Source organism: Heliorestis convoluta, from assembly GCF_009649955.1.
GTDB classification, from domain to species: Bacteria; Bacillota; Desulfitobacteriia; order Heliobacteriales; family Heliobacteriaceae; genus Heliorestis; species Heliorestis convoluta.
On sequence record NZ_CP045875.1, the window covers coordinates 461,370 to 576,712 of the forward strand.

General features: G+C 43.8%; 111 protein-coding genes, 1 pseudogene, 3 riboswitches and 1 other annotated feature (2 of these 116 cut by a window edge). Of the genes and pseudogenes, 65 read left to right on the forward strand and 47 right to left on the reverse strand.

The genetic code is table 11. The annotated features are described in order from the left end of the window. The 4 genes in view from FTV88_RS02050 to FTV88_RS02065 are tightly spaced (at most 51 nt apart) and all read right to left on the reverse strand, a layout consistent with a single transcriptional unit that may run on beyond the window. On the reverse strand, window positions 1-82 hold the start of the coding sequence (locus FTV88_RS02050; RefSeq protein ID WP_153724168.1) for a hypothetical protein. It extends 416 nt beyond the left edge of the window; the window shows 82 of its 498 coding nt (coding positions 1-82); its start codon is at window positions 80-82; the stop codon falls past the left edge of the window. 51 nt (window positions 83-133) lie between these two features. After that, complete coding sequence (locus tag FTV88_RS02055; protein WP_153724169.1) at window positions 134-751, reverse strand: hypothetical protein; 618 nt, start codon at window positions 749-751, stop codon at window positions 134-136. 14 nt (window positions 752-765) lie between these two features. After that, the gene (locus tag FTV88_RS02060) at window positions 766-1,167 is read right to left on the reverse strand and encodes a hypothetical protein (RefSeq protein WP_153724170.1); all 402 of its coding nucleotides are present in this window, start codon (window positions 1,165-1,167) and stop codon (window positions 766-768) included. Between the two features lie 48 nt (window positions 1,168-1,215). Continuing rightward, a complete protein-coding gene (locus FTV88_RS02065) occupies window positions 1,216-2,883 on the reverse strand; it encodes a hypothetical protein (RefSeq protein ID WP_153724171.1) in 1,668 nt (555 codons plus the stop codon). Between the two features lie 200 nt (window positions 2,884-3,083). On the opposite strand from FTV88_RS02065, the gene galE reads away from it, so the two are divergent. Genes galE through FTV88_RS02075 form a run of 3 tightly spaced genes read left to right on the forward strand, consistent with a single transcriptional unit; the run spans window position 3,084 to window position 5,337 of the window. Then, entirely contained in the window at window positions 3,084-4,079 is a 996-nt protein-coding gene (gene galE, locus FTV88_RS02070) for a UDP-glucose 4-epimerase GalE (RefSeq protein ID WP_153724172.1), read from the forward strand. 42 nt (window positions 4,080-4,121) lie between these two features. After that, window positions 4,122-4,259, forward strand: coding sequence for a hypothetical protein (locus FTV88_RS15530; protein ID WP_170285767.1), 138 nt, complete (start codon window positions 4,122-4,124; stop codon window positions 4,257-4,259). Next, window positions 4,249-5,337 carry a YkvI family membrane protein gene (locus tag FTV88_RS02075; protein WP_153726468.1) on the forward strand — a complete coding sequence of 363 codons (1,089 nt, stop codon included), beginning with the start codon at window positions 4,249-4,251 and terminating at the stop codon, window positions 5,335-5,337. Before FTV88_RS15530 ends, FTV88_RS02075 begins: the two co-directional genes overlap by 11 nt. 110 nt (window positions 5,338-5,447) lie before the next feature. On the opposite strand, the gene FTV88_RS02080 is transcribed toward FTV88_RS02075, so the two are convergent. Next, window positions 5,448-6,263, reverse strand: coding sequence for a polysaccharide deacetylase family protein (locus tag FTV88_RS02080; protein ID WP_153724173.1), 816 nt, complete (start codon window positions 6,261-6,263; stop codon window positions 5,448-5,450). A gap of 358 nt (window positions 6,264-6,621) precedes the next feature. Between FTV88_RS02080 and FTV88_RS02085 the strand changes: the two genes are divergently transcribed. From FTV88_RS02085 to FTV88_RS02105, 5 genes are all read left to right on the forward strand, one after another. Then, window positions 6,622-7,203 carry a VanZ family protein gene (locus tag FTV88_RS02085; RefSeq protein ID WP_153724174.1) on the forward strand — a complete coding sequence of 194 codons (582 nt, stop codon included), beginning with the start codon at window positions 6,622-6,624 and terminating at the stop codon, window positions 7,201-7,203. Between the two features lie 42 nt (window positions 7,204-7,245). Next, a complete protein-coding gene (locus FTV88_RS02090) occupies window positions 7,246-8,979 on the forward strand; it encodes an ABC transporter ATP-binding protein (protein WP_153724175.1) in 1,734 nt (577 codons plus the stop codon). After that, window positions 8,951-10,831, forward strand: a complete 1,881-nt coding sequence (locus FTV88_RS02095; RefSeq protein ID WP_153724176.1) for an ABC transporter ATP-binding protein — start codon at window positions 8,951-8,953, stop codon at window positions 10,829-10,831. Before FTV88_RS02090 ends, FTV88_RS02095 begins: the two co-directional genes overlap by 29 nt. Window positions 10,832-11,324: 493 nt before the next feature. Next, window positions 11,325-11,491: riboswitch (M-box (ykoK) riboswitch) on the forward strand. Between the two features lie 380 nt (window positions 11,492-11,871). Continuing rightward, the gene (gene mgtE, locus FTV88_RS02100; RefSeq protein ID WP_153724177.1) at window positions 11,872-12,960 is read left to right on the forward strand and encodes a magnesium transporter; all 1,089 of its coding nucleotides are present in this window, start codon (window positions 11,872-11,874) and stop codon (window positions 12,958-12,960) included. A 205-nt stretch (window positions 12,961-13,165) separates the two neighbouring features. After that, window positions 13,166-14,656 carry an N-acyl-D-amino-acid deacylase family protein gene (locus FTV88_RS02105; RefSeq protein ID WP_153724178.1) on the forward strand — a complete coding sequence of 497 codons (1,491 nt, stop codon included), beginning with the start codon at window positions 13,166-13,168 and terminating at the stop codon, window positions 14,654-14,656. Window positions 14,657-14,760: 104 nt separating this feature from the next. Here FTV88_RS02105 and FTV88_RS02110 read toward each other — a convergent pair whose 3' ends face one another. From FTV88_RS02110 to FTV88_RS02145, 9 genes and pseudogenes are all read right to left on the reverse strand, one after another. After that, window positions 14,761-16,830 (reverse strand): methyl-accepting chemotaxis protein, encoded by a 2,070-nt coding sequence (locus FTV88_RS02110; RefSeq protein ID WP_153724179.1) that lies wholly within the window; start codon window positions 16,828-16,830, stop codon window positions 14,761-14,763. A 236-nt stretch (window positions 16,831-17,066) separates the two neighbouring features. Continuing rightward, window positions 17,067-18,608, reverse strand: a complete 1,542-nt coding sequence (guaA, locus tag FTV88_RS02115) for a glutamine-hydrolyzing GMP synthase (protein ID WP_153724180.1) — start codon at window positions 18,606-18,608, stop codon at window positions 17,067-17,069. 38 nt (window positions 18,609-18,646) lie between these two features. Then, window positions 18,647-19,186, reverse strand: coding sequence for a hypoxanthine phosphoribosyltransferase (gene hpt, locus FTV88_RS02120; RefSeq protein ID WP_153724181.1), 540 nt, complete (start codon window positions 19,184-19,186; stop codon window positions 18,647-18,649). Between the two features lie 160 nt (window positions 19,187-19,346). Further along, window positions 19,347-20,051, reverse strand: a complete 705-nt coding sequence (locus FTV88_RS02125; protein WP_153724182.1) for a hypothetical protein — start codon at window positions 20,049-20,051, stop codon at window positions 19,347-19,349. Window positions 20,052-20,143: 92 nt separating this feature from the next. Continuing rightward, window positions 20,144-20,638 (reverse strand): MogA/MoaB family molybdenum cofactor biosynthesis protein, encoded by a 495-nt coding sequence (locus FTV88_RS02130; RefSeq protein ID WP_153724183.1) that lies wholly within the window; start codon window positions 20,636-20,638, stop codon window positions 20,144-20,146. Continuing rightward, entirely contained in the window at window positions 20,635-21,048 is a 414-nt protein-coding gene (locus FTV88_RS15595; protein ID WP_207707936.1) for an MOSC domain-containing protein, read from the reverse strand. Before FTV88_RS15595 ends, FTV88_RS02130 begins: the two co-directional genes overlap by 4 nt. 99 nt (window positions 21,049-21,147) lie before the next feature. Then, window positions 21,148-21,630 (reverse strand): annotated as a pseudogene (moaC, locus tag FTV88_RS15600) (cyclic pyranopterin monophosphate synthase MoaC); the annotation flags it as partial. A 24-nt stretch (window positions 21,631-21,654) separates the two neighbouring features. Then, entirely contained in the window at window positions 21,655-22,638 is a 984-nt protein-coding gene (gene moaA / locus FTV88_RS02140; protein WP_153724185.1) for a GTP 3',8-cyclase MoaA, read from the reverse strand. Window positions 22,639-22,677: 39 nt separating this feature from the next. After that, window positions 22,678-22,860, reverse strand: a complete 183-nt coding sequence (locus tag FTV88_RS02145; RefSeq protein ID WP_153724186.1) for a hypothetical protein — start codon at window positions 22,858-22,860, stop codon at window positions 22,678-22,680. A gap of 87 nt (window positions 22,861-22,947) precedes the next feature. Further along, a riboswitch (molybdenum cofactor riboswitch) is annotated at window positions 22,948-23,089 on the reverse strand. A gap of 144 nt (window positions 23,090-23,233) precedes the next feature. On the opposite strand from FTV88_RS02145, the gene FTV88_RS02150 reads away from it, so the two are divergent. Beyond that, on the forward strand, window positions 23,234-24,235 hold the full coding sequence (locus FTV88_RS02150) for a patatin-like phospholipase family protein (RefSeq protein ID WP_153724187.1): 1,002 nt from the start codon (window positions 23,234-23,236) through the stop codon (window positions 24,233-24,235). A 34-nt stretch (window positions 24,236-24,269) separates the two neighbouring features. On the opposite strand, the gene FTV88_RS02155 is transcribed toward FTV88_RS02150, so the two are convergent. Continuing rightward, the gene (locus tag FTV88_RS02155) at window positions 24,270-24,845 is read right to left on the reverse strand and encodes an ANTAR domain-containing response regulator (RefSeq protein WP_153724188.1); all 576 of its coding nucleotides are present in this window, start codon (window positions 24,843-24,845) and stop codon (window positions 24,270-24,272) included. Window positions 24,846-25,097: 252 nt separating this feature from the next. On the opposite strand from FTV88_RS02155, the gene FTV88_RS02160 reads away from it, so the two are divergent. Beyond that, a complete protein-coding gene (locus tag FTV88_RS02160; RefSeq protein WP_153724189.1) occupies window positions 25,098-25,898 on the forward strand; it encodes a sulfite exporter TauE/SafE family protein in 801 nt (266 codons plus the stop codon). A gap of 81 nt (window positions 25,899-25,979) precedes the next feature. Here FTV88_RS02160 and pyk read toward each other — a convergent pair whose 3' ends face one another. The 15 genes from pyk to FTV88_RS02235 all read right to left on the reverse strand — a co-directional run bounded on the left by pyk (window position 25,980) and on the right by FTV88_RS02235 (window position 44,138). Then, on the reverse strand, window positions 25,980-27,731 hold the full coding sequence (gene pyk / locus FTV88_RS02165) for a pyruvate kinase (protein WP_153724190.1): 1,752 nt from the start codon (window positions 27,729-27,731) through the stop codon (window positions 25,980-25,982). Window positions 27,732-27,934: 203 nt separating this feature from the next. After that, window positions 27,935-28,150, reverse strand: a complete 216-nt coding sequence (locus tag FTV88_RS02170; RefSeq protein ID WP_153724191.1) for a hypothetical protein — start codon at window positions 28,148-28,150, stop codon at window positions 27,935-27,937. 122 nt (window positions 28,151-28,272) lie between these two features. Continuing rightward, complete coding sequence (pfkA, locus tag FTV88_RS02175; RefSeq protein ID WP_153724192.1) at window positions 28,273-29,235, reverse strand: 6-phosphofructokinase; 963 nt, start codon at window positions 29,233-29,235, stop codon at window positions 28,273-28,275. Window positions 29,236-29,333: 98 nt separating this feature from the next. Beyond that, window positions 29,334-30,287 carry an acetyl-CoA carboxylase carboxyltransferase subunit alpha gene (locus tag FTV88_RS02180; RefSeq protein WP_153724193.1) on the reverse strand — a complete coding sequence of 318 codons (954 nt, stop codon included), beginning with the start codon at window positions 30,285-30,287 and terminating at the stop codon, window positions 29,334-29,336. Next, entirely contained in the window at window positions 30,268-31,131 is an 864-nt protein-coding gene (gene accD, locus FTV88_RS02185) for an acetyl-CoA carboxylase, carboxyltransferase subunit beta (protein ID WP_279236984.1), read from the reverse strand. The genes FTV88_RS02180 and accD overlap by 20 nt, the downstream gene beginning before the upstream one ends. Beyond that, complete coding sequence (locus tag FTV88_RS02190) at window positions 31,131-31,331, reverse strand: glutamate decarboxylase (protein WP_153724195.1); 201 nt, start codon at window positions 31,329-31,331, stop codon at window positions 31,131-31,133. Before FTV88_RS02190 ends, accD begins: the two co-directional genes overlap by 1 nt. 55 nt (window positions 31,332-31,386) lie before the next feature. After that, complete coding sequence (gene mtrB / locus FTV88_RS02195; protein WP_153726469.1) at window positions 31,387-31,620, reverse strand: trp RNA-binding attenuation protein MtrB; 234 nt, start codon at window positions 31,618-31,620, stop codon at window positions 31,387-31,389. A gap of 103 nt (window positions 31,621-31,723) precedes the next feature. Then, window positions 31,724-35,305, reverse strand: coding sequence for a DNA polymerase III subunit alpha (locus FTV88_RS02200; RefSeq protein ID WP_153724196.1), 3,582 nt, complete (start codon window positions 35,303-35,305; stop codon window positions 31,724-31,726). Window positions 35,306-35,352: 47 nt separating this feature from the next. Continuing rightward, complete coding sequence (locus tag FTV88_RS02205) at window positions 35,353-36,507, reverse strand: S8 family peptidase (protein WP_153724197.1); 1,155 nt, start codon at window positions 36,505-36,507, stop codon at window positions 35,353-35,355. Window positions 36,508-36,676: 169 nt separating this feature from the next. Beyond that, window positions 36,677-38,350 carry an AMP-binding protein gene (locus tag FTV88_RS02210; RefSeq protein ID WP_153724198.1) on the reverse strand — a complete coding sequence of 558 codons (1,674 nt, stop codon included), beginning with the start codon at window positions 38,348-38,350 and terminating at the stop codon, window positions 36,677-36,679. A 277-nt stretch (window positions 38,351-38,627) separates the two neighbouring features. Then, window positions 38,628-39,803, reverse strand: coding sequence for a homoserine O-acetyltransferase MetX (gene metX, locus FTV88_RS02215; protein ID WP_153724199.1), 1,176 nt, complete (start codon window positions 39,801-39,803; stop codon window positions 38,628-38,630). Window positions 39,804-39,813: 10 nt separating this feature from the next. Beyond that, entirely contained in the window at window positions 39,814-41,100 is a 1,287-nt protein-coding gene (locus tag FTV88_RS02220; protein WP_153724200.1) for a homocysteine synthase, read from the reverse strand. Window positions 41,101-41,179: 79 nt separating this feature from the next. Next, window positions 41,180-41,287, reverse strand: a riboswitch (SAM riboswitch). A gap of 132 nt (window positions 41,288-41,419) precedes the next feature. Continuing rightward, window positions 41,420-43,084: a methyl-accepting chemotaxis protein gene (locus FTV88_RS02225; protein WP_153724201.1), complete on the reverse strand. Its 1,665-nt coding sequence runs from the start codon at window positions 43,082-43,084 to the stop codon at window positions 41,420-41,422. A 242-nt stretch (window positions 43,085-43,326) separates the two neighbouring features. Further along, on the reverse strand, window positions 43,327-43,872 hold the full coding sequence (gene msrA / locus FTV88_RS02230; protein ID WP_243137268.1) for a peptide-methionine (S)-S-oxide reductase MsrA: 546 nt from the start codon (window positions 43,870-43,872) through the stop codon (window positions 43,327-43,329). Between the two features lie 29 nt (window positions 43,873-43,901). Continuing rightward, window positions 43,902-44,138: a 4Fe-4S dicluster domain-containing protein gene (locus FTV88_RS02235; RefSeq protein WP_153724203.1), complete on the reverse strand. Its 237-nt coding sequence runs from the start codon at window positions 44,136-44,138 to the stop codon at window positions 43,902-43,904. Window positions 44,139-44,361: 223 nt separating this feature from the next. Then, window positions 44,362-44,623, forward strand: a sequence feature (23S ribosomal RNA rRNA prediction is too short). Window positions 44,624-44,912: 289 nt separating this feature from the next. Here FTV88_RS02235 and FTV88_RS02240 point away from each other — a divergent pair. The 3 genes from FTV88_RS02240 (at window position 44,913) to FTV88_RS02250 (ending at window position 46,912) form a co-directional block, all read left to right on the forward strand. Beyond that, window positions 44,913-45,056, forward strand: coding sequence for a hypothetical protein (locus FTV88_RS02240; protein ID WP_153724204.1), 144 nt, complete (start codon window positions 44,913-44,915; stop codon window positions 45,054-45,056). Window positions 45,057-45,304: 248 nt separating this feature from the next. After that, entirely contained in the window at window positions 45,305-46,081 is a 777-nt protein-coding gene (gene nadE / locus FTV88_RS02245; RefSeq protein ID WP_207707899.1) for an NAD(+) synthase, read from the forward strand. Between the two features lie 66 nt (window positions 46,082-46,147). Beyond that, entirely contained in the window at window positions 46,148-46,912 is a 765-nt protein-coding gene (locus FTV88_RS02250; RefSeq protein WP_153724205.1) for a YebC/PmpR family DNA-binding transcriptional regulator, read from the forward strand. Window positions 46,913-47,099: 187 nt separating this feature from the next. On the opposite strand, the gene FTV88_RS02255 is transcribed toward FTV88_RS02250, so the two are convergent. Next, window positions 47,100-47,573, reverse strand: a complete 474-nt coding sequence (locus tag FTV88_RS02255; RefSeq protein WP_153724206.1) for an Lrp/AsnC family transcriptional regulator — start codon at window positions 47,571-47,573, stop codon at window positions 47,100-47,102. A 185-nt stretch (window positions 47,574-47,758) separates the two neighbouring features. On the opposite strand from FTV88_RS02255, the gene FTV88_RS02260 reads away from it, so the two are divergent. From FTV88_RS02260 to FTV88_RS02460, 41 genes are all read left to right on the forward strand, one after another. Next, on the forward strand, window positions 47,759-48,436 hold the full coding sequence (locus tag FTV88_RS02260) for a hypothetical protein (RefSeq protein WP_153724207.1): 678 nt from the start codon (window positions 47,759-47,761) through the stop codon (window positions 48,434-48,436). Between the two features lie 79 nt (window positions 48,437-48,515). Beyond that, a complete protein-coding gene (gene ruvC, locus FTV88_RS02265) occupies window positions 48,516-49,004 on the forward strand; it encodes a crossover junction endodeoxyribonuclease RuvC (RefSeq protein ID WP_153726471.1) in 489 nt (162 codons plus the stop codon). Further along, a complete protein-coding gene (gene ruvA, locus FTV88_RS02270; RefSeq protein ID WP_162007859.1) occupies window positions 49,001-49,855 on the forward strand; it encodes a Holliday junction branch migration protein RuvA in 855 nt (284 codons plus the stop codon). Before ruvC ends, ruvA begins: the two co-directional genes overlap by 4 nt. A 32-nt stretch (window positions 49,856-49,887) precedes the next feature. Further along, entirely contained in the window at window positions 49,888-50,952 is a 1,065-nt protein-coding gene (gene ruvB, locus FTV88_RS02275; RefSeq protein WP_153724209.1) for a Holliday junction branch migration DNA helicase RuvB, read from the forward strand. 60 nt (window positions 50,953-51,012) lie between these two features. Beyond that, a complete protein-coding gene (locus tag FTV88_RS02280) occupies window positions 51,013-51,555 on the forward strand; it encodes an epoxyqueuosine reductase QueH (protein ID WP_153724210.1) in 543 nt (180 codons plus the stop codon). 6 nt (window positions 51,556-51,561) lie between these two features. Continuing rightward, the gene (locus FTV88_RS02285; RefSeq protein ID WP_153724211.1) at window positions 51,562-51,786 is read left to right on the forward strand and encodes a DUF2905 domain-containing protein; all 225 of its coding nucleotides are present in this window, start codon (window positions 51,562-51,564) and stop codon (window positions 51,784-51,786) included. Between the two features lie 62 nt (window positions 51,787-51,848). Continuing rightward, a complete protein-coding gene (gene sigI, locus FTV88_RS02290) occupies window positions 51,849-52,604 on the forward strand; it encodes an RNA polymerase sigma factor SigI (protein ID WP_243137271.1) in 756 nt (251 codons plus the stop codon). A gap of 81 nt (window positions 52,605-52,685) precedes the next feature. Next, entirely contained in the window at window positions 52,686-53,801 is a 1,116-nt protein-coding gene (locus FTV88_RS02295) for an anti-sigma factor domain-containing protein (protein WP_162007860.1), read from the forward strand. Window positions 53,802-53,922: 121 nt separating this feature from the next. Further along, window positions 53,923-55,386, forward strand: coding sequence for a SpoIID/LytB domain-containing protein (locus FTV88_RS02300; protein WP_153724213.1), 1,464 nt, complete (start codon window positions 53,923-53,925; stop codon window positions 55,384-55,386). Next, window positions 55,386-56,417 carry a tRNA preQ1(34) S-adenosylmethionine ribosyltransferase-isomerase QueA gene (gene queA, locus FTV88_RS02305; protein WP_153724214.1) on the forward strand — a complete coding sequence of 344 codons (1,032 nt, stop codon included), beginning with the start codon at window positions 55,386-55,388 and terminating at the stop codon, window positions 56,415-56,417. Before FTV88_RS02300 ends, queA begins: the two co-directional genes overlap by 1 nt. Before the next feature lie 11 nt (window positions 56,418-56,428). Continuing rightward, on the forward strand, window positions 56,429-57,556 hold the full coding sequence (gene tgt / locus FTV88_RS02310) for a tRNA guanosine(34) transglycosylase Tgt (RefSeq protein WP_153724215.1): 1,128 nt from the start codon (window positions 56,429-56,431) through the stop codon (window positions 57,554-57,556). 69 nt (window positions 57,557-57,625) lie between these two features. Further along, window positions 57,626-57,883 (forward strand): preprotein translocase subunit YajC, encoded by a 258-nt coding sequence (gene yajC / locus FTV88_RS02315; RefSeq protein ID WP_153724216.1) that lies wholly within the window; start codon window positions 57,626-57,628, stop codon window positions 57,881-57,883. A 196-nt stretch (window positions 57,884-58,079) separates the two neighbouring features. After that, window positions 58,080-58,289 (forward strand): aspartyl-phosphate phosphatase Spo0E family protein, encoded by a 210-nt coding sequence (locus FTV88_RS02320; RefSeq protein WP_162007861.1) that lies wholly within the window; start codon window positions 58,080-58,082, stop codon window positions 58,287-58,289. A gap of 74 nt (window positions 58,290-58,363) precedes the next feature. Then, on the forward strand, window positions 58,364-59,026 hold the full coding sequence (locus FTV88_RS02325) for an HD domain-containing protein (RefSeq protein ID WP_153724218.1): 663 nt from the start codon (window positions 58,364-58,366) through the stop codon (window positions 59,024-59,026). A 136-nt stretch (window positions 59,027-59,162) separates the two neighbouring features. Further along, on the forward strand, window positions 59,163-61,292 hold the full coding sequence (gene secD / locus FTV88_RS02330) for a protein translocase subunit SecD (protein ID WP_153724219.1): 2,130 nt from the start codon (window positions 59,163-59,165) through the stop codon (window positions 61,290-61,292). 309 nt (window positions 61,293-61,601) lie between these two features. Next, the gene (locus FTV88_RS02335; protein ID WP_279236942.1) at window positions 61,602-63,818 is read left to right on the forward strand and encodes a RelA/SpoT family protein; all 2,217 of its coding nucleotides are present in this window, start codon (window positions 61,602-61,604) and stop codon (window positions 63,816-63,818) included. A gap of 53 nt (window positions 63,819-63,871) precedes the next feature. Then, a complete protein-coding gene (dtd, locus tag FTV88_RS02340; protein ID WP_153724221.1) occupies window positions 63,872-64,321 on the forward strand; it encodes a D-aminoacyl-tRNA deacylase in 450 nt (149 codons plus the stop codon). A gap of 114 nt (window positions 64,322-64,435) precedes the next feature. Beyond that, window positions 64,436-65,062: an MBL fold metallo-hydrolase gene (locus FTV88_RS02345; protein ID WP_153724222.1), complete on the forward strand. Its 627-nt coding sequence runs from the start codon at window positions 64,436-64,438 to the stop codon at window positions 65,060-65,062. A 3-nt stretch (window positions 65,063-65,065) separates the two neighbouring features. Further along, entirely contained in the window at window positions 65,066-66,646 is a 1,581-nt protein-coding gene (hemZ, locus tag FTV88_RS02350) for a coproporphyrinogen dehydrogenase HemZ (RefSeq protein ID WP_153724223.1), read from the forward strand. 2 nt (window positions 66,647-66,648) lie between these two features. Beyond that, window positions 66,649-67,935 (forward strand): histidine--tRNA ligase, encoded by a 1,287-nt coding sequence (hisS, locus tag FTV88_RS02355; protein ID WP_153724224.1) that lies wholly within the window; start codon window positions 66,649-66,651, stop codon window positions 67,933-67,935. A 64-nt stretch (window positions 67,936-67,999) separates the two neighbouring features. Then, the gene (aspS, locus tag FTV88_RS02360) at window positions 68,000-69,799 is read left to right on the forward strand and encodes an aspartate--tRNA ligase (RefSeq protein ID WP_153724225.1); all 1,800 of its coding nucleotides are present in this window, start codon (window positions 68,000-68,002) and stop codon (window positions 69,797-69,799) included. Between the two features lie 13 nt (window positions 69,800-69,812). Continuing rightward, entirely contained in the window at window positions 69,813-70,595 is a 783-nt protein-coding gene (locus FTV88_RS02365; RefSeq protein WP_153724226.1) for a tRNA threonylcarbamoyladenosine dehydratase, read from the forward strand. Window positions 70,596-70,608: 13 nt separating this feature from the next. Then, window positions 70,609-70,905, forward strand: coding sequence for a metal-sensitive transcriptional regulator (locus FTV88_RS15980; RefSeq protein WP_153724227.1), 297 nt, complete (start codon window positions 70,609-70,611; stop codon window positions 70,903-70,905). A gap of 34 nt (window positions 70,906-70,939) precedes the next feature. Further along, window positions 70,940-71,269 (forward strand): thioredoxin, encoded by a 330-nt coding sequence (gene trxA / locus FTV88_RS02375; RefSeq protein WP_153724228.1) that lies wholly within the window; start codon window positions 70,940-70,942, stop codon window positions 71,267-71,269. A 184-nt stretch (window positions 71,270-71,453) separates the two neighbouring features. Next, on the forward strand, window positions 71,454-75,140 hold the full coding sequence (locus FTV88_RS02380) for a PAS domain S-box protein (RefSeq protein WP_153724229.1): 3,687 nt from the start codon (window positions 71,454-71,456) through the stop codon (window positions 75,138-75,140). A gap of 39 nt (window positions 75,141-75,179) precedes the next feature. After that, window positions 75,180-76,436, forward strand: a complete 1,257-nt coding sequence (locus FTV88_RS02385; RefSeq protein WP_153724230.1) for a putative DNA modification/repair radical SAM protein — start codon at window positions 75,180-75,182, stop codon at window positions 76,434-76,436. A 156-nt stretch (window positions 76,437-76,592) separates the two neighbouring features. Beyond that, window positions 76,593-77,045, forward strand: coding sequence for an RrF2 family transcriptional regulator (locus FTV88_RS02390; RefSeq protein WP_153724231.1), 453 nt, complete (start codon window positions 76,593-76,595; stop codon window positions 77,043-77,045). Between the two features lie 30 nt (window positions 77,046-77,075). Further along, a complete protein-coding gene (gene nifS / locus FTV88_RS02395) occupies window positions 77,076-78,272 on the forward strand; it encodes a cysteine desulfurase NifS (protein ID WP_153724232.1) in 1,197 nt (398 codons plus the stop codon). Further along, entirely contained in the window at window positions 78,254-78,625 is a 372-nt protein-coding gene (gene nifU, locus FTV88_RS02400; protein ID WP_153724233.1) for a Fe-S cluster assembly scaffold protein NifU, read from the forward strand. Before nifS ends, nifU begins: the two co-directional genes overlap by 19 nt. A 118-nt stretch (window positions 78,626-78,743) precedes the next feature. After that, entirely contained in the window at window positions 78,744-79,838 is a 1,095-nt protein-coding gene (gene mnmA / locus FTV88_RS02405; RefSeq protein ID WP_279236943.1) for a tRNA 2-thiouridine(34) synthase MnmA, read from the forward strand. A gap of 171 nt (window positions 79,839-80,009) precedes the next feature. Then, on the forward strand, window positions 80,010-80,510 hold the full coding sequence (locus FTV88_RS02410; RefSeq protein WP_153724234.1) for a PRC-barrel domain-containing protein: 501 nt from the start codon (window positions 80,010-80,012) through the stop codon (window positions 80,508-80,510). Between the two features lie 71 nt (window positions 80,511-80,581). After that, a complete protein-coding gene (locus FTV88_RS02415; RefSeq protein WP_153724235.1) occupies window positions 80,582-80,779 on the forward strand; it encodes a YrzR-like zinc ribbon domain in 198 nt (65 codons plus the stop codon). A gap of 92 nt (window positions 80,780-80,871) precedes the next feature. Beyond that, a complete protein-coding gene (locus tag FTV88_RS02420) occupies window positions 80,872-81,891 on the forward strand; it encodes an AI-2E family transporter (protein ID WP_162007862.1) in 1,020 nt (339 codons plus the stop codon). A 213-nt stretch (window positions 81,892-82,104) separates the two neighbouring features. Beyond that, the gene (gene alaS, locus FTV88_RS02425; protein ID WP_153724237.1) at window positions 82,105-84,756 is read left to right on the forward strand and encodes an alanine--tRNA ligase; all 2,652 of its coding nucleotides are present in this window, start codon (window positions 82,105-82,107) and stop codon (window positions 84,754-84,756) included. Window positions 84,757-84,989: 233 nt separating this feature from the next. Then, a complete protein-coding gene (locus FTV88_RS02430; protein ID WP_153724238.1) occupies window positions 84,990-85,256 on the forward strand; it encodes an IreB family regulatory phosphoprotein in 267 nt (88 codons plus the stop codon). Then, on the forward strand, window positions 85,253-86,194 hold the full coding sequence (locus tag FTV88_RS02435; RefSeq protein WP_153724239.1) for an aldo/keto reductase: 942 nt from the start codon (window positions 85,253-85,255) through the stop codon (window positions 86,192-86,194). Before FTV88_RS02430 ends, FTV88_RS02435 begins: the two co-directional genes overlap by 4 nt. Window positions 86,195-86,199: 5 nt before the next feature. Then, entirely contained in the window at window positions 86,200-86,610 is a 411-nt protein-coding gene (ruvX, locus tag FTV88_RS02440; protein WP_153724240.1) for a Holliday junction resolvase RuvX, read from the forward strand. Window positions 86,611-86,733: 123 nt separating this feature from the next. Further along, a complete protein-coding gene (locus tag FTV88_RS02445; RefSeq protein ID WP_153724241.1) occupies window positions 86,734-87,000 on the forward strand; it encodes a DUF1292 domain-containing protein in 267 nt (88 codons plus the stop codon). Window positions 87,001-87,248: 248 nt separating this feature from the next. Then, on the forward strand, window positions 87,249-88,262 hold the full coding sequence (gene mltG / locus FTV88_RS02450; protein ID WP_162007863.1) for an endolytic transglycosylase MltG: 1,014 nt from the start codon (window positions 87,249-87,251) through the stop codon (window positions 88,260-88,262). Beyond that, window positions 88,252-89,760 (forward strand): U32 family peptidase C-terminal domain-containing protein, encoded by a 1,509-nt coding sequence (locus tag FTV88_RS02455; RefSeq protein WP_153724243.1) that lies wholly within the window; start codon window positions 88,252-88,254, stop codon window positions 89,758-89,760. The genes mltG and FTV88_RS02455 overlap by 11 nt, the downstream gene beginning before the upstream one ends. A 66-nt stretch (window positions 89,761-89,826) precedes the next feature. Next, window positions 89,827-90,036 carry a hypothetical protein gene (locus FTV88_RS02460; protein WP_153724244.1) on the forward strand — a complete coding sequence of 70 codons (210 nt, stop codon included), beginning with the start codon at window positions 89,827-89,829 and terminating at the stop codon, window positions 90,034-90,036. A gap of 141 nt (window positions 90,037-90,177) precedes the next feature. On the opposite strand, the gene FTV88_RS15535 is transcribed toward FTV88_RS02460, so the two are convergent. After that, window positions 90,178-90,318 (reverse strand): hypothetical protein, encoded by a 141-nt coding sequence (locus FTV88_RS15535; protein ID WP_170285768.1) that lies wholly within the window; start codon window positions 90,316-90,318, stop codon window positions 90,178-90,180. A 335-nt stretch (window positions 90,319-90,653) separates the two neighbouring features. On the opposite strand from FTV88_RS15535, the gene FTV88_RS02465 reads away from it, so the two are divergent. After that, the gene (locus tag FTV88_RS02465; protein ID WP_153724245.1) at window positions 90,654-90,905 is read left to right on the forward strand and encodes an AbrB/MazE/SpoVT family DNA-binding domain-containing protein; all 252 of its coding nucleotides are present in this window, start codon (window positions 90,654-90,656) and stop codon (window positions 90,903-90,905) included. A 67-nt stretch (window positions 90,906-90,972) separates the two neighbouring features. On the opposite strand, the gene FTV88_RS02470 is transcribed toward FTV88_RS02465, so the two are convergent. After that, entirely contained in the window at window positions 90,973-91,572 is a 600-nt protein-coding gene (locus FTV88_RS02470; protein WP_153724246.1) for a phosphatase PAP2 family protein, read from the reverse strand. Between the two features lie 336 nt (window positions 91,573-91,908). On the opposite strand from FTV88_RS02470, the gene lexA reads away from it, so the two are divergent. Then, on the forward strand, window positions 91,909-92,502 hold the full coding sequence (gene lexA, locus FTV88_RS02475) for a transcriptional repressor LexA (RefSeq protein ID WP_153726474.1): 594 nt from the start codon (window positions 91,909-91,911) through the stop codon (window positions 92,500-92,502). Window positions 92,503-92,616: 114 nt separating this feature from the next. Here the strand turns inward: lexA and FTV88_RS02480 are convergent, their stop codons facing one another. The 6 genes from FTV88_RS02480 to cshA all read right to left on the reverse strand — a co-directional run bounded on the left by FTV88_RS02480 (window position 92,617) and on the right by cshA (window position 100,313). Next, the gene (locus tag FTV88_RS02480; RefSeq protein WP_153724247.1) at window positions 92,617-93,282 is read right to left on the reverse strand and encodes a formate dehydrogenase subunit gamma; all 666 of its coding nucleotides are present in this window, start codon (window positions 93,280-93,282) and stop codon (window positions 92,617-92,619) included. Then, window positions 93,275-94,066 carry a 4Fe-4S dicluster domain-containing protein gene (locus FTV88_RS02485; protein WP_153724248.1) on the reverse strand — a complete coding sequence of 264 codons (792 nt, stop codon included), beginning with the start codon at window positions 94,064-94,066 and terminating at the stop codon, window positions 93,275-93,277. The genes FTV88_RS02480 and FTV88_RS02485 overlap by 8 nt, the downstream gene beginning before the upstream one ends. A 1-nt stretch (window position 94,067) precedes the next feature. Then, on the reverse strand, window positions 94,068-97,049 hold the full coding sequence (fdnG, locus tag FTV88_RS02490) for a formate dehydrogenase-N subunit alpha (protein WP_153724249.1): 2,982 nt from the start codon (window positions 97,047-97,049) through the stop codon (window positions 94,068-94,070). 587 nt (window positions 97,050-97,636) lie between these two features. Beyond that, entirely contained in the window at window positions 97,637-97,810 is a 174-nt protein-coding gene (locus FTV88_RS02495) for a YgaP family membrane protein (RefSeq protein ID WP_153724250.1), read from the reverse strand. Window positions 97,811-97,883: 73 nt separating this feature from the next. Further along, entirely contained in the window at window positions 97,884-98,567 is a 684-nt protein-coding gene (locus FTV88_RS02500) for a hypothetical protein (protein ID WP_153724251.1), read from the reverse strand. A 234-nt stretch (window positions 98,568-98,801) separates the two neighbouring features. Continuing rightward, on the reverse strand, window positions 98,802-100,313 hold the full coding sequence (gene cshA / locus FTV88_RS02505) for a degradosome RNA helicase CshA (protein WP_438266902.1): 1,512 nt from the start codon (window positions 100,311-100,313) through the stop codon (window positions 98,802-98,804). Between the two features lie 167 nt (window positions 100,314-100,480). Here cshA and FTV88_RS02510 point away from each other — a divergent pair, with 167 nt between their 5' ends. The 4 genes from FTV88_RS02510 to FTV88_RS02525 all read left to right on the forward strand — a co-directional run bounded on the left by FTV88_RS02510 (window position 100,481) and on the right by FTV88_RS02525 (window position 103,381). Further along, window positions 100,481-101,119, forward strand: coding sequence for a GDSL-type esterase/lipase family protein (locus tag FTV88_RS02510; protein ID WP_153724252.1), 639 nt, complete (start codon window positions 100,481-100,483; stop codon window positions 101,117-101,119). Window positions 101,120-101,199: 80 nt separating this feature from the next. Continuing rightward, window positions 101,200-101,469: an Atg14 domain-containing protein gene (locus tag FTV88_RS02515; protein ID WP_153724253.1), complete on the forward strand. Its 270-nt coding sequence runs from the start codon at window positions 101,200-101,202 to the stop codon at window positions 101,467-101,469. A gap of 128 nt (window positions 101,470-101,597) precedes the next feature. Then, window positions 101,598-102,485 (forward strand): 3'-5' exoribonuclease YhaM family protein, encoded by an 888-nt coding sequence (locus FTV88_RS02520; protein ID WP_368277576.1) that lies wholly within the window; start codon window positions 101,598-101,600, stop codon window positions 102,483-102,485. Between the two features lie 230 nt (window positions 102,486-102,715). Next, window positions 102,716-103,381, forward strand: coding sequence for a hypothetical protein (locus FTV88_RS02525; protein WP_153724255.1), 666 nt, complete (start codon window positions 102,716-102,718; stop codon window positions 103,379-103,381). Between the two features lie 139 nt (window positions 103,382-103,520). On the opposite strand, the gene fabG is transcribed toward FTV88_RS02525, so the two are convergent. Beyond that, window positions 103,521-104,258: a 3-oxoacyl-[acyl-carrier-protein] reductase gene (gene fabG, locus FTV88_RS02530; protein ID WP_153724256.1), complete on the reverse strand. Its 738-nt coding sequence runs from the start codon at window positions 104,256-104,258 to the stop codon at window positions 103,521-103,523. 244 nt (window positions 104,259-104,502) lie between these two features. Here fabG and FTV88_RS02535 point away from each other — a divergent pair, with 244 nt between their 5' ends. Further along, window positions 104,503-104,820 (forward strand): phasin family protein, encoded by a 318-nt coding sequence (locus FTV88_RS02535; RefSeq protein ID WP_153724257.1) that lies wholly within the window; start codon window positions 104,503-104,505, stop codon window positions 104,818-104,820. Window positions 104,821-104,925: 105 nt separating this feature from the next. Next, window positions 104,926-105,390 carry a helix-turn-helix transcriptional regulator gene (locus FTV88_RS02540; RefSeq protein WP_153724258.1) on the forward strand — a complete coding sequence of 155 codons (465 nt, stop codon included), beginning with the start codon at window positions 104,926-104,928 and terminating at the stop codon, window positions 105,388-105,390. Between the two features lie 58 nt (window positions 105,391-105,448). On the opposite strand, the gene phaC is transcribed toward FTV88_RS02540, so the two are convergent. The 5 genes from phaC to FTV88_RS02565 all read right to left on the reverse strand — a co-directional run bounded on the left by phaC (window position 105,449) and on the right by FTV88_RS02565 (window position 111,014). Then, complete coding sequence (gene phaC / locus FTV88_RS02545; RefSeq protein ID WP_153724259.1) at window positions 105,449-106,561, reverse strand: class III poly(R)-hydroxyalkanoic acid synthase subunit PhaC; 1,113 nt, start codon at window positions 106,559-106,561, stop codon at window positions 105,449-105,451. A 15-nt stretch (window positions 106,562-106,576) separates the two neighbouring features. Continuing rightward, window positions 106,577-107,017: a hypothetical protein gene (locus FTV88_RS02550; RefSeq protein WP_153724260.1), complete on the reverse strand. Its 441-nt coding sequence runs from the start codon at window positions 107,015-107,017 to the stop codon at window positions 106,577-106,579. Between the two features lie 41 nt (window positions 107,018-107,058). Beyond that, window positions 107,059-108,249, reverse strand: coding sequence for an acetyl-CoA C-acetyltransferase (locus FTV88_RS02555; protein ID WP_153724261.1), 1,191 nt, complete (start codon window positions 108,247-108,249; stop codon window positions 107,059-107,061). A gap of 201 nt (window positions 108,250-108,450) precedes the next feature. Beyond that, a complete protein-coding gene (locus FTV88_RS02560; RefSeq protein ID WP_153724262.1) occupies window positions 108,451-109,011 on the reverse strand; it encodes a DUF2889 domain-containing protein in 561 nt (186 codons plus the stop codon). 287 nt (window positions 109,012-109,298) lie between these two features. Beyond that, window positions 109,299-111,014, reverse strand: coding sequence for an FAD-dependent oxidoreductase (locus FTV88_RS02565; protein WP_153724263.1), 1,716 nt, complete (start codon window positions 111,012-111,014; stop codon window positions 109,299-109,301). Between the two features lie 255 nt (window positions 111,015-111,269). Between FTV88_RS02565 and FTV88_RS02570 the strand changes: the two genes are divergently transcribed. From FTV88_RS02570 to FTV88_RS15985, 3 genes are all read left to right on the forward strand, one after another. Further along, window positions 111,270-113,525 (forward strand): ATP-binding protein, encoded by a 2,256-nt coding sequence (locus FTV88_RS02570; RefSeq protein ID WP_153724264.1) that lies wholly within the window; start codon window positions 111,270-111,272, stop codon window positions 113,523-113,525. A 29-nt stretch (window positions 113,526-113,554) separates the two neighbouring features. Next, a complete protein-coding gene (locus FTV88_RS02575; RefSeq protein ID WP_153724265.1) occupies window positions 113,555-114,244 on the forward strand; it encodes a class I SAM-dependent methyltransferase in 690 nt (229 codons plus the stop codon). 158 nt (window positions 114,245-114,402) lie between these two features. After that, window positions 114,403-114,525 carry a hypothetical protein gene (locus FTV88_RS15985; protein WP_279236945.1) on the forward strand — a complete coding sequence of 41 codons (123 nt, stop codon included), beginning with the start codon at window positions 114,403-114,405 and terminating at the stop codon, window positions 114,523-114,525. A gap of 140 nt (window positions 114,526-114,665) precedes the next feature. On the opposite strand, the gene FTV88_RS02580 is transcribed toward FTV88_RS15985, so the two are convergent. Next, on the reverse strand, window positions 114,666-114,986 hold the full coding sequence (locus tag FTV88_RS02580; protein WP_153724266.1) for a hypothetical protein: 321 nt from the start codon (window positions 114,984-114,986) through the stop codon (window positions 114,666-114,668). Window positions 114,987-115,212: 226 nt separating this feature from the next. Further along, on the reverse strand, window positions 115,213-115,343 hold the final stretch of the coding sequence (locus FTV88_RS02585) for a carbohydrate-binding protein (RefSeq protein ID WP_243137275.1). The gene runs 193 nt beyond the window's last position; 131 of the gene's 324 nt are visible here — the last part of the coding sequence; its start codon lies beyond the right edge, outside the window; the stop codon is at window positions 115,213-115,215.

Sequence of the window (115,343 nt, forward strand, 5' to 3'; positions counted from 1 at the left end):
CTCGTAGGATGATGCCTTGGCGGCATGTTTCCATGAATCGTTGGCTGAGTTTTTCTTTTCGTTCTTGCGATGTTCTTTGCACAGTTTTTTGCTCCTTTTGGCTTATGTTGTGTTGATGGTGGGCGGCTTTGATTTATTGCGCGTTCAGCATTTTTATGTATTGATTGCCTTGTTCTAAGACTTGGTTTGTTGCTTCGTCAAGTTCTCCGTTTTCTCTAAGTAAGGATGTGTCTAAGATTGATTTGATGAGTAGGGCCAGTTGGACGCATTGGTAGATGTTTTCTTGTTCTTTTTGGCTGTAGTTGTTCCAGTCTTGGCCTTTTGTTGCGACTGTTTCTTTCATTTTGGCTACGTGAGGGATGAGGTAGCGGTCTAGTTTTTGGAGGAGTTGGGTGATTTGGTTGGCCCGGGTGTAGATGCTTTTTAGGGCGATGGCAATGTTGCGGGCTTGGGCTTTGAAGGCTTTGGCTTTGTCCTGGTTGCTGTAGGCGTCGTTGAGGGCTTTTTTGGATTGGCTGGAAAGGATGGCGCCGCCGACTGCGAGGGCTGGTCCTACGACGAGTCCGCCAAGGACGGCCATGCCGCCTGCCATGCCCAGGCCGCCGGCACTTAAGGCGCCTCCACCGAGCCAGGCTAGTGTGGCTTTGGTGGCGGCGGCTCCCGATAGGGTGCCTAGGGCTGTTTTGGTGGTGGCTGTTACGATAAGACCGCCTAGGCCTGTTTTGACGACGCTGTAGGTTCCAAAGGCCAATAGGGCGCCGGAGCCTACGGAGCGAGGCCGTTGATAGCGATTTCTTTGGCTTGATAGGTTGCTTCTTGTAATTGTTTGAAACTTTCACTGGAGGGATCGAAGTTTCTGAGTTCGTCGATGCCGGCGCTGTTTTTGGGGTTTATGTTTTTGATTTGGGAGTAGGTTGTTACGAAGTCGTCGATGGAGGTGGTGAGTAAGCGGATTTTTTCTTGTCCTAGTTCTTCGATGGCGCCGCGTGTTTTTTCTTTGGCTAGTTCGATGAAGGCTTCTGCTTCTTGGGCTATGTTCTGGGCTCGTTCGTTGATGTTTTGGGCTTCGTTCATGTTCTTTTTGGCGTCGATGCCGTCTTTGATGCCTTTGGCGGCGGCTACGGCGGCAATACCTCCTAAGATGACGGGGATTAGGGGAAATGGCATGGGGATCCCTTCTTTCATTCTTATAGTAGGAAAGCAATGGGACAGTGCTTAAAAGTCTAGGGCTTTGCTTTTGTCTTGCATGAAGTTGTCAAAGTCGTTGAAGTTTTTGAATTGTAGGGTTTGTCCCATTTCTAGGGCAATTTTGTTCAGACCTAGGGTGAATTGGTCGAGGTTGGCGCTTTCGATGGCTTCGTCGATGATGGTGAAGGATTCTTGGAAGAGGGCTTGGCGGTTTTGGTAGAATTGGTTAATCTGTTTGTTGAGTTCTTGCCCTTGTTGGGTCATTGATTCGATGGCGGCTGTGGCGATGGCGTGGATTTTTTGGCGGCGCTGGGCTGATAGTTTTTCTTCTTGTAGGATTTGCAGGGAGGCGCTGTAGAGCATAGAGCTGGTCATGTAGCCGACCATGGCACCGACGGTTGTGCCGATACCAGGTAGAATAACGGTGCCGATGGCGGCGCCCCAGCTGGCGGCCATCATGCCGGTTCCTTTTTCGCCTAGTTCTTCGGCCAGTTGGAGGGCGTTGATTTCGCCGTTGGCGTAGCGGTAGAGGGATTTGCCGACTTGCACGGTGGCGGTGGCGATCATGGCGGGTAGGTTTGTTCGTGATAGGTTGACGAAGACACTTCTGCCGCTGGAGGCCATGAGGCCGCGTATGGCTGTGTCACTAGCACCGATGATATAGGCTGTTCCGCTGCCGGCGGCTGTGTCGATGGCTACGTCTTTGAGTGCGTGCTTGATCTCTTTTTCTCCTCTTAGGACGCAGACGACGTTGCGGGAGGTGGAGATGGCCGAGGAGATAACGGCACCGGCTTTTGCTTGTTCGAGGCCTGATTGGTGGGCTGTTTTTGCTACATATTTGAAAGTGGCTAGTTTGGGGTGTTCTCGTAGGAACATCGCTTCTTGGGAGGAAATGCCGCTGTCGGTAATGTCTTCGGCCACTTGTTGGTATTTTTGGGCTTCTTTTTCTAGGTGTTGGGCTTTTTCTAGATGGCCTTGTTGGCGAAGGTGCTGGGCTTGTCTTTGTAGGTTTTGGGCTTCTGCTTGTGCTGCTTTCTGGGCGAGTTCGTATTGCTCTGAAGGGACAAGGACTTTGTTGCCTCGGTATTTATCCCATTTTTTACTGGTTAGTTTTTTGACGAGGCCTTGGGCACTTTTTTCGATCTCTTCTTGGCTTTCGTATCGACCGATGAATTTCATTTGGGCGCTCCAGAGGGGTTCATTCTGTTGGAGTATGGGGTTGCCTTCTTGATCTACGGCGAGAATATCGTAGAGGCTGTGGTTGCCGAGGCCGACGTCGTTGGAGCGGCTGAAACGCTGGTCTTGTTGGTTGATGATGCTTTCGGCGTTTTTTTGGTTGACGTAGTGAATTTCTGCGGAAAAGCCGGCTTGTTGTTTTAGGTTTTGGTATTGATAGTCGGGGTGGACTTTGGATTGGGAGACTTGTTTGAGCCCTTTTTGAAGGATTTCGCCGGTTTCAGTGACGTTGCCTTGATAGCCTTTTATGTATTCGGCGGCGGCGTGGCCGAAGCGTTGTACATTTTCTGTTGTGGTGGCGCCGATGAGGGTGTCAGTGAGGTGGTTGGGGGGGTTAGGGGCCTTAGAGACGTTAGAGGCGTTGGCGGTAGGTTGGGATTTTTGTTTTTTGGGGCTGCTTGGGGTGTTTTTTTGATTGTGTTGGTGAAGTTGTTGGGACTTCTTTTTTTCTATAGACATAGCATCACCTACTAGATTGTATTATTTTCTCTTTTTATCTTACCATAGGAAAAGCGCTTTTTTGTGAAAAAAGTTGTTTATGGTTTGGGTTTTGCTTGATGGAAAAAGGGGTGCTTTTACAAAAAAGAGCTGATATACTGCTTAAAATACAAATTATTGAAGAGATTATTGATAGGAACAAAGGAGATGGGTAAATTACGATGACAACTCTTATTACAGGTGGTGCTGGCTATATTGGCAGTCACACGGCTTTAGCCCTCCGGGATGCTGGTCAAGATGTTGTGATTCTTGATGATATTAGTACAGGCTTTCATCAACTGCTCCCATCGGGTGTGCCTTTTATTGAAGGAGATATTGGGGATAGTACGCTTTTGCAAGAAGTATTTCAAAGTTACGGCATAAATAGTGTTATGCACTTTGCTGCTCGCAGTCTCGTAGGAGAATCAATGCAAGAGCCGGGCACCTATTTTCTGGCAAATACAGCCAAAACAGCAACGTTGCTGCAGACAATGGCTCAAGTAGGCGTAAAGTATTTTATTCTATCTTCTACAGCGGCTGTTTATGGCGAACCAAGGGCTCTTCCTATCGATGAAAATCATCCCCTTCAACCTACCAATCCCTACGGACTTTCTAAAAAACTTATCGAAGACATGCTTCCCTGGTTTGAAAAAGCACAGGGCCTACAATGGATCTCCCTTCGCTACTTTAACGCGGCTGGCGCTGATTCCCAAGGGAGAAGCGGCGAAATGCACGATCCCGAAACGCATCTAATTCCCAATATTTTGAAAGTTGCATTGGGAGAAAAAGAAGCTCTGCAAATCTTTGGCAACGACTACCCGACGCCTGACGGCACTTGTATTCGCGACTATGTCCATGTTACCGACTTGGCAAAGGCTCACATGCAAGCTTTGGAGTACCTAAGAGCATCAGAAAAAAGCGGTTTTTCTAGAAATGACATATGCTCTGGACCCATGAACCTTGGCAGCAGCTCTGGTTATTCGGTCCTTGAAGTAATTGAAACGGCGCGCCGAGTCACCCAGCACCCCATCCCTCTTCAATGGAGTCCTCGCCGCCCTGGTGATCCTGCTGTTTTGGTCGCTTCTAATGAAAAAGCGAAAGAAGTCCTTCAGTGGCAACCTGAACATAATAACTTAGAAACGATTATTGAAACAGCTTGGCGCTTTGCTAGAAAGTAGGAGCTGCAATGGGGGCAATATAACTTGAGGAGGTGTTGCCCATTGAGTGAAGATAAGAAACCGACGATTGCGCCGGGTGATGAAGATGGTGCTTTGGATGCGGGGGCCCGTCGTCGTGAGAAGAAGAAGGGCGATTTTACGAAAGTGATCAGATTGTCCTGGGATGAGAATGAGTCGTAGCGGTATTTCTTCTTGGAAAGTGGCCGGGGCTTATATTGGTACCATTGTTGGGGCTGGTTTTGCTACGGGGCAAGAAGTTTTGCAGTTTTTTGTTTTCTTTGGAACGTCCGGCATTGTTGCGATTGCTTTGGTTACGCTTCTGTTTATGTTTTTTGGTTATGTTATCTTGGAGTTGGGCCAGCGCTTGCGAGCGGATTCTCACCGTGAGGTGATTCAGTATGCCGGTGGGCGCTGGCTGGGGACTTTGATTGATGGCGTGATTACTTTTTTTCTTTTTGGGGCTCTTACGGCAATGGCGGCAGGGGCCGGTGCTGTTTTTAGTGAGCAGTTTGGCCTTTCTTCTTATCTCGGGAGTTTGTTGTTGTTGGGGCTGACTCTGGCCGTTGTGATGGTCGGAATTTCTGCGGTAATTTCGGCAATTAGTTATTTGGTGCCTTTGCTTTTGCTTTCGCTTCTGGGCATTTTTATAGCGACTTTGTGGTTTCATCCTGTGGACTGGGCTGTTGTGGGGCAAGCTACGGATCCGCGGCAGGCGCCTGTGCCTTTTTGGCCTTTGTCGGCGATTAACTATGTTTCTTATAATCTGGTTCTGGCTGTGGCTGTTCTTGCGCCCATGGGGAAGCATGTGCTTGATCGATCGACCTTACGGCAAGGCGCATTTTGGGGCGGATTGGGCCTGGGCGTTGGTTCGCTAGCTATTTTTTTGACTGTGATTTCCTATCTTCCAGGTATTCTTGCTTATGAAGTGCCTATGGCTTTTATTGCAGCGCAGTTTACGCCTTTTGTGCAGATTGCCTATAGTATTATATTGCTTTTGCAGATTTTCACGACGGCTGTGGGGAGTCTTTTTGGCTTTGCGAGCCGTTTGACGAGTCAGGAAAGTCCTAGTTTTCGTTGGATCTTGCTTGGTACGGTAGCTGGCGCTTTTGTGGCGGGCCAGTTTGGTTTTACCAATTTGATTCGGATTCTTTATCCGGCTGTTGGTTATGCTGGTCTTTTGATGCTGGCTGGTCTTCTTTTGGGTTATGGCCGGGAACGGTGGGTTTTGCTTCAGCCGGCTTTTCGGCGGAAGGATTGAAGGTTGGAAATTGGTGAAAAAAGGGGACGGTTCTGCTCTGTCGTTTTTTATGACAAAGTCAGAAACCGTCCCTTTGTGTTAGTTGAAATAGGACTGCTTTGGTATTTATTTCAAAGGTCCCCTAGAAGCTCTTCTACCTGCGCTGCTGTTAGGTTGTCGGCGCTGATCCTAGGGATTTCTAAGGTGTTGGTTTGGTTTTTGATGACGTAGCTGCCGTTGCTTGTAAATCCAAATTGGTAACTCGTATGTTGAGCCGCTTCTACTACCTTTTGGTTATATATGCCAAAGGGATAGGAAATGGCGTGAACCCTTTTGTTGATATGTTGATTCATATGAAATCTTATGTAATGGCGAGCTCGAAAGAAATCGACATGAAGTTCTTCTTCTGTCATTGTAACGAGTCGTGCTTGCCCATTGTCAAAGTAATGGGCGTCATAGCTGTGGGACTGAATCTCGACGAGATTTGTCGCTTCTAGTTCGTTAATCTGTTCCCAGCTCAGTTTGGGAATGGCATCGGGTACTTCTTTGTCGATCTGGTCGACGATGATGAATTGTGTGGAAGGATAGTTATATTGCTGGAGCAAGGGGAAGGCTTTTTCATAAAAAGAAGCATAGCCATCATCAAAGGTGATAAGTACTGATTTGGAAGGGAGTGCAAAGTCGTCCTCCTCAATCCAACGGCAAAAGTCTTTAAAGTGAATGATATTACAATGGTTGTTTTGTAAGACTCTAAGGTGTTCTTCAAAATCATGGGGATGAATGGTGGAGCATGATTGCATTGTTTCAGAAAGATGGTGGTAGGCTAGGATAAGTACCTTTTCTTGTTCCACTTCTATCTCTATTTCTTGAGAGAAAGCACTTGGGGTTTTTGTTACGGTGAATAAAGGTACTGTAAGTAGAAGTGCTATGGCTTGGCGTCTATTCATTTTTCACACGCTTTCTTGAATGGGATTTTCCAAAGGCTAAAAAGCTTTTTGTAAGGAAATCAGTAGGTTTTATGACGGGAATTATTTGTTAGTTCTACGTATTTTAAGGCTTTTCCTTCTGGTGGATACGACAAGGGGACGGTTCTGCTCGGTCATTTTTCATGACCTAGTCAGAAACCGTCCCCTTGTGTTACGGCGATGCCTTTGATCAAGGGCACAGCTTGTCCCTTTAGGTTCCTAGGAGAACACCGTTCCTTTGTGTTTCTTACGTATACATATTATAGAGCATGTTCTATAATATGTATAAAGTTGTTTATTCTTGCTTCCTCTGTAGGTGAGAGAGGAGGAATCTTTTTTTATGTCAAAACCATCGGAGATGCCCCGCAAAGCGAAGGTTACAAAAGTTTTTATAGTGCTAAGCTGGCTCTTCCTTTCAATTTGGCTATTGGCATTGCTTCACACGAGCAATCAATCTAGCTTTTCCGTACTTACCCATGAACGAGAGGCCGCTTTATATCAGGTAAAGCAACAAGAAGCCATTCAATGGGCCCTCGCGAAAGCGGGTGGCTTTCATAATATAGAGCAAAAATTGATGCAACAATTTGGCATGATCTACAATCGTCCCACTGAAAATATATCGAGGGAGTTTGTAGCTCGTAAAATTGGTCATTTTTCCGTTTATTTTGTTTTTGGCTTTCTTTTGCGTCTAACGATAGGACGAATCGTATCGGGCAAGTTAGGCACTCCCATTGCAATCGGCATGTTGATAGCGATCACAGATGAGTATATTCAAAACTTTGATCCAGGCCGCTCGAGCTTAGTTGGAGATATCGTTGTTGATACTTTTGGTGTACTTCTTGGTGTTTTCTTAGCCCACGGGTTGTCCAAAGTCTATCATTGGGTTGATGTAAAGAAGGTCCTTGTCAGTAAAGACTCCTAGTAACTGGGTAGATGAAAAAGGTGTGGTGGCTTCGGCGTATCTATGTTAGCACTTTTGAAATATTTAAAACCCCATCGCCTCTCTATTGTACTTATCCTTATCTTAACGTTCATAAGTACCTTACTCGAATTGCTGTTGCCTACGTTGATGGCGAATGTTGTTGATGTGGGGATTGTGAATGGAGATATTCCTTATATTTTGAGAACCGGTGCGCTGATGATTGCTGTCTCGATTTTGGCGATTGCCTTTACGATTGCTGTTATTTACATAGCGGCGAAGGTTTCGCTGGAGTTTGGAAAAAGTGTTCGGCGAGATTTGTTTGTTCATATCGAGCATCTTTCGTTGGAGAGCTTTCATCAGATTGGACCGGCGTCGTTAATTACGAGAACGACCAATGACATCAAGCAAGTGCAAGATGTGTTAAATATGTTGCTGCGTATTATGACAAGAGCGCCTTTGATGCTAGTTGGAGGCATTGTTTTGGCGGTCACCAGAGAGGCCACTCTTTCTCTAATTTTCCTGGTGGCTTTGCCGCTTTTGATTCTTGTCATTTTTCTCATTGCCCGTAAGGCCATTCCTCTTTTTACGACGTTGCAGCAAAGGACAGACCGCTTGAATTTGGTGATTCGGGAAAGTTTAACAGGTGTTCGGGTCATTCGTGCTTTTAATAGGGTCGACGATGATAGGAAGCGGTTCGATGAGGCCAATGAGGCTTTTCGAGATACGGGGACCAAGGTGAATCAAATTCTCGCTTTTCTTTTCCCTATTATCTTGATCATCATGAATTTTACGAGTATTGCGATCATTTGGTTTGGTGCTGTTCGGATTGATCAGGGCTTGACACAGGTCGGGAATATGATGGCTTTTTTACAATATGCTATGTTGATTCTCATGTCTCTGATCATGTTGTCGATAACTTTTATTATGATTCCCCGAGCACAAGCTTCCGCGAAGCGCATTCAAGAAGTTCTAGAGTTTACAGCGGTGATTAGAGACCCTGAGGTAGAGACATCGGATAGAGGAAAAAAGGGTTGGGTGGAATTAAGAAAGGTCACTTTTCGCTATGCTGGAGCAGAGAGAGCTGCCCTTAGGAACATTTCCTTTGTTGCAAAGCCGGGAGAAACGACGGCGATTCTTGGTGGTACTGGCGCGGGAAAGTCGACTTTAGTCCAGCTGATCCTTCGTTTTTATGACCCCGAATCAGGGACGATTCTCATCAATGGTGTTGATACGAAGGAGATGACGCAAAAAAAGTTGCGACAAAAGATAGGCTATGTGCCGCAGAAAGTAGCTTTATTTGCTGGAACGATTGCAGAGAATATTCGCTTCGGAAAGCCGGAGGCAACCGATGAAGAAGTTCTCGAAGTGCTAGAAGTGGCCCAAGCGATTGATTTTGTCAATGAAAAAGAAAAGGGCATCTATAGCATGGTTCAACCAGCCGGTGGGAATTTGTCGGGTGGTCAAAAGCAGCGGCTGTCCATTGCTCGTGCTCTCCTTCGTAAGCCTGAGATCTATATTTTTGATGACACTTTTTCTGCACTCGATTACCAAACGGAGGCCAAGCTACGCAAAGCATTGAAAAGGTTTATTCAGGATAGGACCATTATTTATGTAGGGCAACAGATTCGTACGGTAAAAAAGGCTGATCAAATTGTTGTGTTAGAAAAAGGTGAAATCGCAGGCATAGGGACGCATGCAGAACTGTTGCGAGAAAATAAAGTTTATCAAGAAATTGTAGAGTCGCAGCATGAGAAGGAGGAAGGGACCTATAGGTAAGCCGAAAGTTGCGCAAAAAGGCAATGAGGCAAAAGCAGATGAAGTAATAGAAGAAGAAAAAGAAGGGGCTAGTAAAAAGGTAGATTTTAAGAAAACACTGTTGCGTCTAGCGGGCTACTTAAAGCCAGAGAGCAAGAAGTTAGTGGCTGTTGCGGTTTTTGCTCTTTTGTCTACCCTTTTTAATGTGCTCAGCCCTGTTATATTGGGAAGTGCTACGACATCGATTTTTGAAAGTGTGACAAGGGGCCTCCCCATTGATTTTACCTTTATCGGCCAAGTTGTAATGATCTTGGTGGTTCTTTACCTTTTTGCCTCCTTTTTTGCTTTTATACAACAATATTTAATGGCGGGCATTTCCCAGCGAACCGTCGCTACTTTACGAAGTGAGTTAAAAGGTAAGTTAACGCGGGTCCCCTTGCAATATTATGATCAGCATTCTACGGGCGATCTGTTGAGCCGCGCTGTTAATGATATTGATAACATCAACAATTCTTTGCAGCAAGGTTTGTCGCAAATCATTACCTCTTCTGTCACTGTCGTTGGCATTGTTGTAATGATGTTGCTGATTAGCCCTTTGTTAACGCTTGTTGTTTTTATCACGATTCCGCTCAGTTTGTTGGCTGTACGGTTCATTGCTTCTTATTCACAAAATTATTTTCGCAACCAGCAAAAGGAACTGGGGCATTTAAACGGCCATGTGGAAGAAATGTTTGGAGGTCATCCTATCGTCAAAGCTTTTGGCTATGAGGAGCAAGCGATTGAACGATTTGATGAAATGAATGAACGTCTCTATGAAGCTGGTTGGCGTGCTCAGTTTCTTTCTGGCATTATGATGCCTTTGGTCATTTTTATTGGAAATTTAGGCTTTGTCTTTGTGAGTATCGTTGGTGGCTTGATGGTCGTCAATGGCAGCATTTTAATCGGAAATGTGCAGGCTTTTATTCAATATACGCAACAAATTACGCAACCTATGGGGCAAATTGCCAGCATTGCGACGATGATTCAAAACGCCATCGCTTCTGCAGAACGGATTTTCTCTTTATTAGATGAAGCAGAGGAGAAAAAAGAAGAAGCTTCGGCCATTGATATCGAGGCGATTCGTGGGAATGTGTCCTTTCATCACCTAGGTTTTGGCTACGATGCTGATACCTTTACCGCTAGTGATGGCGATGGTTTGCTGATCAAAGATTTGCATCTAGATATCGAAGAGGGTCAAACGGTCGCAATTGTAGGTCCAACAGGAGCTGGAAAGACAACACTGATCAATTTGCTGATGCGTTTCTATGAGATCAATCGGGGACAATTGCGAATTGGTGGCGTCGATTCGACGAATTTGTCACGAGAACAAGTTCGAAGTATCTTTGCCATGGTGCTGCAGGATACGTGGCTTTTTAGCGGTACGATTCAAGAGAATATTGGCTATGGGAAAAAGAATGCAACCGTCGAGGAGATTCAAGCGGCGGCGCGGGCTGCCTATGCTGATGATTTTATTCGCGCCTTGCCTGATGGCTATAAGACGGTTCTCCAAGAAGAGGCATCGAATATTTCTCAAGGGCAAAAGCAGTTGTTAACGATTGCTCGGGCCATTATTGCTGATCCTAAAATTTTACTATTAGATGAAGCAACGAGCAGTGTCGATACACGAACAGAGCTTCAGATTCAGAAAGCGATGCAGCAATTGATGAAAAATCGGACTAGCTTTGTTATTGCTCATCGCCTTTCTACGATTAAAGATGCTGATGTTATTTTGGTGATGAATCAAGGGGATATTATTGAAAAAGGGACTCATCAAGAGCTTCTTGCTTTGAGAGGGTTTTATGCGGATTTGTATCAGAGTCAGTTTGCGGGGTGAACTGGCTTTATCCTTTATGGGCCTTCAGACTTTTCCTGATTACGTTGGGGTTACTTTGTGCAGGGGCCTGGGCATCACGCTTTCGTCCGCTCTGGACTGGTCCCACGCTGTTACCGCCAGCAAGCTGGCGACAGCTGAGGTCCCAAGTCCCGCTCCGGAAAGCGTGATGCCCAGGCCCAGATGGCTTTTTGCTGATTGTTACTTTCCGTCGGAATAGCTTGGCGAAACTTCCTGCTATACGCAACTACCTATTGTGTTTGCAAGGGGGGTTAATACGAAAATAGATTTTTCATCATTGGTTGTGCCCGGGCGGGCATGAGGGGTTAGTACGAAAATAGCATTTTCATCTTTGGTTGTGCCCAAGTGGGCATGGGGCCTTAGCACGAAAATAGGTAATTTGTGGTGGGGGCATGAGGAGTCAATACGATCTGTTGCAAAAAAAGATTGACAGGATTTATTCTGTGTGCTACAGTCAATTTGTTCAAAATATTAATATAACCTCTGTTAGGTGAGGCTCCTGTACAGAGATACGTTACTGCCCAGAAATGTCGAGAGACGCCAATGTGGTTAACAAAGAGGATCGGCCTAAGGTCCTCTTTAACGTAACCGGGCTTTTCAGCCCAGGCTGTACAGTGCCAAAGCTCAACGAGTGAGGTATGCATAACATAAGGTTGTCTGCGTAAGGATGGCAATCCTTCTTTTTTGCATTGCCCCTTTTTAATGATAGCACAAAGAGGCAGCAAAATTGAGACAATCTTATTTTTTCGTGAACGCATTTAAACCCTCACTTTTTCTGTGAGGGTTTAAATAGTATACAGTATATCTCAAGTTTCAAAATGACGTAATAATTCTTTGATTTCAGACAATGTTGTCATGACTAGTAGGAGGTGAGGACTTTATGAGTACCGAGTCAGACCCGGCGAGGACACTGTTCTATAACTTCATAGGAACGTCTCATAAAGTCCTCACGCCTATTACAGGATAGATGTAAGTTAGGACGAGACCTTCCTGCTCGAAAAAAGACAGGAGGGGTGATTTTGATGACAAAAGCGATTCCTTTTCACAGTCTTTCTTCTGCAGATCAGGATCGAGAAACTTTTCGTCACACTCACTTTACAGAAACCATTGATGCTACGAAGACAGCTGATACCTATGCCCCTGAATCTGTTGGCACCGTTATGCGCGACAACTTCTTGGCTGTGCCAGAAGAATTTACCGTAGCAGAAGCAACACAATTTTTGCGTCAAAATGAGATTGGTCAAAAAAGCAAGTACTATGTCTATGTTGTGGATTCATGGCAAGTACTAAAAGGCATCGTACCGATTCGTAATTTACTCACTGCTTCGGAAAATCAAAAGATTGCCGAGATTGCCTGTCCTGATGTGATCTCTGTGCATGTAAACGAAGACCGTGAAAAAGTTGCCCAGATCATTCAAAGTCGTGAGTTTCTCTCTGTGCCTGTTGTCAATGATCAAGGGAAGCTCCTTGGTATTATCAATACCAAAGATATTCTAGGCATTGTAGAAGCAGAGGCAACAGAAGATTTTCATAAAATGGCTTCCGTGAGTGCCTTAAAAACAAGTCTAAAAACAGCCAGTGTTTCACTGCTTTTTCAAAAAAGAGTCGGTTGGTTGCTTGTCTTAGTTTTTATGAACATCTTTTCTAGCACAGGCATTGCTTTTTATGAAGATACCATTGCTTCCATGGTTGCCCTTGTATTCTTTCTTCCTTTACTGATCGGAAGTAGCGGCAATGCTGGGTCCCAATCGGCAACGATGATGGTTCGTGCTCTCGCCACAGGCGATGTAAAGCTACGCGATTGGGCTAGTTTCTTAGGTAAAGAACTTGCTGTTTCTGGCTTACTTGGTCTGGCCATGGGTCTTGCTGTTGCTGGCATTGGTTTCTATCGTGGTGGTGCAGAAGTGGCTGTCGTTGTTGCCTTAACGATGCAGATTGTCGTTATTGTAGGTAGCCTAATTGGTATGTCTTTGCCCTTTGCTTTGAATAAACTCAAGTTTGATCCTGCTACGGCCAGCGGTCCTCTTGTTACTTCGATTGCTGATATTGCGGGCATCATGATCTACTTCTCCATTGCCACATGGTATCTTGGCTATGTTGGTATGATGTAGCAAAGGATGAGATTACAATATAAATCCCTGCCTTTTTACAAGGGCGGGTTTTTTCTTTTTTATAGCTTCTTTTTTCTCTAGTTTCAACATTCCTATGCCAATTCCCAGTTAAATCCCTTTTCTTATGCACTTTCAAGCAGGAGTCGATAGATTCAATGTCGAAAACTGCTATAAAGTCAAGGACGAGGGGGCATAGGACGATTTTATGAAAGATTTTAGCCGGCGCAAATTCCTCCTCTATGGAGGTCTTGCTGTTGTAACAGCTGGAACAGGCTTTGCCCTTGGAAAAGGCGCCTTTGCTTTTCAGGATCTAGGGGCCGTCAATCGCTCCAGAGCACCGGAACCAATTCCAGTGCAGTGGGATCATATAGTCTGGAACGGAAAGATTGTAGACGGTACAGGGGCGCCTCCTTATAGGGGTGCTGTAGCCATAGAAGGCGATCGAATTGTTGCTCTTTTTAGAGAAGAAAATGATTTCTTCCATAGCCTCCAGCTTTCTGATACGAGTGGTCATCAAGACAACACCGATTCTACGCAGTCTATGGCCGGTCTTCATAACGAAAGCTTTACTTTTATGGCGAATGAAAAGGAACCTTTTCTGTTGTCCCCTCATTGCAAGATCATCAACGCGGAAGGTCGATGTATAACGCCTGGCTTTATTGATGTACATAGTCACAACGAAAGATATCTGGGCACCAATCCGCAAGCTGAAATCAGGCTATTACAAGGCATAACAACCCAAATCGGTGGAAACTGTGGTAATTCAGTTCCTTCCATTGCCAAATTCCAAAAAGAGCTTGGACCTCTTGGCCTCAACTACAGTCAACTTGTAGGCTATCGAAATTTGCGAAATCTTGTCATTGGTGAAGAAGATCAGAAAGCCAGCCCCTCACAAATTGAAGCCATGGCTTCTCTATTGCGCGATGCCCTCTCTGCGGGTGCACCTGGCTTTTCTGTGGCCTTAGAATATTATCCGCAAACAGCGATAACGACAGAAGAGCTTGAGGTCTACGCAAGAGTCGTGAAAGAATTTGATAAAGTACTAGCAGTCCACCTGCGCAGTGAATCGGATCAGCTTCTAGAAGCTTTTGATGAAGTAATCACTGTAGCACGCAAAACCGATGTAGCAATCCAATACGGTCATGTCAAAGCACTTTTTGAAAGAAACTGGCATAAGCATAAACCTTTGATGGAGCGCTTCCATGGGGCGATTGCCGAAGGCATTGACCTGTGGGGCGATGTCTATGCTTACGATTTTTCATCTTGGGACTTTGGTAGCAATCGTGTATCCATATCAGAAGCCAATCTGATTGATACACTACAGCAAGAACGTATATTTGTAGGCAGTGATAGTGGCCTTTATGAAGATGGCCGCGTAAATCACCCTAGAGCTTTTGGCAACTTTCCTCGCATTCTTGCTCGCTATGTTCGAGAGAAAGAAGTCTTGTCTTTAGAAGAAGCCATTGCCAAAATGACCTCTCAGCCAGCCCAGCGCTTTCACTTCCACGATCGAGGCACCCTTGCTGTAGGAAAAAAAGCAGATTTGCTCGTTTTTGATCTAGAAAAAATTCAAGATCGTGCCACTCGTCAACAACCTGATTTGTTATCAGAAGGCATTGATTATCTTTTCGTCAACGGTGTAGAAGCAATCGCCGAGGGAATTCCTACAGGCGCACTAGCAGGGCAATGGCTATAAAGCCTATTCATCGTAAGCACGGTAGATGACAAAAGTAAAGTTAACAAAAGCCTCCCCCTTTCTTTGCTATAGAAAGGAGGAGGCTTTTTGTTACGGGCTCAACATTAATTCTTAAATTGCTTTAATAAATCTTGCAAATCATCAACTGATCGTACATTTTGTTCTGTTTTACCAGCAATAACACCGATGGCCAGCGTAATTTCATTGCTTTTATCGGCTATTTTTTCAATACTTGCTGTTCCATTGCCTGATGTTTGAGCAATTTCATTCATAGCTTGTGAGATATTATGAATGGACTGGTCGATCTCTTCAACTGTTTTGTTAAAATCCTCCATAAGTAGATTTGTTTTATTGCTATCTTGGTTGTATTGCTCGCTTACCTCAATGAGGCGCTGGTAATCGGCAAATACTTTTTCATCCATAAATTTCAATAGTTGTCCTGAGCTTGTAGAAAGTTCTTTAACCGATGCGTTCACAAGATCGACAATCCTTTGAATATCTGTAGCTGTTTCTGAAGATTCTTCAGCCAATTTGCGAATTTCATCAGCTACTACAGCAAAACCTTTGCCGGCCTCTCCAGCTCTTGCCGCTTCTATCGCTGCATTCAAAGCGAGTAGATTCGTTTGATTGGTAATCTCTAGAATAGCGCCTGTTAATTGATTAATCTGGCTTACTTTCTGCGCTTCTACCATGGCTTCTTCTACTTTTTTCTTTACAGTACTATGAATTTGGCGTGCTTCTGTCGTTGCTTGTTGAGTCTGCTGTTGCATGACTTCTGCTTTTTTACGAATCTCACTCGATAGATTGCTACCTTCACGAACTTGATCTTGCATAACATGAATAGAATGTTCCATCGTCTGTATGGTTGCTGTAACTTCTTCTGTAGCCGCTGCCGACTCTTGCATAACAGCTGATAACTCTAGCGTGGTTGAAGCTGTCTCTGACGTTTGCTCTTTCATCTGCTGTAACAATTGGTTGATAACAGATGCATTCTTTTCTACACCATCGGATAAGCCTCTTAACTGTCTGGTCATCATCTTCAATTGCTTTTGCGTCGTTAGAATCGCCCTAGCAATCGTTCCAACTTCATCTTTGCGGTTACCGATATCTTCAATTTCTTGATCTTCTTTGAGATCAAGTTGAGCCATCCGATCTATCATCGCTGTAACTTTCACAATCGGTGATGAAATTCTTTTCCCTACTAGGAAAGCGACGACAATACTAACTACAATGCCACCGACTGTTATAAAAAGCAAAAAGTATGTAAGACTGTTTAAGCCTGAAAAAACTTCGTTTTTGGGCGTTGTGATAACCAAAATGGCACCATTGGATAAATGTTCAAAGCTAGCAATTTTATCGATTGAATCAAAATGCCACTCTACCATGCCCACAGTTTCACTGAGAAACGTATCGCAGACAAATTGAAAATAGCCATCTGCAATCGTTGCAAAATTATGATCAAGCGTAAAATTTTCACTGACTAAAAAGTCTAAGTTTTTGTTAAGCATGAAGGCATCACCGGTCTCGTAAACATGAATACCTAAAACATGTTGACGAATGATTTGAAAATCAATCTCAATCCCTGCAAGTGCCACAAGTTTATAGTCTACGTAAATCGGACGAATAAACTGGATCACTTCTTGACCTGAGTATTTATCAACAAAAGAGTCACTCCATAGCCCTTTGCGATCTATGGCAGGCAAGTCATTGGCAAAAAAGGAAGCGTCAAAGTTTCGTTCCTCCGTAAAGTTCAGCACCGTTAATTGGTTGTCAATTCGAGTATATCCAATTCCATGGACCATTGAACCTGGTGTATGATCTGGCGCGAAGTAGACATAAGCATTGCGCAAACCTTCTGTATTCATACTGATTTCTCGGATCATTCCATCTAAGAGACCCAACCTTGAAGTAAGGTAGTCTGCATCCATCAATTGAGGCATACTCAAATTGACAAGAGTCATATTCGTAAGATCGTTGGCACTGCTTTCGGCTTCTTTGAAAATGTCATCAATGGTGCGGCTGTGATAGGCTGTTAGGTAGTACATCTTTTCTTCTGCTTCTGCATAAATGACATCCATACTTTTAAAGATAGCAATAGAACCGATCAGAACGGCAATAAGGGTGACACAAGAAGCGATTGCTACAATAATTTTTGTTTGTATTGATCGTAACAACGAATAAAGCTCCCTTCTCTACTTTCTCTACTTCCTATGCCTTTATTTTATAACATGTTAGATCTTTTTCATATTGAAAAATAATGACATTAGCTGGTCCGCCTATCCTGTATTAAAGTTACTAAGAGGGAACTGTTCAAGACGGGCTTCTCGGTACGTGATGTTATGAAAAAGAAATAAGCACAAATAGAAAAACCCTCTGCAAATTAACTGCAAAGGGTTTTTCTGATTCCTTATTATTCCCACTCGATGGTGCCAGGTGGCTTAGAGGTAATGTCATAGCAAACACGATTGATACCCTCGACTTCGTTAACAATACGCGAAGAAATTCTCTCCATGAGTTCATAGGGCAGTCGAGCCCAGTCGGCTGTCATAGCATCGTCAGAAGTAACAGCTCGTAAGATGGCAGGGTTGGCATAGGTACGCTCATCGCCCATGACGCCGACCGTCTTAACGGTAGTAGGCAGAACAACGAAAGACTGCCAGATCTGGCGGTAGAGACCTGCTTTTTTGATTTCTTGGAAGACGATATCATCGGCTAGACGAAGAGTGTCTAGGCTTTCTTTGGTCACAGCACCAAGAACGCGAATGGCCAATCCTGGACCTGGGAAAGGCTGACGCCAGACAATATCTTCAGGCAAACCAAGAGCTTGTCCTACAGCACGCACTTCGTCTTTAAAGAGAGCACGCAAAGGTTCGATTAACTCAAACTGCATATCTTCTGGAAGGCCACCAACGTTGTGGTGGGTCTTAATCGTCGCTGCTGTAGAAGTTCCGCTTTCTACCACATCTGGATAAAGGGTCCCTTGGACAAGGTAGTCAACTTTGCCCAGTTTGGTAGCTTCTTCTTCAAAAACACGAATAAATTCGTTGCCAATGCTTTTACGCTTTGTTTCTGGATCAGAAACGCCCGCAATTTTATTCAAAAACCTTTCAGAAGCTTCTACGAAAACAAGGTTCATACCGAGCTCTTCCCGGAAAGTCTTGACGACCCGTTCTGATTCGTTCAGACGCATAAAGCCGTGATCAACGTAGACACATGTCAACTTGTCGCCAACAGCACGATGGACAAGCAAAGCAGCAACAGAAGAGTCTACACCACCAGAAAGCGCACAAAGGACCTTACCATCGCCTACTTTATTGCGAATCAATTGCACTTGCTCTTCAATGAAGTTCTCCGTTGTCCAGTCGCCAGTGCAGTCACAAATATCAAAAAGAAAACGTCGTAACATGTCCATGCCTTGCGGTGTATGACGGACTTCTGGGTGAAATTGAACACCATAAAAACGGCGTTCGTTATGGCCAATGGCCGCAAAAGGCGCATGATCGGTCTTCCCAGTTACGACAAAACCCTCTGGGATGGCTTCTACTTTATCACCGTGGCTCATCCAACATTGAATATCACCATTGATCTCTGCAAAAAGACCTTCAGAAGCTGTGATCGTTAAATCGGCTTTACCGTATTCACGCTTTTCTGCTTTCGATACTTTGCCACCCAATTGATGAGTCATTAATTGCATACCGTAACAGATTCCGAAAATAGGAATACCTAGTTCATAAATGGCCCGATCAACGGTAGGAGCTTGTTCTGCGTAAACGCTAGAAGGCCCTCCCGAAAAAATAATGCCTTTGGGATTCATGGCTTGAATCTCTTCGATGGGCATATTATAGGGATGCATTTCACAGTATACTTGCAGTTCCCGTACCCTTCTGGCGATAAGCTGGTTGTACTGGCCACCAAAATCTAAGACCAGTACCGTTTCATGAGATTGTGTCAAATTTTTCGCTCCTCTCAATTCGGTAGAACTCTCTTGCTTTAACGTTCGTAGACTTCTCTCTTTAAGATAGCCACATAGGGAAAATGACGGTATTTTTCTGCGTAGTCCAAACCGTAGCCAACAACAAACTCATCAGGAATGACGAAGCCGTTGTAGTCAGGTTCAATGGGAATGGTACGACGGTTGGGCTTGTCCAAGATGGTACATACTTTCACGGATGCAGCGCCTCTTGATCTCAAGTTATCGAGCAGATAGTTAAGCGTCAGACCTGTATCTACGATATCTTCTACAATTAAGATATGACGATCTTCAACAGCCCTATCTAAGTCTTTCAAAATCCGAACAGCACCTGAAGACGTAGCACCTTGTCCGTAGCTGGAGACGGCCATGAAATCTATGGTAACAGGAATTTGAATGGCACGAATCAGGTCCGCCATAAAGACGAGAGCCCCTTTGAGGATACCTACTACCAATAAATCTTTTCCTTCATAATCCGCTGAGATCTGTGCGCCTAGTTCTTCAACCTTTTTTTGAATTTCTACTTCCGTAAGAAGGACTCGCTCAATTACTTGATCCATGAAAACGCCTTCCTTTCCTTATTGCATCTATCATAAAAGAAGGCCGGCATGAACTACCGGCCGTCAGCAACAAGTCTCATTTTACGCTAGGTTCACCTAGCTTTTAAAAAATTATACCAAGGAAAGAAAAAAGCTGTCAATCCTTCGGGTAATTTGTCACTTACTCTTCCTTCATCAAAGGAGGCAGTTGTATCTCCATTTTCTGATCATAATCCCAAAACTCTACGATAAGATGAAGTCGATCTTCTGGGGCATTGCGACTGGTTGCTTCTATTACAACTTTGTGAATCACTTCATTCCAGGGGTTAACCCAAATCCGATATTGAAAATCTTTCCAAAGCGTCGTCAAGAGTTTGTTGGCGGCTACTGCATCCAATTCAAGAATAAGGCAATCGGTTTCACGTATTTTTTCTCGACCTGAAATCATAGCTTCTTTGATCTCACTAATTTCTAGTAAGGAAAGCGGGCTAATCTCTTTCAATAATAGATCTTGCTGCCCCAGATCGCTTTTATTAACACGATACCAACCTTTCTTCAAGGGATCCCAAAGATAAAAGGCTTTGTCGTCAAGAAAGATTTCTGTTGGTGATTGTAGCATCACTCCTTTAAAATGAAAAAGCCCTTCTTCTGATTTCTCTCCGGAAAAACGACTTACCAGTTCATCTCTTCCGTCGACACGTATAAAAAATCTACTTTCAAAGCGAAAATCGGAACTTAGTAAAGTTTCTGTCATTGCTTTCACTGCGAGTGCTTGTGGATCTTCAGGATTCCATCGTTTGTGATAGATCCAGTATGTTGTAGCGCTCCCAGCGATTAAAGCCATAACTACAATTGCGATTAGCAATTGTACCCACCAGCGCTTCAAAACAAAAAAGCCCCCTTTCTTATAGCTCTTCCTTTACAGGAAAGATATTTGCTAAGAAAGGGAACTATGTTACTTTTAGCGCATTGCGCCTATCACTCTGGTCTCGCGCACTCGCTTGCTTCTTCTTTTAAGATTGCTAGACCATGAGGTAGCGCTGGCATAATGACAGCTAAACATTCAGCAACTGCTTTAGGGCTTCCTGGTAAATTAATCAGAAGGCTTTTCCCGCGTAGTCCTGCTACACCCCTTGTTAACATAGCCCGATTTGTAATTTTCATCGATTGGGCTCGCATGGCTTCAGCAATCCCCGGAACGAGCCTTTCTATCACATCTAAGGTTGCTTCTGGCGTTACATCTCGTGGTGAGAAGCCTGTTCCTCCTGTAGTAAGAATCAGATCGACCTTCTCATCATCAGCCATTTTTCGCATTGTTTCGGCAAGGATAGCTCGCTCATCGGGTACTATTTTATAGGTGACAACTTGGCCACCTATGGTTTTTACTTGCTCTGCAATAACTTGGCCAGACCGATCCTCTCGTTCCCCACGACTGCCTTTATCGGAAGCCGTTATAACACCAACACTGATCATTTCTTGATCACCTCGGGTCGCGAAAGGACAGTAACTGGATCGCCCACTTGGATCGAACCACCCTGTAGTACTTTAATAAAAATACCTTCTTTAGGCATAACGCAATCGCCTGCTTGATAGTATATGGCACAGCGTTGGTGGCATTCTTTACCTACTTGGCTTACTTCTCCTATAGCACTTTCACCAAGTTGAATCTTGCTCCCGATGGGTAAGCGAAGAAGATCAATGCCTTCTGTCGTAATATTTTCTGCAAAATCACCAGGGTGGACATCAAGGCCAAGTTGACGCATTTTTTCAATGCTTTCTAAGGCCAATAAGCTAACTTGTCGGTGCCAGGGCCCACCGTGGGCATCGTCTTGCAAACCAAATTCAGGTACTAAGAAGCCTTGGTGAATATTTTTTTTACGCATGCCTTTTTTCTCACTGCTACAAACAGCAACAATTCGTCCTTCCTCTCTTTCTGCGGATGGACCTGGACTGATCACTGTTTTATTATTGTTATTTTCTTCAATGGCTTCTTTGTTTATAAAATGACCGCTCTTACCACCTTTTTTTTCAACCAGACGAATTTCACCGATGACCATGGCTTTGTCCATCGCTTTGGCCATATCGTAAATGGTTAAAGCGGCCGCCGAAGTCGCTGTTAAGGCTTCCATTTCTACACCCGTCTTGCCTGTTGTTCTGACCGTTGCTTCTATGGTAACAGCAAAGGCGGTTTCGTCGAAGGTGAAGTCTACATTGACACCTGTGAGCATGAGAGGATGGCAAAGTGGAATCAAGTCGCTCGTTTTTTTTGCAGCCATGATGCCAGCGAGACGCGCTACAGAGAGGACATCTCCTTTGTCTATGCGCCCTTCTCGAATTCGCTGGAACGTTTCTTTGGACATGCTGATCCTACCTCGTGCAACAGCCTCGCGCTCTGTATCTGCTTTGGAGCTTACATCGACCATGTGAGCTCGCCCTTGTTCATCAAAATGCGTCAATTCTGACAAGTGAACTCCTCCAGTGTGATATAGTTAACCACCGATTTGTGACATCATGCGAGCTTGTCCTCCCCAGCCCTGATCAGACAGAAAGTGCTGATCAGGTTTAGAGCTTATGGCTTGCATAAAGAGAAGCTGTAGCTTCTTTTCTGTAGCCCCCAGTCTTAGAGGTGTCTTCAAGTCAATTTCTTTTGCACCATGTAAGCAGGGCCGCAATTGCCCTTCTGCAGTAAGTCGTAAGCGGTTACAGCTATTGCAGAAGTGCTTGGAAATTGCACTAATAAAACCGACTGTTCCTTGTGCTTTCTCTAAAGTATAGTACGTTGCCGGTCCACTCCCTTTAATCCCATCGTGCTTGTATAGCTTCTGGCCGGACTGGTTGATCTTGCTGATCATTTCTTCAATGGAAACAAAGTGTCCGCGAAAAGATTGTTCACCTTCGCCAATGGGCATTAATTCGATAAAGCGAACATGGACAGGCCAGCGCTTGGTGAGACTGGCAAAGTCAGCGATTTCATCATCATTTATCGATCCCATAACAACGACATTAACCTTGACTGGATGAAAGTTCGCATTGAGAGCCGCTTCAATACCTGACCATACATCTTCTATGGTACCGTTGCGCGTTATATCTCGAAAGCGATCCGAGCGCATGGTGTCTAAACTAATGTTTACACGGTCAAGACCGGCCTCTCGCAAGTCTTGTGCATACTGGGGTAGTAAGATACCATTGGTTGTTAAGGCAACGTCTTCAATACCTGGTATGGCTTTTAGAGCAGCTACAAATGAGGTTAAGTTTTTGCGAACAAGAGGTTCCCCACCGGTGATACGCACCCGTCGAATGCCAAGAGATGCGGCTACCTTGATCATCTTTTCCATTTCTTCAAAGGTCATGATATCGTCATGACCTAACAAGGAAATACCATCTTCAGGCATGCAATAGACACAGCGAAGGTTACAGCGATCGGTAACAGATACCCGTAAGTAGTGAATATCGCGAGAAAAACGGTCGAGCATGAAGGGCACCTCTTTTCCTTTGAAGCTTTCGCTGATTATTTAAAAGCAGCCTAATTGACAAGCACGTATCTTAATGCCTAACTCATCAGCCATGGCACCGATTTGATCATAGGGAATCTGTAATTCTTCTGCAAGAGCCCTTGCTTTTTCACAGGTGATAGCCTGTTTAGAAGCTTCTTGTTGTAGTCGTTCTTTGAGTTTATCTTTGGTTAATTCGGACATTTTATGAAGACCTCCTTCTATATTTATGTAAGCAAAATGACGCCTAATCAAAAAGACCAACTCCTAGTAGCGATGGAGTGGTCTTTCATTATCATGTAGACTGCTCCTTTCCAAAAAGGGAGGCTTGGTCGTTTCCCACCAAACCGTGTTCTTGCCTTTGACGGCAAGGATGGCCCTGCTGTCGTAGAGTGAAATCCGTAGACAAGAGGGCTCGGAACATGCGCTATTTAGATCTTTTGTTTATATAACAGATTAAGTCTTATTCTTCTTCAAGTCAAGAAGTAAAGACACTTTTCCAGAACCTTTTATCCTGTTTAGGCATAGTATAGCGTAGCAATATAAGTCTACTGGAACAGTTAAAGCAGGTGATCCTTTGAAGTGGGCTTTGGTTCTAAGCGGTGGCGGTTCTAAAGGTGCCGCTCATATTGGTGTTATTCAAGCTCTTGAAGAGGCGAAGTTAAGGCCTTCGATGGTTATTGGAGTTAGTGCTGGTAGTTTTGTTGCTTCCTTGTATGGAACAGGCTATTCATCATCGGAGATGTTGTCTATTACGAGAAAGTATCATGATCATTTTCTTTTTGACTTTGACTGGCGCTGGGCTTGGCATGCTCTACTTGGTCTTTTTTATAAAATCTGTGGAAAACCTTCTCTTTCCCTTTGGCCACGTATACCGAACGGGATTTTGCGTGGGCGACAATTTGAACGACTTTTGGAGCGCATCTGGGATCAACAATGTCTTGATGGTACATCTCCGCCTGTTGTTATTACGGCTACCGATCTTGTGACTGGTTCTTCAATCTGCTTTTTACCAAAAGGGCTATCCCCTCTTCGTCCTTTGCCTTACCGGCGTTTCCTTTATGATGTACCTATCGCGAGGGCCGTTCGGTCGAGTTGTGGTGTACCTGGTGTTTTTCAACCTCTTTATATGGACTCTATGGCTCTTGTTGATGGGGCCGTTCGCTCCAATCTGCCTGCCGATATAGCCCAGGCACTGGGCGCCGAAAAAGTTATTTGTGTTAATTTGCGCAATCCTGATCTTCCCGGTCATTCTACAAAGAATTTGATTGAAACAATGCTACGCTCCTTAGATATTCTAGGCTATGAAACAGATCTTCGCACACTTCAAGAAGGTGCTGACTTGGTTCTTGAACCTTCTGTAACGATGTCTGTTTTTGATTTTAGCCAAATTGATGGAGCCGTTCAATCAGGCTATAAAACGACTCTTTCTGCATTGCCAGAAATTCGACGAATCTTAGAAAGTCCAAAAAAGAAAATAGTAGAGAAAGAGCGGCCCCTATCATCTAATCACTTACAAGCACAGATACCATCGAAACCACAGATCCGTTTCAATGGCAGAAAAAAACCCCTGGCGTGATTTCGCTACATTAGCGATAGGCCGGGGGATTTTTTTATGCACCATAGGCTAAAATAATAGACTGGGCAATAGACTTAATACTCGTTCGCTTGTTCATAGCTTGCTTTTGTATTCTCCGGAAAGCTTCTGTTTCACTGAGCCCTTGATGATTCATTAACAAGCCTTTTGCTTTTTCCACAAGTTTACGTGTCATTAGGGTATCTTTAAGCTTGTTAATTTCTTGTTCAAGCTTGATTACTTCTCGATAACGACTTACAGCAATATTCATCATCGGTTCTAGTGTTGTAATATTTACGGGCTTTCGTAGATATGGAATGACCGTCTCGCTTTCTGATCGACCATACATTCCTATGTAGTTAGATTCTACTAATAGAATGACTGCACAAAGTCTTTCTTCTTCAATAATCTCAGCTACATGTTCTCCATCTCGTAACGAAGCGTTATGTGTGATAAAAGCAAGATCGGGGGTCAGTCGACGTAGGACTTTCAAAGTCTCTAAGCTACTCCTAGCTTCCCCCACTACAAAATGACCCAGTGTATGCAAAATTTTCTTTAGCTCTTTGCGTTGATTTTCATCGCTATCACCAATAATAACTTTCAAACTGTGCATAACTTCTCGCCCCCATCGTTATCACTGTAACATGTCTGTATAACTAGACATTACTACCACTGGAATTCCAGAAGCATATCAGGATTGTATTCTCTGTTTTGTAATTATATCCTATGATTTTTTTTCTTCTTGCTTTTATTGTAACGACAGAATAAGGAGACGTCAAAGGCTTCAGCTTATGTATACATAATTCTTACAGTATATCTTGTGATATAATTGTAGAATAAAGAATTATTTTTAGAGGAGAAAACGATGGATTACCTCGTTCTTATAGTAATTGGACTTTTTGCCGGTGCTCTTGGTTCTCTCGTAGGTGTTGGAGGTGGCTTTGTTGTCATTCCTCTTTTACTTCTCTATTTTGATTACCCTCCTACTTGGGCGGTTGCAACTTCTTTAACCTTTATCTTTTTCAATTCACTGTCTAGTTCTTTAGCTTATAATCAGCAGAAACGTATCGATTTCAAAACAGGCCTTCCTTTTGCTATCAGTACCATTCCTGGTGCAATAGCTGGTGCTTTTATCATCCCATACTTTGGAGAGCGAACTTTTGACAATGCCTTTGGGTTCTTACTAATCGCAGTTTCTCTTTTTATGCTTTTTCGACCCCAAGGTCCTGCCAAAGATCGCTCTCCTGCTTGGATGGGCCCTAAAATGACTAGAGAGTTTATTGATGCTCGTGGCGAAAAGCATCAATATTCCTTTAGTCTTCGTTTTGGGATGCTTTTAAGCTTTGGCGTTGGTTTTTTATCCAGTCTTTTTGGCATTGGAGGTGGCATTATCCATGTGCCGGCCATGACCTTGTTATTGGGCATACCTCCTCATATTGCAACGGCTACCTCAATGTTTATTCTCACCATTTCCACCCTAGTCGCTTCTTTTGCCCATTTTACACAAGGGAATGTGCAGTGGATGACTGCTCTTTTTCTGGCACTAGGGGCTCTCGTGGGAGGACAGGTTGGTGCTCGATTGGCTCCCTTAATCAAAGGGGCTCTCTTGATGCGTATTTTTGCAATTTTGATGTTTATTTTGGCAATTCAGTTGTTGACGAAGTAGGAAATAGAGAAAGAGCAAGCTCGATATTGGCTTGCTCTTTTTGTAGAAAATTTTTGCTTGTTGTTACAGATGATTGGGACTTTAGAGCACTTGGGCTGTTCCTGCGTAGATTAGGCCTCGTTCTGAGTCTAAAGTTATTTCCATGCCTTCTTGAAGAGCTTCCATGGCATCTTGGACGCCTACAATTACGGGAATGTTGTAGTGAAGACCTACAATGGCCGCATGAGAGGTGAGTCCTCCTTCTACTGTGACAATGCCACTGCAGCGCTCAATGGCTGGAATATATTCTTTATCTGTTCCAAGCGTAACGATAATTTGACCTTCTTTTACTTGTTCAGCTTCTTTGGCGTTGCGACAAAGTGCGACTGTTCCAACAGAGGTCAATTTTCCAATACCCATTCCACGGGCTGCGATTTTTCCAGTGATATGGACTTTGACCATGTTGGTTGTCCCAGATACACCAACAGGTACGCCTGCTGTTATGATGACAAGATCGCCTGATTGGATACGCTTCTCTTTCTGTGCTGATTCTATCGCTTCTGCTAGCATGTCATCGGTGCCCGTTCTTTCTCGTACTTTCATCGGCTCGACGCCCCAGACGATAGCCAATTGTCTCGTCACAGCTTCTTCTGGCGTCGATGCGATGATGTTACATCGGGGACGGTATCTTGAAACCATTCTTGCTGTAGAGCCTGATTTGGTAAGGGTGATGATCGCTTTGGCAGATAGGTCAGAAGCAATGACACAAGTGGCATGGCTGATTGAATCTGTCACATTTTTGAAGCTAGCATGTTTACAGCGCGATAGTTTTTCATCCTGGTATAGCATTTCTTCTGCTCTTTTGGCAATTCTAGCCATCATTTCTACAGCTTCAACAGGATATTTACCAGCTGCTGTTTCTCCGGAAAGCATAATGGCATCGGTACCGTCAACGATAGCATTGGCAACATCGGTTGCTTCCGCTCGTGTTGGGCGCGGGTTGCGAATCATTGAGTCGAGCATTTGTGTGGCTGTTATTACCGGTTTGCCCCTATTATTACATTTTTCGATAATTTCTTTCTGTACGATAGGCACGTCTTCTGTGGGAATTTCAACACCTAAATCGCCACGAGCAATCATGATTCCATCTGAAACTTTGAGGATGCTATCAATGTTTTTGACGCCTTCATGATTTTCGATCTTGGCGATCAGTTGAATGGATGCACCATGTCTTTCTAGAATTCTGCGAATGGCAAGCACATCAGAACTATCACGGACAAAAGAAATGGCAATAAAGTCGACTTGATGTCTTACAGCAAAAGCCATATCGGCCAATTCTTTTTCAGAAATGGCGGGTATATTCAAGGACAACCCTGGTACGCTTACGCCTTTACGATTGGTGACTGCCCCACCTCCAACAACGGTACACAAGATCCGATTTCCTTCAATGCGCAAGACCCTCAGTTCAATGTTACCATCATCAATTAATATGGTAGTACCGATAAAAACATCCTGAGCCAAAGCAGCATAGGAAACAGGTAGGGCTTGTTCATTGCCTTTTCTACCATCATCTGGATAAAGCCATACTTCTTTATCTTTTTCTAAGATCGCTTTGCCCTCTTCAAGTACACCGATGCGCACTTCTGGCCCTTTGGTATCGAGTAAGATGCCAATGGGCTCATTCGTCTCTCGAGCTGCTGCTCTCACGGCATTAATTGCTTTTTCATGGTCTTTGTGGCTGCCATGAGAAAAGTTAAAACGAGCGACTCTCATTCCGGCTCTAATCATTTTTATAAGAGTTGCATGTTCTCCACTTGCAGGACCAATGGTACAGACGATTTTTGTACGTAACAATCTTTTGGCCCCCTTTGTCTATTCCAATCTGTCCTTCACTACTATTGTTCCTCTTTGTAATCGGAATATTTTATAGGGCCATAATAAAACCCGCAGGTCTTTGGTGGATAATTCCATCCAGTAAGACCTCCGGGTTACCTGGTTGATGTTACATTTTTAAGTTGGTTTTTTTGCTTCGTGATTGACGTCTTTCTAAATTAACTTTAGCCTACTTTGCTATTCTGATAGAGAGGTTGATCGACATATACTCTATCTCGACATTGTGGGCAGGCAAATTCATCATGCCAGACAACTGGAATCTCGGGATTGACCAATAAATCATGCAAGACCAGTCTAGCACCACATTCTGAGCATGTCGCATCTATGTAGACAGGCCTACCGTCTGGTCTTGGATCATAAGCAGCAAATTCTTTCATCATTGGTCATCACCTCCTCACGATGTACTATCAATTTCGAAAACATTATACCATGAAAAGCCAAAAAAATCTGTTAAGAAAGATTAAACAAAAGTTTAAATCGTGTTATGACTGTTTCGATTCTGTTAAATAGATAGTACACCAGAAAGTTGATAAAGACCCATATCCAGTTCATTCTTACTTTGTAGCGCCTCAACAAGGTCTTTTTCGACAAGCTCCCCTTTTTCTACAGCGAGCATAACAGCGCCTTTTTTTTGCAGGAGCAAAGCGACGGCCTGCGCTCCCATGCGAGAGGCCCAAAGTCGATCTAAAGCCGTTGGGCTGCCTCCTCGTTGAATATGCCCTAGAATGGTAACTCTTGTCTCTAAGCCTGTTCTCGCTTCGATGTTTTCTCCTATTTTGACAGCACTTCCTACGCCTTCCGCCACAAGTATGATCGAGTGAAGCTTGCCTCGATCATGACCACGAAGAAGACGTAAGCAAACCTTATCTAGATCAAAGGGTACTTCCGGTACTAAGATGGATTCGGCACCGCCGGCTAAGCCAGCTTGTAAAGCAATATGACCAGAGCTTCGTCCCATTACCTCTATTACATTGGTTCGATCATGAGACGTGGCAGTATCTCGAATCTTGTTAATCGCGTCTAAAACAGTATTCACAGCTGTATCAAAGCCAATCGTATATTCTGTTCCAGGAATATCTCTATCAATGGTACCTGGAATACAGATGACGGGAATGCCTCTTTCAATAAACGTCATGGCACCACGAAAAGAGCCATCACCACCGACGACAATGAGGCCTTCAATCCCTGCTTGGCCAAGTATGGTTGCCGCTTTGTCTTGATTCGCTTTCTCCATGAATTCCATGGAACGAGCTGTTCGTAAGATAGTGCCCCCACGATGAATAATATCGCCTACGGATCCAACATCGAGAGGAATAAACTCTCCGGCTAACAATCCTGCATAGCCTCGCATAATTCCTGTGACCTTTAAACCGTTATAAATAGAGGCACGAACGACTGCACGAATACAAGCGTTCATACCAGGTGCATCGCCGCCTGAGGTCAAGATACCAATTCTTGTAACCATCGCGCATTGTCCTCCTGTCGGCAACTTTTTTGATTATCATGCCCTGCACCAAGATATTTCAGAACAGCTTCGTCATGACAGGAAATATTATGCATTTTTTAGATATCTAATGCATTTAAGCCCATACGGCGGTATTTTTCGTATCTTTTAGAGAGTAGATCCTCTTTGGATTGTAGCAATGCCGATAGCTCTTCTTCTAGGGCTTTTTCTAGTTCCTGGGCTGCACCAGCAGGATCACGGTGAGCACCACCTGAAGGCTCAGGAACAATGCGATCAATCACCTTTAGTTCATAAAGGCGCTCCGCTGTGATGCCCATCGCGCTGGCTGCTCTCGGTGCCTGTGTGGAATCTTTAAAAAGAATGGACGCCGCTGATTCCGGTGAAGCAACGGAGTAAATAGCATGCTCCATCATCAAAAGCCGATCGCCTACGCCAAGGGCCAATGCGCCTCCACTACCACCTTCTCCAATGACGACAGAAATAATCGGTACTGGGAAAGTGGCCATTTCAAAAAGGTTGCGTGCAATGGCTTCAGCTTGTCCTCGTTCTTCAGCGCCAATACCACAGTAGGCACCGGGTGTATCAATAAAACAGATAATAGGCCTGTTGAACTTAGCGGCTTGTCGCATCAAACGAAGTGCTTTTCTGTATCCCTCTGGATGAGGCATGCCAAAGTTGCGATATAAGTTCTCTTTCGTGTCTCTGCCTTTTACATGACCAATAACGGTTACGGGCCGATTGTGAAAAAGACCAATGCCGCCGAAAATAGCCGGATCATCTCCGTAAAGGCGATCCCCTTTTAGTTCAAAAAAGTTCTCCACGAGCAAGCGAGTATATTCGACACTGTTAGGGCGCAAAGGATGGCGTGCCAACTGGGCTTGTTGCCAGGGCGTAAGATTCTGATAGATATTCTTTTTCAGTTCCTGCGCCTTTTTCTCTAAAGTAACAATCTCACCGACGAGATCGAGGTTTTTATCACGGGTAAAAGCTCGTAATTCCTCTATCTTGGCTTCTAATTCATAGAGAGGCTTTTCAAAGTCCAGTGGTGCCATCGCTGCTCCCTCCTTCGTTTCCTGCTCTATGTAAAGCAAGCAGGATTGCCAGTTCTTTGCGCATCTCTGTTCGATTCATAATGAGATCGACCATGCCATGCTTTTGTAAAAATTCTGCACGTTGAAAACCTTCCGGCAATTTCTGGCGAATGGTTTGCTCAATGACGCGAGGTCCTGTAAAGCCAATTAAGGCACCTGGTTCGGCAATGATGACGTCGCCTAGCATAGCAAAACTTGCAGTGACACCACCCGTTGTCGGGTCGGTAAGTACTGAAAAGTAAGGTACACCTTTTTCAGCAAGACTACTTAGTGCTGCACTGGTACGAGCCATCTGCATCAAAGAAAGAACGCCTTCTTGCATTCTGGCGCCACCAGATGCGCAAAAAAGGATTAAAGGACAGTTATGGTCACGGGCGCCTTCGATGGCACGAACAATCTTTTCACCGACTACGGTGCCCATGGAAGCCATAATAAAGCGAGGATCCATAATACCTACAACAACATTATGGCCATCTACCTTGCCTATCCCTGTAAGAATGGCTTCCGATAAAGATGTGTCTCGCTGCGATTTTGCTACTTTTTCTTTGTAGCCTGGAAACTCGAGTGGATCTTTTGACGTAATCTCTCGATCCCATTCCACAAAAGTATCGGTATCAAAAAGCATTTGGACTCGTTCATGAGCTGTCATCCGAAAATGAAAGTCACATTTGGGACAAACTTTATAATTCTTTTCTAGCTCTTTTGTCAAGAAAATTTCTTGACATTGGTTACATTTGATCCATAGACCATCCATTTGAACCGCGCCCTTCCTTACTGGAGTAGGAGCTTTCTCTACTAGAAATATTAACTACCGAGGGCCCCACTAATAATTTCATGAGCTTCTTCTGCTTCTGATTCTGGCACAAGAATCTCAACTGAACCAGAGTCACCCAAGTGGGGGACTCCTACTGGCCTTAACATGACAAGCAGTCCTTCTGTCGTTAGGACGTTTTTCAATGTATCAGCAGTACTACGATTGGGCGCAATATATACTACAGTCCACACAAGGTTCACCTCACAATAATTGGCTATATTTTACCGCTTGTCTTACCCTATTTTCTTAACTACCTGCTTCAACTTCTCCATGCTTGGTGTAAACCGTAGCTTTGCCTCGAATCTTCATGGCTGACGTATGTTCAGTGAATTGAACAACCATGACTTCGCCTTTGTCTAGTTTTTCAGAATGATGAAAACGAGTATCTTTGCCTCTCGTCAAGCCAATGATAGTTACACCATTTTCTAATGCTTTAACAACGAGGTAGTCGCCTGCAATAATTTGTTCCTTTTCTTGCAAAGGGAACACACCTTCCCTCTTAAATTGCTAGATCTTATTAAGAATAGCATGTTTTTGGTTTTTAATGCAAATTGAGCTGGAAAAAAAACTCTTTTTTCTTTTCCTATGCCCTTTTTTGGATCCTTTTAACCGTCATGACGTCGGAACCAATATATATTTCAAGCTCTCTTTTTAAGTGTATACTTTCCTGGATCCAGTAAGGTTGCGCTAGTTGAAAAGCTCTACAGTCTTTCAGGAAAAGAAGTTGAACGGGCGTAGATCCTTGGTATTTTTGAAGAATTTCCAATAGGCCCTCTGCGACTTTCTTATCATAGGAAGCAAAAGGCAAACGCAAAACCACCACCTTCTCTGTTCTTTCTTGGGTTTCAGGACTTCCTAGGGCTTTTCTTGCTACTATCGATGGTTCTTCTGGTTGAAGACTATCTTTCTGTAGAAGCGTAATACGTTCAGAAAAGACTTTTCTATTTTCTTCTTCGTAATGAATCTTTCCTTCTAAAATTATAATTCCTTCTTCAATTAATTGACTGCTATAGCGGTTATAGGTGCGTGGAAAGACCAATACTTCGATTGCACTAGCCCAGTCTTCTAAAGTAAAGTACGCCATCACCTCACCACGTTTGGTCGTTGTCCTGCGCAGTCCATGAATGGAGCCTCCTAGAATAACTCTCTTCTGATCCATTTCACGCTGAATCTGGGCAATCGCTAGAGAGGTTCTTCTTTCTATGTATGGACGCACTTCTTCTAAGGGATGTCCACTAAAGTAAAAGCCGAGCAATTCTTTTTCCATTGTTAAAAGATCGGCATGGGGAAACTCTGAGACAGCAGGCAAAGGAAAGTAGTCACTGGTTTTTTGGTCTTCTTCCATACTTTTTTCAGCGCCAAAGTCAAAAAGGTTCATCTGTCCTGAAGCCAGGTCTCGCTGACGAATCTCAGCCACTTCTAAAGATTTATCGAGTGCCATCAGCAAAGGCCTTCTTTGACCGAGTGAAGACATGGCGCCTGCTTTGATTAAACTTTCGAGAACTCTTCGATTTGCTTGTCTACAATCAACACGAATGCAAAAGTCAAGGAGGCTACGAAAAGGACCCTCTTTTTCTCGGGCGAGTAAAATGGCTTCGATAGCATTTTTGCCTACGTTTTTTACTGCAGCCAGACCAAAGCGGATTTGATCTTTTTGATTCTCTTCCCTTACTACAGTGAAATCTACTTCTGAAGCGTTTACATCAGGCGGCAATACTTTGATGTCTTTTTGTCGGCAGGCGTCAATATACTGCGCCACTTTCTCAGCACTATCAGCAGCACTTGTAAGCAAGGCAGCCATAAATTCAACGGGGTAATTGGCTTTTAAGTACGCTGTCTGGTAGGCAATCAAAGCATAGGCAGCAGAATGACTTTTGTTAAAACCATAGCCTGCAAAATATTCCATGAGGTCAAAGATTTGTCCTGCTGTCTCACTGGAGATGCTATTTCTTTCTGCTCCTTCGATAAATTGTCGACGCAATCCTGCAATAACTTCCGGTTTTTTCTTGCCCATGGCACGACGAAGCATATCGGCTTCTCCCAGTGTGAAGCCGGCAAGGTCACTCGCAATGCGCATTACTTGTTCTTGGTAGAGGATTACACCATAGGTATCTTGTAAAATCGGTTCTAAGGCTGGGTGAAGATATTCTACGGCTTTACGAAGATGTTTGCGAGCAATGAAGTCTTCAACCATGCCTGATTGCAGAGGACCAGGTCGATACAAGGCAACAAGGGCCACAATATCCTCAAAGTGTGTCGGCTTGAGTTCTTTGAGGATGGCTCTTAATCCTGCGCTTTCTAGCTGAAAGACACCTAGACTGTCGGCTCGCCCTAGTAAATGATAGGTCTTCTCGTCATCAAGAGGCAGTTTTTTGAGTTCGATATGATGGCCTCTGCTTTTGGCTATTTTCTTAACAACATCACCAAGTAAAGTTAATGTTTTGAGACCAAGAATATCTACTTTTAATAAACCAATCTCTTCGACTTGATCTTTGGCAAACTGCGTAGTCGCTCCTTCTTCTGAACCTCTTTGTACAGGCAAGTAATCGACCAGTGGCGTCGGTGCTATAACGACGCCTGCAGCATGGGTAGAAGCATGTCGCGGCATACCTTCTAGTGCCTTCGCTGTCTCAATCAGCTTTTCCACAGCTTCATTTTGCTTTAGTTTTTGTAGCTCTGGGCTAATCTGCAAAGCTTTTTCAATGGTCATGCCCAATTCAGCAGGGATGGCTTTGGCCACTTTGTCGACTTCAGAAAGAGGTAGGTTCAGAACTCGACCTACATCACGAATGGCTGCTCGAGCTGCCATCGTTCCAAAGGTAATGATTTGTGCTACTCGCTCCGTACCATACTTTTGAACGACATATTCGATGACTTCGCCACGCCGTTCGAAGTCAAAATCAATGTCAATATCAGGCATGGATACTCGTTCTGGGTTAAGAAACCGTTCGAAGAGTAAATTGTAAGCCAGGGGATCTATGTCTGTAATAGCAAGAACGTAAGAGACGAGGCTGCCTGCAGCAGAACCACGGCCTGGTCCAACGAGAATGTTATTTTGACGCGAAAAGTTGCAAAAGTCTTGAACAATTAAGAAGTAGCCTGCAAAACCCATGCGACAAATGGTCTGTAGTTCAAAAGCCAGTCGTTCTTCATAGCCTTTTTTTCCTTCTAGGTCACGCCATATCATACCTTTTCGGCACAGGAAGAAAAGATATTTCTCTGTTTCTTCCCAGGGTAGTTCAGGCCAAGGTACTGCTTCATTTTGTCTTTTCCATTGTGTAAACTGTGGGTCTTGGGGAATCGGAAAAGGTGGTAAATGGTTGACGCCAAAGGTAAAGTCTACATTGCAAGCTTCGGCGATGACAATGCTGTTGCGTAAGGCTTCAGGATAGTCGCCAAAAAGATAGGCCATCTCTTGAGCACTTTTAAGATAAAATTCTTCTCCGTGAAACCGCATCCGTTCACTGTCTTGCAGTGTTTTGCCCATCTGTACACACATAAGTACATCTTGAAGATAAGCATCTTTGCGCTCTACATAATGCACATCATTCGTTGCTACCAGTCCAAGCTCAAAACTTTTTGCGAGCTGGATCAGTTGACGGTTCACCTTTTTTTGTTCCGGTAAGCCATGATCTTGTATTTCTATATAATAGTTGTCTTTTCCAAAAATCTGACTGTATAAGGCGACCCGTTCTTGTGCCTGCTTTTCTTGATCTCGTAGCAACAGGGACGGTACTTCACCAGCGAGACAAGCACTTAAAGCAATGAGGCCCTGGCTATACTGGGCGAGCAGTTCATGATCCACTCTTGGTTTATAGTAAAAACCTTCTAGGTGTGCTTTTGATACAAGGGTTGTTAAGTTCCGATAGCCTTGTTGATCTTTGGCCAACAAAACAAGATGGTGCTGTTCTCCATCTTTTTGTACTTCCCGATCTTTTCGATTTCTTGCGGCAACGTAAACTTCGCAACCGATAATCGGTTTGATCCCTTTCGCTTTCGCTTTTTTATAAAAATCGATGACACCATACATAACACCGTGGTCCGTAATAGCTAGAGCAGGCATCGCCAAGTCAACGGCTCGATCAACAAGCTTATTGATTCGAGCCGCACCATCTAAAAGACTATATTCTGTATGCGTATGCAAGTGTACGAAAGGCTGAGGCAAGAGGAGTCACCACCCATCTAGTTACCTTGTAAGAAATCTTAAATTGGCTATATCTTTTTCTTCATGTTCCAGCCTGGTTCCTGCTTTATATTTTTTCTTCCTTGTAGAAAGCTGTCGAATTGTTGAGCCGCTTTCAGAGCTTCTCTTTTGTCGATAAAGTATCCCAGTTCTACACTATATCCTCTCTGTTCTTGCCAGCCAATTCTTCTTTTATGGCCTTTTACCATTACCTGAACAGCTTCTGGTAATAGAAATTCTTGAGACTCTTTCTTTCCCTCTGATTGCAACCCTACTTTTAAGTCGAGAAGACCAGCACCAACTTGTCGCGGTGGTGCATTAAGGCTACGGGTGTTGCGTAAAAGATGGGCAAATATTTCTGACTCTGTTAGCCTTCGGCCCAGTCTTCGTTCTTCTAAAGAAGTTAGCAAAGCTGCGGCACCGGCAACGTGTGGTGAAGCCATAGAAGTTCCTCGCAAAGAAGCATACCGTCGTCCCAACCAGCAGCTTAAGATATCAACACCGGGTGCCACTAGATCAATGGCATCGTTGGAATTGGAAAAAGGAGCTACTTTTTCATTCATATCAACAGCACCAACACAGACGGCTTCTGGAAAAGCGGCCGGATAGGACCGTTCAATTGTATTAGGATTGCCATCTCCTTCATTTCCAGCAGCACAGACAACTAAGATATTTTTATCTACGGCTTTACGAATGGCTTCGTGAAATTCTTTATTGTATTTGGAAGTGCCGAGGCTAATATTGACGATTCGAACTTTTTCCCCTTCCGGTCCTTCCCAGTTAGAAATCCACTCCAGCCCTTTGATCACACTTTTTACGCTGCCTTCTCCTTTTTTATCTAGCACTTTGCCGATAAGAAGTCTTACATCGGGTGCTACGCCAACGAGGCCTTTGCCTGCCGTGGCAGCAGCTACAATTCCGGCTACATGGGTACCATGGCCATTGTCATCTTCAAAATTCTCTGGTTTTCCATCTGTAAAATTCTTACCACCAATGATTCGCTTTCGCAAGTCAGGATGGTCTCGTTCAATGCCTGAGTCTAATAAGGCGATGACCATGCGATGTCCTTTGGTCCTCGGCCAGATTTCCGGTGCACCGATGAGTTTGATGTTAGGTGGTATGCTCGTTGGACTTTCTATATTTACTGAAAGGGTTTTAAACAGGGGGATTCTAAAATTCTGCATGCTTTACTCCCTTTCCTTTCCTTCTTTGTTACCTTTTTTCGTCGCTTTGTAATGCCTATTCTATTCCACCTTTTTCCACAAGGTGACCTTAAAGATAGTTTTTTTACAAAAATCTCTCCAAAGAATAAAAAAAGAGAACCTAGCGTTTGCTGGTTCCCTTCATTGTGATTTATGCTGTTTCGATGTTCGCTGCTTCTTCTAGACCCAATTCTTTGATGAAAGTTTCTTTGAGTTTGAATTTTTGAATCTTACCAGAAGCGGTCATGGGGTAGTTGTCTACAAAGCGAATGTAGCGTGGGATTTTATGGCGTGATATTTTACCTTGGCAATATTGACGGATTTCTTCTTCTGAAGCTTCGTCACCCTTTTTGAGAATGATGCAGGCCAAGACTTCTTCACCGTATTTCGGATCAGGGACGCCCACGATTTGGACATCTCGTACTTTAGGGTGGCTGTAGAAGAATTCTTCAATTTCTCGAGGGTAGATATTTTCTCCACCTCGGATGATCATGTCCTTGGAACGGCCTGTGATTTTGCAGTAGCCTTGTTCATCCATAATGGCCAAGTCTCCCGTGTGAAGCCATTGGTCTTCGTCGATGGCTCTGGCCGTCGCTTCTTCGTTTTTGTAATAGCCAATCATGGTGCCGAAACCGCGAGCGCAAAGTTCACCTTGCACGCCTCTTGGTACTTCTTCGCCTGTTGTTGGGTCTACGATTTTTACTTCTACACCAGGCAAAGCTTTGCCGACAGTAGAAACACGACGTTCTAAACTATCGTAAGGTGTTGTTTGCGTTATGACGGGTGAGAATTCTGTCTGTCCATAGGCGATAGTAATTTCTTTGGCACCCATTTTATGCACGACTTTTTTCATAACTTCAATAGGACAAGGCGAGCCCGCCATAATGCCAGTGCGCAGGGAGGTAAGGTCAAACTGTTCAAAGTCTGGATGTTCTAGTTCTGCGATAAACATCGTGGGGACGCCATAGAGAACAGTACAGCGTTCTTTTTCTACAGCTTCTAGTACTTCTCGTGGACCAAATGTTTCGAGGGGAACCATGGTTGCACCTTTGACAACAGAGGCTAGAGAACTCATCACACAACCGAAGCAATGGAATAAAGGAACGGGGAAACAGAGTCGTTCATTGTCGCCCCAGTTTTGTGCTTCTGCCACTTTTTTGGCGTTGTTAATGATGTTAAAGTGACTAAGCATGACACCTTTGGGAAAACCTGTTGTTCCCGATGTATATTGCATATTGATTGCATCATCATAGTGCAATGATTTTTGTCGCGCTGCTAGCTCTTCATCGGAAATGCTTTTGCCCATCTCAATGAGATCATTCCAGCTAAACATACCAGGGTGTTTCTGCGTTGCATCTTTGCCAATAAAGATTATATTTTTAAGTAATGGAAGGCTAGACTGGGTTTTTCCAGGCTCTGTTTCTTCTAGATTCGGACAAAGTTCTTTGATGATTTCTACATAATTATTGTCTCGATATCCTTCAATCATGAGCAATGTAGTACTATCGGACTGGCGCAATAAATATTCCAGTTCGTAAGAACGATAGTTTGTGTTCACTGTTACAAGAACGGCTCCCATTTTGGCACTTCCAAACTGTGTGTAGAGCCACTCTGGATAGTTCGTTGCCCATATGGCAATATGGTCACCTTTTTGTACACCTAAAGCCATCAAGCCTTTGGCTACTTCATTGGCTTTCTCTTGAAACTGTCGATATGTGAGACGAAGATTCCTCTCATCAGTATATATAAGCGCTTCTTTATCTGGGTTGAGGGCCGTCCTTTGATCCAGTAGATCACCAATTGTCACCTTTAATGGTTCTGTCACTATAATTCATTCCTCCCTACAATACTATAACGATATCTCGTGAACTCTCATCTAAGTCACGAGATTGAAGATGAAGTCACCTGATTGGAGAAAAACTCAACTGGTCGATTTTGTCTATGAGGATTTTTTTATTCTAGAAATCACGTCAAATTCCTTGTGTAAGGCAAGAAGTTTCGACAAATATTCAACAAAAAAAAGACAGCCTTTGTGCAAAGGCTGTGCAAATAACAATGGTTTCACTTATAAGGAGTCTTTTGATTGAGTCAATTGCAAAAGGTTACAAACCTCTGCTCTCAGCAAGTTCAAAAATAAAGTCCCTAATAATTGGACTCATCTGATCAAATTCAATCAAAAAAGCATCATGACCATGAGGACTTTTTAGTTCTTTGTACTCCACATCTTTTCGCTTCTTCTCCATTAAATGTGCCATTTCAATCATGTAGGAAGGTGGGTAGAGCCAGTCAGAGTCAATGCCAACGAATAGAGTTTTTGCTTTGATACGTCCGAGTGCTTTGGCCAAGCCACCTCTGCGACGACCTATATCATGTAAATCCATGGCTTTACAAAGGTACAAATAACTGTTAGCGTCAAAACGCTTGACCAACTTATCGCCCTGGTAGTGTAGATAGCTTTCTATCTCAAAACGACTATCAAAGCGAAAGTATTCATCAGGGTGTGTGTGAACCATTCTTCTGCCAAAACGAAGATTGAACAGCTCATCGCTTCGATAGGTAATCATTCCGAGCATCCGTGCAATGGAAAGTCCCTGCGCGGGTCCCACTTCTGGATAGTAGTTACCTTGGTTCCAGGTGGGATCTAACATAATTGATTGCCGCATTACTTCATTAAAAGCAATGCCCATGGCAGTCATACGACCTGCTGTAGCAATGGGTAAAATCCCGTCTATCTGATCAGGATAGGTTACAGCCCATTCAAGCACTTGCATACCACCCATAGAACCACCGATGACACAGAGCAGTCGTTCTACACCCAAATGTTGCACGAGCGCTTTTTGGGCTCGAACCATGTCACGAATGGTAAAGACGGGAAAGTTCATCCCATAAGGCATCTCCGTTGCTGGATTGATACTACTTGGACCGGTCGTTCCTCGACAGCCACCTAGGACGTTTGAGCAGATGACAAAAAAGCGATTGGTATCGATTGTTTTGCCTGGTCCGATCATATCATCCCACCAGCCTGCCGCCTTGTCACTTTTATCATATTTGCCAGCAGCGTGCTGATCGCCTGTCAGTGCATGAGCCACTAATATAGCGTTGGATCGCCCTTCATTTAAGGTGCCGTAGGTTTCGTAGGCTAGGGTGATCGGGCCTAGTCGGTGTCCTGATTCCAGCACCATTTCTTCAGGAGAGATCGCAAAGGTAAAGTGTTCAGTTTTCGTGATCAGCTCCCGCGCTGAACTGGCTACGGAAAACCGCGAGGCCCCTTGATACATTGTTTTCCTCCTATTTATCAAGCTTTAAAGCTTGATCCAGATCTTCAATTAAATCTTGTCCGTCTTCTAAACCGACAGAAAGCCTTACGAGATCAGGCGTAACGCCAGTATCACGTTGTGCTTCTTCTGTAAGCTGACTGTGTGTCGTAGAAGCGGGGTGAATGACCAGTGATTTCGCATCTCCCACATTGGCCAGATGAGAAAAGATTTGTAGACTGTCGATAAAGCGCTTTCCTGCTTCCAGTCCACCTTGAATGCCAAAAGCAAAAATGGCGCCTGCGCCTTTGGGCAAGTATTTATGGCTAAGATCATAAGAAGGGTGGCCTGGTAATTCGGGATAAGAGACCCAACTTACTTGATCATGTTCTGTTAAAAAAGTAACAATTTTTCGGGTATTGCTTACATGGCGGTCCATGCGCAGTGACAAGGTTTCAATGCCCTGTAGAAGCAAAAAGGCGTTAAAAGGACTGATGCACATGCCCATATCTCGGAGCAATTGCACCCGCGCTTTGATAATGTAAGCAGCTGGGCCAATGTCTTTGCTATAGACTAAACCATGGTAGCTGGGATCGGGGTTGGTAAATCCAGGGAAACGTTCGTTTTGGGCCCAGTCAAATTTGCCACCATCGACAATAATACCACCGATGGATGTGCCATGACCACCGAGAAATTTTGTAGCTGAATATACAACAATATCAGCACCAAAATCAAGAGGGCGGCAGAGATAAGGTGTAAGCAAGGTGTTATCTATAATCAAAGGAATGCCTGCACTGTGAGCCACAGCAGATACCTTTTCTATATCAAGAATGTCACCTTTGGGGTTGCCAATGGCTTCTGCAAAAAGAGCTTTTGTTTTCTCATTGATGGCTGAACGAAAGTTTTCGGGATCTGAAGGATCAACAAAGCGAACTACAATTCCATATTTGGGAAGTGTGTGTGCAAAGAGATTGTACGTTCCACCATAGAGGCTCGTGGAGGCTACGATTTCATCACCAGCACCAGCAATATTCATAATAGCTGTGGTAATGGCGGCCTGCCCAGAAGAAAGAGCAAGGGCTCCCACTCCACCATCTAGAGCAGCGAGTCGTTCCTCTAGCACACCAATGGTAGGGTTGGTTATGCGCGTATAGATATAACCAGGTTCTTTCAGGGCGAAAAGATTGGCAGCGTGCTCCGTATCGCGAAAAAGGTAGGATGTTGTTTGATAGATGGGCACAGCTCTCGATAACGTTTCCGAATCTGCTTTTTGTCCAGCATGTAAGGCCAGGGTGTCAAACCGGAATTGTTTCTCATTCATAAATCTAGCGTCTCCTTCCGCTCCAGTGAATTTTTATTGATAAAAAAAGCCCTTCGCAGACGAAGAGCTTTTATCCAATCTCTCATCTGTCAGGACTTTTCGATCCTGAAGGAATTGGCACCGTGATCACATCGAACTGGTTGCCGGGTTTCATCGGGCCCTTTCCCTCCACCTCTCTTGATGAGCTTTTATTTTGTTGAATACCTTCCCAATTGTAACGTAAATAGGATAGTGCGTCAATCTTTTCACGTTGTTAACGATTGCACTTACAAAAGTGAAAATTGAATTTTTCTAGCCTTTGTTGCAGAGGTTGAAAGTGCTATGGTTTGATTTTGAAACGTCGTATCATCCATAAAAGTTCACTACTTACATCACTTGTTTTTTCTGCAGAAGCAGCCAGCTCTTCACTCGCAGCCATTTGTTCTTGTAAGACGGTCGCAATATTGGTTGCATCGTCTGCAATATGGCCAGCCGTCTTATTGGCATGATTTATATTTTCCGTCACTTGCACTGCTTTATCCTGCAACTGCAATGCTTTTTCAAGATTGGATTGTAAGACTGTGCCAATGTTGTTCGAAGCCTGGTTCATTTTTACCATAATCTGGCTTACTTGATTCATCTTAGCACTACCCGATTCTACAACCTTGTGATTGAGGTTCATGGATTGGGCAGAGCGTTCAATCTGCTCGTTAATGTTTTTTAAGATAGTCATAATAGATTGACTGGACCGAGCTGATTCTTCGGCAAGCTTCCTCACTTCTTCTGCAACAACAGCAAAACCACGTCCTTGATCGCCTGCTCGAGCTGCTTCAATGGCTGCATTTAAGGCGAGCATCTGTGTCTGAGAAGACAAGTTGTTGATAACTTCTGTAATTTTCGTAATTTGAATGGCTTCCTTTTCTAAGTTGTTCATAATCAACAAAGTCTGCGTAACTGATTGTTGGATCTCTTCCATCTGCTTTTTGGCTTCTCCTACTTGAGTAAGGCCTTCGTCTGACGTTGCACTTACTTTTTCTCCTGTTTCAAAAGCTTTTTGAGCAGCCCTGGTTATGGCTTGTACCGTCTGATTCATGTCTGAAGTAATAAGTTGCGTATTGTTCAGTAAAGTCTGTTGATTATTCGTCTGCTGGGAAAGATCGTCAACACTTGTTGAGATCTGCTCCGTAGCCATAGCCACTTGACGACTGGCATTCGCTAAGAGTGTAGAAGTATCGTCTACCGATTGCGCCGAGCGATCGACCGTTTCTAAAATACTTTTCAGCCCAATCGATAATTTGTTCATCTCTAAAGCCAATTGCCCTAGTTCATCACGACTCTCTTCTTCTACTCTTCGAGTCATATCACCCTGATTAATCGCTTTAGAGGCTTGTTGTATAGCTTCTAAAGACTTTTGAACAGAGCTATAAAATAGAAAAGCAGTGATTAAAGAGGTTACCAAAAAAATTGACCACGTCACAATTCCAATCATAAATAGTTCCTGTACACCGGCCGCAATCATGGCAAACATGGTGCTTATACCAACAATCGCCGGCAGCGCTGCTGTCGTTAGAACTTTCTGAAAAATCCCTTTGTGACGGAAAGGCACACCGACACGTAGGGTATATGCTTTTTTCCCATTAATCATAACAGGGTGGCTGGCATCAATTAATACTTCACCAGTATTACGATAATACACTTGCTCAAGGGGCTTTAAGGATTCTACACCGGCTTTGCCAACGGCATCTAAAAAGGTCACGCCTTCCCGTAGCCGATTCGTATGTATGAGTGAACGACCTTGGGGGGAAACGAGCAAAATATACTCAAAATTTCCAAGACGACGATCAAAAATCTGACGAATCTGACTTTCTACTTCTGCTACCTCTTTCGTTTGTAACAGTGTTGCCATCTCTTGAGCCAGAGAAGCAGCCAGTTCTCGACAGGCGCTGGCTTCTGGCCTCTTAAGAAGGTCTTGGTCGTCCCGCTTGTTTTTCATTGCTATGACCATGAAACCAGCTCCTTTTCATTTTTTATGGATTCTATGTCCACTAATAATAATATATTATAGCAAAAATCTTTTGAACATTGTGTCATATTTTGTCGTACTTGAAATAATAAAACCGCCCTGGACTTCCTATCGTCACAAGGCGGTTTTCCTTTATTCAACAATAACCTATTCTATAACCTTCTTTTTCTAGATCTTCTTTTTGGGATTAAGCCTAAAAATGCTGAGATTTAATACAGTAGCAATTACTTCTCCTTCTTTTCTGGCCAGTATTTTTGGAGAAAACGATCGCGACCCGATCCCATGCGATAAAATTGATATCGTCTAGGGTTCTTTTTATGAAAATCCTGGTGATATTCTTCAGCTGAATAGAAGGTACTAGCAGGTAAAATGGGCGTTGCAATGGGATCTTGAAAACGCTTGCTTCTAGCGAGGGCCTCTTTGGAAGCCAGAGCTTTTTCCTTTTGCATCTCATTGTGGTAGAAAATAGCCGTTCGATAGGAATCACCACGATCAAAGAATTGACCGCTATTATCGGTCGGATCAATTTGCTGCCAGAAGAGCTCAAGGAGTTCTTCATAAGAAAGCTCCTCCCGATTGTAGGTCAATTGAACAGCTTCGTAGTGACCTGTTTCCTCTGAGCAAACCTCTTCATAAGAAGGATTCTCTACATGGCCTCCTGTATAGCCTGACTCTATCTTGATAAGACCTTTGAGTTGCTCAAAAGGGGCAACCATACACCAAAAACAACCGCCAGCAAAAGTCGCTTTTTCTATGTTGTGATTTGTCAACGGACTCACCTCTGTGTTCTAACTCATTTTTATCCTTTGCGAATGGCATCAACAGGACAGCAAGCAGCACAGCATCCACAACCAGGACAAAGCTGCCCATCAATTTGAAATACTTTCTCTTCTCTCCCATAGGCATCAAGAGCGTCCCATGTGCAAATGTTGAGACAGAATTTGCAACCGATACAGTCTTCTTCAATCCGATAGTAAGAAGACTCTTGCTCTTGCTCTCGCTCTCGCTTTTGAACCACTTCCGTTACCGTAACCATGTAGATCACTCTCCCTTATCAGTAAAAAAGGGCAATAGTAGGAAATCTATGCTTTCATTATACCAGAAGAGGACTTTCATATAAACTGTTTTCACTGTCATAATGTTGTAAAAACAAGCCTTTTTCTCGTTAACCAGCCGTACCCGGCCGGGCACAACCAACGATGAAAAACAATATTTCCTGTCGAACGTCGTGAGACAGTTCGGTCCCTATCCATCGCAGGCGAAGGAAGTTTGACGGGAGCTGCCCCTAGTACGAGAGGACCGGGGTGGACCGACCGCTGGTGTACCAGTTGTGTTGCCAAATGCAGCGCTGGGTAGCCAAGTCGGGACCGGATAAGCGCTGAAAGCATCTAAGCGCGAAGCCGACCCAAAGATGAGACTTCCCACTACGTAAGTAGGTAAGACCCCAGGAAGATGACCTGGTTGATCGGCTCGAGATGGAAGCGTCGTGAGGCGTGTAGTTGACGAGTACGAATCGGTCGAGGACTTAACCTACTCTTTACATCGCTATTATTTCTCTGTGTAGTTTTCAGGGTACAAGGAAAAAAGCCTACTCCATTTTATAGATGGAGTAGGCTTTTTTGTGACCCTCTAGACTCCTTCGGGTAGAACCAAAAGGAGTCTAGAGAGTCGCTTCTAAGCACCATAATAAAGACTTCATCAAAAAAAGCTTGTCTCTGCAAAGAAAAAAGCATATAATGAACGGCATGGTTATACTGTATACAGTATGGAGAGCCGAAGAGGCGAAAATAATAGGAGGCGTATTTTAACAATGGAATACCTGGTAACCTGGAGCGATGGAGAAGAAGTTCGATATCAATTCATGGACAGTGCAGTACTCAAAAGAGCACGATTGGAGCCAGATCGAATTTACAGTATCATCGAGCTAGCAACGGGGCAGGTAATAACATCTTAGAAGGAAAACAAACTTGTCTTCTATGTAGGGTAGATGTACAATACATAGGTAGGCTGAACAAGTGGAGCCCATCATAAAATAGAACTACAAATATATAACGGCAACGGAGCCTACTTAACCTGGTAAAAAGGAACACCAGGAAAGTAGGCTTTATTTATTATAAAGGATAATATCAACAGGAAAGCAGATCAGAAAGTAAGCTTTACTTTTAAAAACCTTGACAGGGAGAGCAAAAGGAGGAGCCAGATTTGTCTACAGGAGAAGTAACTTTACAGCTAGAAATAGAAGATATGGAACAGGAAATAGAACGACGTTGTCAATTTATTTGCCAACAAGTGCAGCAAGCAAGACGCCAGGGCATCGTTGTTGGACTCAGCGGAGGCATTGATAGCGCTGTTACAGCAGCCCTCTGTCAACGAGCCTTAGGTAAAGAGAAGGTGCTAGCACTTTGGATTGGTGCCCACAGTGCTGAAGAACACGCTCAGGATGCGAAACTAATTGCACAAAAACTAGAACTTCCTTTAGTTGAGATTAATCTTGATGAAGTAACTTCTCAACTCGTTAAAAGCATTGAAGGACCCTTACAAAAAAGAGGCTTGATCACAGGAGGCCTTTCTACACTTACGATCGGTAACACCAAAGCACGCGAAAGAATGACAGTGCTTTATGCAGTTGCCAATGAACTAGGCTATCTTGTTGCAGGCACTTGCAACCGAACAGAGATTTATTTAGGCTATGAAACCAAAGGTGGCGATCAACTTTGTGACTTCAATCCACTCGCCACTTTAGTAAAAGCACAAGTACGAGCTATGGCAAGCTACCTGGGAATTCCCGAAAAAATTATCACCAAGGCACCATCGGCTGATCTTTGGCAGGGGCAAACGGACGAAGCAGAGATGGGTTTTACTTACCAGGAGGCAGATCGCTATATTCTTACTGGAGAAGGTCCTGAAGAAGTGGTCAAAAAGATACAACATCTGCATAAATGCTCCGAACACAAGCGAACGTTACCGCCTGTAATCTAAGAACCAGACAGCAGACCCTATCCGACAGGGGCAGATATATAAGCATCACGAAGAGGAGGCAACCATATGGCCGGACATTCAAAATGGGCCAATATCAAGCACAAAAAAGCAAAAGTAGATGCTCAGAGAGGAAAAATATTTACCAAGTTATCCCGTGAAATTATTGTAGCAGTTCGTCAAGGTGGTCCTGACCCCAACGGCAACTTCCGTTTGAAAATAGCCATTCAAAAAGCCAAAGAAGCCAACTTGCCGAACGACAATATACAACGGGCCATTCAACGAGGTGCTGGCGCCGGAGAGGGTGCCAATTATGAAGAACTGTCCTACGAAGGTTATGGCCCTGGTGGTGTAGCTGTTCTAATCGAAGCCATGACAGACAATAGAAATCGAACAGCCAGTGAAATTCGACACCTTTTCACAAAGTACGGTGGCAACTTGGGAGAAAGTGGTTGTGTGGCTTGGATGTTCGACCGCAAAGGCTTGATTCGTCTAGAGGTAGATGAAGAAAAAGGAGAAAAACCTTTTGACGAAGATGAAGTCATGCTGCAAGCACTAGACGCAGGTGCTTTCGACGTACAAACAGGGCCTTATGAGGTAGAAATTTACACGACGCCGGAAGAATTAGAAGAAGTAAAAAATAAAATATCCGAAATAGGCTATACCATAACTACAGCAGAAATCACCATGGTACCGCAAAATATGGTAGCTGTTACAGAAAAAGACCAGGCTGAAAAACTACTTAAGTTTATGGAAATTGTAGATGAACAAGATGATGTTCAAAATGTCTATGCTAATTTCGATCTGTCAGAATCATTATTACAAGAAATATAAAAAAAAAGGAGCACCATCCATTGGGTGCTCCTTCTCTATTCCTATGGGTATAAGAGAATCATTAAGACCAAATCTCCATGCAATCTCTCTAGAACAACAAAAAATTCTAATTAGAACTAGTTCAATCTACTTCGATGATCATTTCTTTAAATCGAATTGCTGTCTTTGATATGTAGCGTCTTGATTGCTAAGCGCTTTCCTCTTCAGCAACAGGCAAAGGCAACGTCGACTCTTCCTTTTGTGTGGTCAATGCAATGGATGTTCGCGTGTGAACTACACCAGGCGTTGTTAGAATGTACGATGACAAAAGCTGATCTAACTCCCAAGTATCTCGGACACGAATTTTCAATAAAAAACCATCGTCGCCTGTAACTTTGTGACATTCGAGAATATTATCGCAATTTGCAACTCGTTCGACGAAACCTTCGTAACAGTTGGGATGATCGAGACGAAGATTGACGAAAGCAGTTAGATCTAGTTGTAATGCTTTCGCACTCAGACGGGCTTGAAAACCTTGAATAACTCCTTTTTCCTCCAACTTCTTGATTCGTTCAGCAACGGCTGGAGAGGAAAGCCCAACCAGAGACGCAAGCTCTGTCTGGGTTACTCTTCCATTACGTTGGAGGTGCTGCAATATCCGGCAATCTACGGCATCATACATCTTAATTGGCCTCCTTGCCTAAAACCACCAACCTTTTAATTCGAATATATAAAAATTTTGAGGAAAAGTCAAGGATAACCGTAAAACGACAAATATAACCACGCATGGCGTTTTAAGCAATGGGCTCTTCGGGCAGGCTATAGCTGGTTGAATATGCCTGTAGAAGAGAAAAAGGTGAAAAGGCCATGAATATTCCAGAGAAGATCATTAAAACAAAAGAAAGTCCTCGGGGAACTTCCTTAGTACCTATATTTATTATACTCTATTGCCTAGCATTTACATTGACCTACCTAGGTGTTATAGTCTATGATCGTTTAAGCGTCGAAAACACAGAAACTCTTACGAAGTATACGCAAGAAGAATTGCTTGATCGTCCTATTGCACCAGGCGTAGCGATTTATATGAAAACAACCTACGCAATAAGCCAAGAAACAGTAACAGAAGCATTGGAGCGGCCTTATGATTGGGCAGGTAGGTCCTTCCGAGAACTGTTACAACGCTTTCCCGAGAAAGAAGGCTGGCAGTGGGAGCTAAGACCGGGTCAGATTATTTTTCACAGGACGGTGCCAACATTAAGTCCTGACGATGCGAGTCAGAGGCATCTTGGCATTGTAGAAGGTGTTATTGCAATTATCATTGGTCCACCAGGTATATACGGTGGTGTTGATAGACTGACACAGATTGAAGCACAACATTTGCCGGAAGCATTGCGGCGCATTGCTGAATCAGGCTGGTTGGCTTGGAATGACGAAGAAATCCTTTACCAGATATTAGATGGCATGGATGAATCTAATCGGCCCTTCGAACAGGATTCAATGGATGCACGTCGAATTCTAAATGGAGAAGGCTTTTTAAGAAATTAAAAAGCCTTTTAAACTTCATTCTAACGGCGCAAGTATTGCAAATTGTTGATTAAGAATTTCCTTGGGGAGGTGTCCCGTTCTGATTATCCTGGGAATTGACCCGGGGACGGCTTTATGCGGTTATGGACTCATTGAAGTACAAGGGAACCGGCTTTCGTCCCTTGCTTATGGCGTCATACGAACGACTGCAGAAAAGCCTTTGCCTTCCCGTCTTTTGATGATTGCAGAAGAACTAGAAGCTTTGATTGCAAAGTACAAGCCCCACCGTCTAGCGGTAGAAGAAGTTTTTTTCAGCCGCAATGTAACAACGGCCATGACCGTTGGACAGGCCCGGGGCGTTATTTTATTAGCTGCTGCCAAAGCAGGGATACCTGTCAGTGAGTATAAGCCTACGCAGGTCAAGCAAGCTGTCGTCGGCTATGGCAGAGCAGAAAAAGGACAAGTTCAAGACATGGTCCGTCTCTTGCTCTGCTTATCAGAAAAACCTAAGCCTGACGATGTAGCCGATGCCTTGGCTGTAGCAATCTGTTGTGCCCATAGTGTGCACCAGGAGGAGAGGACCTGTTGATTTCCTTTTTACGAGGCCTATTGGTTGGTGTCGGTGAAGATGCTATCGTACTAGATGTTTCAGGTGTAGGATACCACGTTTTTGTACCTTCTACTGTTTTAGAGCAGTTACCTCGAGTCGGAGAGACGATGAAAATTCATACATATTTTCATCACCGAGAAGAGCAGGTGCAACTTTTTGGTTTTCAATCGGAAGAAGAGCTGGCCTTTTTTCGTTTATTGCTAGAAGTCAGTGGTATTGGACCTAAAGTAGGATTGGCCATTCTTTCTACGTTCCCGGCCAAGCAGCTAGAGCGAGCCATCGTGACGGAAGATATGATGGTATTAACAAGAATTCCCGGTATCGGTAAAAAAACAGCGCAACGGCTGGTCGTAGAACTTCGTGACAAATTACTCAAACAAGGGCTTCGCGTTTTGCCAATTACCTATGCTTATGCAGGTGAGAGTGCAGTTCCTTCTTTTTCTGAGGAGGCAAATCAATCAACCTTTGTAATAACAGCAGCAACGTCATCAGAAGTCTCACCAGTAGTCGAAATAGGGTCTACAGAAGGCAATGAAGCAGGCGCCAGAACAACAGCCTTAGATGGCACAACAAAGGAAGCCCAGAATGAAGGGCAGAACAAAGCGTTGGGAGAAGCGAACCAAGAAGCCAAAAGGCATAGAAAAAATACAAGCACTTTGCGTCAACGGAGAAGACAGCCGCGGGAAGAAGCTTTAGAGGCTTTACAAGCCTTGGGTTACTCCAGCAACGAAGCCAAAGATGCTTTAATTGAACTTGCTGCTACAACAGAATCGGAGGCTTCCGTCGAAGAATGGATCAAAGGAGCGTTACGCTACCTAGCTAGAGGATGAATAGGATACCCGATTAAGGAGGTGAGGTAAAAATGGAAGAGCGATTGCTTTCTTCGACACCGCAACAAGAAGAGGGGGAAGCAGAGCGTAGCTTGCGCCCGCGAGCGTTGCAAGAGTATATTGGCCAAGAGAAGTTAAAAGCCAATTTGTCAATTTTTATAGAAGCTGCTTTGCGACGACGAGAAGCCTTAGATCATGTCTTGCTCTACGGGCCGCCGGGCCTCGGGAAGACAACTCTGGCTCAAATTATTGCCAACGAATTGAAAGTGCAGCTCAAAATCACATCCGGTCCAGCCATTGAAAGACCGGGCGATCTAGCAGCCATTCTTACCAACTTACAGCCTATGGATGTTCTTTTTATCGATGAGATTCATCGGTTGAATCGGTCTGTCGAAGAAGTGCTCTACCCGGCCATGGAAGACTTTGGCCTTGATATCGTTATTGGCAAAGGACCTTCGGCACGCTCTATTCGTATTGACTTGCCTCGCTTCACTTTGGTAGGTGCAACAACGCGAGCAGGCATGCTGACCTCGCCCTTGCGAGATCGCTTTGGCGTCATTCATCGACTGGAGTATTATCAACCGGAAGAGTTAGAGCTGATTATTACCAGAGCGGCTACCATTTTAGCGGTTGCCATAGAACCAGCAGGTGCTAAAGCCATTGCCCTTCGTGCACGAGGCACACCGCGCATTGCCAACCGATTGCTCAAAAGAGTGAGAGACTATGCTCAAGTTCTCTCGAATGGCATTATCACAGAACAAATAGCGCAGGACTCACTGGCACGTCTGGAAGTTGATCCACTAGGACTCGATCATACAGACCGTCGCTATCTAGAAGCGTTGATTCAAAAGTTTGGTGGTGGCCCTGTTGGCGTTGAAACTTTAGCCGCTTCCATCAGTGAATCGGTGGACACTTTGGAAGACGTGATCGAACCCTATCTGATGCAACAAGGGTTTATCAACCGTACACCACGAGGTCGTATGGTTACTATTTCAGCCTGTCAGCATATGAAAATGGCTGTACCACAATCTTTGTTGGCCCTCTTAGAACCAGCAGCCAGTACGGAATCGATGCAACCTACCCTGCCATTGGAGTAGAATTTCTAGAAAAGAATCATCCCTCGATGGAGTGAATTCGATGATAAGAGTGAACACGAGATGAAGCTACTTCTTCACAGTTGCTGTGGTCCTTGCAGTATCTATCCAATCGAACAATTGCGACAAGAAGGTTACGATGTAAATGCCTACTTTTACAACCCTAACATTCACCCTTATAAAGAATTTCGTCGGCGCCTTGAAACCTTAGAGGGTTACACGTCTGCCATTAATGTACCTTTAATCAAAGAAGAGACTTATGAACTAGAATCTTTCCTGCAGAAAGTAGCGCAGGACCCTGCTTCACGCTGTCCTCATTGCTACCGCATGCGGCTTTATAAAGCCGCAGAAAAAGGGCGGCAATTGTCGATGGACGCTTTTACAACCACATTGCTTATCAGCCCCTATCAGAATCATGAAATGTTGAAAGCCCTAGGAGAAGAGATAGGCAAAGAACTATCCATTCCTTTTCTATATAAAGATTTTCGCCATGGCTTCAGAGAAGGGCAACAACAAGCCCGAGAACGAGAGTTATACAGGCAACCCTACTGCGGTTGTATTTACAGTGAAAAAGATCGTTATTACAAGCCGAAGAAGGAGGAATGAAAAAAGGTGTTAGACGGTGCGTCCTTTGGAAAGTGGATTATGATCATCGGTCTAGGCCTTACTCTTGTCGGGGGCTTACTCTGGCTACTCAGTCAATTCATTTCTATCGGTCGTCTTCCCGGTGACTTTTCCTTTCAGAAAGGAAACATGACTTTTTACTTTCCTTTAGCGACAGGACTTCTGATTAGCCTGATTTTAACGATTTTACTCAATCTTATAGGGCGGAGGTAACATTTACCCCTATAAAAGGCCCCCTTGGCTCCGAACAATTTTATTAGTAGAAGGTGAAGTTTTTGGAACAATTATCACGTAACAGCATGGCCATGAATCGGTTCCAAGAGCCCGGATTCCTTCTTGTTCGCGCCCAGGAAGGCGATGATACTTCCAGGAATGCGCTGATCAAAAAGTTTACCCCTTTTATCATGCGCGTTGCCTCCAATGTTAGTGGACGTTATGTACGCCTAGGCAGTGATGATGAGGCAAGTATTGGACTCATCGCTTTTAACGAAGCTATCAACAACTATCGCGAAGAAAAAGGCGTATCTTTCCTCTCTTTTGCTGATACAGTCATTCGTCGACGTCTTATTGACTATTTCCGTAAAGAGTCTAAAGCACAAAAAGTGCTACCTCTATCTTCTTTTGAAGATCGGAACGATGAATCAGGAGAGGATGTATCCAATCGTCTTGAGATTCGCCAGGCCCAGGAAACATTTCGAATTGAAAATGAAGCAACAGACCGACGAGCAGAGATTGTTCAATACGACAAGCTTCTTCGTGACTTTGGTCTTTCCTTCGCCGAGTTGGTAGAAGTATCACCCAAGCACGAAGACGCCCGTCGACGAGCTATCGATGTAGCCCGCCTCATTGCAGAAACAAAAGAATATAGAGACTATCTAAAGGTCAAAGGCTCCTTGCCTCTAAAAGCACTGGAAAAAGAAGTAGACATGAGTCGCAAAACCTTAGAGAGACAGCGGAAGTATATTATTGCTGTCACTGTCATTTTCTTAGAAAACTTAGAATACCTCAAAGAATATATTAACAAGGTCTGAGCCACCTTGCAGGACTCTTGCCGTCGATAAAAAGCTTGTGCAAAACTCCTGCCACCTTGTTAGAAGGAGGAAATCCCTGAGGTGGATCAACGCGGGGTTGTACTAGAAATTACAGAAGAAGAAGCGATTGTTCTTACTGACAACGGTGAGTTCAAGCGCATACCTCTTCCCCAGCCTGTTCCAGCGATTGGTGATGAAATTGTTATATCACCGGATAAACGGAGGCAGCAAAAGCAGGGAAAAAGCAAAAAGAGGCAAGCGTGGTACTGGATGGGCCTTGCCGTAGCAGCCTTGTTTTTGTTTGCATTGAACATGTCTGGCTTGAAAAGCATCTTTTATGAAAAGACAGAGCAACAGGACGTGGCTCTTCTAGAAGAACAGGACCCATCTCTAGAAGAGCCCATACTTTCAAAGCCTGTTCGATATGTATCCGTCGATATCAATCCTTCTATTGAGCTCGGTCTCAATGAACAAGATCAAGTCATAACAATGCGCTCTCTCAACGATGAGGGAGAAAAAATCATTGCCCAAAGAGCTTTAGAAGGATTGCCAGTAGAAAAAGCGATTCAAGAAATTGCGGCAGAAGCACTTCTTCAAGGCTATCTCGCTTCCAATAAAGCCAATACGCTTCTTATTACTGTCTATACAGAGGGAGAAGAAAATGAAAAGGAAGCGCAGAAAGTCTTAGAAGATAAGTTGCGTCAATCGGCGCAGCAAATACTAGCGCAAGATAATTTGCCGACTCATAAGGTTCAGACGATTCAAGTCTCGAAAGAACAACGAGAAAGAGCGGAAGAACTCGGTTTATCAGTTGGCAAATTTGCACAGCTTCTTGATGCAATGGAGCAAGGGGTTCCAGAGGAAAAAGACGAAAAACCTCCAACAGAGAATCGCTCATCTCTAGGAACGGAGCCAATGGAGAGAAAAGGTACACAAGAAATAGACAGGAAAGAGAATCAAGACCAAGAGAATCAAAATAAGCAGAAACAAAAGCAAGAAAAAACTGCTTCCGATCCAATCGAGCGTGACGTTATGGATAATAACAAAATCGATCCAGAGGAGATAAATCAAGAACGGATGGATCAGGAGCATGACGTCATAGATAACGATGCTATGGATCATGACACAATCGAAGTGAGTCCAACGAATACAAGGATAGAAAAAGATAGAAAAGCAGAAGTTCAATCTTCCAGCTAAGGCTGGACTTTTTTTTGACTTGCTTTTTCGAAAAGCAAAACAGGAAAGAAAGACCTTATGTCGAAAATATCCATCTGGCAGGAAAAAAATTAGTAATGTAGCTAGAAAGGGTGAACAGACCTTGGACAAGGCACAGAGAAAAGGATGGCTCTATGGCCTGGGCATCCTACTTAGTCTCTTCTTTCTTGTCATGCCGCTGTCTCAAGCTAGAGCAGAAACAGTAGACGTTCCTACAGTTCGAGTACTCATCGATCAACCTGTAACAGTAGAAATTAAAATTGCTTCAGGTCGATACGGATTAATCGATGAGCAGACGGGAATGCCTATCGATTATCAGCCTACGCAAGGGGACTGGCGGATTACCGCCGTTGGACGAGCTCTTCAGATAACTTCGGGAGGGCAAGCACTGCCACGTACATACAGCGGACCGATTTACCTACATGGAATCGCCGGTACAGAGAATATATTGGAGATAAACGGTAAAAAATACCGAGGAAACCTGCGAATCTATCCTCCGCAAGCAGTAGACCAAAGAGGGTTGGTCTTGATTAATGATCTTGATCTCGAATCCTATCTCTATGGCGTCGTCGGTCCCGAAATGGGCTTCGGTGCACCTCAAGAAGCGCTAAAAGCACAGGCTGTTGTATCTCGCAGCTATGCTTTGTATCACTTGACGATCCGACAACGAAGCAACAGTCTTTTTGATCTACGGGCAGACACAAGCAGCCAAGTCTATCGAGGTATTGAAGGCGAAAGAGATCATATTCGACAAGTCGTCGATGATACGAGAGGACAAGTCCTTCATTATGATGGCAGGGTGATTGAAGCAGTTTATCACTCTAACGCAGGTGGTAAAACAGAAAGTGCTCAATTTGTATGGAATGAAAGCAGGCCCTATCTAGAAGGCGTGACTTCGCCAGATGATGCTTATGCAGAAGAACTTAGTACAGCCACCGCTGCGGCCTATCGTTGGCGCAAAACCATTACAGCACAGGAAATTACAGAGCGAGCGCAATCGATTACAGGTCGCGATATTGGAACAGTAAAAGCAATCAGAATTGCCGAGAAAAGCCCCACAGGTCGGGTCATTCGCCTTGAAGTCGTTGGCTCTAAAGAGACGATAACAGTGGATAAGCTTCTCGTTCGAGCTCTGGTAAACACACCGTCTACACTTTTTACAGTCGCTAGCGCCGTAACAAGTACAGAAAACACAATTGTAGGCAAACCCACTGGCAACAGCACGATTACAGTACTAGCAGCCGACGAAAGCCCACGGGCTTACACAATCAAAGAAGCCTCTGTCTTCGCCATGGGTGCTGACCTTATACCTCGACAAGTCGATGCAGCCAAGGAGCTTTTTATACTCAGCCAAGGTGGCTTGAACCAATCTAGTACCATAGAGATTCGTCCCGGTGATACCTTTACATTGCAAGGCCATGGTTATGGTCATGGTGTAGGCATGAGCCAATGGGGCGCTATGGGAATGTCTATCAAAGGAAAAACATATAAAGAAATCGTTGAACATTATTATGGCGGCAGTCAGAGAAATGGCCGACTTCAAATCGTAGGAGACTGGGGAACCTGATGAACGTTGATCAATTCGACTATGAACTACCTCGCGAAGCGATAGCACAAGCACCCATTGAACCACGTGACGCCTCCAAACTGATGGTTCTTAATCGGCAAAATGGTCTCATAGAGCATCGGATATTTCGCGAAATTAAAGAGCTACTCCGCCCCGGTGACTTGCTCGTCTTAAATCGTAGCCGTGTCATACCAGCTCGCCTTTTTGGAGTAAAAAAAGGCACCGATACAGCTGTAGAAATGGTCTTGCTGACGCCAAAAGGAGAAGACCGCTGGGAAGTACTTGTCCGTCCAGGACGAAGACTAAAAGCAGGCACTACTGTAGAGTTTGGTGAAGATCTGCAAGCAGACATCATAGACAGCACGGCCTTTGGTGGAAGACTTGTCAAGTTTCGCTATTGTGGTGATTTTGACCAACTTTTAGAAGAAAAAGGGCAAATGCCACTGCCACCGTACATTGAACGACCCTTGCAAAAAGAAGAAACAGAGCGATACCAAACGATTTATAGCAAAGAAAAAGGCTCTGCAGCGGCACCTACAGCAGGTCTTCACTTTACGCCAGAGTTGCTGCAAGATCTTAAAGAGGCAGGCGTGGAGATTGCTACCGTACTGCTCCATGTAGGGCTAGGCACTTTCCGGCCTGTGCAAGCTGAAAAAGTAGAAGACCATCAGATGCACGCAGAATTTTATCAAATCGATGAGGAAGCCGCCCAAGCTATTACGAAAGCCAGGCAAGAAGGTAGACGGATTGTTGCTGTTGGAACTACAGTCGTAAGAACCCTTGAATCAGTGGCTGCATTAGAAAAAGGTGCTGTCAAAGCCACCTCAGGTTGGACCGATATCTTTATCTATCCTGGTTACAACTTTCAAGTAATCGACGGTCTGATCACTAACTTTCACTTACCTCGTTCTACCTTACTCATGCTCGTTTCTGCTTTTGCGAACCGCGATACCATCATGGCGGCCTATGAAGAAGCAGTGCAAAAAGACTACCGTTTCTTTAGCTTTGGTGACGCAATGATGATCATTTAAGGAGGATTCCCTTGGCTGCTGTCCGCTACGAACTAATTAAAGAATGTTCTCAAACCAAAGCTCGCGTGGGTCGACTACATACGCCCCACGGCACTTTTGAGACACCGATTTTCATGCCTGTGGGAACGCAGGGGACTGTCAAAACAATGACGCCAGAAGAAGTAAGAGACTTAGGTGCTGGTATTATCTTATCGAATACCTATCATCTCTATCTTCGTCCCGGTTCAGATCTTGTTCGAGAAGCCGGGGGATTGCATCGCTTTATGAACTGGCCGCACGGTATTCTAACAGACTCCGGAGGCTACCAAGTCTTCAGCTTAGGACCGCTGCGAAAAATCACAGAAGAAGGCGTAGAATTTAAAAGTCATATCGATGGATCCAAACATTTTTTCACACCGGAAAAATCAATTCAAATACAGATGGATCTAGGTGCCGACATTATTATGGCCTTTGACGAATGTCCTCCTCATCCTAGTGAATACGACTACGTCAAAAAATCACTGGAAATGACGACGCGCTGGGCCAAGCGATGTCAAGCAGCTCACACTCGAGAAGATCAAGCGCTCTTTGGAATCACCCAGGGTGGTATGTACGCTGACTTGCGTCGAGAAAGCGCAGCACGACTTGTGGAACTAGACTTTCCAGGATACGCCATTGGTGGTCTTAGTGTAGGTGAACCAAAACCACTGATGTACGAAATGCTTGAAGCCACAGTGCCTGAACTACCCAAAGAGAAAGCACGATATCTCATGGGTGTAGGAAGTCCTGATGCACTTTTAGAAGGCGTAGCTCGTGGCGTTGACATGTTTGACTGCGTCCTCCCAACGCGAGTGGCACGCAACGGTCTTGCTTTTACCACCCATGGCAAAGTCGTCATCCGCAACGCCCGGTATGCACGAGACTTTGAGCGGCTCGACCCTGAATGTGGTTGTTATACCTGTCAGAACTATAGTCGAGCCTATTTGCGACATCTTTACAAAGCAGAAGAAATCCTGGTCTATCGGCTCCTTACCATTCACAATTTACACATTCTCTTAAAAATGATGAAAGAAGCCAGAAAAGCCATTGAAGAAGATCGATTCCTGCAATTCAAAAGAGAATTTCTTGACAAATACGGGCAGGAAATGGATCATTCCTAGGCGAATAGATAAGGATGCATAAAAGTCTCAATGAAAAGTTTTCAATGAAGAAAGGGAGGTTTTTTTCTCATGGAGCAAGGTTGGTTTCTAGTATATATGGTGGCACTTTTTGCCCTTTTTTACTTTGTCGCCATAAGACCACAGATGAAAGCTCAAAAAGCCCATAAAGAACTGGTGTCAAGCCTCAAAGTAAGCAATAAAGTCGTGACTGCAGGCGGTCTGCATGGAACACTTACTTTTGTGGGTGAAGAAACTGTGATGATGGAAATCTCAGAAGGCGTCAATATAGAAGTTACCAAAACGGCCATCATTAAAAAAGCAGACTAATAACAACCTACGTTTCCAGAAAACCATTAGAACCCTAAGATAACAAAAAAATACAAAAAAGTTACCTATTGAGGCAGGAAATTGGAAATTTTAGTCGAAACATTTATGGTAACAACTTGGAACTTTTTGTATTTTGATGTTTTTTGTCATTTTACTAGACAAAGACAAAAAGCTTGTCTTAGGGGGAATGTGGAAAATGGATAGTCAATTGTTATTGCGTCGAATTCAGAGGAAACGGAAAGAACTAGAGCGTCTAGCCGGTAGAAAAGGAACTGATAAATTAACGACAGGCCTTATTTACCGTAAATCCTGTGAACTTGACGTACTAATCGTGCAATATATGAAGGAAAATCGACAATTAGAATTAGATTTTCCCGATTATTATCCTGTGCCGCTGGGAAGATAGATCTCAGCGGCTTTTTTTTATATTTTTTTGCTGCCAACAATCTTACAAGAGATGAAAGGACAGATTATAATCCAATGACCAAGTCAATCACTTTCGAACAAGTGCGAGACCATGCTGAAGTAAGAGCCTATATCGAAGCAGCTGATTTACATTTAAGTGCAATGGGATTTACCGAACACGGATTGCGCCACGCTGCCTTAGTAAGCAAAAATGCCGGTGCCATTTTACAACACTTCGGCTATGATCAAAAAGAGATTGAGCTCGCTCGCATTGCTGGCTTTATGCACGACATCGGCAACAGCGTAAGTCGTGAGAGTCATGGTCAAATTGGAGCTGTGCTTTCTCGTTTAATTCTAAAAGAACTTGGCGCTGATTACGCCGACATTGCTACAATCATGGCTGCCATCGGCAACCATGATGAATCAGTTGGTCACATTGTCAACGCGCCTTGCGCTGCTCTTGTATTGGCCGATAAAGGCGATGTGCACTTCAAAAGAGTACGAGAAAAAGACAAAGCAACTTTTGATATTCATGACCGTGTCAACTACGCTGTTCGTGAGTCTACCTTAGAAATGGGTAACAACACCCTTTCTCTGGTGTTAAAAATAGACTCTGAAATAAGTCCTCTTATGGATTACTTTGAAATCTTTTTGCCTCGAATGGTATTAAGCCGTCGAGCTGCCAATTACCTTGGTGCAGAGTTTCATCTAATTATCAATGGTACGCAACTTTTGTAATTAATCCCTATAGACCCTCTACTTTCGTTTGACAAGATTTGTGGAGAAAGAGTATAATTCGAGGTGACCTTATTACCTGTTAATGTGATACATTTTTTAAGCAATAATAAAATAGGGCAAGGAGGCAGCTATCACTATGAAAACACGCAATTTGTTGCAAATGATAGCTTTGCTCCTTCTGGTGGCCGTCTCAGCCGCTCTGAGTTATAACCCCATCCTGCAAGGGACCAAGTTGGGGTTAGACTTGCAGGGCGGCTTGCATGTTGTCTTGCAGGCTGTTGAAGGGCCTGAAGAAGGCGTCACCCAGCGGGAGATGGAACAGGTCAAAGCTATCATGGAGCAACGTATTAATGGCCTGGGTGTTGAGGAGCCACTGATTCAGATTCAAGGTCAAGATCGTCTTATTATTGAATTAGCTGGCATTGATGATCCCGATCGTGCCATTGAATTAATTGGACGAACGGCCATGCTGACCTTCCGAACAGAAGCAGGCGAAGTGGTTGTTGAAGGACAAGACTTACGACAAGCTCGTGAACAGATTGTGCCTGGTGGAACAGAAGCAATTGTTACGTTAAGCTTTAATCCTGAAGGTACAAGAAAGTTTGCTGAGGCAACGAGAGCCAATCTCAATCGCACCATAGGCATCTATTTAGATGACGATCTTTTGCAAAACCCTGTTGTTAGAAGTGTGATTGTCAATGGTGAAGCGCAAATTACAGGCTATGAATCCTTAGAAGAAGCCCGCCGAATTGCTCTTCTTCTGAACTCTGGTGCATTGCCTGTCAAGCTTGATATGATCGAGAAGCGTACGGTAGGACCTTCTCTTGGTGCTGATAGTTTAAGTAAAAGCCAGTCTGCTGCTTTAATTGGCCTAGGTCTGGTTATTGCTTTCATGATTCTTTATTACCGTGTCCCAGGATTTATCGCAACAGTTTCACTGGCTCTTTATGCGGTAATCGTCATGGGCATACTGGCCCTTTTAAACGCTACCTTAACGCTACCGGGCATCTTTGGTCTATTGCTTTCAGTCGGTATGGCCGTCGATGCGAACATTATTATTTATGAACGAATTAAAGAAGAGATCCGACAAGGAAAATCACTACGAGCTTCCATTGAAGGCGGATTTAATCGTGCTTTCCGTGCCATTTTAGACGCTAACGTAACAACACTGATCATTATCATTATTCTTTACTTCCTGACGAGTGGACTTATTCGTGGTTTTGCCATTACGCTTGGACTCGGTATCCTGGCGAGCATGTTCACAGCGATCACCTTTACAAGGTGGATGCTACGCTCTACGGCAGGGAGTGGACTTTTCAAAGATCTCAGGTACTACGGAGCGCAAGAAGGTCATCAGAACCTGGAGCGCTTTAGCCAGATTAACTTGATGGTAAAAAGAAAGACTTGGTATGGCTTTTCGGCACTTTTGATTGTTCCAGCTATTCTTTCTTTGTTGCTACAAGGTTTGAATTTTGGCATTGACTTTACAGGCGGCTCTATGATGCAAGTAAAGTTTGAAAGAGCTACTACAGTAGAAGAAGTCCGAACTGTCTTAGGTCAGCACGACTTGGCTACAGCAACGATCCAGGAATCGAATGACAATGATTTCATTATTCGGACGAAAGTACTAGAACATGAAGAGAGAATAGAAGTTTTGAATTCCTTGCGAAGTCAGATCGCACCTCTAGAAGTACAGCGTGATGAACTTGTTGGGCCTGTGATCGGAAAAGAATTGGCCATCAACGCGCTATTGGCTCTTGCAGCCGCGGCAGTCTTCATGATTGGCTATATCACGATACGCTTTGAATTCAAGTTTGCTGTTGCCGCCATATCGGCTCTTTTGCATGACGTGCTCATCGTCGTCGGTATCTTCTCTCTCTTCCAGATAGAAGTAACGACAGCTTTTGTAGCGGCCATCTTGACTGTAATCGGTTATTCTATCAACGATACGATTATTATCTTTGACCGCATCCGAGAAAACTATGGCAAGATGAAGAAGAAAGGCGATATTGAAGAAATGGTCAACCGCTCCCTCTGGGAGACCATGACTCGCTCTGTCAATACGGCCTTAACAGTCATCTTTGTACTGGTCGCCCTACTCTTCTGGGGTGGTGAGACGACAAAAGATCTGGCGCTGGCCATCTTAATTGGTGTTACCGTCGGTGTCTACTCCTCTATCTTCCATGCGAGCCCTATCTGGCTTGATTTGAAGATCTGGGAAAAAGCACAACGACGCAAAAGAAATACAAATACAGAAGCCGCATAAGAACGGATACTTTAAAGCACTCTGACAATTCGGCAGAGTGCTTTTTCTATACTTATCCTTTTCTATACTTATAATGTGATACAATAAATTGCTGTATCCCGATCAACGGCAAGGTACAAATTGCATAGAAGTATATGACCTAGCAAAAGATGGAACAATGGCTAATAAAGAGCTTTTACTCGGATCCAAAGCTCTTTTTTCACCAATACTGCAGGATTTCCAGCCCATAAAATAGAAAAAGTGAAAAGTTTTTTTCTTAAACAGGCATCGCAAGAAACATAGATAACCCTTGCGATGGGAGGTGAAAAGATGCAGGCAACCCTGGAGCAAATTATCGAGCGCATAGAAAGCTACACCAACAAAGAGGCGGACTTACAGTTTATCCGCCGAGCCCACCAGTATGCTGAAGAAGCCCATACGGGACAGTTCCGGAAATCTGGGGAACCATACATCTTTCATCCCATGGCTGTGGCATATATACTGGCTGACTTAGAGCTAGACGTCCCTACCATTGCGGCAGGCCTTCTTCATGACGTTGTAGAAGATACACCCATAACACTAGAAGAATTGGAAAAGGAATTTGGTGCGGAAGTCGCATTGCTCGTCGACGGTGTTACGAAGCTTAGCCGTCTTGAGTTTCGTTCTAAGCAGGAGCAACAAGTTGAAAGTTTGCGCAAAATGTTCTTAGCCATGGCCAAAGATATTCGTGTTATTTTGATCAAGCTGGCCGATCGACTTCATAATATGAGAACGCTTCGTCACCAGCGGCCAGAAAAACAGCGCGAGATTGCCGTTGAAACAATAGAACTTTTTGCACCACTGGCGAACCGGCTTGGTATTTCAAGAATCAAGTGGGAATTAGAAGATCTATCCCTTCGATATTTAGAGCCTGAAACATATTACGATCTCGTGCAAAGAATTGCTGTGAAAAGGCAAGAGCGAGAAGCACGTATCAATGAAATTATCGCCATCTTACGAGAAAAGTTAGAAGATGTGGGCATAGAAGCAGATATCTCAGGTCGACCAAAGCATTTTTACTCCATTTACAAAAAGATGGTTAATCAAAAAAAAGACCTATCGGAAATTTACGATCTGATTGCTGTTCGTGTTACCGTAGATAACCTGAAAGATTGCTATGGAGCTCTGGGTATCATTCATACAATCTGGAAGCCCATTCCTATGCGTTTCAAAGACTACATTGCTACACCGAAAACGAACATGTATCAATCCCTTCATACAACTTTACTTGGTCCTATGGGTGAGCCTTTTGAAGTGCAGATTCGCACCTGGGAAATGCATCGAACTGCTGAATATGGCATTGCTGCCCACTGGAAATACAAAGAAAAAAGCAAAGTCCAGGGCAGAAACTTTGAAGAAAAGCTAGCCTGGCTTCGACAATTGTTGGAGTGGCAGTCTGATCAAGGCGATCCCCAAAATTTTATGGAATCGCTAAAAATTGAATTTTTCTCGGACGCTGTTTTTGTATTTACACCAAAAGGCGATGTAGTTGAGTTACCGGCGGGCTCAACGCCTATTGACTTCGCCTATCGTATTCACTCTAACGTAGGACATCGTTGTATGGGCTGTAAAGTCAATGGACGTATTGTGCCACTTGATTACAAGTTATCAACCGGTGAGATTGTCGATATTCTCACAAAAACAACAGCAGGTCCTTCTAGAGATTGGCTTAACGTTGTTAAGACAGCAACCGCTCGCAACCGCATTCGTCAGTGGTTCAAAAAAGAAAAGCGCGAAGAATTTGTAGAACGGGGTAAAGAAGCGCTAGAACGAGAGATCAAAAAGCTTCACATTGATCTGGTCGAAGCGTTGAAAACAGATCGACTCAATGAGATAGGCAAACGTTTTAACTTACAAGGTGCCGAAGACGTCTTTTTTGCCATTGGAGATGGCGCTCTTACGACCAATCAGGTTCTTATGCGCATTAAAGAAGAGCTGAAAAAAGAGAAAAAGTACGAAGAAAATATAGCACCTCCACCGGAAGTAAAGCCTTTCTCTGGTTTTGGGAAGCCTTCACAAGGTGTGCGTATGCGTGGTGTAGACAATGTACTAATCCGCTTTTCCCGTTGTTGCAACCCTTTACCCGGTGATGATATCGTTGGCTATATCACCAAAGGAAGAGGTGTGTCCATTCACCGCAGTGACTGCGTCAACTTGGTTCACATGCCACCGGAAGATAAAGAACGAATGGTAGAAGTCGCCTGGGACAAACAATCACCAACAACCTATCAGGTTGAAATCGAAGTTACGGCCCTCGATCGAGAACGCCTAACGACCGATGTTATGCTTGCTGTTTCCGATTCTAAAACAACGATCAATTCTATTTACTCACGAGCTACAAAAAATAAAATGGCTTTGATCAATATGGTTGTTGAGATTAGAGACTTAGGTCATCTGAATTTCCTTTTTGAAAAAATCAGCAAGATCAAAGATGTGCTTGATGTTCGTCGTCTTACACCCGGTATAAGTAATAAACCGGAAAAAGGCAAAGGGCAGCTTTCGAGCTAGAGAACTTGGTAATAAAAGATATAAACCTTAGGCATTATGCAAGGAGGAAAACCTTGAGAGCTGTTATCCAGAGAGTTACAGCCGGTCAAGTTACCGTAGACAAAGAAGTAATAGGCACCATTGAGAAAGGTCTTGTTGTCCTCCTGGCAGTCGGTCAAGAAGACAGTTCCGAAGATGTTCGTTATATGGCAGAAAAAATTGCCAATCTACGTATTTTTGAAGACGAAGCTAGCAAAATGAATCGTTCGGTGATTGATGCAGAAGGAAAAATTCTTCTGGTTAGCCAATTCACTTTGTACGGCGATTGCCGCAAAGGTCGTCGTCCCAGTTTTATGGAAGCAGCCAGCCCTGATCAAGCCCTTGCTTTATTTGGACAAGTAAAAGAAAAGCTAGAAGCCTATGGTCTTACTGTTGAGACAGGCCGTTTTCAAGCCTCTATGGTCGTCCAACTTAGCAATGACGGCCCTGTTACGATGCTGTTAGACTCCAAGAAAACTTTTTAGATCCTTTGATATCGATATCCATGAAAGATAGGATAGCAATGATAGGCGAAATGATATCAAGATATGGAGCTTCCAAAATGAGGGGAAAGCAAAAGAAGGAGGTTTCTCATACCTATGATTATAAAGACACTTGAAACAGGCATGCTCGGTGCTAACTGTTATCTTGTCGTTTGTCCAGAAACAGGGCAGGGCGCAATTATCGATCCTGGCGATGAAGCAGAAAAAATTATGCAACTGGTGCAAAAGGAAAAAGCCCAAGTTGTAGCCATCATTAACACCCATGGCCATGGTGACCACATTGGTGCCAACGGTGGCGTTCAAAAGGCTACCCAAGCTCCGATTCTCTGTCACGCCGATGAGGCGGCAATGCTCACTTCAGCAGCGAAAAATCTTTCTCAATATTTTACGCAACCCATCGTTAGCCCCGCTCCAGAACGGTTGCTTCAAGATGGCGATACTATTTCCGTAGGAAATCTTACTCTAGAAGTGCTACACACACCAGGTCATACTGTGGGTGGCATCTGTCTGAAAGGGCCTAGCGTTGTTTTTACAGGCGATACCTTATTCTCTGGCTCTATCGGAAGGACCGACTTCCCCAATGGATCGTACAGTACCTTAATCCAATCAATTCAAGAAAAGCTCCTAACATTGCCTGATCAGACTGTCGTCTACCCAGGTCATGGCCCTGCATCGACCATAGAAAGAGAGCGTAGAGAAAATCCATTTTTAATGGGAGGGTAAGGAATGGACGTGCACTTGCGGGGGGTACCGAGCCGTTACGGGATAACCTTGCAAGAGATCCTATGGCTGTTCTTCCCAGAAGGACAAATCAAAGCAGAAGCAGATCAAGAGCCCTCCATTAGAGAAAATAAAAAAACAGAAGAAAAAGAGTCTTCTAAAGTAACAAAAGAAGTCGAAGAAGCCTCGATTGAAATTACCTATTGTCAAGAAGAAAAGCAGTTCCTGGTAGAATGTCGATTTGTAAAAGCAGGCCGAGAGGGAAGGGGCCAAGCGAGTACGTCCTATAGCAATACAACAGGCCCAACCAATGGGTCTTGTCGAAAAGAACCTATCCCTATTGATGAAAACCTTCGCCGGCGACTTACCAAGCTTGCCTTGTTACGAAGCCTAGAATCCTATACAGGAAGACCGGCCAATCCTTGGGGAACCCTAACAGGGGTAAGACCAACCAAAATTGTGCACCGCAGTCTTGACAAAGGCCATCCCATCAACGCCATCTATGAAGAATTAGAAAGCGATTATGCAGTGAGTCAAGAAAAGTCTCAATTGCTCGTAGAAGTTGCTCAACGACAACGCCCTTTTTTCTTAACAAAGCCACAGGAATTTCATAAAGTAAGTGTGTATATTGGCATTCCTTTTTGCCCGACTCGTTGCCTTTACTGCTCTTTTCCCAGTTATGATCTGAAGCGATACGGTGCTTGGATAGTCCCTGTTATGACAGCTTTACAACAAGAAATTGTAGACCTAGGGAAAATATTAAAAGCAAAGGGGCAGGAAGTTCAGACCATCTACATTGGTGGCGGAACGCCAACTGCTTTATCAGCAACACAGCTTGATGGACTTCTGCAAGGGGTCGTAGAACACATCTACTCTTCTCAGACTGTTGAATTCACTGTAGAAGGTGGGCGACCTGATACGCTCGATCGAGAGAAAATGAAAATCATGCGTAATCATGGTGTCAATCGCTTGAGCATCAATCCGCAGTCTATGAACAACGATACATTACGTCGTATTGGTCGTTGCCACTGTGCAGCCGACGTAATTGAAATGGTTAATTTAGCTCGTGACATCGGTTTTCCGATTATCAACATGGATCTCATTCTCGGTCTGCCTGGTGAAACAGTCGCCTCGGTAGAGCGCACCATGAATCGAATCGGCTGGCTCAAGCCTGAAAATGTGACCATTCATACAATGGCTTTCAAAAGAGCGTCTCGCCTCACAACGGAGAAAGAACAATGGAATTTGCCACCTGTTGATGAAGTAACAGCCATGCTCGCTTTAGCCCAGCGAAAAGCAAGCGCCAAAGGGCTCAAGCCCTATTACCTGTACCGACAAAAAAGAATCCTTGCCAACCTCGAAAACATCGGCTATGCTATCTCCGGCAAGGAATGCATTTACAACATCCAGGTTATGGAAGAGAGGCAAACCATTTGGGGACTTGGCGTTGGTGCTTCTACCAAAATTATTGAACCGCCGGAAGGTAGGGTGCTTCAAAGCTGGCATAACCCCAAAGATCCTCAAAACTATGTGGAGCGTATAGACGAAATCATCGAACGCAAAAGTAACAAAGTGGAGGGAATCTAGACATGCTAACCAGCGCTCCGCGAGGAACGAAAGACAATTTACCAGCGCAGACGCGGCATTGGCACAAAATTGAGAAAGTTATCGACCAGATTTGTAAAGAATATGGTTACGAAGAAATACGTACGCCCATCTTCGAACATAGCGAAGTCTTTCATCGTGGCGTCGGTGACAGCACCGATATTGTTCAGAAAGAGACTTACGACTTCACAGACCGGGGAGGGCGAGAGCTTACGCTGCGCCCTGAAGGAACAGCACCTACAGTGCGGGCTTTACTAGAACATAAACTTTATGCAGGCCCCCAGCCTGTCAAAGTCTACTACCAGGGACCGATGTTTCGTTTTGGCCGTCCTCAAAAAGGTCGGCTTCGTCAGTTTCACCAATTTGGCATTGAAGTTTTTGGAGCCACCACAGCGCAGGTTGATGGAGAAGTGATAGCCATGGCCATGGATTTTTATCAACGCCTAGGCTTACAAAATATTGAACTGTTGCTCAACTCCATCGGTTGTCCCCATTGTCGTCCTCAACACCGAGAAGCGCTACAACAATTTTTAGAACCCAAAAAAGAGCAAATGTGCGGCGACTGCCAGAGCCGTTATGACAAAAATCCCATGCGCATCTTAGACTGCAAAGAGGAAAAATGTCAGAACCTATCAGAAGAAGCACCAACCACTGTAGGCTATCTCTGTGATGACTGCAAAAACCACTTCGACGAAGTAAAAGAATTACTAGATGCCGCTGGTGTAGTTTATAAGCTCGATGAGCGGCTCGTTCGAGGGTTGGACTACTATACACGCACAGCCTTTGAAATTGTCTCAAAAGATATAGGTGCCCAATCTTCCATCGGCGGTGGTGGTCGCTACGATCACCTCGTAGAAACCCTAGGCGGCCCTCCCGTTCCAGGTATGGGCTTTGGCTTAGGCCTAGAAAGACTGTTGCTCACCATGGAAGAACAAGGCCTTCTCGATACGGAAAAAGGCGAACAGCGGCACCTCTTTATTGCGCCCGTCGGTGCAGGTACCAAAGCCGTTGCTTTTGGACTGATGCAAACACTGCGCCAAAAAGGTCTCTCCGTTGAAATGGATTATCAAGATCGGTCCTTGAAGGCACAGCTCAAAACAGCCTCGAATCGCTTTCAAACCCCCTATGTCCTTATTGTCGGTGAAGGTGAGCTTGAAAAAGGCGAAGTAACCTTGCGCTTAATGGACAAAGGAAGTCAGGAGAAGATACCGCTCCACGAAGCACCAGAACGTGTATGGGAGCTTATAGCCGCTGATACCCCCCCTAGCTAATCAGCACAATGCTTCACCTAGCTAGTTAAATAAGCAAGAACACAATGGAAAGGACTAAGAACCAATGTCACAACAAAGCATCACAGAGTTAAAACGAAGCCATCACTGCGGTGAACTCCGCGGCACCCACCAAAACCAACAAGTAACTCTTATGGGCTGGGTTCAACGCAGGAGAGATCACGGTGGCCTTATATTCGTTGATTTGCGCGACCGTTCTGGTCTTGTACAAGTCGTTTTCAGCCCGGAAGTGAATCAAGAAGCTTTTCGCCTGGCCGAAAGCGTACGGAACGAGTATGTATTGGCTCTAACCGGTGAAGTGATCAGCCGTCCGGAAGGCACAGTGAACGAAAATCTTCCTACCGGTGAAATAGAAGTATACGCACGACAACTGCAGATTCTGAACAGCGCCAAGACACCACCTTTTTATATTGAAGATAACGTCGATGTTGATGAACTGGTACGACTCAAATACCGCTATCTGGACTTGCGTCGACCTGAAATGCAGAGTAACATTGTTGTTCGTCATAAAACTACAAAAGCCATGCGTGACTTTTTGGATCGAGAGGGATTCCTCGAAATCGAAACGCCCATGTTAACGCGATCTACACCGGAAGGCGCTCGTGACTACCTCGTACCAAGCCGCGTTCATCCGGGCGAGTTTTTTGCTTTGCCACAATCTCCGCAGCTTTATAAGCAAATTCTGATGGTCGCTGGTATGGAGCGTTACTTCCAAATTGTGCGTTGCTTCCGTGATGAAGATTTGCGAGCAGACCGCCAGCCTGAATTTACCCAGTTGGACATAGAAATGTCATTTATGGACATGGATCAGATCCTTTCCTTAATGGAAGAAATGGTGTCCCACGTCTTCTTAGAAGCGACAGGAGAGCCGATCACAACACCTTTCCAAAGAATTACGTACCAAGAAGCAATGGAACGTTATGGATCGGACAAGCCTGACTTGCGCTTTGGCCTAGAGCTGGTTAACGTAACGGAACTGGTGCAGGAAGTAGAATTCAAAGTATTTGCTTCTGTTGTAAAAGGTGGCGGGCAAGTTAAAAGCATCAATGCTAAAGGGTGTGCCCATTTTTCAAGAAAAGAAATAGATGAACTAACCAAGTTTGCAGCCATCTATGGCGCCAAAGGCCTTGCTTATATTCAGATGACGGAAGAAGGCCCCAAATCACCGATTGCCAAATTCTTCAAGGAAGAGCAGCTTGCGTCTGTCCTCGAAGCTGTTAAGGCAGAGCAAGGTGACCTTATCCTCTTTGTAGCCGACAAGCCCTCCGTTGTCGCCGCAGCCCTTGGTAACTTACGCCTAGAATTGGCTGAACGATTAGGGCTCATCGACGAAAAAGCGCAAAAATTTGCTTGGGTTGTTGACTTCCCTCTTCTTGAATACGACGAGGAAGAGAAGCGATATATTGCCATCCATCACCCCTTCACAGCTCCGAAAGAAGAAGATATAGCGCTGCTAGAACAAGATCCTGCGAAAGTGCGAGCCAAAGCCTACGATCTCGTTTTAAACGGTGTAGAAATCGGCGGTGGATCCTTACGGATATATCAGCGTGAGATTCAGGAGAAAATGTTTGCTCTTCTTGGCCTTACGGAAGAAGAAAGCAAAGAAAAATTCGGCTTCCTACTTGAAGCTTTTGAATATGGAACACCGCCCCACGGTGGTATTGCTTTTGGTCTAGATCGTATGGTCATGCTGATGACGGGACGAGATACAATTCGTGATGTCATCGCTTTCCCCAAGACACAATCGGCTTCTGATATTATGGTAGAGGGACCTTCGACGGTTACAACAAAGCAATTAAAAGAATTGCATATAAAAATCGATTTGCCATCGAAAAAAGGCAGGTAAAGCGAATAAAGCCATGAAACAACATCTATTTTCCAGAAGCGAACTTCTTCTAGGACCAGAAGGTCTAGCCACCTTAGCCCAGTCTAGGGTGGCTATCTTCGGTCTTGGTGGTGTTGGATCCTACACAGCGGAAGCCCTAGCTCGAAGTGGTGTCGGTCACCTTGTTCTAATTGACCATGACGATATTTGTCTTACCAATATCAACAGGCAACTTCACGCTCTTCACTCAACTGTTGGACGCCCGAAGATTGAAGTGATGGCAGAACGGCTGCGAGACATCCATCCCAAAATCGAACTCACCCTCTATCGACGCTTTTATGGTGTAGAAGAAGGCGAAGAAATTATCAACGAAGGACTCCACTATGTCGTCGATGCCATTGACACAGTAAAAGGTAAAATACAGATTATAGAAAAAGCCAAAGCGAAGGATATACCCGTTATATCAGCTCTCGGGGCTGGTAATAAATTAGATCCAACCAAACTACAAGTCACAGATATTTATCAAACATCGATGGATCCACTGGCCAAAGTGATGCGTAAAGAACTGCGACGTCGAGGTATTAAAGACCTAAAAGTGGTATATTCTACAGAAAAACCACTGAAACCACGTGGCGAAGGGGCTTGCGTCAGCCAATGTATCTGCCCCAATCCTGAAGAGCCTTATGGCGCTACGTGCCTCAACAAAAGACAGATTCCAGGAAGCATCTCCTTTGTGCCTTCTGTAGCGGGTCTCTTCATGGCTTCTGTTGTTGTAAGAGACTTGTTGACAATTGCCAATAAGCCCAATATAATATAAATAAATACCCCGTATGGGTATAAGGACGGGGGTGCCTGCACTGGATTGTACACATTCTAAAGAAGCTTTAATCCGACGCCTCAAAAAGATTGAGGGTCAGGTTAAAGGAATACAGAAAATGATTAATGACGACAAAGGATGCCTCGACCTACTTGTTCAAGTTGCTGCTGCTAGGGCAGCCATCAATCGTGTTGGCACGCTCATAATCATGAACCACACGCGCAAATGTTTGTCTGAAGTACCGCTTACAGATGAACAAGAAAAAGCTGTGGAAGAGTTGGTAGACGTGTTGGCCAAATTCACCAAATAGAAGATACCAAATTGTGTGAAGGAGATGGATTTTCATGGCGAGTGAAAAAGTTGTAACCCTAACAGATGGTAACTTTCGGTCTACGGTACTAGAAGCTGACAAACCTGTTCTGGTAGACTTCTGGGCAGCTTGGTGCGGACCTTGCAAAATGATTGCACCGGTTATCGACGAATTGGCCAATGACTTTGATGGCAAAGCTATTATCGGCAAAGTAAATGTTGACGATAACCGCCAGACTGCATCTGAATACGGAATTATGTCAATTCCTACATTGCTACTTTTCAAAAACGGTCAAGTGGTTGACAAAGCTGTAGGCTTTAAAGCCAAAGCAGATCTAGCCAAACTGATAAATAGCCATCTATAAAAACAAAAACTACAAAGGTAAAAAAGCTGGTTACTATAACCAGCTTTTTTTATTTGCTTGACAGTGCTTGGCCTATACGAAGATAATATTCATAAATAAGTTTTTTAGGTAGAGCTTATGAAGCAGCTAATAAGCTATATTATCTACAAAAAAGCTAGACCGAAAGAGGTGTGGCTTCGAAAAAATGACGATTTATCACGAATTTTTATTAAGACAGCTTGATTACCTGCACTTTGTTAGTGGCCTAACTTTTATCATACTGGCTTTTACAGCCTATCTTCTAGCAAAGATACGATATCGCAATCTGAATTGGTTTTACTTCGCCCTATTTGGCGTCTTTTTTGGCATCAAAATTTGGCTAGAACTGCTTGTAGATGCAACGTATTTACCTCATGAAAGTATTCTATTTTTTGAGCATCTCTTACTATTCTCAGCCCTTTTGTTCTTGTTGGAATTTGGTCGTTCGGGAACAAAGCGCAAAGATGTTAGCATCAACAAGCTAGCCCCTTGGATGCATATTTTGATTGTAATGACCATGATCATCGGCTTTGCAAACCTAGAATCTCCTTATCTTTACGTTACTCGCATGATCATTGGCTTGGTGGCAGGTTTATGGGTGACGTGGGCGCTCTATAGCACTGTCTATTTAGAAAAAGAACGTCGCAATCCAAATGCGAACCGATACATCGTAATTGCTTCTATCTTGATGCTGATTCTATCATTTATTGTAGCAGTTCCCTGCCAAAACCATGAAAATATCGTTTATTGGCCCTTTGAAGTGGCCTATATACTGCTTGGTGTTGCTTTAACCTTATCTCTTTGGACGAGTCGTCATATCACCCCTTCTTTTGAGACAGAAGGAATCCAAGAAGATCATAAAAGCTACTTTGTTCTTGCTGTTTTACTCGTTGCTAGTTTACTTTCTTTTGGCTGGATATGGACAGAAATGGTGGGTAGAGAAGCAGAGGAAAAGCAAAAACAATATCTCATGAATAGAGCTGTTACGATTGGGGCGACTGTTAATACAGAAAAACTTATAAGCCTTACAGGTACAAGCGCTGATTATAAAAGTGAGAGCTATCAAGCTTTGCTTGTAACGCTACGAAAAATTTTAGCTGTCAATCCTGATATTCGCTTTATTTATCTGATGAAACTCTATGGTGAAGATCTTATTTTTCTTGTTGATGCTGAGCCGAAAGACTCTCCTGATTACTCAGCGCCTGGTAAAGTCTACGTAGAAGCTTCTGATTACGCAAAGGATGTTTTCCACACGAGCAATCCTTTTTTTGAAGGGCCTGTATTAGATTCTTATGGCGAGTGGTTTTACTGTAGCGCACCGATTACTGATCCTGTGAGTGGTCAAGTACTTGCAACGATCGGCCTTGATGTAGAAGCCCAAGATTGGGCTATTATAATCAAGAAAGAGCGATTGGGCGCTATTTTAATTGTACTTTTTCTAACGTTGCTTCTCATTATCTACTTTGTATTTTTGTACTTAACGAAAGAGACAGCCGTTCGATTTATCGCTTCTGAAAGGCGTTTTATGACGATTTTTGAAAACGCGCCTGAAGCAATTTATCTTATTGAGCCTCACAGTCTCCGGATTGTAGCGGCAAATCGTTATATGCGTCAATGGTTGGGTTATGATGAGAAAGAGCTACTACAGATGACCCTTTACGGTCTAAAAAAGGCAGAAAGAAACAGCTTACCCAGTCCCTTCCCAGTAGAAATAATGCAGAATAAAGAAGAAAAGTATATTAAAAAAGATGGCACAGCTGTCGATGTAGAAATCACTTCAACGAATTTTCGATTCCAAGAGCAACAAACGATCTTGCTTTTCGTTCGAGACATTACCGAACGAAAGAGAGAAGAAATGAAAGCAGAAATGCTTCGAAAAATAGACCGACAGGTTTTAGAAGGAAAATCGTTAGGAGCTATACTACAAAGTGCCTGCCAGAGCATCATTACTCTTTTTGGTTACCCCCATGTAACGATTCAAATTGACAATGCGCTTCACTTCTTGGAGCCTCAAGCTACTGCTGAGAAGCGAGTTGCGCAAACAGTTACAAGGGAGGGCCGTGAACAGGAGAATAATCAAGAGGAACAGGAAGAACGTCACTATCCCTATCGTTTAACCATCCCTTTGTCGGTGCAGGAGCGTAGAATTGGAGTCCTTCAGATCAGCGGCTATAGGCAAGAGCTTTTCAAAAGACCGCAAATCAAGCCATTAGAAGATTTTGCACAACGCGTTTCTTTTACTCTTTTGTCAGCCTTGCGACAATTACAATTGCAATTACAAGGCCAAGCGCTAGCGACAGCGGCCAATGCCATCGTTATCACCGATTGCTATGGTGTGGTTCAATGGGTCAATCCCGCTGTATGCAACCTTACAGGTTATAGTTTCGAAGAAATGGTAGGTCAAAATATTAATATTTTACGGTCCGGAGAGCAGGGGCAAGCTTTTTACGCTGAAATGTGGAAAGCTATTTCACAAGGCCAGGTTTGGCAAGGTGAACTGATCAACCGTCGCCAAGACGGCAGCTTGTTTACCGTAGAAATGACCATTACACCTGTTCAAGATAAAAAAGGCCAAAATATTCATTACATTGCAATCAAACAAGATGTAACGAAACGAAAAGAGCAAGAAGTACAGTTATTAGAAGCCAAAAAAGCAGCAGAAGAAGGCAATAAAGCGAAGAGCGAATTTCTAGCCAATATGAGCCACGAGATACGAACACCCCTGCATGGCATTATTGGTATGACGGAAATACTTTTAGAACGAAATATAGACAAAGAAGAAAAAGAATTAATCCGTATTATAGCCAAGTCAGGGCAGAACTTGTTGAGCATTGTAAATGCCATTCTAGATTTCTCCAAAATCGAAGCTGGCAAAATGGAAATGGAAGATGTAGTTTTTGATATAAGAGAAATCGTAAAAGGCGCTGTTGAAATACTACAGCTTAATGCTGACATGAAGAATCTAGCACTTCAATGTACCATTCATCCAAGTACGCCATCGCTGTTGAAAGGCGATCCTGGTAAACTTCGTCAAATTCTATTGAACCTTCTAAGCAATGCTATTAAATTCACAGAAAAAGGGCATGTGCATATTACAGTCCAGCCAATGTTCAAAGAGCAAGAGAAAATACAATTGCGTTTTGAAGTCAGCGATACAGGCATTGGCATAGCAGATATAGTGAAGGAAAAGCTCTTTTTGCCTTTTACACAAGCCGATGGTTCTACGACGCGAAAATACGGTGGAACCGGTTTAGGTTTGTCAATTAGTAAAAACCTCGTTGAGCTTATGGGCGGGGAAATCGATGTAAAAAGCAATCCCGATCACGGAACTACTTTCTGGTTTACCCTACCTTTTCAAATACAAGAAAAGGAAGTTGTCAAAGCTCTTCATTTTGACAAAGAAATAGTCGTTAGTAGAGCTGAAGTGCAAAATCAAAGCCAAAAGCAAGAATCAAACAAAGTAGAAGCAATCGATGTAGATGTTGAAATCCTATTGGTAGAAGACAACCCCGTAAATCAACGATTGGCTGTATTGCAATTGAAGAAGTTAGGTTACAAAACGAAAGCTGTTAACAACGGCAAAGAAGCTATAGAAGCAGTTCTAGAGAAAGAGTTCCGATTGATCTTAATGGATTGTCAGATGCCTGTTATGGATGGCTTTGAAGCGACTCGAACGATTCGAGAACTTGACGATCCTAAACGCAGTCAAATACCCATTGTCGCTATGACAGCCCATGCCATTGAAGGCTATCGCGATCAATGTTTGCAAGCTGGGATGAATGACTATATCAGCAAGCCTGTAGTAATTACAAAACTTCAAGAGATCGTAGAGAGACTCTTAAAAAACTCTTAACCTTCCATTTCTTGTTCAAATCGTTAGGAGCGGGTTCCCTTGGACGTAAGTACAAAGCTAAAAATATTATCAGCCGCTGCCAAATATGATGTATCCTGTTCGTCCTCTGGTGGCAAGCGACAAAGCAAAAAAGGTATGATAGGCGATACAGCGGCTAGTGGCATCTGCCACAGTTGGACCGATGATGGCCGCTGTGTATCCCTGTTAAAGATCCTCTTTTCAAATATTTGTTGCTATGATTGTGCTTTTTGCGTCAACAGAATCTCAAATGATGTTCCGAGAGCTGCTTTTACCCCAGAAGAAGTTGCTGACTTGACGATTAACTTTTATCGCCGTAACTATATTGAAGGTCTTTTTCTTAGTTCAGCTGTTGATCAAAGTCCAGATCACACCATGGAGCAATTGGTCAAAGCAATCGGCTTGCTTCGCCATACCTATCGCTTTAACGGCTATATCCACTTGAAAGCCATTCCAGGTGCCAACAATCTCTTAATTCAGCAAGCAGGGGAGCTCGTTGATCGAATGAGCGTCAACATTGAGCTCCCTTCCTCGGAAGGGCTACGCATGTTAGCTCCGCAGAAGAAAAAAGAATCTATTCTAAAACCAATGGGGCAGATCAGCACAGCTATCGTAGAAAGAAAAGAAGAAAGGCGCAAATTTCGACGACTGCCTACTTTCGTACCAGCAGGACAAAGCACACAACTTATTGTTGGCGCAACGGCTGATACAGACCTACACATTTTCAAACTAGCAGAAGGACTTTATAAAAAATTTCGCCTGAAGAGAGTCTACTACTCCGCTTATGTACCGATCTCTAGCGATCCAAAGCTGCCCGCGCTACTGCAACCACCGCTGCTTCGAGAACATAGAATTTACCAGGCCGATTGGCTTCTTCGCTACTACGGTTTTCAAGCTGATGAAATTGTCGATCAACACAATCCGAACCTAGATCTAGAGCTAGACCCCAAAAGCGCCTGGGCGCTGCGCAATATTCACTTTTTCCCTGTCGAAATCAACAATGCCGACTACCAAAGCCTCCTGCGGGTTCCTGGTATCGGTGTTACATCGGCACGCCGCATTCTTTATGCTCGACGAGTGCGATCGATCCAATGGGAAGATCTCACTCGCATTGGCATTGTCTTAAAAAGAGCCCGTTACTTTATCACATGCAACGGACGCTACTATGGACAGATCAATTTTGATAGCAATGCCGGCAATGCCATTCGTAAAAATCTTCTTGAGCCAACGAAAGGAAAGGTTCAAAAAGACTACGAACAGCTTTCACTTTTCTCTTAAACATCTCATTGAGGTATTTTTTGTTTTTGAGCTTATTACCCCTTTGACTTTCTCCAAAAGCCATGATACACTAGCACCAAGAAATCCTACTTGTTTGGTAGGGATTGCTCTCGCGGAACATAATATATACAATCGTCTCGCGAAGGAAGTGCATCGATGAAGCTATCTACCAAAGGACAATACGGGGTGCGAGCCATGTTTGAGCTGGCCCTTCAATATGGTCAAGGTCCTGTATCGTTAAAGCTTGTAGCGGAACGGCAAGATATCTCCGAACACTATTTAGAACAAATCATTGCCCTTTTGCGTAAAGCAGGTCTTGTCAACAGCATTCGAGGTGCCCAGGGTGGCTACGTGCTCGCTAGAGAGCCCGCTGCCATTAGTATCGGAGATATTATTCGCGTCTTAGAAGGGCCTGTAGCGCCTGTCGAATGTGTCAACGATGAAAGCTCCGATCGCTGTATCCGTGCTGAACAATGTGTTTCCAAAATGGTCTGGGCCAAAGTAAAGAACTCTATCGAACAGGTCATTGACTCTATTACTTTAGCTGACATGTGTGAAGAAGCTGAAAAAGCTCGTTTTGAGCAAGGCAACTTCATGTATCACATCTAAAAAAGACTGTCAACAGAGGAGAGAATTCCCATGCAACCTGTCTACATGGATCATGGAGCTACCACACCGGTTCATCCAGAAGTCGTAGAAGCAATGGTTAAGGCCATGCAAGCAAACTTCGGCAACCCTTCTAGCGTCCATGCCTTTGGCCGAGCAGCGAAAGCGCTTCTCGAAGAAGCCAGAGTAAGCGTAGCGGCACTAATGGGAGCGAGCCCGGAACAGATTATTTTTACCAGCGGCGGTACAGAAGCTGATAATATAGCGATCTTCGGAGCAGCTCGCGGCATGCGCCAAAAAGGCAAAGGCAATCATATCATTACTTCAGCGGTAGAACATCATGCAGTTTTAGATGCTTGTAAAGCTCTTGAAAAAGAAGGCTTTGAAGTGACTGTTTTACCAGTTGATGAGCATGGCCAAGTTCATGTAGAAGAACTTGAAAAAGCCCTTCGTGATGACACCATTTTAGTAACCATTATGCATGCTAACAATGAAGTGGGTACGATTCAGCCGATTAAAGAACTGGCTCGCCTGACCAAAGCTCGAGGCGCTGTCTTTCATACCGATGCAGTACAATCTTTTGGTAAAATCCCTGTTGATGTAAATGATCTTGGTGTCGATCTTCTTTCTGCATCGGCCCATAAAATTTACGGTCCGAAAGGTGTTGGCTGTTTGTATGTTGCTAGAGGCGTAAAGCTTACTCCCATTGGCTATGGTGGGAGTCAAGAAAAGCGTCGTCGCCCTGGAACAGAGAACTTGCCTGGGATTGTCGGTTTTGGCAAAGCCGCTGCCATTGCAGCTGTGGAAATTGAAGAAGAAGGGACTCGTCTTCGTCGTTATCGTGATCGACTCATTGAAGGTTTAACAGCGCTGCCTCATGTGAAGCTAAATGGTCACCCTACAAACAGATTGCCTCAAAATGTGAACGTCTCTTTCCAATTTATTGAAGGTGAATCACTGCTACTCATGCTGGACATGAAAAGGATTGCGGCCTCGTCAGGTTCAGCCTGCACATCGGGCTCTTTAGACCCTTCTCATGTATTGCTTGCGATGGGTCTCAGTCATGAAATTGCTCATGGTTCTCTTCGTCTTACCTTAGGAAGAGGGAACACAGAAGAAGAGATTGATTATATATTAAATACATTGCCCGAAATCGTAGAACGTTTGCGTGCTATGTCACCTCTCTACGAAGGCAAGGAGGTTGTAATGTCATGTACACAGAGAAGGTAATGGATCACTTTGCCAATCCGCGCAATGTAGGAGAAATCGAAAAAGCCAGCGGTGTGGGAGAAGTTGGCAACGCCAGCTGTGGCGATATCATGCGTATTTCTATCCAGGTAGAAGATAACATCATTAAAGACATTAAGTTCAAAACCTTTGGCTGTGGAGCTGCCATTGCTACAAGCTCCATCTGTACAGAACTCGTGAAAGGCAAGAGCATTGATGAAGCACTCGCCTTAACGAACCAAGCAGTTGCTGACGCTCTTGGTGGCTTGCCGCCTGCTAAAATGCACTGCAGCAATTTAGCGGCTGAGGCACTGCACGAAGCGATTGCTGATTACAAAGCAAAGCAAGAAGGATAATAGGTTTGCATTTTTACTAGGACCTGGGAAGGAAATTGCCTTTCCAGGTTTCTGTATAAAATTAACAATTTAGACCATAATGATGAGAACACTAGAATAGCAAAAAGAGGCGAAGCCTGTGCAAAAAAAAGAAACAGTTGTAGTTGCAATGAGCGGTGGTGTAGATTCGTCCGTCACCGCCGCTCTTTTGTTAGAGCAAGGATATGATTGTATTGGTGTCACCTTGCAGATCTGGCCTGTTGATGCACCGGAAGGCGCTGATGGCGGCTGCTGTTCTCTCTCAGCCGTAGAAGATGCGCGCCGTGTGGCGGCCCAACTTGGCATACCCCATTATGTCATGAATTTCCGTGACTACTTTGAAAAAGAAGTGATCGATTATTTTGGAGAAGAGTATCTCGCGGGTCGTACACCCAACCCGTGCATTCGCTGTAACAGAGTGATTAAGTTCGAGGGCTTGCTAGAAAAAACCCTTGCCATTGGCGCTGACAAAATCGCGACAGGCCATTATGGCCAGATCGTCTACGATGAAAGTAGAAGCCGTTATCGTCTAGGCAAAGGCAAGGACAATCACAAAGACCAGTCATACGCTCTATACAATATGACCCAATATCAATTGGCGAGAACTCTTTTTCCTGTCGGCACTTTTACGAAGCCAGAAATCCGAGAAAAAGCGAAAGCTTTAGGCCTCGGCATAGCATCGAAACCAGATAGCCAAGAGATTTGCTTCATTCCTGACAACAATTATCGAAATTTTCTTCAAGAGCGCTATCCTGATGAGAAATTTCCCCCAGGGCCTTTCTTGAACCTAGAAGGACAAGTAATCGGACAACACCAGGGTCTGCCCCTATACACAGTCGGTCAACGCAAAGGGTTAGGATTGGCTTTAGGCTACCCGGCCTATGTTGTCGCTTTAGACGTAGAAAAAAATAGCGTAATTATTGGTGTCGATCAGGACGTATTCAGTCAAAAGCTACTTGCTCATGATCTCAACTGGATTGACATAGAGAGACTGGAAGAGCCCTTAGAAGTAGAAGCTAAGATTCGCTATGCCGCTCCACCAGCCAAGGCGCTGCTCATACCAGAATCCCCAGATCGAGTGATCGTCCAATTTGAGAAGCCGCAAAGAGCCATCACACCAGGACAAGCTGTTGTCTTTTATCAAGGGGAATGGGTTGTCGGTGGTGGAACGATTGTGAAGAATCTCGATTTGTAGACAAGATAGATAGACATCAAAGTATTTCTACCCACCAGGACCCATGAAAGTAACAAGGAAAGGTGAAGTATAGAGAAGCCTCAAAAGGTCAAAACTAGATCATGGAATCAATAAACATACTTCCACATCATAAGGAGCCTGTGCTTGAAGTACGTAATAAAGGAATAAAGCATGCTTAAAGGTAGAGATCTTCTACAAAGAACGATTATTCACTCTTCTACAGGAAAAAGCCTTGGTCGGATCACAGACTTGTATCTAGAACCCAAGCAGGGAATTATCAAAGGCATTGCCGTTGAAACTGTCCAAGACCATAGCATCAAAAAACTCTCTTGGGAAAAACTCCATGTAGATGACGAGGAATTTCAGCTGCATGACGAAACGATAGAAGATGAAGTGATGATTCAGAACGAAGAACTCCTAGAAGAACAAAGCCAAGTTCTTCGTATTGCCGATCTGGCAGGTCACAAGGTTACAACAGAAAATGGCAAGACCTTAGGAGAAGTGGGAGATATTATTTTTGATCCAGAACAGGGTTCCATTATAGCGTTAGAAGTATCAGATGGACTATTTCAAGACTTACTTACAGGCCGACTCCAGTTGCCTTGGTCCGATGTTGTTCAGTGTAGCGCTCAGACCGTTACTGTATCGAACAACTGGCAAGATGCCTGGTAAGCACTTGAGTTTTTGCCATCGAAAAAATCCATGATCATAGTGAATCGCCTTGGACGAAGGAGGCCCTTTCCATGAATTGTCCTGTATGCGGAGGAAAACAAGTTGGCAAAGTAGGTGTTACCCAGTTTTACTGCTGGAACTGCTACATCGAATTTAACGATCGCAAAGAAATATTTGAAGTCGCCGAAGATGGAACATTGATGGCCTTTGAAGACGACTTCTTTGACCCCATTGCCGAACCAGAACTGTCGCCCCAAGCGGGTGCCTAAAGCCCGGCATCAGTGGCTCAGGCCCAACTGATGAACCGGGCTTTCTTTATATTAATGGAGACATAGATGGAGGTGTAGATACTCTGACCTGGGTGAACAGTCGCGGTCGTCTCCTGCTGGTCATCCTTTTACTACTCTCCTTGCTAATCCTGGCCTACTTTATACGAGCGATCTTGCTCCCTTTTTTTATCGCTATTACCATCGCTTATCTTTTTCATCCTGTCGTAGATTGGCTAGAATGCAAGGGACTCCCTCGCTCTTTAAGTATCCTCTCCATATTTGCTCTTTTTTTTGGTACCATTGCAGCCATTATCACTTTTGGCATGCCCAAAGTTATTGAAGAACTGATCCACTTTAGCGAACAACTCCCCGGCTACATCCAAGATGTAGACAGACTCTTGGTTCGCATTCAAGAAAGCATGGTACAAGCGGGCTTCCCACCAGGCTTACAACAAGTCTGGGGCGATACACTGCTTGAAATCGAAGAAAACTTACTCACAGCCGTGCGAAACTTTTTAGACGGCTTCTTCGACCTTTTAGCCCACTCTCTTGAAATCGTACTCATTCCTGTCATGGCTTACTACTTTCTACGAGACTGGGAGAAGATCGGAAACAGCCTCAGCCGTATTACGCCAAGAAGAATACGCAAAGATGTGCACTTTCTGGCTGCTGAAACAGACCGTGTTTTGAAGGCGGTTGTAAGAGGGCACCTCTTCATAGCCCTAATCGTAGGAGCTCTTACGGCTATTGGTATGTGGGCCATCGGCATGAAATACAGCCTCATGATCGGCATCATTGCCGGTGTTGCCGATTTGATCCCCTACTTTGGTCCTATCATCGGTACAATTCCTGTTGTTATTCTTGGTCTTCTGCAATCACCGCAAACCGCTTTATGGGCTGTAGTCGTGATGTTTATCATCCAACAAATCGAATCGAATCTTATTTCTCCGAAGGTACTGGGAGACTCTGTAGGACTTCATCCGTTGCTTGTCATTTTTGCACTTCTGGCGGGGGGGCATCTTTTCGGTCTGTTGGGTCTTTTGTTAGCTATTCCTTTTGCTGCAGTTCTTAAGGTGATTGGGCGATATATTTTTTTGAAAGTGCTTGTTTGATTTAGCTTTGCCTCTTCTGTCTTGTGTCGATAGATTGTCGTGGGGCGGTTCTGCTACAACCGTCCTCTTCTGTTCCTCGGTGAGCTATCTTGACAGCAAGAACGGGGAGAGAGTATAGTACAATTTGGAAAGCCTTGTCTAATTTGAGCACATAGAGACCGTGCAATATGCAAAAAGGTCAGCACATACAAAATCAAGGGGGCGTCATTAACCTTGCAAAGAGGCAATGAGATCAGGCAATTATTTCTCGATTATTTCGCCAGCAAAGGTCATACGGTTGTAGAAAGTTCCTCACTGGTTCCGCACAACGATCCAACGCTACTTTTTACGAATGCTGGCATGAACCAATTCAAGGACCTTTTCTTAGGTTATGAGAAAAGGTCTTATGTGAGGGCAGCCACATCCCAAAAGTGTGTTCGTGCGGGTGGTAAGCACAACGATTTAGATACAGTAGGAAGAACAGCGCGGCACCATACATTTTTTGAAATGCTCGGCAACTTTTCTTTTGGTGACTACTTTAAGACAGAAGCGATTCAGTATGGTTGGGAATTTCTTACCGAAGTAGTTCATCTTCCGAAAGACAAGCTTTACGCTACCATCTATCTTGACGATGATGAAGCGTTCGAAATTTGGCGAAATACCATCGGCCTCCCCGAAGAACGCATCCTTCGCCTCGGTGAAAAAGACAATTTCTGGGCCATGGGAGATACGGGTCCCTGTGGACCTTGTTCAGAGATCCTGATTGACCGAGGCGAGCATCTTCGCTGTGATGCCGAGACTTGCTTTATCGGACACTGTGACTGCGATCGCTGGCTTGAGATCTGGAATCTCGTTTTTATGCAATACAATCGTGACGAGAACGGTACGATGACGCCCCTGCCGAAGCCATCGATTGATACAGGTATGGGCTTAGAGCGACTTACATCGGTCATTCAAAACGTAAGTACCAACTACGATACCGATCTAATGCGACCTCTTATTGGGGCTGTAGAAAGCATTAGTGGAAAGAACTATGAAAAGGGAGAAGCTGGTTTTCCTTTCCGTGTCGTTGCTGACCACATTCGCTCTTGTACCTTTTTGATAACCGATGGTGTCTTACCAGGCAATGAAGGTCGCGGCTACGTATTGCGCCGCATCTTACGCCGGGCTGTTCGCTTTGGTAAAGTGCTCGGTATTGAGAAGCCTTTTATGTATAAAATCGTTGCCAATGTTGTTGATCTTATGGGACAAGCTTACCCCGAGATCAAGGAAAAACAAGAATTCGTAGAAAAAGTCATTCGAATTGAAGAAGAACGATTCCATGAAACACTGCACGATGGCATGCGAATTGCTTCGGAAATGGTTAGCAAGATCAAAGACCAGGGTGGGCAAAGTCTGCCAGGGCAACAAGCTTTCATTCTTTACGATACCTATGGATTCCCCCTTGATCTAGCAGAAGACATTGCGGAAGAAAACGGCCTTACCATCGACAAAGAAGGCTTTGAAAAAGCCATGGAAGAGCAAAGAGCTCGCGCTCGTGCGGCTCGTCAAGACGAAAGTTATGGCGCTGGCATGGAGCTATGGAGTGCTCTTTCTCAACGTTTTCCCAACACCTCTTTCCTCGGTTATCAATGCACAACTGCGAAAAGCCCTATTCAAGCCCTTGTCGTAGAAGGGGAAGAAAAAGCGCAAGCTCTAGCGGGTCAGTCAGTTCAAGTTCTATTAGAGCAAACACCTTTTTACGCTGAAGCAGGCGGGCAAAAAGGTGATAGTGGTACGATCATGACTGAAAAGGGTCAGATCATCGTCAAAGGTACGAAAAAAATGGCCGGCAGCCTTATCGTCCACAGCGGTATTGTCGAGAAAGGCACCGTTACTATCAACGAATTGGCGCAAGCGATCGTTCATCCGATCCGCCGCCAACACATTGCCAGCCACCACAGTGCTACCCATCTTCTGCACAAAGCATTAAAAGATCGACTGGGTGATCATGTGAACCAGGCTGGATCGGCTGTAGAAGAAGAGAGACTACGCTTTGACTTTTCACACTTTACGCCACTAACACAGGAAGAGTGGAAAGACATTGAAGTGAAAGTAAACGAAGAGATTTTCAAAGCGTTACCGATTGAAGCAATGGAAATGTCGATGGACGAAGCCAAAGCGATGGGTGCAACAGCCCTTTTCGGCGAAAAATACGGTGACCAAGTTCGTGTTGTCAAAATGGGTGATTACTCACTGGAACTATGTGGAGGCACTCATCTTCAAAATACAAGTGAGATAGGTCTTTTCAAAATCATTAGCGAAGGTGGCATTGGCGCTGGCATTCGCCGCATTGAGGCTTTAACAGGCCAAGCAGCCCTGGCCTATCTAAACGATCAAGAAGAAAAAGTGAAAAAGATATCGGAAAAGCTGAAAGTTCCTCCTACAGAAGTTTTACATCGTCTTGAAGTCGTACAAAACAGCATCAAAGAAAAAGAAAAAGAAATTGAGCAACTGCAAGCTCGCCTAGCGCAATACCAGATCGACGATCTTTTACAAAAGCAAGAAAATATCGCGGGTGTACCCGTGCTGGCCGTACAAGTACAAGTGCCTAACATGGATGGCTTGCGACAAATGGCTGACTTTCTAAAAGAAAAAATGCCTAGGGCTGTCCTAGTACTAGCATCAGTTTCAGAAGGTAAAGTAAATCTCCTTGCTGTTGTTACCAAAGATTTGATTCAACAAGGCCTTCATGCGGGCCAACTCATCAAAGAAACGGCAAAAATTGTTGGCGGCGGCGGTGGCGGACGACCCGATATGGCCCAGGCCGGTGGAAAAGATCCGAGCAAAGTCACAGAAGCTTTGGTTGCAGCAAGAGCATGGGTAAAAAATAAGCTAGAAGCATAAAACTTCTTTCGAAGCTGCTTTAAGGTATTTTCTTATTTCCTTTAGAGGAAAAATAAAGGTAAATGGCGAATAAGTTCTCACAAGTGTTAAAGTTTCTTGTAAAAAATGAAACAAAAGTAGGGCCTACTTGCTACTAAAGATTTCAAAGCTTATTTCATTTTTTTAAAGCATAAGATGGTACCATTAAGAAGATAAGGCACTGTTTCATTCGTAACGATGGGGGGTAAACGTTGATGTCTCATGATACCTTTGAACAGACCATGATGTTTCAGACAAAGCAAGAGGAAGAGATGGCGACGAGTGATATTTTACAAGCGGTCCATCAAGCCTTGGAAGAAAAAGGATACAACCCTATCAATCAAATGGTAGGCTATCTCTTGTCAGGCGATCCTGCTTATATTACAAGCCATCAAAATGCTCGCAACTTGATTCGTAAGCTAGAGCGAGATGACCTCTTAGAAGAGCTGGTACGTCACTATTTAGAGTCTCATCAAAAGTGAGAGCCTTAGGTCGTACGGGAATTAAGGTATCCCGACTCTGTTTTGGCAGCTTGACTCTTGGCCCTTTGCAAGCCAATCTATCTTTAGAAGAAGGCGCTGCTTTGCTCAGAAGGGCTTTTGAGTCAGCTGTAAATTTTGTTGACACGGCCCAGCTCTATCAGACGTACCCTTATATTCGAGAAGCGCTGAAGCACTATCATCAGCCTGTGGTGATTGCGACCAAGTCCTATGCCTATAACCAGGCTGATATGGCCCAGGCTATCGAGGAAGCGAGGCGAGAATTAGATCGAGATGTAATCGATATTTTTCTGCTTCATGAGCAGGAAAGTGAACATACCTTGCGAGGTCACCAAGAAGCCCTTGAATATCTTCTTCAGGCCAAAAGCAAAGGCTGGGTCAAAGCGACAGGTATTTCAACTCATACGATAAGAGCTGTTAAAGCAGCGACAAAACATCCCGATCTAGACGTGATTCACCCCATCATCAATCGAAGTGGCATTGGCATCGTCGATGGAACAGTTGAAGAGATGGTACAAGCCATTGCGGAGGCTTATCAAGCCGGCAAGGGACTTTATGGCATGAAAGCTTTAGGAGGGGGCCATCTTTTTGGTCAAGCTCGAGAAGCTTTACGCTGGGTTTTGAAGAACCCTCACTTGCACTCTATAGCTGTAGGGATGCAATCGGAAGAAGAACTGGCTCTCAATATAGAGCTTTTTCAAGGTCTCGATGGAGATAGTGCTACTTGGGAAGCCGTGCAGCAGAGAAAGCGCCGTCTACTGATTGAAGATTGGTGTAGCGGCTGTGGGAGCTGTATAGAGCGCTGTCCCCAGGGAGTTTTACAAATTAAAGCAGGGCAAGCCACCGTGGAGCAGGAACAGTGCATTCTCTGCGGCTATTGCAGCAGCGCCTGTCCCGACTTTTGTATCAAGGTGGTATAAAGTTCATGCGAATTCTAGGCTTAGATATTGGCGATAAGCGAATTGGCATCGCCATTTCCGACCCCATGGGTTGGACAGCCCAGGGGCTAGAAACGTTGCAGCGCAGTTCGAACGAAAAAGTTCTAGCACATCTTCAAGAGCAAATCCATATCTATGAAGTGAGCACCATTGTTTGTGGTCTTCCTCGCAATATGAATGGAACCTATGGCCCCAAAGCAGAAGAAGTTCGCAAGTTTGGGGAGAAAATGAAGGAACGATTCAAGATTCCAGTTGTATACTGGGATGAACGGCTTACAACAGTGGCTGCCCAGAAAACACTTCTTCAAGGTGATGTCTCTCGCGCTAAACGCAAAGAAGTGGTAGATAAAATTGCCGCTGTCTTCATCTTACAGAACTATCTAGATTCCAAAAGGTGAAGGTTTATAATCCTAGAAGAGAGGACATACTAATTTACGTAACTTTGAGCTTTTATTGACAAAGTAGAAAAGGCTGGTATACAATGGTATCAGCTTGGTATCGAATTGAGAGGTGATAGACGAATGGATCAGGAACAAGAAAACATCATCATTCTTACAGACGAAGAAGGTAACGAGATTGAATTTGAGGAACTGGATCGAGTCGAAGTAGACGGCAAAGAGTACGCAGTTCTTCTACCTGCTGACGACGAAGAAGATGAGGCTATCATCCTACGTGTGGAGTTAGAAGATGGTGAAGAAGTTTTCAGCCATATCGAAGATGATGAAGAGTGGGAAAAAGTAGCTGACTACTGGCAAGAACTCACAGAAGAAGAGATGGACGAAGACTAATATAAGAAAGCTATTTTGTGAAAAACCATTCGGATAGTCCGAATGGTTTTTTGATTTTCTTTACGGAGGATCTATCACTTTATTAGCACTTTTTCGATACATATTGAGCCCAAAAGCAGAAAAAAGTATAATGCTCTCATAAGCCTTAGAAGTATCTATGATAGAATAAAGTATGTTTGAAGATGAAGCAAAAGATCGAGATTGAAAGAAGTTGGTTTTGCACCAAGGACTGCAGAGGAGGGCTTACTATGAGTAAGAAAAAAAAGGGCAGATCAGGCATAGTCCTCATCACAGTCCTTACCGTATTTATCGCTACCATGGCCTATTTTTTATACCAGGAACAATTGAAGCCACTTTCGGCGAACTCAAAGGAAGAAATTATTGTTACCATTCCAGCGAATGCAACGGTGGAGCGAATTGGTCAGATTCTTGAAGAAAAAGGAATTATTCGAAGTGCTGCTGTTTTCTATTACTATGTTCGATTTAATTCAGATGATTACCTCAAAGCAGGCGAATACGCCTTGGGTCCCTATATGAATGTCCCAGAAATTGTACAAGAGCTGCAAAACGGCAAGCCTATTCTTCATACATTTACTATCCCGGAAGGCTTTACCATCAAGCAAATCACTCAACTTCTTGTCAATCGCGATCTGGTAGACGAAGACCGCTTTCATCACGCCCTTGCTTTTTCGCCATTGCCTTATGACTATATCGAAGAGACAGGCGATATTTATCGACTAGAAGGTTTTCTCTTTCCAGCTACCTACCGCGTGGCTCGCAATATTACAGAAGAAGAACTTGTTAGAATGTTGGTACAACGCTTTAACCAAGAAGTGACAACGGAAGTGCGACAACGAGCCGATGACTTGGGCATGACTATAAAAGAAGTGGTAACCTTAGCTTCAATCATTGAAAGAGAAGCTGTTATCCATGAGGAAAGACCGATTATTTCTGCTGTTTTTCACAACCGATTGCATAGGAATCAGCGGCTAGAGGCTTGTTCAACCATTCAATACCTCTTAGACGAACCGAGAGAGCGGTTATATCTGCAAGACTTAGAGATTCAATCGCCCTATAACACCTATCGCAACAATGGCTTACCACCAGGACCTATTGCTTCACCAGGCCGCCTCAGTCTCGATGCAGCCCTTTATCCGGCCGACGTGGACTATCTATACTTTGTGGCAAAAGGGCAAGGATACCATCACTTTAGTAGAACTTTTGAAGAACACAATCGGGCGGTGGCACGTTATGTCAATTGAACGAATAGAAGAGAAGAAACCGAATGACTCAAAGAACAGAGAGTCTCTAGAAAGCCCTGTTGAACTTCTAGCACCAGCAGGCAACCTGGAAAAACTAACCATGGCGCTTCAGTATGGTGCCGATGCGATATACATGGCTGGAGGCCGCTTCGGTCTTCGCGCCTATGCAGGCAACTTTACAACCGAACAAATGGAGAAAGCCATTACACTTGCCCATAGCCAGGGTAAGAAAGCGTATATCACGGTGAACATTTTTGCCCATAACAAGGATTTACTAGGGTTGGATGAGTATTTACGAGAAATCGAAGCAATCGGCGCAGATGCTATTATTGTTTCAGACCCTGGTGTTTTTGCGATTGCTCGTCGTACTGTGCCCAATATGCCAATTCACATTAGCACGCAAGCCAATGTCACGAACGTGGAAGCAGCTCGTTTTTGGTCGGACTTAGGTGCCGAGCGCATCGTATTGGCGCGAGAACTGTCGCTTCAAGAAATTCGAGAAATCCAAGAAGAAGTCGATGTAGAGCTCGAAGTGTTTATTCATGGCGCCATGTGTATGTCCTACTCTGGACGCTGTCTAATCAGCGATTATCTTACGGGTCGCAAGGCCAACCAGGGTGAATGTACCCAGGCTTGTCGATGGAAATATGCTTTACAAGAAGAACAGCGTCCAGGTATGTACATGCCTATTGAAGAAGATGAAAGAGGCTCCTATATTTTTAACGCTCGCGACCTCTGTCTTTTAGCAGACATTCCTGCTCTGATTGAAAGTGGCATCAAAAGCTTCAAAATCGAAGGGCGCATGAAAAGCGTTCACTATGTCTCTACAGTCACCCAGGTCTATCGTCGTGCTATTGATAGTTACTATAAGAAAAAAGCAGAAGGCAAAGCCTATCAGGTTGACCGGGCTTGGTGGGATGAACTAAGCAAGATCAGTCATCGCCCTTATACGCGAGGCTTTCTGTACGGTCCACCCGGTCAAGAACCCGATGTGGCGTACAACCGCGAATACGACTTCGTTGGCGTTGTACGGCATTATGATGAAGCCAACCAACGGGTACAAGTAGAGGTGCGCAATCGTATTCTTCTCGGTGACATTCTTGAATTTACAGGTCCTAATAAAGCCAACTTTCTCACTGTGGCCAACGAAATCTGGGACGAAGAGAACCAACCGATTGACCAAGCGCCTCGGCCTCATCAATTAATCTGGCTGAAAAGTCGCTTTCCTTTAGCGCCCCTAGATATGGTTCGACGTCCTAAAGGAAGTGGGGAGGAAGAATTTCTCAAAGTTCGGATCGACCCTTCTCATATTTTCCATCTGGATATAATTCTTGAAGGATTTGGCCATCTTGGCGTTCCTACAACAGTCGATCGCCAAAGCGGCATTGTCTTGATTCGAACGACAAAAGATACGCGACCTGAAGTTATTAAGATATTAGAAACACTACCCTGGCCAGCCCAGCTCTTTGAAGATCCGAGCAAAACAAAGCCATCTTAACCAAAAAATTCCGCGTGAAGAGACTGTCAACATCGGGAACACTATGCTCGGAGGTGACGGTCAGATATGGAATTAAATACAAGAGACTTTTTGATGAAAGCACTGCTGAACGAACAAGAGCTTGTCAGAGACTATCAAAAATTTTCTCAGACTACAGAGGATGCAGAAGTGGCTCAGATCTTTAAAGAGTACGCCACGACAGATGCCCTGCGTGCCAACCGTATCAAGGAAATATTGCAGAACAAGTATGGCGTTGATCAGGATTTGCAAAACTAATATGAATACTAGGCAAGGGTAAGGTCTTTATACAAAGAAAGACCCCAAGCAAGTCACGAACTGCTTGGGGTCTTTCGCATTGTGGGTTAAAAATAACAATAGGGGAAAGAACCTATTATGAAAACAAAAAATCTATTCGATTTATCGAGGCCAGAGCAAATGTCCTAGATAGAACACCAAGGCAATGGCTACAACGTGCCAAACCCACCAACCTACATTGAGGAACTCCCAGGTAGTGCCATCAAGAGCATTTTGCTTTGTCTTTTCAGCATTATTGTCCATCTTTTCTCTATCTCTCCTTTCAATTTTTTATAGTATGACCAACCTACAAAGGTCTTAATCATGCTTATCCAAAAGAAAGGAAATAGAAGAAAAAAATGTCGTAAATATGGAAAATAAAGGTTGACATTGCATACTGTGGTGGGTATAGTAAAAGTAAGCAGACAAGCTGTCGAAACAGTGAAATAAAGAACAAAGAATCGTATTTTATAGGAAGAAATTTACAGACTATTGTAGCGAACTACAACGAACTTTGCCAACTAGTAACAGCAAACTGCTTAGAGCACTGCAGTGTACGCACATAATGACAAGATAAGCGAAAGGGGTAGAAGAAGAAAATGAAATCAACAGGTATCGTACGGAAAGTAGATGAGCTTGGTCGTGTCGTAATTCCCATGGAGTTACGTAGAATTATGGGGATAGTAGAAAAAGACGGTCTGGAAATTTATGTAGACAACGAAAAAATCATCTTAAAAAAATACGAACCAGCGTGCGTGTTTTGTGGAAGTGCCGTAGACATACAGAATTACAAAGGTAAAATGGTCTGCCGCCAATGTGCAACAGCTGTTGCTGATCATATTGTTGTTTGATCAGTAGGAAAAAACCATGAAAAAAGGGATGGCGCCAAAGCGGCCATCCCTTTTTCTTACTTGATTACTAGAATCTTTTCAATGCTACTGTTAAAGTTTTTGAATGATAGACAAACCAAAAAGCGACCGTACCTAATAAGGAAGCAAGTACATCACTGGGCCAATGAGCGCCTAGATAAATACGGCTTAGCCCAACTGATAAAATAAGAAAAATAACAACAGGAAATGCTTTTTTTCGAAGAGATCCTTCTGTTAAAGTTAATAACAAAGCTGGTAGAATTAAAGCTGCACCGAGAGTATGACCAGAAGGATAGGCAGGTGAAGACTCCATAACGAGCGCTTCTACAATATCAGGTCGAACACGGGCAAATAGGGCTTTTAGAGGATAATTAAAGTAGCCCCAGGCTAACAACAGCGCAAAAAGGAACTTCACTTTGTCGTAGGCACCTTGGCGATAGAAGAGAAACATAAAAAGCAAAGTTAAGGGAATCAACAACTGGGCAGAACCTAGCTGGGTAATTCCGTTCATGAAAGCATTAAGAAAATCATTGCGAAATGAAGCAAGGGCCAGCAAAAGCCATTCATCAATTGCTGGAATAAGCTCCCACTGTATAAGAACTTTGCCCAAGGCGCCACTTATAACAATGACAGCTGTACCTGCAAGCAATGCCAGAAAAAACCGAGATAACTGAAGCAGAATGATTCGCCTCCTTCGTACATCAATGATTTCGTCTTATAAAAATAAAACTCAATATCATACTAACTTATCATGTTAGAGGATACAAGCCAGCTACTGATAGGCTGAGGAAAAGTCCCGCAGCGGAAAGCGTGCTTGATCAGTCCCAGAGAGTTTTGCTGATTAAAAGTATTCCCTTTTCTTGCATATTATTTCCTATCATTCCTAGCAAGAAGGCAAAAAAAGAACAAATATTGTAAAAACTGTTGTTCTCATAGTAAAAACATGGTATTATAATAAGTAAGAGTAGAAGGAGAGGTGTTGAACATGAACTTAACACCGAGAGAAAAAGACTTGTATCATATGCTTAAAGATTTTGTTCACGCCAAAGGGTATCCCCCGAGTGTAAGAGAAATTGGAGAGAAGATGGGCTGGGCCTCTAGTTCTACAGTTCATCTCTATCTAGAGCGCCTTGAGAAGAAAGGTTTTATTCGCAAAGATCCTTCTAAGCCTAGAACGATTGAAATTATTGGACAGCGCCCTGATTTTCACGCCATACCTCTGATTGGAACGGTTGCTGCAGGTATGCCCTTATTAGCTGTCGAATGCATTGAAGAATACTTGCCTGTGGCCAAAACCTTTGTGGGCGAAGGCGATTTTTTTGCCTTGCGCGTGAAAGGCGACAGTATGATCAATGCAGGCATATACAACAGTGACATTGTTATCGTCAGGCAACAGCAAAATGTGCAAAATGGAGAGATTGCAGTCGCTCTTTTAGAAGACGAAGTAACAGTAAAACGATTTTTTAAAGAAGATGGCCAGATTCGGCTACAACCAGAAAATAGCGATTTAGAACCTATCTTTAGTCGTGACGTTACCATTTTAGGTAAAGTTATTACGCTTATACGACGCTTGACCTAGAAGTCTTACCTAGAAAAGCACATTGCAGAAGAATTTGAGAGCAAAAAGCCCCCGCAAACCTTTGTAAATGAAGGAGTTGCGGGGGTTTTTGTAGTGCAATTCTATTTGGGCTCTTTAGATGCGCTTTTCTTTTTTTAATTGTTCATACCACTTGGTATTGGAAATTTTGACTTTCTCTACCGGTACCTTGCCATTGATCATACCAGATAACGCGGCGTTGCTTCGTGGATTGATGGCGGCAAAGAAGATATGACCAAGAGCGAGCAACATGGTAACGAGGGCTGCAATGCTGTGAATGGGAAGGGATAGTTGTAACAGCAAGGGACTGAAAAAACGATCGAAAGCGAGGATAAAGCCAGTGATGATGATGGCTACGCCGAGAAAAACTTGAGCCAAAGCTTGTAACTTCTCACCACCGTTGTACTTGCCTTGTGGCGGGTATTGGTAGCCAGGGCTATTCATAATGTAAGGGAAGAAGCCCTTGAGAAAAGCAATATCGTCTTTGTCAAAATGGCTGATATCACGGAGAAAGTGTATTAAATTTTTGCCATTCCAGATCAGGGCGATCAGAGGTGTGATGGCAAAAACAATGCCAGAAATCAAGTGGATGCGACCAGCTGTTGCTTTGCCACCGAAGAGCGGCGCTAAAAAGTCAAGAGCTGTCGTAAAGAGCAAAAGCCCAGTGAGTGCACAAATGATAAAACTGATCGAGCCGATCCAGTGCACAACTCGTTGATCGAGAGGAAACTTCTCAACCATTGGTCCTTTTGATTTAGCCATTCTTCTTGTCCCCTCCTTTCATCCGTTCATTGCGCCAACTGATCAAAGCCGCTCCAGCCAAGCCAAGGACGGTACCACCAAGAGCCAGAGAGCCAGCTGGTTGTACTACATTTTTGAACAAACCTAGAGACAGGGGCGCCGTTGGGTTTTCCGGCAAGTCGTACGTAGAAGGGCTTTGAGGCAAGAGGTAAATCATACCCAAACCGCTAAGTTCATTGACGCCATAGAGATTGGCTTCAGGATACTTGCCTTTGACTTCTTCCAAGCGCTTTTCTGCGATTCTGACCATTTCGTCACGGGGGCCAGATTTTATAGCATCGGTAACACAAGTTTTGACACAAGGCTCTTCCATGTTGTTTTTGATGCGACCAACGCAGGCCGTACATTTGGACATTTTTTTCGTTCTTTTGTCTACTTTTGGAATGTTAAAAGGACAGTAGATGGCACAGTAACCACAGCCGACGCACTTATCTTTGATCGTCATGACGGTGCCAATGTCAGTTTTCCGTAACGCATCGTTGGGACAAGCTTTGATGCAAGAAGCTTCACCGCAGTGAAGACAGCATTTCTTGAGGAAATCCCATTGCAGTTCTCCCTGGTTGTTTTTATATTCATAGTACTGAATCATCGTCCAGCGGTTGGGAGATAGATCATTGTGGGATTGATAAGTCCCTGTAAAAGGGCCAATCTCGCCAGGCAGTTGGTTCCATTGCTTACAAGCAACTTGACAGCCACGACAAGCAATGCATTTGGTTATATCAACAAAACGCGCCATTCTTGTCATCTTACTTCACCTTCCTTACGTCAACCAGAAAGGCTTTATATTCTGGAATCGTTGTATTGGCATCGCCGACGTGAGGCGAAAGCGTATTGGTAATATCGCCTTTGACCAATCCCTGGTAGCCGAAGCACCAAGCCAAGCCAATCTGTTCGATATCTTGACCGTTAACATGCAAAGGTTGTATCCTTTCTGTCACCATCGCGGCTGCTTCGATTTTGCCACGGGCTGAAAGGACTTCGATTTTGTCACCGTTTTTGATGCCCCGTTTTTTGGCTAGAGATGGTGGGATCTCAGCAAAGAGGGCTGGCATCAATTCTGCCAACCAGGGCATATTGCGAGTGGTGGAGCCTGTATGCCAATGTTCGCATACACGCCAAGTAGAACATACGACGGGATATTGATCAGCGTCTCCTTTTTCATTGTGATCCCAGATCTTGATCACAGGGTTGTAAGAGACAGAGGATAGCAAATTGCTGACAGGGCTTTCATAAGGCTCGTAATGTTCGGGGAAAGGTCCTTCGTTCATGGCATTGACAGCAAACAATCTGCCGTGGCCTTCAGGCAGCATAATAAAGGGGCTTTTACCGCCGGTTTCTTCTGGTGAACGAGTGGCAGGAAAATCAGGTACATCGTAGCCAACCCAACGTCCTTCTAGTGAATTCCACCAGATGGTCTTTTTCTCTTCTGACCAAGCTTGTCCAGAAGGATCGCAGTTGGCGCGGTTATAAAGAATACGTCGGTTGGCTGGCCAAGCAAAGCCCCACTCTGGGTAGAAGCCAAGGCCAGAAGGATCGCTTTGTTCTCGTTTTTTCGAGTTGTTCTGGTCACCAGTATGATAGCCACTGTAAATCCAGTTACCGCAACTGGTGGTGCCATCCTCTTTTAGTTCACCAAATCCTTTTAACTGTGCACCGGTGCTTACTTCTTTGCCATTTATTTCTCTAGCGACTGCGTCAACAAAAGTGACTTGATCGGCACTGTCTCCGTAATTCCAGGTGAGATAGCGAAGGGGCTCGTCTTGGGCCTTAGGGCTTTCTTCATAATGCTCTTTGATCTTTCTAGCGAGCTGATCAAGAATCCAAGATTCTGGGCGGCTATCGCCTTTCGGTTGTACGGCCTGCCAACGGTATTGAATGACCCGTCCACTATGGGTAAGGGAACCTTCTTTTTCCATGAATGAAGCGGCTGGCAATAGAAAGACTTCCGTCTCAATGTCTTCAGAGCGAGCGCCCGGTCTTTTCCAGAAAGAGGAGGTTTCATTGTCGAAGAGATCGACTTGCACCAACCATTTGAGCTTCTCTAAAGCCTTACACTCCACAGAACTGTTCGGACCGGCCACAGCAGGGTTTTGTCCCCAGACGAAGAGGCCTTGCACGATGCCTTTGAGCATATCTTCAAAAATACCGATATGGGAGTGGTTATAGCCTTTTTGCTGCTTCGGCAAATAGTGGTAAGCAAAATCATTGCTTCGTTGCGCCTGTTCACCCCACCAAGCTTTCAGTAAGCTGGCCAAAAACTTCGGACGATTGGTCCAATAGCCATCAGAGGGTGTTGTAGCATTGTAAAGAGCCAAATCAGCATGATCTACATCGTTCGGAGCAGGGAGGTAGCCTGGTAAGAGGTGATAGAGGCAAGCCATATCGGTTGAACCTTGTACGTTGGAGTGGCCTCGTAAAGCATTGAGTCCACCGCCTGGACGGCCAATATTACCAAGTAAAAGCTGCAACATTGACATGCATCGGCAGTTTTGAGCGCCTACAGTATGTTGTGTTGAACCCATGGCATACAAGATGGTGCCTGTTTTACCAGGGTGAGCTGTCTCGGTAAAGAGTTCCGCCACCTGAAGAAACTTTTCTTTAGGCATGCCTGTAACAGAACTTACCGTATCAGCATCGTAGCGACTGTAATGTTTTTTCATCATTTGAAAGACGGAACGGGGATGTTGCAGCGTCATATCTCGTAGCGGTTGACCATCAGAACCACGTTGATAAGCCCATGAAGATTTGTCATAGCTTTTCTCCGCTTCGTCAAAACCTGAGAACAGGCCGTCCTCAAAATCGTAATCATCATGAACGAGATAGGAAGCATTCGTATAGTGAAGTACATAGTCGTGATGGTAGCGACCCGTCTCAAAGATGTAGTGGAAAAAGCCACCAAAAAGTGCGATGTCGGTACCGCTGCGAAAAGGTGCGTAATAATCAGAACGAGCAGAAGTTCTCGTAAATCGTGGATCGAGGTGAATGATCTTGGCACCTCTTTTTTCACGAGCTTCCATCAGCCATTTGAAAGAAAGAGGATGGTTTTCTGCAGCGTTGCTGCCAATGATCAGGGCACAATCGGTATTTTTCAGATCGACCCAGGTGTTGGTCATGGCACCTCTTCCAAAGGTTGCAGCCAATCCAGCTACGGTAGAACTATGACAAAGTCGAGCCTGGTGTTCAATGTTAACGACACCTAAAGAACGCATCAATTTGGAAATCAGATAAAGGTCTTCATTATTCAACATCGATGAGCCCAGGCTCGCAATCGCTTCTGTTCGATTGACGATAACATTTTTACTATTTTTATGTACCATCGAATCATCTCTGGTCGCTACGACTCTTTGGGCAATTTCCTCAAGGGCCCAGTCCCAAGACTTTTGTTCCCATTGTGTAGAGCCGGGGGCACGATAGAGAACATGCGTTACTCGTTGATCATTTTTTGTCTTTTGAAAAGCAGCAGCTCCTTTGGAGCAATTGGTACCTCTATTAACAGGGTTGTCGGGATCTCCTTCTACGTTGATCAATTGGCCATCTTTCGTATGGCAAAGCAAACCGCAGCCGCAAGAGCAGAAACAGCATATAGAAGTGGTTTCTCTCGCTTCAGCGATGCGCAATCGTGGCGTATTGGCTTCTAGGCTCTGAAGGGAAAAGCCTAGGTTTGACGCTACAAGTGCCGTTGTAGCACCAGAAATTTGTAAAAACTGTCGCCTGTTGATACTTTTCAATGCATACTCTCCTCTGTCGTCTTGTTGAGCCTAAATAATTAAAAAAAGAAAGTCCCAATCAATTAAAAAATCAATGGGAGCTTTCCTTCCAGCAGAAATGATGCAGTTGTCTTCATCAATGTTTCCTGATTACGTTGGGGTTACTTCTTGCAGGGGCCAGGGCATCACGCTTTCCTCCGCTCTGGACTGGTCCCACGCTGTTACCGCCAGCAAGCTGGCGACAGCTGAGGTCCCAAGTCCCGCTCCGGAAAGCGTGATGCCCAGTCCCAGAAGGTTTTTGCTGATTGTTACTTCCGTTGGAATAGCTTGGCGAAACTTTCTTCTATACGCAACTACCTATTGTATGTGCATCTGGAATAGGCTCAAACCCAGTCACAACCAGCAAGATGTATCTGGGTCAGGCGTTATGACTTCCTGGAGAGAGGACTTCAGACCTCAGCCATCGGCAGCTTGCTGCCGCTTATGGCGTGGGATGAGTCCGTTCGGAAGGAATTCATAACGCCTGACCCCACCACAGAGTAGCTATTTTCGTATTAAGTAAGGATATATTACTTCCGGGTTGACCAACCCATTACATCATAGAAAAGTCAATACCCGATAGCCCCCTCTATAACTTGGCTTAGTCCAATGAGACCGAGCAACCATTTGGGCCAGGTCGCTGTAAAAGGGTAATATAGAGCCAGTAAAATGAAAAAAGTACCTGCGATTACACGGATAATGCGCTCAACAGTACCAACATTCTGACGAAATGAAAGATCCATACTCGACAAATTCCTTTCCCTAGACTCTTTTGAAGTAGTGTAAGTCTCAGGGAACAATCTCATACTGACGCTTTTACTTTAATTCTTCTTGCAACCCATAGTCCTCTAAAATAGAAAGAACTCGATAGTCTCCAGAAAAGAACTCTCTCTTTACCATACCGATGTCAACGACGAAATACTCATAAATTTCTGAGTGCTCGTAGGTGGATTTAATGACGAGAGCATCTTCAAAAGTGCCAGCCGGTGTCACAACAGTCTCTCCAAGACTTATAATTTCTCGACTTTCTCCCGGATTGATCCACTTTGTTCCCACTTCAAGAGGCTCTTGCAAGATGATCCTATGCTCGCTTGGTGCCCGATTCAAAAGGTTGGGAATATCATAAGCTTCTCCTATAAAATGAATTCTAGTAAGAGCTTCTGGTGTAACTTCAAAAACAGAGACGCTAATCGCTCCACCATTGTCCTCTTCTATCTGTGCTCTATTTCCTTCTGTAAAAAGAACTTGCCGGATAAAGGAAGCATATTCATTGCCTTCACCAGTGTAAGACCAGTAAAGGCCTTTCGTCACAGGGAAATAATCAGAAGGTGATGCTGGTATCGTTTCACGCAGGGTATCTCTATCTAATGCGGACTCTTCTTCTTTTTGTGGGATCGGTGGAAGAAAAGCTGATTCCGGTGTTTTTGATAAAAAGTAATACCCATAAACAGCCGCAGAAAAGCCAAAAAAGATAGCAAGAAAGATTGTTATTTTTTTCATTCAAATCTCCTCCTAAAGGTGTCCCGTCGAACAGAGCAATGGAACATGACTTCAGTGGTATAATAGCACTATGAAAAAAGAAAAAAGCATACTCGTAGGACCATGTGCTTTGGGCTAATGATAACAAGTATATTCTTATATGACAACAAAGATATCTCAAAAACTGTTAGTAAACCCCGTCAGAAATAATTCCGACGGGGTTTATTGTCCCAATAGCAGTTAAAAAAGCTAACTTTAATGATAAGATGGTTGCTGCTTACCGAAGCGATCCTTTTTCATGGAATCTTGCTTAAATTGTCCCTGGGCGCCTTTGAAGTTGCGCCGATTGCTACCTTTTCCTCTGCTTTGCCCTTGCCCTTGTCCTTGTCCTTGTCCATGTCCTTGGGTCCGTCCTTGTCTTGGCTTTTGATCGCGACGACTGCGCACGCGAAGCGGTGCTTCAGGGCTTAAGGTCACAGGAACTCGGTTCGTTTCTTTTGTTAACAGCTTTAAGGCAGCAGAAAGTAAGGTCATGGAGTCTTCTTTATCCAATAGTTCTTGGGCCATACCTCGAAAGCGTTGCAGATCCTTTCCTTCAACAGTTCTCAGTAATTTTTCCACAGCCAGACGTTGCTGACCTTCTGCTGCTTCTGATACTGTTGGAATGGCCATACGCATCATATTGCGCTTTGTCGCTCTTTCAATCGTACGCAAATGATCCAACTCTCGTGGAATCACAAAGGCAATGGCAATGCCGCTTTGACCGGCTCGACCGGTTCTACCAATCCGATGTACATAGCTTTCTGAGTCTTGCGGGATATCAAAATTATAAACATGGGTGACACCTGTAATGTCGAGACCACGAGCGGCTACATCGGTTGCGATCAGAATATCGACGGTACCAGAGCGAAATTGACGTAAAACGCTATCACGCTTGCCTTGCGTCAAATCACCATGAATTCCTTCTGCAGAATAACCACGTTTTTTTAACGCTTCGGTCAGTTCATCAACCCGTCGCTTGGTTCTTCCGAAAACTATGGCAAGGTCAGGCGACTGAATGTCAATCAGTCGACAGAGAACATCAAACTTCTCACGCTCTTGCAATTCAATATAGTGCTGTTCCACCAGTGGAATGGTTACTTCTTTGGCTTTGATGGTGATCAAGACCGGCTCATTCATAAATCGGTTGGCCAGGCTCTGAATCTGTCGAGGCATGGTAGCCGAAAAGAGTAATATCTGCTTGTGCTCCGGTGTATCTTCCATAATCTTTTCAACATCTTCATAAAAGCCCATATTCAACATTTCGTCAGCTTCGTCAAGAACTATCACCTGAATTTCCTGCAAGCGAATCGTTTTGCGACGCATATGATCCATTAAGCGACCTGGCGTCGCCACAATAATTTGAGGTCTTTTTTTCAAAGCACGGATTTGTCGAGACATATCTTGTCCACCATAAATCGGCAAGCACTGGACACCACTTTGGTTGCCAATGCGATTCAGTTCTTCAGCCACTTGGATGGCCAGCTCTCGCGTTGGCGTAAGCACAACAGCTTGTAGACCCTCAGGTTGTCTTCTTGCTTTTTCAATGACAGGAATGCCAAAAGCGGCGGTCTTACCTGTGCCTGTCTGGGCTTGCCCGATTAGATCTTTACCTTCTAAGGCAGGGGGAATTGTTTTTTCTTGGATGGGCGTAGGTTCTTCAAATCCCATTGTGCTCAACGATTCGAGAATGCTTTCGCTAACTCCTAAAGTTTTGAATTGTTCCAAGCTCTTCAGCCTCCAAAGAATAGTTTCTTTCTCTATGATTTCCTGATTGAAGGCAGCTTATAGATGCTTTCTGATGCTACGTGAGTAAAATTCCAAAAAGAAGGAAAAACGAAAACAAAGAAAGAACCATATAAGGACTGTTATAGCAAGAGGAGAGAAGTTTATCTATGGTCATAGAAAAGGGACCCCAATCAATTGCTCAAAAGCCATCAACCATTTATGCAGTAGGTGACTCATTAACCTGGGGATATCCTTATGGTCCTGAAGCATCTTGGACGACGAGCGTTGAAGGCGCTTTTTATATACCGGTAGCCAATCTAGGTTTAAATGGAGCGACCACTGAGGATATGCGACGCATACTGATTTCTCATCTGCCCGATCTAGAACCTCGTTCTTGGGTTATCATCACAGGTGGTGCTAACGATGCTTATGGAATGATCTCGCCGCGTAAAGTAATTCAAAATTATCGTGATATGATCGAGCGTATCGAAGTGGCACGCTGTGTTCCTATCATTGGTTTGACGACAGCGATTTCCGAAGAACCTGCTAGAACACGCGTAATAGAATACCGCGCTCTTTTACTTGACTTTTTAAAAGGAAGAAAAGAAGAAGGAGCGGGGTCTTTGCGAACCATTGACTTTTTCAAGCCCCTACTTGCTGCCGATGGTTGCTCTTTAGCCCCTCAATACGCTGCCGACGACTGCCATCCCAATCGTCACGGCTATGAGAAAATGGGGGAAGTAGCTGTCCATATGATTGGTACCTATCTTGAAGAGATCAGGATCACCGATCATAACAGATCATAGGATTAGGGAGTAAAGCAAAAAGAAAAAGCACTTATATTGAAGAAGCAAAAATTTACAATTGGTGGTGAGAGGACTCCATTATGAGCAAAGAAGTAGAAGAGGAAATCTTACAAATGCTCACAGAAGTTAAAGACGATGTAATCGAGACAAAAGATCTACAACGTGACTACCATCTAATGATTCGAGAACTTGTCGCAAGCATAAGAGAACTATATACAGAAGTAAAAAACAGTCGCCAACGCATTGATGAATTAGAAGCACAAGTGGCAGAACAAAATGAACGTATCGCAAGGCTAGAGAAAAAGATAGAGCAACGAGAAGATGCTTCAGGCGTAGAAAATATACATTAGTTCTTCCTTAACTCATAATTGCAAAAAATATAGCATGATTGATATAGGAGTGAAACATCATAAATAGCAACAAAAGCAAAAGGATTAGCGACTTTACTGTAGGTGAGCGTATTGAAGGTTTTTTTCTACTGCGCTCTATAGAGAGTAAGAGAACAAGTACCAATAAAATATATCTAGATCTGACTCTACGTGATAAGACTGGCGAAATTAATGCGAAGTTCTGGGATGCTGACCCTGCGTTGGAAAAAGAGTTTCTGGAAAACAGCATTCTTTGTGTCAAAGCACTTGTCAAAGAGTGGAGTGGAAACAAACAACTATCCATTGAATCGATAAGACCGGTCACAGACCTTGATGGACAAAACATTAGAGACTTTATAGCCTCAGCGCCTCAGGATTCTCAAAGCATGTACAAAATACTACATAGTTACATTGGTCAAATCAAAGATCAAGATATTTATCAAATAACAAGTACTATCGTTGAAAAATACCAAGACAAAATCCTTTACTATCCAGCAGCACAAAAAAACCATCATGCTATTCATGGGGGATGGTTGTATCATATTGTAACCATGCTTGGTTTAGGTGAAAAAATTGTAGAAGTCTATCCCTTCTTAAATCGCGATCTACTCTACGGTGGCATCATCCTGCACGATATAGCCAAACTCGATGAAATGGATGCCAACGAACTGGGCATTGTAAAAGACTACACCGTAGAAGGTCATCTATTAGGTCATCTCGTACAAGGCGTCAAGTTGGTGGACAAGATTGCAGAAAGCATAGGAGCGGATCCTGAAAAATCTTTATTGCTTCAGCATATGATTGCAAGTCATCACTACAAAGGTGAATGGGGTAGTCCAAAAACCCCGATGATACCTGAAGCCGAAGTTTTGCATTACATAGATATGATAGATGCCGCTATGTACGATATGCATAAGGCATTGAGCACGACCAAAGAAGGTAGCTTCTCAGAAAAAGTATGGACGCTGGGAAGGAAAGTCTATAGGAGCTCCCAATAATTATTTAACTTTTTGCAAAGAATAGAGAAATCCCGCTACGTGAAAAGACCGAGCGGGATTTTTTGCTTTAGCCTTTAACTTGCACTTTCTTCATCTTCCAAAGGCTTTATAATGGTGATAAGGATCACGAAAAAAACTAACTTAATAAGTTATAATTAGGCATAAAGAAAGTCTCAGTAGGAAAACTTTAGTCAAAGGAACTTGATGATGCATAAGGAAGGTGTGATCCCATGAGTGCTTTTCTAGGTCCGATTCACCATTGGTTATACCGAAAAATTCGCCTTGTCGTAGAAAGAGAAGAGCTTGTGTATGACAAAGCAGTTGATATCTGCAATGATAAGGCAGTAGAGATCCGTTCAGAAGTTTGGGAGGTTTACGGAGAACCACTGCCAAATCTATCACTGGATCAGCTGATTGATGGCAGAAACATTCACGGTTGGTTGCAAAATCAGATTAATATCGCAGAGACAAGAGAGGCAGCTCAAATTCAGAAATTGATTGAGAGTTGTGGAGATGTAGGTCAATCAGCTGTGGAAAAGGCTTTTATGGAACAAGGTACCCTTTGCGGTCGAGAGGCTGTTGAAAAAGGAGCTTTACTGGCAGGAGCCGATGAGATATACAAAGTATTGAATAACTATCTACTCAATGGTATGCCTTGTGATCAAGTCAATCGACTTACTAGTAATGAAAATGAACAAGTTGTTTGGGAGTCTTCGGTTTGTTTGCAAGAAAGGAACTGGAAGCAAACTACTGTGGATGTCTCTCTTATGAAACACTTGTATGGACTTTGGATTGATGCATTTGTTAAAGCAATCAACCCGGCACTATCCTATCGACAATCGGCAGACACCTTAAAAGGCGATCCAATCAATCGCTATGAGATTCGAGGTGCCTAAAAAGGTGGCATGAGGACGATTCGATTGGTAGCATTTTTTATCTTTGGTTGTGCCCGACTGGGCCTGGCTGGTTAGATAGAAAAAGGAGCCCTCCTAAAAAAAGAGGAGGGCTCCTTTTTTGTTTTTCTATGCGCCTATCTTAAATAACAAGGCCACCGTCAACAGAAAGAGTGACACCACTGATAAAGTCAGCATCGTCTGAAGCAAGGAAGACGAAAGCTTTGGCGACATCTTCAGGCGTTCCTAAGCGACCGATAGGAGTTTTTTCTTTCATCATCGTAAGTACTTTTTCCGGTACTTTCGCAGTCATATCCGTAACAATAAAGCCAGGAGCAACTGCATTGACGCGCACGCCTTTGCGCCCTAATTCTTTAGCCCAGCTTTTTGTCATGCCAATGACACCCGCTTTAGTGGCAGCATAGTTGGTCTGCCCAATGTTACCATGAATACCTACGATTGAAGAGGTTGATAAGATGACACCACTACCTTGCTCCATCATGATAGAAGCAACAGCTTGTGTGCAGTTGAATACGCCTGTCAAGTTTACATCAATTACTTTTTGCCACTGTTGTGGTGTCATTTTTGCTAACCAACCGTCTTGCGTAATACCGGCATTGTTCACAAGGATGTCGATTCGTCCAAACTCTTTTTTTATTTCATCGACCACTTCTTTGACGCGATCGTATTCTGTTACATTCATTTTGAAGTAACGAGTATTATAACCAGCATCCGTGAACTCTTGCGCTGTCTGAGCAGCAGCTCCGTTTAAATCTGTGATTACCAATTGAGCTCCTTCTTGAGCAAAAAGCTGAGCTGTCGTTTTCCCAATACCTCGACCAGCTCCAGTGATCAGAGCTACTTTGCCGTTTAAACGCATGACTCTCCAACACTCTCCTTATGATGTTTGAATATATGGTCAATGGTACAACCTTAAAAAACTCTAAGAGTTCATTTAAAGAAGGACCACGATCCAACAATAGAAAAAAACAAAAAGACTCCTAGAAATACCCAAAAAAGGGTTGATCAACCCTTTACTATGTGATAATATTACATACGTAAGGTTAACACATAGCGATGCGCACAAACTTGTAAGCGCATAGAAGTTGAAGGAGGAATTTGGCATGAACACCAAGTCTTTTACGGAAGATCTATGGAAACAAAGCCACTCGAACCTTAACCTGATGTTCTGGACTCAGGAACAAGCGGAGAAGTTTGGCAATCGCCTCATGGAACAAGGCAAAGTCAATCGTGAAGAAGCTCAACAATTTGTTCAACAGTTGTGGGAGCAAAGCCAGGAGAATCAGAAGCGCTTTCAAGAAATCATTCGCAAGTCCACACAGGATGTCTTCGACAACTGGAAAGGGACCACGCAGTCTCAACTTGATGAATTAAATCGAAAAGTTGATGAAATGATGAAGAAAATGAACGGTGAAGGCTAAAGGACCTAGTGCCACTATGTTCTGCAACCTGGGAAGGTTCCTCCGGGAACCTTCTTTCAATTTTTGCAACGCACTGATATACTGTAGCAAAAAGGAGGGTAGACGTTGACATATAAAGAGAAAGATGATAAGTCTAACTTGGCGATGTATCGAGCCAGTCGAAACTGGTTGGTGCCATATTTACTACTCATCCTGCGAAACTGGACCCTCCACGGTTATGACATTATGATTCGCTTGGCTGAATTCGGTATTAACACAGTCGATCATGGAACAGTCTATCGAACATTACGCCAACTGGAGAAGGATGGACATGTCTCATCTAGTTGGGAGAATAGCCAGAGCGGGCCATCACGTCGTATATATTCGATAACGGACTCTGGAAAAGCGCTACTTGACACCTGGTTAGAGACGATGACTTTCTACCAAGGTTTAGTCAACAACTTTATCGACTTCTACCAGGAAACTGTTACAGGAGATTTCTTTGGATCAAGGGTTCGACGAAAAAAAGAGCCACAGCCGAAAGAAAGAGAAGATAACAGCACCCATGGGCAAAAAAAAGATGATATATGAGAAAAAAGAGAGCCGGAGCGGTCATCCCAAGGATGTCTGACCGGCTCTTTATTTTTTATTATTTAACCTCTCGTGGTACCATCTCACCGGAACGTTCGGTCAACCAGTCGCCGATCTTAGGCCAGGTAACTTTTGTTCCTCTTGAACTGACAGTCAAAGCAACATGGCCAGCCGGTACTTCAAAATATTCTTTGTCTTGAGAACCAAAATGATCAACAGCCGCCTTTACCTGTTCTGGTAAAGCAATGTGATCCTCGCTGGCACCGATAGCTAAGAGGTTTGCTTTTGCTCTACCTAAATCAATCTTGTGACCATTGATAACTAGTTCACCTTTGACAAGCTTATTATCTTGATAGAGATCTTTTATCCAGTTACGGAAGGCTTCGCCAGGGAAGGGAGGACCATCATTCAACCACTTGTTCATGGGTGCCCAATTTTGTAGGAATCGATCATTAACGGAATTGTTCCACAAAGCATATTCAGAAGAAACAAAGTTTTGCATCGGCTTAAGCATGCGATTGCCCCAATCAATCATAGGACCTGGAATATTACCGAGTGTGTCAACCATACGATCTACATCGAAGTATTTATTTCTTAACCAGGTACTGTAATAGGGGTGATAAGAAAAATCGATAGGCGAAGCCATAAGAATTAAGTTTTCTAAGCCGCTGTTTGGATATATGGACGCATACATGGATGAAATCGTACCGCCTTGGCAATAGCCAAGAATTGAAAACTCTTTAGAGTTCGATAGACGTTGCATCTTTCTTACTGCTTTTGGAATGTATTTGCATACGTAATCACCAAAATCAATTTCGCGGTCTTCAAGACCTGGTGTTCCCCAATCTAGAAGATATACATCAAAGCCACGGTTAACCAAATATTCTACTAAGCTCCGTCCAGGTGCTAAATCCAAGATATAAGCTCGATTAATTAAGGCATAAACCATAAGTAAAGGCACTCGTGGACCTTCCTGGCAAGTGGCACGATAGCGATACAGCCTAGCTTTATTTAATGACCAGACAAGATCCTTGGGTGTCTGGCCAACTTTTGCTCGGGGACCGTCGAAGAGAATACGCGTATACTCCTGATTGCGCTTGTTCCATTCTTCAGCGATCTGCATCATCACGGCCGGTGTTGGCTGTTGTTCAAACAGTTTGTCAATCATCATTTTTCTTCACCTCTTCTAATGGTTGCCATCGCGCTCATATACTTGCATCTTTCGAGCCAAGAGTCGCAGTGTGCTATGGACTTCTTCCATCTGCTCACTAAGTTGATTTACCTTGTCATAAACTTTTTCTTGTAGCTCATCAGATAGATCATCCATACGAAAAGCCAGGTCATCGACTTTTTCTTCTGTTTTAATGACCTGTCGAGCCACATTGGCCATCTCTTCCTCAGAAGGCATACTGGCTGCTTTGAGCATCGATTCCATATTCCGCTTCATCATTTCACGGAAAAACATCGTCTGTGTACCAGTTACACCCAGAAAATTGCCGTAAGACTCGCTGGTTAAGACATTTTCCCAAACTTTTGTCCACTGCTCTTCGCTGGTCTCATACATCTTCTTCATTTGCTTGAAAAACTCATCCACTTGCTCTTCTGTAAGATTCTTATGATGGGACATAGAAAAGCCTCCCTTTCTGAAAATTCTAACTATTTAGACAATTAATATCCCATTTCGACAATCAGTGTCTGACCCTGTCCGCCACCTACACAAAGGCTGGCCAATCCGTATCGATTTTGACGGCGTTTCATTTCATAAAGTAGTGTCACGAGAATACGTGCACCACTGGCTCCGATGGGGTGACCCAATGCAATGGCGCCACCATTGACATTCGCCTTCTCTTCAGGTACTTCTAAATCTTTTAAGACGGCTAGTGCTTGCGCAGCAAAAGCTTCATTAAATTCGAATAAATCGATATCAGCAATGGTCAGACCAGCATTTTTAAGAGCTTTTTGAGTTGCTGGGATAGGACCAAGACCCATGTAAGCAGGATCGACACCTTCTGATGCTGCAGAGCGAATTCGAGCCAGTGGCTGAATTCCTTCTTGGGCAGCCCGTTTTGCGGACATAAGTACAACAGCAGCTGCGCCGTCATTAATGCCTGATGCGTTGCCTGCTGTAACAGTACCGCCTTTTTTGAAAGCTGGCTTTAGCTTGGCGAGCTTTTCAATAGTACTTCCTCGACGAGGATGTTCATCTGTATCAAAAATCAAGGGTTCTTCTTTACGACGAGCAATAGAAACAGGAACAATTTCATCACGAAAACGACCTGCATCAATGGCATCGATGGCTTTATTTTGGCTGGCAATTGCGAAACGATCCTGTTCTTCGCGGCTAATATTATACCGTTCCGCAATGTTTTCAGCAGTAACGCCCATGTGAGTATGAGTTAGAGAACAAGATAGGCCGTCTTTAATCATACTGTCTTCAATGGACCCTTCGCCCATACGATAGCCTGTTCTGGCTTGACTCAGAAGGTACGGAGACGTACTCATACTTTCCATGCCACCAGCCACAGCTACTTCCATTTCACCAAGGGCGATTTGCTGGGCTGCTAAAGCGACAGATTTTAATCCAGAAGCACAAAGCATGTTCACGGTTGTTGCTGGTGTTTCAAAGGGGATACCCCCATGTACAGCTGCCTGGCGTGCGACGTTCTGGCCGCTGCCTGCTTGCAGGATGCAGCCCATAAAAACCTCTTCGACCAGTGAAGGTGAAACATTCGCCCGTGTTAAGGCTTCTTTAATAACCAATGAACCGAGATCTACCACCGATGTTGTGCTCAAAGCACCTTGAAATCCTCCAATCGGTGTGCGGACAGCACTGGCAATCACCACGTCTTGAAATGACAAGTTGCATCCTACCTCCCCTTATGTATCTATGAAAAGAAGAGTCTGCCTCACATGAAGGAGAGGCAGACTCTTCTTCCATGCCCAAATGACAGAGCATTTCCAACCAAGTGGTGCCCTATTATATACCGCTTCTTCCAATATAAAAGGTTTGCTGTCAAAGCGGAAAGTCAATGTCATTCTAGCATGGCCCAAAAGATACTGTCAATCCCTGCCAGTATTTATTTTACATTTATTGATTTTCTTCTTATTTTCAGTTTTTTCATGAACCGATTCTTGTACAGGCAAATGACCCCACCAACGGATCTCACGAATTTGTTCAGGGTGGCTATAGGCATAACAACTGTCTTTTAACTTTTCTTGAAAGTCTTCAAAAACCTCAAAAGGATCAGTCACTCCTTCTATATCCATGCGAAAGCGGCACTGAACAAAAGCACGAAATGCTTCAATCGTGATTTCAACCAAATGTTCGCAGCCTTCGCCACCACCGATAGCTTGGCGAATCTGTTTGCTGGACCCTGGCCCCACGATAATTCCACGTAATGAGGTCATCTTAGAAACGCTTTTTTCACAAATATCATAGGGGCAACGAATAAAATAAGCATGACCATCTATAACTTCACCTTGAAATGTAAAGGTCAATTGAGCAGAAATCTCATGAAAAGTATCAATAAGAAAACATTGAACATCAATATGACCATCTTCTCTGCGAAAAGCCCTTACCGTCATCTGACGATTGTATAGATTCTTGTTTGGCATCGTCATTTTTCACACCTTTCAATATAGCCGTATCAAGCGTTTTATTGAGAAAACTGCCTCTAAGTAATGTACTTCCATATCGTACCTTATTCAACTGCCTAATCCCTTTTCCTTCCTCTTGATTTTAATCTTTGGATGGAAATATTCCAGTCGATAGCGTAAGGAGAAGGGCACTTTTCTTGCCAGTAAGGTGAATCGAAGAATAAGACAACAAATAAAGAGGCTCTGTAAGACTTACGCTGTACAGAACCTTTCTACTTCTTTCGCTATTGTATTATTGCCCTGAGATCAACCTAATCGTTGCTTACGTCTTCGAATTCTGTCATTTGCTCGTTCATATTCATTCCTTGGTTGAATAAATGACGATCAGCCAGATAGATATCATAGCCTCCGCTGAGATTATAAGCTTCATATCCATGGTGCTCTAAGATCCGACAAGCTAGGTAGGCTCGTAGTCCTGCTTTACAATAGACAATAACTTTGCGGTTCTTCGGTATCTTCGTAAAACTCTTTCGGAGTCTGTCGACAGGAATGTGCAAAGCGCCTTCAATATGTCCTTGACGATACTCTAAGTTTGTTCTGACATCTAAAAGGGTGATTTCTTCTTGTTGAAGTTGGGATAACTCTTCCCAGTGCTTGATTTTGACGTCCCTTCGTAAGATGTTCGTAGCGACAAAGCCAGCCATATTAACGGGATCTTTGGCAGAGGAATAAGGTGGTGCGTAGGCTAACTCTAACTCTTCTAAATCGTAGACATTCAAACCCTGTCGAATGGCTGTGGCTAGAACATCGATTCTTTTGTCAACGCCTTCTTTACCCACAATCTGGGCACCAAGAATTTTGCCATCATCGGGTGTAAACAACAACTTGATAGTCAAGGTAGTGGCGTTGGGGTAATATTCGGCATGAGAGTTAGACTGGGTATAAGACTTGATATAGGGAATGCCTTCTTGACGCAGTTTTCTTTCGTTATTACCCGTTGCAGCAGCTGTATAATCAAAGACTTTGATGATCGAAGTACCTTGGGTTCCCTCATAGATCCTTTTGCGTCCGCAAATATTATCGGCAGCGATACGACCTTGCTTGTTCGCAGGACCTGCTAATGGCATGATACCTCTTGTTCCACTTACAAAGTCTTGTACTTCAATGGCATCACCAATTGCATATATAAAAGGATCAGAAGTCTGTAAGAAAGCATCAACAGCAATGGCGTCACCTTGACCAAGAGAAAGGCCGGCTTCCTTGGCAAGTCTGCTATCGGGCTTTATACCGGCGGCAACGATAATACAATCCACTTCTATTGTTGAACCGCTTTGGAGTTCTATAACTTTTCTGTTATCTGCCTCATAACGATGAGATATTTTCTGCACTTTATCATTGACAATCAATTGTAGGCCATGATCGAGCAGAACTTTCTCGATCATGCGTGCCATTTCACGGTCAAAAGGTGCCAGAATATGTTCGGCAGCTTCAACGAGCGTCACTTCCAACCCGGCATGGGATAGATTTTCAGCCATTTCAATGCCAATATAGCCACCACCGATGACGGCTGTTTTTTGTGGCTTTTCAGCAAGGAGATAGGCTTTGATTTGATCCACATCAGACATATTACGAAGCGTAAATACTTTGTCTCTATCTATGCCTGGAATGGGTGGACGAAGTGGTTCAGCCCCAGGCGATAAGATGAGATAATCATAGCTTTCTTTGTAACTTCCGCCCTGGCTAAAGACTTCCACTACTTTTTTCTCTCGATCGATTTTTGTAACTTCACTATTGACACGTATGTCAATATTAAAACGTTCCGTCATTCCTTGAACTGTTTGAACGAGAAGGGATTCTCTTTCTGCAATAATGCCACTCAGATAATAGGGTAAACCACAATTGGCGAAAGAAATATATTCGCCCCGTTCAAAGAGGATGATCTGGGCTTCTTCATCCAACCGACGCAAGCGAGCGGCTGCACTAGCACCACCGGCTACGCCACCTACAATCAGCACTTTTTTGGCCATGAAACAATCACCTACAAAGAAGAGAATTTTTGGTTCGTATATACATGAAAGAGTAAAAGAAATCTACCTATGATGTAATTCGTTACAAAGTAAAAGAATTCCTTTTTAGAATGACTGATATTGAGAAAAATATTCTCTATCACAATCGAAAGGCAGGAGTTACTCGAATCGTTATGGAAGTATCGTTATAAAATTGAAATAGTATTCATTTGCACTAAAAAAGGAAGGTAAGCCCTCACAAAGAGGTGTTCTGAGATGGGCAATTACAAGAAAAAAAAGACATACTTTATCGCTATCTTTTTTTCGGTTTTTCTCTTAAGTGGGCTCTATCTCTTATCTGTGTACCAACAGAAAGAGCAAAACCAGCAGCTATATCTTGATGTTCGTTTAGAAAATTTCCATGATGAAGTAGAAGCCTCTTTGAACGGTTATACACTTGGCACTCGTATCATCGCCAAAGAAATATTGATGCAAGAAGAAATCACAGAATTATTGTTTCAAGCAATTCATGCCAAACCGGAACAAAGAGGTCTTTATCGAGAAAGGTTAAAAGAAAAGGTTGACGATCTTTATGAGGAACTGGAGAACTATCACTTTCGACAGCTTCATTTTCACTTAAAAGATGGTACCAGTTTTTTACGGATGCATCGACCTGAGCTATATGGAGACAATCTTTTCAGTGTAAGAGAAACGATACGTATTGCCAATCAAGAGCTTCGGGAAAGCATTGGTTTTGAAGAGGGGAGGATTTATAACGGTTATCGATTTGTCTTTCCCTTGTTTTATCAAGGCGAACATGTTGGTTCTGTTGAGACAAGTATTTCCTTTGGTAGTATCATACATATGCTGGATCAACTATTCGGCAATTACAGCACCTTTATTATTAAAAAATCAGTCGTTGAAGACACTGTTTTTAGCCAAGAGCAATCTAACTATATAGATTCAGATATTCATGAAGATTACTTTTATGATCGCTATATTATCGAGGAACGATTTTATGAGAAGCATGATTTCACTGATCGGGAGATCAAGAAGATCAACCACTCCATCGCCCCAACGGTACAAAAGAAGATCAATAGTGGAGAGAGCTTCGTTGCAAAGACAGAAATCAAGAATCAATGTTATCTAGTACTGTTTTTAAAAATTGAAAACATCCACAACCAGCCCATTGCCTATCTAGTCTCTTATGAAAAGAACAATACCCTTTGTGCTATAAGCAGCACTTTTGAAATCAGTTTCATTTTTACGACCCTCTTGTTATTGGCCCTGCTGATGTTTTTAATCGCAAAGAATCAAGCCGATGTATCGAACCAAGCCAAAAGCGAGTTTTTAGCTACTATGAGCCATGAGATCCGAACACCCATGAATGCAGTAGTAGCCATGAATGAGCTATTACTTGATACACCTTTGAATCAAGAACAACGCAAATATGTAGGAATTATTGGAGACTCTGCCAATCTGCTTCTTACTGTTATCAATGACATTCTCGACGTTTCAAAGATAGAATCAGGCAATCTTATCTTAGAACGGATACCTATATCCCTTAAAGAGTTTAAGGAAAGTACCATTGGTATGGTGAAGGAACAAGCAGAGAAAAAAGGAATTGCCGTCAAATACGAAGTAGATACAGCATTACCAAATATTATCGTAGGAGATCCTGCACGATTAAGGCAAGTCTTGATTAATTTGCTTTCAAATGCTATTAAATTTACCGAAAAAGGCTATATTGAATTGCGAATTATGACGATCAAAAGTCCAAAGGGTCAAGAATGGATGCGATTTGAAGTAAAAGATACAGGTATCGGGATAACTCCAGAAGTTCGTAAAGAGCTTTTTAAACCTTTTAAACAGGCAGATGCTTCCATGACACGCCGCTACGGAGGAACAGGCTTAGGTCTTGCTATTAGTCGTAGTCTTGTTCAATTAATGGGAGGTTCTATAGACGTAGATAGCAGAATTGGCGAGGGGTCAACCTTCTGGTTTGAAATCCCACTTGAAAAAATGGAGCATCTACTCGAGGACAAGAGTCAGTATGAGAAAAGCGAGAAAAGTAAAGGGATACATCGAGAAGAAGTAAGACTTGTAAATGAATCAGCAAAAATATTACTGGTTGAAGATAATCCAGTAAACTATGAAGTGGCTCGTATACACCTATTAAAGATTGGCATAACTGAAGTTCAATGGGCAAAAAATGGTCGAGAAGCAGTAGAAATGACAGATAAGGAGGACTTTGATCTAATTCTGATGGATTGTCAGATGCCAGAGATGGATGGCTATGAGGCTTCGCGACGAATTCGTGAACGAGAAAAATCTCATAACAAAGCAACACCAATTGTAGCAATGACGGCCAACGTTCTTTGGGAAGAACGCCAACGCTGCATAAAAGCAGGTATGAATGACTATATTGCCAAGCCATTTTTGCGCAAGACTTTAATAGAAACTTTAAAAAGATACCTTTCATTGAACACTCTCATGAAAAAGGAAGAGGAAAAGCCACAGTATAGAGAGTAAAAAATCATGAAGGAATGAGATAATAGACGTTGAATAACAAAAAAGATGTAGAGAAAAAATTTAATGAAAATGCTGAGAAATACGACAGTCAGCGACGGCAGTTGATTCCTTGCTTTGATGATTTTTATACCATTGCTGCTACAGTGGCTAGAACGAACAAAAAAAGCCCGAACATTTTAGATTTAGGGGCAGGAACAGGCTTATTATCTTCAAAGATAGTCGAAAGATATCCCGATGCACGACTGACTTTAATCGATCTTTCTGATAAAATGCTCGAAGTTGCCAAAGAGCGCTTACAAGAATATGAAAATATCACCTATATAGTCAATGATTACACAAAGCATGCCTATACATCTAAATTCGACATTATAGTGTCATCTTTGTCTATCCATCACCTTAGTGATGAAGAGAAAAAGAAATTGTATCAAGATGTCTACAAGATGACAGATAAAGGAGGGTGCTTTATTAACGCCGATCAAGTACTTGGAAGCAGCCCTTTCTTAGAGGCACTTTATGTTGAAGACTGGAAATCAAAAGTTGAACGCAGTGGTCTATCGACAGAAGAGATAAAAGAATCTTATGAACGATTAAAACTCGACCAAATGTCAACTCTATCAGATCAGTTGCAATGGTTAGAAGAAGCAGGCTTTTCTGATGTTGACTGCCTGTATAAATACTATAACTTTGTCGTTCTATTTGGCAGGAAAACAAGGGCCTAATCTTCACGAAAAGTATAACAGTAATAAAAAAAGCAAAGCACCACCCAAGTGCTTTGCTTTTTTTTATGAAAAACTTAGGAAATAGGCCCCTATAACAATAACCATTTTTTTCCAAGTGACATAGAGTAAACTATCTTATCAAGAAAGGTGGTTAGAAGATGGTTATATTAATTGGACCTATTCGACTTAGACTCCTGCGTGCTTTACTGTTCCCACGAAGACTCGTAAGAAGGCGCAGACCCCTGGTAAGCCTATTAGAAGACGGCGTAGAAGAGCAATAAGTCCCATAAGAAGACGTAGAACAGTCCTTAGACCAATCAGAAGACGCCGTAGATAATTGCTGTTAAGGTAAAGACAAAAGAAAAGTCAAAGATGTCTTATCTTTGACTTTTCTTTAATACAAATGCTTTTGATCCTGTACTTAGTCTGTAGGCTTTAGGTGCATGTTCTTGCGCATAAAATCGTTAAAAAGGGAAAAATCATCTAAAAATTGATCATAAAATGCTTCTTCAGAAGCATTCATATGATCTCTTGGGTTACTTTCTAAAGACAAACCTTTTTCGTAAAGCCAGATAAAACCGCGAATTACATTTTCCAGGGCTTTTTCAATCTCTGGCGTAAAAGCATTTTCTTGCTCTCCGCGATATTTAATGACCGACAAGTCTACAAGTTGATAAATGAGACGCTCTTCTGCATTGCCCCGTACTTCCAACTGATTGATTACGGACATTAACCCTCTCATTAAAAAGCCTCCTTGATTCGTAAAAAAGTGGAAAGATGAGCTTGGAGAATGCTATTTTCCCACTACCTAGTATTCGCGCTAGGTGGTGAAAATCCTTTCTTGGAAATAGAAGCAATGTTATCGCGAAATCTATCTCGAAGACAGGAGGCAAATCTAATAGAAAAAGCAACCTTCTGACGAGGTTGCTTTCAGTGTTTTAACAAATAGTATTGTCTTTTTAAGATTATTAACGACGATTTGTTCCCTGAGAGCGGTAAACCCAATTGTTGCCCGAATTGTTGTCCCAATTGCAAGCTGAATCCTTAAAACAAAAGACCAGATCTTCACGTTCCATATTAATGGTACATTTCCATCCTT

Coding starts and splice junctions, on each gene's coding strand:
- FTV88_RS02060 (WP_153724170.1), bottom strand. CDS start 1,167: ATGCCATTTCCCCTAATCCCCGTCATCTTAGGAGGTATTGCCGCCGTA.
- FTV88_RS02065 (WP_153724171.1), bottom strand. CDS start 2,883: ATGTCTATAGAAAAAAAGAAGTCCCAACAACTTCACCAACACAATCAA.
- galE (WP_153724172.1), top strand. CDS start 3,084: ATGACAACTCTTATTACAGGTGGTGCTGGCTATATTGGCAGTCACACG.
- FTV88_RS02075 (WP_153726468.1), top strand. CDS start 4,249: ATGAGTCGTAGCGGTATTTCTTCTTGGAAAGTGGCCGGGGCTTATATT.
- FTV88_RS02080 (WP_153724173.1), bottom strand. CDS start 6,263: ATGAATAGACGCCAAGCCATAGCACTTCTACTTACAGTACCTTTATTC.
- FTV88_RS02085 (WP_153724174.1), top strand. CDS start 6,622: ATGTCAAAACCATCGGAGATGCCCCGCAAAGCGAAGGTTACAAAAGTT.
- FTV88_RS02090 (WP_153724175.1), top strand. CDS start 7,246: ATGTTAGCACTTTTGAAATATTTAAAACCCCATCGCCTCTCTATTGTA.
- FTV88_RS02095 (WP_153724176.1), top strand. CDS start 8,951: ATGAGAAGGAGGAAGGGACCTATAGGTAAGCCGAAAGTTGCGCAAAAA.
- mgtE (WP_153724177.1), top strand. CDS start 11,872: ATGACAAAAGCGATTCCTTTTCACAGTCTTTCTTCTGCAGATCAGGAT.
- FTV88_RS02105 (WP_153724178.1), top strand. CDS start 13,166: ATGAAAGATTTTAGCCGGCGCAAATTCCTCCTCTATGGAGGTCTTGCT.
- hpt (WP_153724181.1), bottom strand. CDS start 19,186: ATGGATCAAGTAATTGAGCGAGTCCTTCTTACGGAAGTAGAAATTCAA.
- FTV88_RS02130 (WP_153724183.1), bottom strand. CDS start 20,638: ATGATCAGTGTTGGTGTTATAACGGCTTCCGATAAAGGCAGTCGTGGG.
- FTV88_RS15595 (WP_207707936.1), bottom strand. CDS start 21,048: ATGCGTAAAAAAAATATTCACCAAGGCTTCTTAGTACCTGAATTTGGT.
- moaA (WP_153724185.1), bottom strand. CDS start 22,638: ATGCTCGACCGTTTTTCTCGCGATATTCACTACTTACGGGTATCTGTT.
- FTV88_RS02145 (WP_153724186.1), bottom strand. CDS start 22,860: ATGTCCGAATTAACCAAAGATAAACTCAAAGAACGACTACAACAAGAA.
- FTV88_RS02155 (WP_153724188.1), bottom strand. CDS start 24,845: ATGCACAGTTTGAAAGTTATTATTGGTGATAGCGATGAAAATCAACGC.
- FTV88_RS02160 (WP_153724189.1), top strand. CDS start 25,098: ATGGATTACCTCGTTCTTATAGTAATTGGACTTTTTGCCGGTGCTCTT.
- FTV88_RS02170 (WP_153724191.1), bottom strand. CDS start 28,150: ATGATGAAAGAATTTGCTGCTTATGATCCAAGACCAGACGGTAGGCCT.
- pfkA (WP_153724192.1), bottom strand. CDS start 29,235: ATGGTTACAAGAATTGGTATCTTGACCTCAGGCGGCGATGCACCTGGT.
- FTV88_RS02180 (WP_153724193.1), bottom strand. CDS start 30,287: ATGGCACCACTGGACTTTGAAAAGCCTCTCTATGAATTAGAAGCCAAG.
- FTV88_RS02205 (WP_153724197.1), bottom strand. CDS start 36,507: ATGCAGAATTTTAGAATCCCCCTGTTTAAAACCCTTTCAGTAAATATA.
- metX (WP_153724199.1), bottom strand. CDS start 39,803: ATGTATCAAGGGGCCTCGCGGTTTTCCGTAGCCAGTTCAGCGCGGGAG.
- FTV88_RS02220 (WP_153724200.1), bottom strand. CDS start 41,100: ATGAATGAGAAACAATTCCGGTTTGACACCCTGGCCTTACATGCTGGA.
- FTV88_RS02225 (WP_153724201.1), bottom strand. CDS start 43,084: ATGGTCATAGCAATGAAAAACAAGCGGGACGACCAAGACCTTCTTAAG.
- FTV88_RS02235 (WP_153724203.1), bottom strand. CDS start 44,138: ATGGTTACGGTAACGGAAGTGGTTCAAAAGCGAGAGCGAGAGCAAGAG.
- FTV88_RS02240 (WP_153724204.1), top strand. CDS start 44,913: ATGGAATACCTGGTAACCTGGAGCGATGGAGAAGAAGTTCGATATCAA.
- FTV88_RS02250 (WP_153724205.1), top strand. CDS start 46,148: ATGGCCGGACATTCAAAATGGGCCAATATCAAGCACAAAAAAGCAAAA.
- FTV88_RS02255 (WP_153724206.1), bottom strand. CDS start 47,573: ATGTATGATGCCGTAGATTGCCGGATATTGCAGCACCTCCAACGTAAT.
- FTV88_RS02260 (WP_153724207.1), top strand. CDS start 47,759: ATGAATATTCCAGAGAAGATCATTAAAACAAAAGAAAGTCCTCGGGGA.
- ruvB (WP_153724209.1), top strand. CDS start 49,888: ATGGAAGAGCGATTGCTTTCTTCGACACCGCAACAAGAAGAGGGGGAA.
- FTV88_RS02280 (WP_153724210.1), top strand. CDS start 51,013: ATGAAGCTACTTCTTCACAGTTGCTGTGGTCCTTGCAGTATCTATCCA.
- queA (WP_153724214.1), top strand. CDS start 55,386: ATGAACGTTGATCAATTCGACTATGAACTACCTCGCGAAGCGATAGCA.
- yajC (WP_153724216.1), top strand. CDS start 57,626: ATGGAGCAAGGTTGGTTTCTAGTATATATGGTGGCACTTTTTGCCCTT.
- FTV88_RS02320 (WP_162007861.1), top strand. CDS start 58,080: ATGGATAGTCAATTGTTATTGCGTCGAATTCAGAGGAAACGGAAAGAA.
- FTV88_RS02325 (WP_153724218.1), top strand. CDS start 58,364: ATGACCAAGTCAATCACTTTCGAACAAGTGCGAGACCATGCTGAAGTA.
- secD (WP_153724219.1), top strand. CDS start 59,163: ATGAAAACACGCAATTTGTTGCAAATGATAGCTTTGCTCCTTCTGGTG.
- FTV88_RS02335 (WP_279236942.1), top strand. CDS start 61,602: ATGCAGGCAACCCTGGAGCAAATTATCGAGCGCATAGAAAGCTACACC.
- FTV88_RS02345 (WP_153724222.1), top strand. CDS start 64,436: ATGATTATAAAGACACTTGAAACAGGCATGCTCGGTGCTAACTGTTAT.
- hemZ (WP_153724223.1), top strand. CDS start 65,066: ATGGACGTGCACTTGCGGGGGGTACCGAGCCGTTACGGGATAACCTTG.
- hisS (WP_153724224.1), top strand. CDS start 66,649: ATGCTAACCAGCGCTCCGCGAGGAACGAAAGACAATTTACCAGCGCAG.
- aspS (WP_153724225.1), top strand. CDS start 68,000: ATGTCACAACAAAGCATCACAGAGTTAAAACGAAGCCATCACTGCGGT.
- FTV88_RS02365 (WP_153724226.1), top strand. CDS start 69,813: ATGAAACAACATCTATTTTCCAGAAGCGAACTTCTTCTAGGACCAGAA.
- FTV88_RS15980 (WP_153724227.1), top strand. CDS start 70,609: ATGGGTATAAGGACGGGGGTGCCTGCACTGGATTGTACACATTCTAAA.
- trxA (WP_153724228.1), top strand. CDS start 70,940: ATGGCGAGTGAAAAAGTTGTAACCCTAACAGATGGTAACTTTCGGTCT.
- FTV88_RS02380 (WP_153724229.1), top strand. CDS start 71,454: ATGACGATTTATCACGAATTTTTATTAAGACAGCTTGATTACCTGCAC.
- FTV88_RS02390 (WP_153724231.1), top strand. CDS start 76,593: ATGAAGCTATCTACCAAAGGACAATACGGGGTGCGAGCCATGTTTGAG.
- nifS (WP_153724232.1), top strand. CDS start 77,076: ATGCAACCTGTCTACATGGATCATGGAGCTACCACACCGGTTCATCCA.
- nifU (WP_153724233.1), top strand. CDS start 78,254: ATGTACACAGAGAAGGTAATGGATCACTTTGCCAATCCGCGCAATGTA.
- FTV88_RS02410 (WP_153724234.1), top strand. CDS start 80,010: ATGCTTAAAGGTAGAGATCTTCTACAAAGAACGATTATTCACTCTTCT.
- FTV88_RS02415 (WP_153724235.1), top strand. CDS start 80,582: ATGAATTGTCCTGTATGCGGAGGAAAACAAGTTGGCAAAGTAGGTGTT.
- FTV88_RS02430 (WP_153724238.1), top strand. CDS start 84,990: ATGTCTCATGATACCTTTGAACAGACCATGATGTTTCAGACAAAGCAA.
- ruvX (WP_153724240.1), top strand. CDS start 86,200: ATGCGAATTCTAGGCTTAGATATTGGCGATAAGCGAATTGGCATCGCC.
- FTV88_RS02445 (WP_153724241.1), top strand. CDS start 86,734: ATGGATCAGGAACAAGAAAACATCATCATTCTTACAGACGAAGAAGGT.
- mltG (WP_162007863.1), top strand. CDS start 87,249: ATGAGTAAGAAAAAAAAGGGCAGATCAGGCATAGTCCTCATCACAGTC.
- FTV88_RS02455 (WP_153724243.1), top strand. CDS start 88,252: ATGTCAATTGAACGAATAGAAGAGAAGAAACCGAATGACTCAAAGAAC.
- FTV88_RS02460 (WP_153724244.1), top strand. CDS start 89,827: ATGGAATTAAATACAAGAGACTTTTTGATGAAAGCACTGCTGAACGAA.
- FTV88_RS15535 (WP_170285768.1), bottom strand. CDS start 90,318: ATGGACAATAATGCTGAAAAGACAAAGCAAAATGCTCTTGATGGCACT.
- FTV88_RS02465 (WP_153724245.1), top strand. CDS start 90,654: ATGAAATCAACAGGTATCGTACGGAAAGTAGATGAGCTTGGTCGTGTC.
- lexA (WP_153726474.1), top strand. CDS start 91,909: ATGAACTTAACACCGAGAGAAAAAGACTTGTATCATATGCTTAAAGAT.
- FTV88_RS02480 (WP_153724247.1), bottom strand. CDS start 93,282: ATGGCTAAATCAAAAGGACCAATGGTTGAGAAGTTTCCTCTCGATCAA.
- FTV88_RS02485 (WP_153724248.1), bottom strand. CDS start 94,066: ATGACAAGAATGGCGCGTTTTGTTGATATAACCAAATGCATTGCTTGT.
- FTV88_RS02495 (WP_153724250.1), bottom strand. CDS start 97,810: ATGGATCTTTCATTTCGTCAGAATGTTGGTACTGTTGAGCGCATTATC.
- FTV88_RS02500 (WP_153724251.1), bottom strand. CDS start 98,567: ATGAAAAAAATAACAATCTTTCTTGCTATCTTTTTTGGCTTTTCTGCG.
- FTV88_RS02510 (WP_153724252.1), top strand. CDS start 100,481: ATGGTCATAGAAAAGGGACCCCAATCAATTGCTCAAAAGCCATCAACC.
- FTV88_RS02515 (WP_153724253.1), top strand. CDS start 101,200: ATGAGCAAAGAAGTAGAAGAGGAAATCTTACAAATGCTCACAGAAGTT.
- FTV88_RS02525 (WP_153724255.1), top strand. CDS start 102,716: ATGAGTGCTTTTCTAGGTCCGATTCACCATTGGTTATACCGAAAAATT.
- fabG (WP_153724256.1), bottom strand. CDS start 104,258: ATGCGTTTAAACGGCAAAGTAGCTCTGATCACTGGAGCTGGTCGAGGT.
- FTV88_RS02535 (WP_153724257.1), top strand. CDS start 104,503: ATGAACACCAAGTCTTTTACGGAAGATCTATGGAAACAAAGCCACTCG.
- phaC (WP_153724259.1), bottom strand. CDS start 106,561: ATGATGATTGACAAACTGTTTGAACAACAGCCAACACCGGCCGTGATG.
- FTV88_RS02550 (WP_153724260.1), bottom strand. CDS start 107,017: ATGTCCCATCATAAGAATCTTACAGAAGAGCAAGTGGATGAGTTTTTC.
- FTV88_RS02560 (WP_153724262.1), bottom strand. CDS start 109,011: ATGACGATGCCAAACAAGAATCTATACAATCGTCAGATGACGGTAAGG.
- FTV88_RS02565 (WP_153724263.1), bottom strand. CDS start 111,014: ATGGCCAAAAAAGTGCTGATTGTAGGTGGCGTAGCCGGTGGTGCTAGT.
- FTV88_RS02570 (WP_153724264.1), top strand. CDS start 111,270: ATGGGCAATTACAAGAAAAAAAAGACATACTTTATCGCTATCTTTTTT.
- FTV88_RS15985 (WP_279236945.1), top strand. CDS start 114,403: ATGGTTATATTAATTGGACCTATTCGACTTAGACTCCTGCGTGCTTTA.
- FTV88_RS02580 (WP_153724266.1), bottom strand. CDS start 114,986: ATGAGAGGGTTAATGTCCGTAATCAATCAGTTGGAAGTACGGGGCAAT.